The following is a 115343-nucleotide window of genomic DNA, read 5'->3' as shown; positions in this document are numbered from 1 at the left end:
TCGACGATCTCCTGGACCTGGCGCTGGCCGAGCACGCCGCCGCCGACCTCCAGCTGACCGACATCGGCGAGCTGGCCGCCGAGCGGGTCGCGGCATGGCGGCCGCTCGCGGAGGAGAAGGGAGTCCTGCTGGGTGGGGACACGGCGCCCGTCACCGCGTGGGTGGACCCGGTCGCGCTCTCCAGCGCCCTGGACGCGGTGATCGACAACGCCCTGAAATTCACTCCGCGCGGGGAGTCGGTCGCCGTCGACGTCACGTCGAACGGCACCGCGTCCACGGTCGTGGTGACGGACGGCGGCCCGGGGCTGACGGACGAGGAACTGTCCCGTATCGGCGACCGCTTCTGGCGCAGCGGCCGCCACCAGAACGTGAAGGGGTCGGGCCTCGGGCTCTCCATCGCCCGCGCGCTGCTGATGGCGGGCGGCGGCTCGATCGACTACGCCCACCACGAGCCGCACGGCCTGCGCGTGACGGTGAGGGTGCCGCGCACGCCGCCGGGCGGCTGAGGCCGGGCGGTGTTGCCCGCCTCCCGGCCCCCGGACGGCTACGGCTTGGCCGACCGGTAGTAGCGCCGGGCGCCCTCGTGGAGAGGCAACGGGGCCGTGTAGACCGCGGTGCGCAGATCCACCAGCTGGGCCGGGTGCACCGTGTTGCCGATGTGATCGCGGCTGTCGATCACCGTCCGCGTGAAGCCCTCCGTCATCGCCGCGTCCGTCCGTTCCGTGGTCACGAGGAGGTTCGCGACCGCCACGGTGGACACGGGCGTCCCGCCCTGCGCCTGCATGTACGCGTCCGCCGGCATCACGGCGGAGCGGTAGTAGCTGGTCGTGTCGCCTGTGGCGTGCAGTTTGTCGACGAGCTCCGGTTCCAGCGGGACCAGCCGCACGTCGAACCGCTCGGACAGTTCCTGGATGGTGCTCGTGGGCAGGCCGCCCGACCAGAAGAACGCGTCGAGGCTGCCGTTCTCCAGCCGCCCGGGCATGGTGTCGATCCCGGCGGGGACGGGCGTGATGTCCCGCTCCGGATCGAGACCCGCCGCGGTCATCAACCGGTCGGCGACGAGCCGGACACCCGACCCCTGCTGGCCGACGCCCACCACCTTGCCCCGCAGGTCTCCCACCGACGAGACCGGCGACTTCTGCGGCACGATCAGATGCACGTAGTCGTCGTAGAGCCGCGCGCAGCCGCGCAGCCTGTCGGCGCCGGGCAGACCCTCCCGCTTGTACTTGGCGACCGCGTCGGCCGTGGCGATGGTGAAGTCCGCCTCGCCGGACGCCACGCGCGCGAGGTTCTGCTGCGAGCCCTCGCTGGTGATCAGGTCGATCTCCACATCGGGCATGTCCTTGGCCAGCGCCTGCTCCAGAAGCACGCCGTAGCGCTGGTAGACGCCGCTGCGCGACCCCGTGCTGAAGGTGAGCTCCCCGCTCGGCGACGTCCGCCCGATCGGCAGCAGCCACCAGAGCAGCAGCCCGAGGGCGACGAGAGCGGCCGCCGACCCCGCGAGGGCACGACGGCGGCTGATGTGGAGGCCGGCCGGGAACATGGCGCGATCCTGCCAGCTCACCGGCCGTGCTGGCCAGGCCCCTCCGCCGCGGAGAGGTCCCGCACGCCCGGGCGGTCCGGTGCGGACGGGGCCGTGCGCCGGCGTGGTCCGGCGGCGGACGGGGGCCGTGTGTACGGGCCGCCGAAGGCAGGGGCGGGGCGGCCCGGGGACCCCGTACCCTGGTTGGCGCGATGAGTGCGAAAACTTACGAGGTGCGCACCTACGGGTGCCAGATGAACGTCCACGACTCCGAGCGGCTGTCGGGCCTGCTGGAGGACGCCGGTTACGTCCGCGCGCCCGAGGGGGCCGACGGTGACGCCGATGTCGTCGTCTTCAACACCTGCGCGGTGCGGGAGAACGCCGACAACAAGCTCTACGGCAATCTCGGCCGCCTCGCGCCGATGAAGGCCAGGCGCCCCGGGATGCAGATCGCCGTCGGCGGCTGCCTCGCGCAGAAGGACCGCGACACCATCGTCACGAAGGCGCCGTGGGTCGACGTCGTCTTCGGCACGCACAACATCGGCAAGCTTCCCGTGCTGCTCGAGCGTGCCCGCGTCCAGGAAGAGGCGCAGGTCGAGATCGCCGAGTCGCTGGAGGCGTTCCCCTCGACGCTGCCGACCCGCCGCGAGTCCGCGTACGCCGCCTGGGTCTCGATCTCGGTCGGCTGCAACAACACCTGCACGTTCTGCATCGTCCCCGCGCTGCGCGGCAAGGAGAAGGACCGCAGGCCCGGCGACATCCTGGCCGAGATCGAGGCACTCGTCGCAGAGGGCGTGTCCGAGATCACCCTGCTCGGCCAGAACGTCAACGCCTACGGCTCCGACATCGGCGACCGCGAGGCGTTCAGCAAGCTGCTGCGTGCCTGCGGCACGATCGAGGGCCTGGAGCGCGTCCGCTTCACCTCACCGCACCCGCGCGACTTCACGGACGACGTCATCGCGGCCATGGCGGAAACGCCGAACGTGATGCCGCAGCTCCACATGCCGCTGCAGTCGGGCTCGGACACGATCCTCAAGGCGATGCGTCGCTCGTACCGGCAGGAGCGCTTCCTCGGGATCATCGAGAAGGTGCGCGCCGCCATTCCGCACGCCGCCATCTCCACCGACATCATCGTGGGCTTCCCCGGCGAGACCGAGGAGGACTTCGAGCAGACGATGCACACCGTGCGCGAGGCCCGGTTCGCCAACGCCTTCACCTTCCAGTACTCCAAGCGCCCCGGCACACCCGCGGCGACCATGGAGGGCCAGATCCCCAAGGAGGTCGTCCAGGAGCGCTACATGCGCCTGGTCGCACTCCAGGAGGAGATCTCCTGGGAGGAGAACAAGAAGCAGGTCGGCCGCACGCTCGAGGTCATGGTGGCCGAGGGCGAGGGCCGCAAGGACGGCGCCACGCACCGGCTCTCCGGCCGCGCCCCCGACAACCGCCTCGTGCACTTCACCAAGCCGGACACCGAGGTACGCCCCGGTGACGTCGTCACGGTGGAGATCACCTACGCCGCTCCGCACCACCTGCTCGCGGAGGGCGCGGTGACGGCCGTGCGCCGCACCCGCGCGGGCGACGCGTGGGCCAAGCGCAACGCGGCCGAGGCCGCGAAGCCGGCCGGCGTCATGCTCGGCCTGCCGAAGATCGGCGCCCCGGAACCGCTGCCGGCCGCGGCTGCGCCGGGCTGCGGCTGCGACTGACCCGCTCGCCGGGCCTCCGGCGGACTCGCGTCCGGCACGCGCGCGTGCCGCGGAGCGGCTCCGTGAGCCGGACGCGGCCGCGGCCGCGGCCGCGGGCCGCCTCGCCTGTGTCCGGTACATGCACGACGCGCGCGCGCCGGCCTGCGGCGATCTGCGGGCGCAGGCACAGGGGCTGGTGCGCCGGCGTACGAAGGCCGGTGGGCGCAGCCGAGCGGACGGAACCGGCGGGCCGGCGCCTCTACGAGGGGGGCGCGCGGGTCGGCGACCCGTGGCGTGACCACGCACTAGGCTGCCGATCATGCTTGTCGCCGCCGCCGTCTGCCCCTGTCCGCCCCTCCTGGTGCCCGACATCGCTGCCGGAGCCGCGCCCGAACTCGACGCAGCCCGCGACGCGTGCTCGGACGCCTTGGGAGTGCTCGCCGCCGCCAGGCCAGGCCTGCTCCTCGTGGTGGGACCGGCCGCCGAGGCCCAAAGCGGCACGTACCCGGCCGGCGCGCACGGCTCCTTCCGGAGCTTCGGCGAGGACCTGACCGTACGCCTGGGGGAGGGCCCCGGCCAGGAGCGGCAGCTGCCCCCCTCGCTCTGTGTGGCGGCATGGCTGCTGGAACGTGCGCACTGGGCCGCCTCTCCGGTCGAGGGCCTCGCCGTCGACGACCGGCTCGCCGGTGACCGCTGCGCCGCCGCCGGCCGCGAGGCCGCCGCACGGAGCGAGCGGGTCGCGATGCTGGTGATGGGCGACGGGAGCGCCTGCCGGACGCTCAAGGCCCCGGGCTATCTCGACGCCCGCGCGGAGGGCTTCGACCGCGAGGCCGCGCGGGCGCTGGGCGCGGCGGACACCGAGGCGCTGACAGCCTTGGACGCGGCGCTGGCCCGCGAAGTCAAGGCCGCCGGCCGTGCCCCCTGGCAGGTGCTCGCGGGGGCGGCCGAGGGCGCTGGGCTGGAAGGACGTCTGCTCTACGAGGACGCGCCGTACGGGGTGGGCTACTTCGTCGCCACCTGGTCCTGACCCGAAGAAGCGCCGACGGCCGCGGAGCACTCGCTCCGCGGCCGTCGGTCGTTCGCGTCAGGGAGTCGGCGGCGTGGTGCCGTGGCCCTTCTCGTCCCGGTGCGCGATGCGGCCCAGGGCCTCCTTGGCCTTGCCTGTGCCCGTCTCGATCTTGCTGCTGTACTTGCCCTTGGTCTTGTCGTCAACCGTCTTGGCGGCCCTGTCGAGGCCCTGCCCGATCCTGCCCTCGTGCTGCTGGGCCAGGTGGGTGACCTTGTCCTTGGCCGGGGCGAGCTTGGCCTTCAGGGTGTGCAGGAAGCCCATGGTTCACCTTCCCTCGTCATCCCTTGTCGGGGATTACTTACGGGCGCCTTCGCCGGCTTCGCTGTCCGCCGCCTCCTCGGCGGACTGCTGCTTGGGGATGTCGACCCCGGTGGCGGCCGTGCCCTCACCGAGCGCGCCGTCGGCACCGGCTTCGGAGTCGGACGGGGCGCCGGCCGGGGGCTCCGTCGCCACGGTGGCGAGGGGGGCCTCTTGGTCCGACGCCTCGGCGGTCGCCCCAGGCTTACCGCGGAACCATGAAAAAACGCCCATATCTGCTCCATAGCGTACTCGTGAGGCGAAGTTCCGCGTCACCCGGAGCGTCCCATTGCGCCGCTCGCGGGTACCGGTCCGAAACCGGCGCCCGGAACCTCGCAACAGGCAACGACCCCGGCCACCCGCCGTCACCTCGCTCGTTCGGGGAGCGGTGCCCGGGTTTGCGAGACTGGGGCGGTGAGAAGTACAGCTCCCGCACCGCGGGTCATCGCCGTCGTCGGTCCCACCGCGGCCGGAAAGTCCGATCTGGGCGTCTTCCTGGCCCAGCGGCTGGACGGCGAAGTCGTCAACGCCGACTCCATGCAGCTGTATCGGGGGATGGACATCGGCACCGCCAAGCTGACGGACGAGGAGCGCGGAGGCGTCCCCCACCGCCTGCTCGACATCTGGGACGTCACCGAGACGGCGAGCGTCGCCGAGTACCAGCGGCTCGCCAGGGCGGAGATCGACCGGTTGCTCGCCGAGGGCCGCACCCCCGTTCTCGTGGGCGGCTCCGGGCTGTACGTACGCGGGGCGATCGACGCCCTCGAATTCCCCGGCACCGACCCTGAGGTGCGCGCCCGGCTGGAGGAGGAGCTGACCGTGCGCGGCTCCGGGGCGCTCCACGCCCGTCTCGCCGCCGCCGACCCGGAGGCGGGCCGCGCGATCCTGCCGAGCAACGGGCGGCGCATCGTCAGGGCCCTCGAGGTCATCGAGATCACGGGCAGGCCCTTCACCGCCAACCTCCCCGGCCACGACTCCGTCTACGACACCGTGCAGATCGGCGTCGACGTCGAGCGGCCCGAGCTGGACGAACGGATCGCCCTGCGTGTGGACCGCATGTGGGAGGCGGGGCTCGTCGACGAGGTACGCGCCCTGGAGGTCCAGGGGCTGCGCGAAGGGCGCACCGCGTCCCGCGCCCTGGGCTACCAGCAGGTGCTCTCCGCGCTCGCGGGTGAGTGCACCGAAACCCAGGCGCGCGAGGAGACGGTGCGCGCCACCAAACGCTTCGCCCGCCGCCAGGACTCCTGGTTCCGGCGCGACCCGCGGGTGCACTGGCTCAGCGGCGCGGTCCAGGACCGCGCGGAACTTCCGCAGCGTGCGCTGGCGTTGATCGAACGAGCGGTCACAGCCTGATCACGTGATGGCATCGGGACGCTCCGCCCGTCAGTCCGGCCACCTGGAGCGTGCCATCATCGAGCATCGATCGACAGTTGAGTCCGAGTTGGGAGGGCGCGTGGCGATGGAGGCCGGCCCTCGCGACACCGAGCGGGAGCGCCGAGATGCCGCCGAAGGCACCTCGGGGCTGAGCCCGGACGGTCCCGACGAGCAGGAAGTGCTCACCGACGAGGTCGAGGTGGAGCTCCGTCCGCAGCGGCGCCTGCGCATCTGGCAGCTCGCCCCGATCGTGGCGCTCGCCGCCATCGGCTCGCTCATGTTCGCCTTCCCTCTCGCCTTCGGCACGGGGGACGGCGGCGCGGTCGTCGCCATGCTCGGGCTGCTGATCAGCTGCTGTGCGGCCGGCTGGGGTGTGATGGCGGCCCGCCGCGTCGGGCACACCTGGCCCGGCCTGCCTGTCCGGGGCTCCGGCGAGCGCCCCGACTGGCGTGTCATCGCTCTCTACGTCGGCGTGGGCACGGTCCTCGTCGCCCTCGCGGTCTGGCGGGTCGCGCGCCTGCGCTGAGCGCCGGCCCGCGCCCCGCACCGCCCCCGCCCGGACCCGGCCCAGCCCCGTCCGCTCCAGCCCGGCGCGGCCCTCGTCCGGATCCCACCGGGCGTCCCGCTGTCGGACCGGCCTCGTACGATGGTGGGCGTGAGCACCTCGCAGACCTCGCCCGTCCCCTTCCTCAAGGGCCACGGCACCGAGAACGACTTCGTGATCGTCCCGGACCCGGACAACAGCATCGACCTGCCCGCGGCCGCCGTCGCCAGGCTGTGCGACCGCCGCGCCGGCATCGGCGGTGACGGTCTGCTGCACGTCGTCCGCTCGGCGGCCCACCCCGAGGCCAGGGACATGGCGGCCGAGGCCGAGTGGTTCATGGACTACCGCAACGCGGACGGCTCGATCGCCGAGATGTGCGGAAACGGCGTCCGGGTCTTCGCCCGCTACCTCCAGCGCGTCGGCCACGTCGAGGCCGGGGACATCGCCGTGGCGACCAGAGGCGGCGTCAAGAGGGTCCACATCGCCAAGGCGGCCGCCGGCGCCGGCGCGGGCATGGGTGACATCACCGTCTCGATGGGGCGCGCGCTGCTCCCCGAGGACGGGGTGACGGTCACGATCGAGGGCCGCAGCTGGCCCGCGAGAAACGTGAACATGGGCAACCCCCACGCGGTCGCGTTCGTCGACGACTTGGCCCACGCGGGGAACCTGTTCTCAGCCCCACCGGTCAGCCCGGCATCGGTCTACCCGGACGGGGTTAACGTGGAGTTCGTCGCCGACCGGGGCGAGCGCCATGTCGCCATGCGCGTGCACGAGCGCGGGTCCGGCGAGACCCGCTCGTGCGGCACGGGCGCGTGCGCCGTCGCCGTCGCGGCGGCCCGCAGGGACGGCGTGGACCCGTCCGTCACAGGCGCCCCCGTCGCGTACACCGTCGACCTGCCCGGCGGCCGCCTCGTCATCACGGAACGTCCCGACGGGGAAATCGAGATGACGGGCCCGGCCGTGATCGTCGCCGAGGGGTACATCGAGCCCGCTCTCCTCGAAACCGTGGGCGCGTAGAGCTTCGCTCGAATGGGTGATCCGTTTCACGCTGAGCGAGAGCGGCACTGCGCCACGTGGTGGGCTCGGTAGCATCAAGCACCGGCCCGGAGGCACGACCTGACCTTCCACCGCCGGTCGAAGCAGCCGGAGGTGCCCCATGAGTGCAGAGGCCGCCAACCCTGGTGCCCACAGTCGCAGGCGCGGCCGACCCAGGATCGACCTCCGCCGGATCGGGCGCGCCGCTCTGCTGGGCCCCACCGGGCGCGACCGCCTCCCCGACGCGATCGGCCACGTCGTCGACGCGCACCGCGCGCACCACCCGGACGCCGACCTCGCCCAACTGCACAAGGCGTACGTGCTGGCCGAGTCGTCCCACCGCGGCCAGTTCCGCAAGAGCGGCGAGCCGTACATCACCCATCCGCTGGCCGTCACGCTCATCCTCGCCGAACTGGGCGCGGAAACGACGACGTTGACCGCGTCCCTGCTCCACGACACCGTGGAGGACACGGAGGTGACGCTGGAGCAGGTGAAGGCGGAGTTCGGTGCCGAGGTGGCCTACCTCGTCGACGGCGTCACCAAGCTGGAGAAGGTCGACTACGGCGCCGCCGCAGAACCGGAGACCTTCCGCAAGATGCTCGTCGCCACCGGCAACGACGTCCGCGTGATGTCGATCAAACTCGCCGACCGGCTGCACAACATGCGCACGCTCGGCGTCATGCGCCCCGAGAAGCAGGCACGCATCGCCAAGGTCACCCGCGACGTCCTCATCCCCCTCGCCGAGCGTCTCGGCGTGCAGGCCCTGAAGACCGAACTGGAGGATCTGGTCTTCGCGATCCTGCACCCCGAGGAGTACGAGCGCACCCGCGCTCTCATCGCCGAGAACGCCACCGCGTGCAACGCTCTCGCCGCCATCGCGGAGGACTTCCGGACCGTGCTGCGCGACGCCGGCATCACCGCGGAAGTGCTCATCAGGCCCCGGCACTTCGTCTCCGTGCACCGCGTCTGCCTCAAACGCTCCGAGCTGCGCAGCACCGACTTCGGGCGCCTGCTCGTCCTGGTCGCCGACGACGCCGACTGCTACGCGGTGCTCGGCGAACTGCACACCTGCTTCACCCCGGTGATCTCGGAGTTCAAGGACTTCATCGCCGCCCCCAAGTTCAACCTGTACCAGTCGCTGCACACCGCCGTCGCGGGCTCCGACGGCGCCGTCGCCGAAGTCCTCATCCGCACCCACCAGATGCACCGGGTCGCCGAGGCCGGGGTGGTCGCTCTCGGCAACCCGTACGTGCCGACCGAGAGCGTCGAGCCGCTCGACGGCGAGCGCGCCGACCCCACCAGACCCGGCTGGCTGTCCCGCCTCCTCGAATGGCAGCAGTCCACCCCGGATCCGGACACCTTCTGGACCTCCCTGCGCGCGGACCTGGCGCAGGACAAGGAGATCACCGTCTTCCGGGCCGACGGCCGGGCGCTCGGCCTGCCCGCCGGGGCCACCTGCGTCGACGCGGCCTACGCCCAGTACGGCGAGGAGGCCCACGCATGCATCGGCGCCCGGGTCAACGGCCGGCTGGCCACCCTGAGCACTCAGCTCAACGACGGCGACACCGTGCACGTGCTGCTCGCCCAGGACGCCTCCTCCGGACCGTCACCGGACTGGCTCGACCACGCCCGCACCCCTGCCGCACGGATCGCCATCAGCAGCTGGCTCCAGAGCCACCCGGAGGGCGCGAGCGCCCAGGAGGCCGCTCCCCGGCACCCCACTCCGCGCGCGGCCGACCGGCCCGCCTCGGCGAACGCCGTCGTCGACCGTCCTGACGCGACCGTCCGGCTCGCCGGCTGCTGTACGCCCGTACCGCCCGACACCGTCACGGGCTTCGCGGTGCGCGGGGGCGCGGTGACCGTCCATCGCGTCGAATGCGCCGCGGTGGCGCGCATGGAGAGCCTCGGCCGGGCTCCGGTGGCCGTGCGCTGGGGCGACGCCGCCGAGTGCCGGGTCACTCTGGTCGCCGAATCGTTCGGCCGGCCCCGTCTGCTCGCCGACCTCACCGAGGTCATCGCCGGTGAGGGAGCGGCCATCGTCTCGGCCACCGTCGAACCGCCGAGCCAGCAGCGGGTACGGCACACGTACACCCTCCAACTTCCCGACGCCGCCGGGCTTCCCGCCCTGATGCGCGCCATGCGCGACGTCCCCGGCGTGTACGACGTGAGCAGGACCCAGCATCCGGCCTCGACCGCCTGACTTCGTTCGGGTGGGGACGCGGTCCCCCGTCGCGCGCCGCCGCGGCCGTCTCATGGCCTGCTGGTAGCGGTAGGACATGCTGCACACTCCCCGACGCCGACTGGGTGCCGTACTGCTGGCCGCAGCATCGGCCACCCTCGTCGCCGCGACGCTGCCCGAACCGACCGCCCTCGGGATCGGCGATCCCCTTTTCCCCCGGCTGGGCAACCCCGGCTACGACGTCATCGGATACGACATCGCCCTCACCTACGAGGGCAGCAACACCAAGCCCCTGGACGCTGTCACCAAGATCGACGCCTGGGCGAACCGGCGGCTCGGCCGGATCAACCTCGACTTCGCCCGTGGCACGGTCCACTCGGTCGAGGTCAACGGCAGCACCGCAGAGTTCGCGTCCACGGGCGAGGACCTCGTCGTCGAGCCCTCCATGGCCGTCGCCGCCGGATCGCGCATGCAGATCACCGTCACGCACACCAGCGACCCGCGCGGGGCCAAGGCCGCCGGCGGATGGGTGCCCACCGGCGACGGTCTGGTGATGGCCAACCAGGCCGACGCGGCGCACCGTGTCTTCCCCTGCAACGACCACCCCGCGGACAAGGCGTTCTTCACCTTCCGCGTCACCACCCCCAGGAACCTGACGGCCGTCGCCAACGGACGGCAGGTCGCACACTCCCGGAACGACACCAGGGCCTCCTGGATCTACCGCACGGGCCACCCCATGGCCACCGAACTCGCCCAGGTCGCCATCGGGCGCTCCGCCGTCGTCAAGCGGCAGGGCCCGCACGGACTGCCTCTCCGCGACGTCGTCCCCGCCGCCGACAAGGCGAAGCTCGAACCGTGGCTGAAGAAGACCCCCGGCCATGTCCGGTGGATGGAGGACAAGGTCGGCGCCTACCCCTTCGAGACGTACGGGGTGCTGGTCGCCGACGCCGACACCGGATTCCAGCTGGAGACGCAGACGCTGTCGCTCTTCGAGCGCTCCCTGTTCACCAACGCCGCCCACCCGAAGTGGTACGTCGACTCGGTGATGGTCCACGAACTCGCCCACCAGTGGTTCGGCAACAGTGTCTCCCCCCGCACATGGTCCGACCTGTGGCTGAACGAGGGCCACGCCAGCTGGTACGAGGCCCTGTACGCCGAGGAGAAGGCCAAGCAGCCACTGGTCGAACGGATGAGGAAGGCCTACCGCCTCTCCGACGGCTGGCGAGCTGCCGGCGGGCCGCCCGCGGCCCCGCAGGCACCGGCGCCCGGACAGAAGCTCAGTCTCTTCCGGCCGGTGGTCTACGACGGCAGCGCCCTCGTCCTGTACGCCCTGCGGCAGACGATCGGCGAGGCCGCCTTCGAACGCCTGGAGCGCGAGTGGGTCACCGAGCACCGCGACTCCACGGCGAGCACGGAGGACTTCACGCAGCTCGCATCCCAGGTCGCGGGGCGTGACCTCGGCGACTTCTTCCAGGAATGGCTGTACGCGAAGAAGACCCCGCCCATGCCCGGCCACGCGGACTGGCGCAGCGAGGCCCCGAAGACCCGCCCCACCCGCTGAAAACCGGGGTGACGGCCCCGGCGACCCCGTGGGACCATCGACGGGCCGACGACGCGGCCGGGCACGCGGACTCCCCGGGGGAATCTTCCGGGGCTGTCACACGTTGTGACTGTCGAACGGGGGCACACTGCCCTTGCGGGCGTCCCGTCCGCAACCGCTCATTCCATCGACGTAAGGATCCAATGACCTCCTCTTCATCCCCTTCCCAGGACGAGCAGAGCTTCGCGGAGACGCGCACCGAGAGCCTTCGGGCCGATGCCCTGATGGAAGAGGACGTCGCCTGGAGCCACGAGATCGACACCGAGCGGGACGGCGATCAGTTCGACCGCTCCGAGCGTGCCGCTCTGCGGCGCGTGGCGGGCCTCTCCACCGAGCTCGAAGACGTCACCGAGGTCGAGTACCGACAGCTGCGCCTGGAGCGCGTCGTGCTGGTCGGCGTCTGGACCTCGGGGACCGTGCAGGACGCCGAGAACTCCCTCGCGGAGCTCGCGGCGCTCGCCGAGACCGCGGGCGCTCTGGTGCTCGACGGAGTCATCCAGCGGCGTGACAAGCCGGACCCGGCCACCTACATCGGGTCGGGCAAGGCGACCGAGCTGCGCGACATCGTGCTCGAGACCGGAGCCGACACCGTCGTCTGCGACGGTGAGCTCAGCCCCGGCCAGCTCATCCACCTCGAGGACGTCGTCAAGGTCAAGGTGGTCGACCGCACCGCCCTGATCCTCGACATCTTCGCCCAGCACGCCAAGTCCCGAGAGGGCAAGGCGCAGGTCGCTCTGGCGCAGATGCAGTACATGCTGCCCAGGCTCCGCGGCTGGGGTCAGTCGCTGTCCCGTCAGATGGGTGGCGGCGGCGGTGGCGGCATGGCCACCCGTGGTCCCGGTGAGACCAAGATCGAGACGGACCGGCGACGGATCCGCGAGAAGATGGCGAAGATGCGCCGGGAGATCGCGGAGATGAAGACGGGCCGCGAGATCAAGCGCCGGGAGCGCCGCCGCAACAGGGTGCCGTCGGTCGCGATCGCCGGCTACACCAACGCCGGCAAGTCCTCGCTGCTCAACCGCCTCACCGGCGCCGGTGTCCTGGTGGAGAACGCCCTGTTCGCCACCCTCGACCCGACCGTCCGCCGGGCCGAGACGCCGGGCGGCCGGATCTACACCCTCGCCGACACCGTCGGATTCGTACGGCACCTGCCGCACCACCTGGTCGAGGCGTTCCGCTCCACGATGGAGGAGGTCGGCGACTCCGACCTGATCCTCCACGTGGTGGACGGTTCGCACCCGGCTCCGGAGGAGCAGCTGGCCGCCGTGCGCGAGGTGATCCGCGACGTGGGCGCGCTGGACGTGCCCGAGATCGTCGTGATCAACAAGGCGGACGCGGCCGACCCGCTGGTGCTGCAGCGACTGCTGCGCATCGAGCGGCACGCGATCGCCGTCTCGGCCCGCACGGGCTCGGGCATCGGCGAGCTCCTGGCTCTGATCGACACCGAGCTGCCGCGGCCCGAGGTGGAGATCGAGGCGCTCGTCCCGTACACCCAGGGCGGGCTCGTCTCGCGCGTGCACGCGGAGGGCGAGGTCGTCTCCGAGGAGCACACCACGGAGGGCACTCTGCTCAAGGCGCGGGTCCACGAGGAGCTGGCCGCCGCACTGGCCCCGTACGTCCCGGCGACCCACTGACGCGGCACAGCGCCCGCGACCGGACGGAAGGCCCGCCTCCCCTCGGGGAGGCGGGCCTTCCGCATGATCCGCACGTCTTGAAGAGGCCTACTGTCCCGCGAACTTCTCGCTCATCGTCGTGAAGATCTGCTGCGCTCCCCGGTCCAGCCGCGGGCCGGCGAGCCAGCCCGAGGTGACCGGGCCGATCGACGTGTTGGAGACGAGCACCGTCTTGCCGCCGGGCTGCCGGACGAACCAGCCGCCACCCGAGGATCCGCCCGTCATCGTGCAGCCGATACGCCACATCGTGGGCGTGCCCGGGGCGATGGAGAGCCGGCCCGGCCGGTCCAGACACTTGTGCATGATCGCGCCGTTGTAGGGCGGGGCCGCCGGGTAACCCCACGCGCCCATCGTGCCGATGCTCTTGGCGTCGGGGGCCTCGAAGTCGACGTCGAGCGCGGCGCCCACCGTCTCCTCCAGCGACTTCGAGCCCTGCTCGGGCTTCACGTGCATCACGGCGTAGTCGTAGGCGGCGCCGGTGCCCCCCGTCGGACCGCCCTGGTCGATCCACTCGCCCGAGGTCGCGACCCAGTCCGCCCAGTAGACGCCGTACGGGGCGATCTCCTGCGGCTGGGCGTGCTCCAGCGCGGCGGGGGACTTGCCCTTGTCGTTGTAGGCGGGGACGAAGGCGATGTTGCGGTACCAGCCGCCCGCCCGACCGGCGTGCACGCAGTGCCCGGCGGTCCAGACGAGGTTGGACCGGCCCGGGTTCTCCGGGTCCTTGACGACCGTCGCCGAACAGACCATCGAGCCCTCGGGGGCGTCGAAGAACACCTTGCCGACCGGTGCGGCGTTCCGGTGGTAGGGCTTCTTCTCCTCCTGGGCCCGCACCGGGCGCGGCTCCGGGTCGGTGACGTCCTGGTCACCGGAGATGTCACCGGCGGAGAGCGTCTTCGCAGGCGCCTTGGCCGTCGTCATGCGCTCGGGCTTCCACAGGCCCTCGATCACCGGGTTGACGAAGTCCTTGGCCTCACGCAGCCACTTGTCCTTCTCCCAGTTCTTCCACTCGCCGTTCTTCCACTTGTCCAGGTCGACACCGTGCTCCTTGAGCCTGTCGGCCACGTCGGCGGGGAGTGCGGCATTTGCGCCGCTGTTGTCTGCGCCTTCTGCGGAGGCGGCGGGCTTGTCTGCAGCCTTGTCCTCGCCGGGGCCGCAGGCGGTCGCCGTCAGCGCGAGAGCCGAGACGAGGCCGGCGGCAGCCAGCAGCGGACGTATGGATCGCATGGAAACGATTCCCCCTGAAGTACTTGCGAAATGTGCCATGAACGCGGGTGCACCAGCGCCTGATGAGACACACGGGCGGCGTCTGCGCCGTGCGCGGTTGCCATGAGCGTGTCATGCGAAGAAGCGGCCTTCCGGAGCCGCCACAGGTGCGGCACCACTCTAAGCCGGTGCGCGGACACGCAGTTGAGGCCGGTCGGCAACTCCACCGAGTCTCCACGTGACGAGCAAGGGGCGCCCGGCCGCCCGGCCGAACGCCCCTGCTTGGTCAGAGGACTGCGGTGCCGTCACGTGACGATGCTGCCACGCGAGGCGAGTGTCAGGTCACTGGCCCGCGAACTTCTTGCTGACCGCCGTGTAGACGCCCTCGGCCTCCTTGCCGAGCCGCGGGCCCGCAAGCCAGCCGGCCGTCACCGGGCCGATGGAGGTGTTGGACACCAGGGCGGGCCGGCCGTCCTGGCCCTCGGCCACCCAGCCGCCACCGGAGGAACCGCCGGTCATCGTGCAGCCGATGCGGTACATCGTCGGCTCCCCGGCCTTCAGCGAGAGCCGGCCCGGCTTGTCGGCGCACTGGAACAGCTTCTGACCGTCGTACGGCGGAGCCGCCGGGTAGCCCGTAGCGGTCATGCTCGTGATGTCCGGCACGGCCGGGGCCTTGAAGTCGACCGGCAGAGCGGCGCCGACCGTCTCCTCGAGCGACTTGCCCGTGCTGCCCTTCTCCGGAGTGACGTGGATGACGGCGAAGTCGTACGGCGCACCCTGGCCGCCGGTCGCCGCACCCTGGGCGATCCACTGCTCGGACGTCTGGGCCCAGTCGCCCCACCACACGCCGTGGGGAGCGATCTTCTCCTTCGGAGCCTTCTCCAGCTCCGAGGTGGGCAGCGCGCTGTCGTTGTACGACGGGACGAAGGCGATGTTGCGGTACCAGCCGCCGCTCTTGCCCGCGTGGACGCAGTGACCGGCGGTCCACACCATGTTCGACTTGCCGGGGTTGGCCGGGTCCTGCACGACGGTCGCGGAGCACACCATCGAACCCTGGGGGCCGTCGAAGAAGACCTTGCCCGCCTCGGCGGCGCTCGTGTGGTACGGCGCCTTCACGGGCACGGCGTCGACGGGCTCCGGCGTCGGGTCGGTGACACCCTCGTCACCCGAGATGTCCGGGTCGACGGGCTTCGCCGGCGGCTTCTCGGCGTCGCGCATGCGGTCCGGGTCCCACAGGTCCTCGATGATCGGGTTGACGAAGTCCTTGGCCTCACGCAGCCACTTGTCCTTGTCCCAGTTCTTCCACTCGCCGTTCTTCCACTTGTCCAGGTCGATCCCGCGCTCCTTGAGCCGCTCCTTGAGATCGTCCGGAATGGTGATCTTGTCATCGGCGGTCTGACCGGCCGATGCACTCGGCTTGTCGCCCGCGGTGTCCTCGCTCGGACCGCAGGCGGTGGCAGCGAGCGCCAGCACGGCGGCAAGGGACGCCGCTGCCAGCGTCGGGCGAATGGGTCGCATCTCGTGATCCCCCTGGGACTTCGGTGCTGCTGTTCCGTCTGAACTGAGCCACATTCCGGCAATGCCGGTACTTCCGGCGGCGGACGAGTCCGCCGCCGCCCCGGTGGAGTTCACCGCCGGGTGCGGCCCCCAACTATGCCGGTGCCGATGGGGACGGCGTGCACCAGGTCCACGGTTCCGCCGCCGCAAGGATCTTCCTTGCGGCCGTGATCCCCGGCCCGTCGCGTCGTTGGTAGGGGCGGGGAACACGGGGGCGGCTCAACAGCGAGCGGTCGCAGGGCCGAAGCCGTGCCCATGCGAAACACAACCGTGACAGTGGAAGGACCAACAGCCGTGGCCGTGACCGAACCTGCTCCGATCGCCCCGGCCGCCGCCCACGAGGGCATCCTGCGCCGGCAGTCGCTCCGCGAATCGGCCGCCCGCACCTATGCGCGCTCACTGCCCATCGTGCCCGTACGCGCTCGGGGACTGACGATCGAGGGCGCCGACGGCCGCCGTTACCTCGACTGTCTCTCCGGAGCCGGAACGCTCGCGCTCGGGCACAACCACCCCGTCGTCCTCGAAGCCATCAAGAAGGTCCTCGACTCCGGGGCGCCGTTGCACATCCTGGACCTGGCCACACCGGTCAAGGACGCGTTCACCACGGAGCTGTTCGCCACGCTTCCGCCTCAGCTCGCCTCCGACGCCCGGATCCAGTTCTGCGGTCCGGCGGGCACCGACGCCGTGGAAGCGGCAATCAAATTGGTCCGCACCGCCACCGGCCGCAACGGAGTCCTCGCCTTCACCGGCGCCTACCACGGCATGACGTCGGGCGCCCTCGACGCATCGGGCGGCGCCACCGACGTCCGCGTGACACGACTTCCCTACCCGCACGACTACCGCTGCCCCTTCGGTATCGGCGGCGAACGCGGCGCCGAACTCGCCGCACGCTGGACCGAGAACCTCCTGGACGACCCCAAGGGCGGTGCGCCGGCCCCCGCCGGAATGATCCTCGAACCGGTGCAGGGCGAGGGCGGCGTGATCCCCGCGCCTGACGAGTGGCTGCGGCGGATGCGCCGGATCACCGCCGCCCGCTCCATCCCTCTGATCGCCGACGAGGTGCAGACCGGAGTAGGCCGCACCGGCACCTTCTGGGCCGTCGAGCACAGCGACATCGTGCCCGACGTGATGGTCATGTCCAAGGCCATCGGCGGCTCCCTCCCGCTCGCGGTCATCGTCTACCGGTCCGAACTCGACACGTGGCGGCCGGGAGCACACGCCGGCACGTTCCGCGGCAACCAGCTGGCGATGGCGGCCGGAGCGGCCACCCTCGCGTACGTGCGCGAGAACCGCCTCGCCGACCGGGCCGCCACCCTCGGCGCACGCATGCTGGCCCGGCTCCAGGGACTCGCCGCCGCTCACTCCTGCATCGGAGACGTACGGGGCCGGGGCCTGATGATCGGCGTGGAGCTCGTCGACCCCGACTGCACCGCCCGCGACGCGCTCGTCCCCCCGCCCGCTCCCGGACTCGCCGCGACCGTCCAGCGGGAATGCCTGAACCGCGGCCTCATCGTCGAACTCGGCGGACGCCACGGTGCCGTCGTCCGCCTCCTGCCTCCTCTCACACTCACCGACGAACAGGCCGTGGCCGTCCTCGACCGCTTCGCGGACGCCCTGGCCGCCGCAGAACGCTCCACTCCACGCCGCGCCGACAGCGGGCAGTCGTACTGATCCCCGGACCCCCGTCACAAGGAAGCCTCCGTGAACACCAGCCCCGCACCCGAAGTGCCCGAGTCCCACGGCCGCCCCACCGCCGCTCACCGCGCCCACGGAGCGATGAGCGGGCCGCTCACGGCCGAGGCGGCGACGGTGCCGCGCCAGCAGACCGGGGGATGCGACGACCAAACCCCGATCACCGCCCGGCACGTGTCCACGGCCCCCGCAGCGGGGGACCACCTCGACCATCCGGATCCCAGCCGTGCGGCTGATGCCGCCGCGGTCGAGAACCTGCTCCGCTGCTGGGTGCGCGAGAACAACCTCGCCGAGCCCGAGGGCGACACCCTGCGCATTCCGCTCCACGGCAGCGGGACCGCCCTGCTCGTCCCCGTTCACTACTGGTCACCCTCCGGATGGCACCGCTTCGGCCGGCCGGCTCTCGAAAGCAGCCCGCACGACGCCACCACCGCCGATGCGGTGACCGTGGCCGCGCTCCTCGGCCGGGAAGCCGGCGGCACGGACGGAGCCGACCTCGTCGGCCGCGTAGCCGATTCCGTCCGGCGCACAGCCCAGTTCATCGCTCACCGGCGCAGGCACCCCGCCGCACCAGAGGGCGCGGACCTCTTCCTCGACGCCGAACAGTCCCTCCTGCTCGGCCACCCGCTCCACCCCGCACCGAAGAGCCGTGAGGGACTCTCCGACGCCGAAGCCCTTCTCTACTCACCGGAGTTGTACGGCTCCTTCCCGCTGCACTGGTGGGCAGTCGACCGGTCCGTGCTCGCAGCCGACTCGGCCTGGACCGAGCAAGGACGCACGCTCGCCGCCGAGCAGCTCACCTCCCGCCTCGCCGGCGACATCCAGCTCCCTGCCAACTGCGCCGCGCTGCCCCTGCACCCGTGGCAGGCACGCGACCTCCGGCACCGGCCCACCGTGGCCGCGCTGCTGGACGCCGGCCTGCTCCACGACCTCGGTTCCCACGGCGACCCCTGGCATCCCACCTCCTCCGTCCGTACCGTGCACCGCCCCGGGGCACCCGCGATGCTCAAGCTGTCACTCGGCCTGCGCATCACCAACTCCCGCCGGGAGAACCTCCGCAAGGAGCTCCACCGGGGGGTGGAGGTGCATCGGCTGCTCCGTACCGGACTCGCCGAACAGTGGCGGGCGGCGCACCCGGGATTCGACATCGTGCGCGATCCGGCATGGCTCGCGGTCGACACACCCGACGGTGAACCCGTCCCCGGACTCGACGTCATGCTGCGCCACAACCCCTTCCACCACAGCGACGACGCCGTCTGCATCGCAGCCCTGACCTCACCGCGGCCCTGGCCCGGGCGCACCGGCACGCACTCACGCCTCTCCGACACGGTCGAGCGTCTCGCCGCCCGGACAGGCCGGCCCGTCCCCGCCGTCGCGACGGAGTGGTTCCTGCGCTACCTGGACCACGTCGTACGCCCCGTGCTCTGGCTCGACGCCACCGCGGGCATCGCACTCGAAGCGCACCAGCAGAACACCCTCGTCCTCCTCGACCCCGAAGGCTGGCCGACAGGCGGCCGCTACCGGGACAACCAGGGCTACTACTTCCGTCAGTCCCACCGTGACGGACTCGAGCGCCGCCTCCCGGGAATCGGCGCCGAAAGCGACACCTTCGTCTGCGACGACGTGACGGACGAGCGCTTCGCGTACTACCTCGGCATCAACAACGTGCTCGGCCTCATCGGCGCCTTCGGGACGCAGCACCTCGCCGACGAACGCGTACTCCTCGCCGCGTTCCGGCGATTCCTGGCGGCCAATTCCTCCCTCGGCTCGCCGCTGCCGGCTCGGCTTCTCGAAGCCCCGACCCTTCGTTCCAAGGCCAACCTGCTCACCCGTCTCCGCGGCCTCGACGAACTCGTCGGTCCCGTCGACACCCAGTCGGTCTACGTCACCATCACCAACCCGCTCCATTCCTGAGCACCGTGCGGATCACCGAACGCCGAAGACCCGTTCGAACGACGAGAGGAGAACGTCGCCGTGCCTCGCACCGAAGCCACGACCGAGCCCGGTACGGACGAGGCGTCCCCGCCCGGCTCGGGCCCGGAGGAGACCCTCGACCTGCGGCTGCCCGACGAGTTCCTCGAGATCCTCCTAGAGGACGGCGACGGCACTCCTCCCGCGCACGAGGTCCCTGCGGCCGTGCAGAAGCCGTGGGACACCTCAGCGGACCTGCTGGACACCCCTGCGGACTGGGGGCCGGTGAACACTCCCGCCGGTGACTTCCACCTCGTCCCCGTCGTCCCGGAGCGTGACCTCTCCTTGATCACCCGCTGGATGAACGACCCGGCCGTCGCCGCCTATTGGGACCTGGCCGGGCCCGAGACCGTCACAGCCGCCCACCTGCGCGGCCAGTGCGACGGAGCCGGCCGAAGCTTCCCCTGTCTCGGCGTGCTCGACGGCACACCCATGAGCTACTTCGAGATCTACCGTGCCGACCTCGACCCTCTGGCCCGCCACTACCCGGCCCGACCGCACGACACAGGCATCCACCTCCTCCTCGGCGGCGTCGCCGACCGTGGGCGAGGTCTGGGCTCGGTGCTCCTCAGAGCCGTTTCCGACCTCGTACTCGACCGCCGCCCCCGCTGTGCACGCGTCATCGCCGAACCGGACCTGCGCAACACCCCTTCCGTATCCGCGTTCCTCAGGGCCGGCTTCCGTTTCTTCGCCGAAGTCGACCTGCCCGAAAAGCGAGCCGCGCTCATGGTCCGCGATCGCGGTCTGCGGGACCTTTTGTGAACCGCTCGCTGCCTGACATACACCGCTCGAACCGCATCGGTTCCCCTCGAGGAGTCCCCGTGCCGAAGTCGCCTGCCAGCCACGACTCCACCGCGTCGACCGAACCCACCACCTCGACCGCTCCCACCGCCTCGACCGATCCGCCCGGCTCCGCATGCGCCGAAGCCGCCCGACCGGATGCGCTGTCGACCCGGCTGCACCTGCCGCCCGGCCTCGACCGCGCGAGCTGGGAACGGGCCGGCGGCCGTCTCCTGGCGAAGATGCTCGGCGAGTTCGCCTACGAGGAGATCATCGAGCCGATGATCGTGGAATCGCCTGCCGACCCGGGCAGCCACGACGACGCTCGTCCCGCCGCCTCCGGCCGCCCCGCGCCGCGCCGTCGCTATGTCCTCACCGTCGGGGACGCGGGAGACCTGACTTTCCTGGCGCGGCGCGGCGCCTACGGAAGCTGGCGCGTGGATGCCGCCTCCGTCGAATGGGACGGGCAGCCCTTTTCGGACCCGCTCACCTTCCTCGCCCGAGCGAAGGAGACCCTCGCCCTCGACGGAGCCACCCTCGGCCACTTGCTGCGCGAACTCTCCCTGACGCTCACCGCCGACACCGCGCTCGACCACACCACTGTCACCGCCGCCGAGCTGGCCGACCTCGGCTACGCCGAACTCGAAGGGCACCAGACCGGACATCCGTGGCTCGTCCTGAACAAGGGCCGCATCGGCTTCTCCGCGGCCGACGCCGCCCGCTGGGCCCCCGAGGCACGCCGCCCCACCGCGCTGCCCTGGATCGCCGTCAGCTCGGCGCTCGCCCGTTACCGGGGCGTCGCCCACCTCGCCTCCCCGGACGACCTCTACCGCCACGAGCTCGACGACTCCGTGCGGGCGGCTTTCGAAGCCGTTCTGCGCGCCAGAGGGCTGGACCCCGCGGCGTACCTCCTCCTCCCCGTACACCCGTGGCAGTGGGACGAGGTGCTGCTGCCCCTGTACGCGCCGGCCATCGCGCGCCAGGAGATCGTGCCGCTGCCGGAGGACGGCGACCTCCGGTTGCCCCAGCAGTCCATCCGCACCTTCGTGAACGTCGACCGCCCCGACCGGCACATGGTCAAACTGCCGCTGTCCGTTCTCAACACTCTGGTGTGGCGCGGTCTGCCCACCGAACGGACTCTGGCGGCGCCGGCCGTCACCACCTGGGTGCACGGCCTGCGCGACGGCGACCCGTTCCTCCGCGACGAGTGCCGGGTGATCCTCCTCGGCGAGGTCGCCTCGGTCACCGTCGAGCATCCTCTGTACGACCGCCTCGACGATGTGCCCTATCAGTACAAGGAACTTCTGGGCGCGATCTGGCGCGAGCCGCTCCAGCCCCGCCTCGACGCCGGCGAACGGGCCCGCACCCTGGCAGCGCTGCTCCACACCGACCCGCGGGGCCGCGCATTCGCCGCCGAGCTCGTCGAGCGGTCGGGGCTCGCTCCGGAGGTCTGGCTCCAGCGGCTGTTCGCCGCGCTCCTGCCTCCGCTGCTGCATTTCCTCTACCGTTACGGCACCGTCTTCTCCCCTCACGGCGAGAACGCGATCGTCGTCTACGACGAGCACGACGTCCCGGTGCGGTTGGCGATCAAGGACTTCGTCGACGACGTCAACATCAGCGCCCGGCCGCTGCCGGAGCACGCCTCGATGCCCGACGACGTCCGCCGGATCCTGCTGACCGAGGAGCCCGGCTTCCTCACCCAGTTCATCCACGCGGGCCTGTTCGTGGGTGTCTTCCGCTACCTCGCGCCGCTTTTCGGGGAGCAACTGGGAATCGCCGAGGACCGATTCTTCTCACTCGTACGGGCAGAGATCCTGAGGTATCAGGCCCGCTTTCCCGAGCTCAAGGAGCGTTACGAGCTGTTCGATCTGCTCACGGAGCGTATCGACCGGCTGTGCCTGAACCGCAACAGGCTCCATCTCGACGGGTACCGTGACCGGCCCGAACGCCCCCACGCGGCAGTGCACGGCACCGTACCGAACCCTCTGGCATGGCCTGATGGGCCCGATGCGTGATCCCGTTGTCAGTGGTGCCCCGTAGGCTGGTCGAGCTATGACGAAGTCATCCCTCCCCGAGCTCCTCCACGCCGCCGTCACCGCCGTCGGCGGAGTGGAACGGCCAGGCCAGGTCACCATGGCCGAGGCCGTGGCCGAGGCCATCGACGACAATTCACACCTTCTGGTGCAGGCCGGCACCGGCACCGGAAAGTCGCTGGGCTATCTCGTGCCGGCGCTTGCGCACGGGGAGCGGGTGGTCGTTGCCACGGCCACCCTCGCGCTGCAGCGCCAGCTGGTGGAGCGGGATCTTCCGCGCACGGTCGACGCGCTGCATCCCCTGCTGCGCAGGCGGCCCGAGTTCGCCATGCTCAAGGGCCGCTCCAATTACCTCTGTCTGCACCGACTGCACGAGGGCGCTCCGCAGGACGAGGAGGAGGGTCTCTTCGACCAGTTCGAGGCCGCCGCGCCGACGAGCAAGCTGGGACAGGACCTCCTGCGCATGCGGGACTGGGCGGACGAGACCGAGACCGGTGACCGCGACGATCTCACGCCCGGTGTCTCCGACCGTGCCTGGAGCCAGGTCTCCGTCTCGTCCCGTGAATGCCTCGGGGCTTCCAAGTGCGCGTACGGTGCGGAGTGCTTCGCCGAGATGGCCAGGGAGCGGGCGAAGCTCGCCGACGTGGTGGTCACCAATCATGCGCTGCTCGCGATCGACGCCATCGAGGGGGCGCCGGTCCTGCCGCAGCACGAGGTCCTGATCGTCGACGAGGCTCATGAACTGGTCTCGCGCGTGACCGGAGTCGCCACCGGCGAGCTCACTCCCGGCCAGGTCGACCGAGCTGTGCGCCGCGCGGCGAAACTGGTCAACGAGAAGGCGGCGGACGCGCTCCAGACCGCTTCCGAGACGTTCGAGCGTGTGATGGAGCTGGCGCTGCCGGGCCGCCTCGAGGAGATCCCCGAGGATCTGGGCTACGCACTCCTGGCTCTGCGGGACGCCTCGCGGACGGTGATCAGCGCGCTGGGCTCCACCCGGGACAAGTCGGTCCAGGACGAGGACGCGGTGCGCAAGCAGGCGCTTGCCTCCGTCGAGAACATCCACGCTGTTGCCGAGCGCATCACGCTCGGTTCGGAGTACGACGTCGTCTGGTATGAGCGGCACGACCGCTTCGGCGCGTCGCTGCGGGTGGCTCCACTGTCGGTCTCGGGACTGCTGCGCGAGAAGCTGTTCGCGGAGCGGTCGGTCGTACTCACGTCCGCGACGCTCAAGCTCGGCGGCGACTTCAACGGCGTGGGGGCATCCCTGGGGCTCGCCCCGGAGGGCACCGGAGGAGAGGAGGTGCTGCAGTGGAAGGGGCTCGATGTCGGCTCGCCCTTCGACTATCCCAAGCAGGGCATCCTCTACGTCGCCCGGCACCTGGCGACGCCCGGCCGTGAAGGCTCGCGCGGCGACATGATGGACGAGCTGGCCGAGCTGGTGGAGGCAGCGGGCGGGCGCACTTTGGGCCTGTTCTCCTCCATGCGGGCCGCCAAGACGGCCGCGGAGGAGCTGCGAGGGCGGCTCGACAAGCCGATTCTGCTGCAGGGCGAGGAGACGCTCGGCGAGCTGATCAAAACCTTCGCCGGAGATCCCGAGACGTGCCTGTTCGGCACGCTCTCCTTGTGGCAGGGCGTCGATGTCCCGGGTCCCGGTTGCCAGCTGGTGGTCATGGACCGGATTCCGTTCCCGCGCCCGGACGACCCGTTGATGAGCGCGCGGCAGAAGGCGGTGGAGGAGGCCGGAGGCAATGGCTTCATGGCCGTCGCCGCCACGCATGCCGCCCTCCTGATGGCGCAGGGCGCCGGCCGTCTGGTGCGTGCCACGGGGGATCGCGGAGTCGTGGCCGTCCTGGATCCCAGGCTGTCCAACGCCCGGTACGGCAGCTACCTGCGGGCCTCCCTGCCCGACTTCTGGTACACGACGGACCGCAATCAGGTGCGCCGGTCGCTGGCTGCCATCGATGCGGCGGCCAAGGCCGACGGCAAGTAGCGCGACGACCCCCGCCCGACCGGGGAGAGGCACAGAGGCCCCCGGGGCAGACCACACCGGAGGACCGTTCTGCTTCGGAGGAGACACAGCAGGGCCCCGGGACCGGCGCAGTGGGTCCCGGGGCCCGGTCCGAGCCGGCGAGTCCGTCAGACTCGCCGAAGCACTGCCACCACCTTGCCGAGGATGGTCGCCTCGTCGCCGGGGATGGGCTGGTACGCAGCGTTGTGGGGAAGCAGCCAGACATGGCCGTTCTCCCGCTTGAAGCGCTTGACGGTGGCCTCGCCCTCCAGCATGGCGGCGACGATGTCCCCGTTCTCCGCGACGGGCTGGCGGCGCACCGTCACCCAGTCGCCGTCGCAGATGGCGGCCTCGATCATCGAGTCACCGACGACCTTGAGCACGAACAGCTCGCCGTCGCCGACCAGCTGGCGGGGAAGGGGGAAGACGTCCTCGACGGACTCCTCGGCGAGGATCGGGCCACCGGCGGCGATCCGGCCGACCAGCGGCACGTAGGAGGCGGCGGGCTTGCCCGTGGTGTCCGTCGGCTGGGTGCTGGGCTGGTCGGAACCGCGGACCTCGTAGGCGCGGGGGCGGTGCGGGTCCCGCCGCAGGAAGCCCTTGCGCTCCAGTGCCATGAGCTGGTGGGCGACGGAGGAGGTGCTGGACAGGCCGACGGCCTGGCCGATCTCGCGCATGGACGGCGGGTAACCCCGCCGCTGCACGGAGTCGCGGATCACCTCGATGACACGCCGCTGCCGGTCCGTGAGGCCGGAGCTGTCCGCACGGATCCCTGGAGGTCGGCCGGGCAGCGAGCGGGTGGGCTTGGGCCCCTCCGGGGTCGTGGCTGCGTCATTCATGGCATGCACCGGCTCGAATCGGTTCTGGGAGCGGTCCTGGGCAGTGATGGCGGCACTGTCAGCGGTGGTGGTCACGTCGGCCCCTCTCGAATGGTCTCCCTAGCTGGACAACGGTAGTTGGTTTCGAAAGGTTGCGCCAAACACACGTTCGAGTGAAAAATTGCGGATTGCCTGACGTGGCCGCTCAGCTGGGTGTATGTGCGAATGCCGGAAGGTGGGCCGGCGAGAGGTCCTACGGTAGCCTCCGCCGCCGGAGGCGAGGGGACCGGGCCCGCCCCAGTCTGGCACTCGCTCGTGCGTGACGCCCGCCGCCGCACCCGCGACGGCGGCGCTCGATGCCTCGTGTGCGCTCCGTGAACGGCCGCCATACGCCCCGTGCGCGGCGGCTTCCTCCAGGGGGCGCGCGACACGCTCTACGGGCCGAGAAGGCGGTCAGACCCCAGATCTAGTGGTTGGATTGTGACCACCACCCAGAAGTTGTGGTCCCCGGTCCGTCGGAGCTCGGGGCATCGCCTATGCTTGGGGCTGCTTCGGGGGGCTCAGCGAGCCAGTTGGGGCTATTCGGTCGTGCTGTGAAGGAGGGGTTGGGAGCCATGCACTGTCCCTTCTGCAGGCACCCTGACAGCCGCGTCGTCGACAGTCGGACCACCGACGACGGAACGTCGATCCGACGCCGCCGGCAGTGCCCCGACTGCTCCCGCCGCTTCACGACGGTGGAGACCGCGTCGCTGATGGTGATCAAGCGCAGCGGTGTGACGGAACCCTTCAGCCGTACCAAGGTCATCTCCGGCGTGCGCAAGGCGTGCCAGGGGCGGCCGGTCACCGAGGACGCCCTCGCTCAGCTCGGCCAGCGGGTCGAGGAAGCGGTGCGCGCCACCGGCAGTGCCGAGCTGACCACCCATGACGTGGGTCTGGCCATACTCGGCCCCCTGCAGGAACTCGACCTCGTCGCCTACCTGCGGTTCGCGTCCGTCTACCGGGCGTTCGACTCACTCGAGGACTTCGAGGCCGCCATCGCCGAGCTGCGCGACGAACGGCCACCCGCACAGGAGCGGGGCGACGGGGCTGTCGAGGTCCCCGTTCCCGCCACCGCCGCCGACTGAGCGGCACCCGCCGAGCGGGCGGAGCCGTGCGTCACGGATCTCCACCCGCTTCCGGGCGGCACATGACCTGTCACGGACGCTGCGCAGCGCTCCGGGACAACACACACAAGCAGTGCCACGGGAAGATCTGGGCACTTCAGGACGTTTTTGCCCGTATATGGGAGGCGGCATGACCGAGACGACGAGCGGCCCGGCACGAGGGTCCCGCACCAAGGGAGCCAAGGCGAGCAAGGGACTGCGTATCGAGCGGATCCACACCACCCCCGGCGTGCACCCGTACGACGAGGTGGTCTGGGAGCGCCGTGACGTCGTCATGACCAACTGGCGTGACGGCTCGGTGAACTTCGAGCAGCGTGGCGTCGAGTTCCCCGACTTCTGGTCGGTGAACGCGGTCAACATCGTCACCAGCAAGTACTTCCGCGGGGCGGTCGGCACCCCCCAGCGCGAGACCGGTCTCAAGCAGCTCATCGACCGGATCGTGAAGACGTACCGCAAGGCCGGCGAGGACTACAACTACTTCGCCTCGCCCGCCGACGCCGAGATCTTCGAGCACGAGCTCGCGTACGCCCTGCTGCACCAGATCTTCAGCTTCAACTCGCCGGTGTGGTTCAACGTCGGCACGCCCCAGCCGCAGCAGGTCTCCGCCTGCTTCATCCTGTCCGTCGACGACTCCATGGAGTCGATCCTCGACTGGTACAAGGAAGAGGGCATGATCTTCAAGGGCGGCTCCGGCGCCGGCCTGAACCTCTCCCGTATCCGCTCCTCCAAGGAGCTGCTGTCCTCGGGCGGCAACGCCTCCGGCCCGGTCTCGTTCATGCGGGGTGCCGACGCCTCTGCAGGAACGATCAAGTCCGGCGGCGCCACCCGCCGCGCGGCCAAGATGGTCATTCTCGACGTCGACCACCCCGACATCGAGAACTTCATCGAGACCAAGGTCAAGGAAGAGGAGAAGATCCGCGCGCTGCGTGACGCGGGCTTCGACATGGACCTGGGCGGCGATGACATCACGTCGGTCCAGTACCAGAACGCCAACAACTCGGTGCGCGTGAACGACGAGTTCATGAGGGCCGTGGAGTCCGGCGGCAAGTTCGGTCTGCGTGCCCGGATGACCGGTGAGGTCATCGAGGAGGTCGACGCCAAGGCGCTCTTCCGCAAGATGGCCGAGGCCGCCTGGGCCTGCGCCGACCCGGGCATCCAGTACGACGACACGATCAACCACTGGCACACCTGCCCCGAGTCCGGCCGCATCAACGGCTCGAACCCGTGCAGCGAGTACATGCACCTGGACAACACCTCGTGCAACCTCGCCTCGCTGAACCTCATGAAGTTCCTCAAGGACAACGGCGAGGGCCGCCAGTCCTTCGACGTCGAGCGCTTCTCCAAGGTCGTCGAGCTGGTGATCACCGCGATGGACATCTCGATCTGCTTCGCGGACTTCCCGACGCAGAAGATCGGTGAGAACACCCGCGCCTTCCGCCAGCTCGGCATCGGTTACGCCAACCTCGGCGCCCTGCTCATGGCGACCGGCCACGCGTACGACTCGGACGGCGGCCGCGCCCTCGCCGGCGCCATCACGTCCCTGATGACCGGCACGTCCTACAAGCGCTCCGCCGAACTCGCCGCGGTCGTCGGTCCCTACGACGGCTACGCCCGCAACGCCGAGCCGCACAAGCGCGTGATGGTGCAGCACGCCGACGCCAACGCCAAGGCCGTCCGCATGGACGACCTCGACACGCCGATCTGGGCCGCGGCCACCGAGGCCTGGCAGGACGTGATCCGTCTCGGCGAGAAGAACGGCTTCCGCAACTCCCAGGCGTCCGTGATCGCCCCGACCGGCACCATCGGTCTCGCGATGTCCTGCGACACGACCGGCCTCGAGCCGGACCTGGCGCTGGTCAAGTTCAAGAAGCTGGTCGGCGGCGGCTCGATGCAGATCGTCAACGGCACCGTGCCGCAGGCACTGCGCCGCCTCGGCTACCAGCCGGAGCAGATCGAGGCGATCGTCGCCCACATCGCCGAGCACGGCAACGTGATCGATGCGCCCGGTCTGAAGGCCGAGCACTACGAGGTCTTCGACTGCGCGATGGGCGAGCGCTCCATCTCCGCGATGGGTCACGTCCGCATGATGGCGGCCATCCAGCCGTGGATCTCCGGCGCGCTCTCCAAGACGGTCAACATGCCGGAGTCGGCGACCGTCGAGGAGGTCGAGGAGATCTACTTCGAGGCGTGGAAGATGGGCGTCAAGGCGCTCGCCATCTACCGCGACAACTGCAAGGTCGGCCAGCCCCTCTCCGCGAAGAAGAAGGAGAAGGCCGAGGTCACCGAGAAGGCCGAGGAGACGATCCGCGCCGCGGTCGAGAAGGTCGTCGAGTACCGTCCGGTCCGCAAGCGCCTCCCCAAGGGCCGTCCCGGCATCACCACCTCCTTCACCGTCGGTGGCGCCGAGGGCTACATGACGGCAAACTCCTACCCGGACGACGGTCTCGGCGAGGTCTTCCTGAAGATGTCGAAGCAGGGCTCCACCCTCGCGGGCATGATGGACGCCTTCTCGATCGCCGTCTCGGTGGGTCTGCAGTACGGCGTTCCGCTGGAGACGTACGTCTCGAAGTTCACCAACATGCGCTTCGAGCCGGCCGGCATGACGGACGACCCGGATGTGCGGATGGCGCAGTCGATCGTCGACTACATCTTCCGCCGCCTGGCGCTGGACTTCCTGCCCTTCGAGACGCGCTCGGCGCTCGGCATCCACTCGGCGGAGGAGCGCCAGCGTCACCTGGAGACCGGCTCCTACGAGCCGGCCGACGACGAGGTCGATGTCGAGGGGCTCGCGCAGTCCGCTCCGCGTCAGCAGGAACTGAAGGCCGTTGCCGCCCCTCAGGCGGAGGTTCCGGCTCCGAAGCAGGCGCACACCTCGGCCGAGCTGGTCGAGATGCAGCTCGGCATCAGCGCCGACGCACCGCTCTGCTTCTCGTGCGGAACGAAGATGCAGCGGGCGGGCTCCTGCTACATCTGCGAGGGCTGCGGCTCCACCAGCGGCTGCAGCTGAGAATGAGCGGAATTGCGTTGCCTGCAACATTCGACGCAATCCGCTAAGCACGGACGACACGAGGGGCGGCAGCCGTGCGGCTGGCGCCCCTCGCTGTGTCGCAACCAGAGTCCTAACGACTTGATCGACATCAAGGTCCTGAATGCCGAGATCCGCAAAGCGGGTGGGGGCGACGCCTCAGTCGTTCCGCGTGTCCGGCGCAGTACGATCCGCCGCCCCGACTTGACATGAAAGAGGCCAAGGCGGAGGCGGCACGCGCCATCGTGCTCGCACACCTGACAGAGGGGGTCGGCGAGCTGACGCCAGAGAGCGCGATCCAGGTCACCGATGCAGCGCGGATTCCCAGCGACTTTTACAGCGCCCGGCCTCGGGCCGAAAGCCGGGGCATCATGACGGTCGGCACCCAACGACACCGAGGAGGTGCAGCGCAGTGGCGGAAGGCTTGAAGTGGATCGGGCAGCACACATTCGACAAGCCGGCGGCTGATGGGATGCTCGGCGGGATCTCCATGACCGCGATGCGCGGGGTCCCTGTCCGGGATCTGCTGCTCCGGCTGGGCGCGGACGATGAGGAGATATCGAGCGCTACGCCGTACCGGGGCTTCCACCCGACAGGGGACGCACCCTGCATGTACGGCACGTCTGGTGAGTGGGCATACGTTCTGGAAGACCGAGGGTCGTGCACCTGGTGCGAATGGTTCTTCGAGGACGAGGACAAGATGACCCCCGCGGCCGGGGAGGAGCTGATCTGCCTCAACGCGAATGTAGCGGTCAACCCGAGCTATCTCGTCTACGCGCCCGGCGACGGCAACGTGTACCTGAACAACTTCGGCGACGATCTGACGGACCGCCCGCATGCGGTAGAAGGCAGCAAGCTGGCCGCCCTGGGCGAGGGCCTGAAAGCCGCCGGGGCGACCTGCCCGGAGGGCTACACCGTCCCGCAGTGGCATGACCTTCTCGACGCGCAGGAGGGTGGTTTGCGCGGCGTGGTGTGGCAGGCCGTCGGCGACATCCTGGATATCCGCATCCCAGGGCGGACGTGGAGCAGGGCCGCTTGCCCGCAGCCAGGCTGACCGGCCCCTAATACACGACAGCACCGACCCCGACCGGCGCGGACTGCACATCTTCACCGGCATCGCCGACCCCCCCGCCGCGGCACTGCGCCGCGCTCACGAGGCGTACCACGCCGCGCTCGCCGCGCACACGGTCGGACTCGAGATCCCCGGCAAGCAGCCGGACAGCTGTTTGGTGTCATCGGCAGCCTCGTCCTTCTCATGGGATTGCAGCTCACGCGCATCCTCGAACTGACCACCAATGACGTTGCCGTTCAAGAAGCAACGGTCCTGCTGAAGCTCGATGGAACCCACTTGCAGCTGCCTCCGCGGCTGGCTCAACTGGTCCTGAAGCACCTTGAGCACGCCCAGTCCGCCTGGGACCAACCATGCCGCCGGCACCACCCCATGGCTGTTCGCCGGTCTGAACGCAGCCGCGCGATCCAGTCGCGGTACATCTACCTGAAGATCAGGCGACTTGGACTGGGCAGCCTTGCCGGCCGCAACGCCACCCGTCTCGCGCTGGCGGCCGACGTTCCGGCCTCAATCCTCGCCGTCCTCACAGGGACCATCATCGACAACGCGACGGACTGGGCGAACTTCGTCAAGCGCAACTGGACCGGCTACATCGCCAGCCGTCGCAACGACAGCTGATCCCCCGCAGACAGGCCCCGTCAGTCGGCGGCGGCCAATGTGGCCGTGTGGGAGCTCCAGTGGAGCGCTCCTACTGCGGTCGCATCAGGACCAAGTCCTCACCCCATGAGTCCAGCACCGTGCCGTGCCCGGCCCGCCGGGCCACTGCTTCGACCTGGGCGAAGAGACGACGCTGTGTGGACACGTCGCCCGTTCCTGAGATGCGTTCCGCAGCATCGAGCAGCAAGGCGGTGTCCCAGCCGGGCAGCGGGAATCGGGCAAGCTCCCATTCCAGATACTTGTTGTAGGGGCGGGGACGACGGTCTAGGGCGAAGAGGAACTCGAGCAGGAATCGGATGCTGTCGGCGGCGTCGAGTCGGGCCGCGAGCGCATGTCCGTCGCGGTAGTTCTTGACTGAGCGGTAGAGGGAATTGGCGTAGGCATCGAGCCATTCGCCCGCCTGCCGGAGGGCTTCATCGGCGTCGAGCTCTGCCTTGCTGGCCAGGATCTGCGTGATGACTCCGTCGAGCCGGTCGCACACGACCCGGGCACGGGCGAGGGCGTACCGCTCGAAGCCGGGCATTCCGGCGGCGCTGAACTCGTCGAGGGAGAGGATGACGAGGTCGAGTTCTGCGGTGCGGTGACCTGCGAACCGCGTGAGGCCTGTCGTCGCGCCATCGTCGAGAACGACGTACAGGTCGTGGTCGGAGTGCTCGGTGGCCATGCCCTCGTGCGCTCGGGATCCCTCGAGGACAAGGCCGACGACAGATGAATCAGCGGCGGCGAGTTCGACAAACGCGTGGTAGGTGAGGGGGTTCTGAGCAGTCATTGATGATCTCCGGTGTCGTGATGACGGGTACGCCAGCAAGGCAGCCCCGAACGCATCAGGCCGCCCGCACCGTCTGCGGCGGCGCTTGGCCGCTGCCCGGAAGATCAACGCACCTGCGGTGCCCTACCGTCCGGCCGGCCAGTGGGTAGGTCTCGTATGCGGCCGCGTCAAGCACGACCGGCACGCAGGCCGTCAGCCTTGAGCTTCCGAAAACAACGCGCAGCCCAAGTGCGGAGGGGTAAGCGCAGCCGCTGTCGCAGCAACACGACAGCCATGGAATCAGTGTTTTGCGCCAGTACGCGGCCGGTACGACACGCGCCGTGATACGGCCGGTGTGACACGACGGGCAGTCGGATCAGCCGATCCGCTGAGGGCGGGGAGATCTCCCAGGAGGTCTCCCCGCCTCCGTATGTCCGCGGCTTGACCCGGCTCGGGCGGCGACGGGACCCGCCGTCAGCCGCTCATCAGGCCGATGAAGGACTGCGGGTCCGTGTCGAAACCGCGCACCGAGTTGTGGAACTGCCAGCTCCCGGCCGCACCGCGGGTGAACTCGCAGACGACGGCCGCCGTGGACTGCGCGACCGCGGCGAAGTCGCACGCCGCCAGCTCCTCATGGCCTTCAAGGACCCGCACCCGGGTGTTGGCGACGTCGCCGAACACCTTCCGGCCTGCGCGCTGCTGGATGACGACCCCCACGACGACACGCTCGTACACCGGCGCCAGCCGGTCGAACTCCAGCGTCATCACCTCGTCGGAGCCGAACCCCTGGCCCGTCTTGCTGTCCCTGGCCAGGATGATCGTCCCGTCCGGTGACCTGCTGTCGAAATGGACGACGTACGCCGGCTCACCTGTGGCATCGGCCCGGTACGTCGCGGCCACCAGGTCGAGGTCGTGGGGCGGCTCGCCCATCGGACTCGGATCCCACTTGAGTGCCACCTCGGCCTTCCGGACCCCCTTGCTGATGCTGCTCACCGGATCTCTCCTCCCCGTAACGTCCGTCGCTCCTACGGGTGTTGACCGTAGTCGCTCAGTGGGGGATGCGGCGAGGCGGCACTGACGAACAGCTCGCTGCCGCGGGTCCCGAGGTGAACTGCACGTCCCCGAAGGAGCCCCGGACGGCGGCGGCTGTCATGGTGATCATTGTGTCGGGGCGGTGCGGGCGCACGGTACGGAATATGGCGGCCTGGTGCATGACCAGCGCACTGTCGCACGGGCGGACGTACTCCTGTCGACAGGGAACGGCCTCCTGATCCGGGCCGTACGATGGCGCGGTGCTGGTCAAGTGGATTCGCTGCACCGTGGTGGACCGTCGAGGGTTCGAGCGGGGACAGCGGAAATGGGCGGGGCTGCTGGGTGAGCCGGGATTCCGGGGGCAGGGCGGCGGTTGGAGCCGGATACGGCCCAACGTTGCCCATGTGTTCGCCTTCTGGGAGAGCCGCCCCTTCTACGACTCGTTCATGGCGCGGTCCCACGACCGGCTGGCGGCCGGGCAGTCGGGCACGTACAAGGACATCCAGGCCAAGCTGTTCGACTACCGCTTCGACGTGAAGACAGGCTTCGAGCCGCGCTTCACGGACGCGGACGTGGTACGGGTCGCGCACTGCCGTGTCCGCGAGGACCGGGTCGAGCACTTCTCGCTCATGCAGGAGAAGGTGTGGAATCCCGCGATGGCCGGGTCACCGGGGATGGTGCGGGGGCTGTTCGGCGAGGCGCCGAAGAACGAATTTCTGGTGCTGTCCATGTGGTTGGCCGCAGCGGAGCACGGCAAGTACCGCAGGGAGCGCATCGAGCGGCTGCTCCTGCGCGCACAGACCGAGGCCGACGTCTCCGCACTGGCCGGGGACGTCGTGGACCTGGAGCGGTCCTGGACCGTCTGATCAGGCTCCGGCATCTGTCGGCGCTTCGGTGGATGCCGATGCCTGCGTCGATCGGCGTGCCGAGAAGACACCGGCGCGAAGTGCCGCGATCGCCGCTGCGGCCGACCGGTCGGCGAGAGCCCGGTCGACCGGCTCGCGAGTGATGAAGAGCCGGAAGAACAGCGGTGCGGACACGGCGCGCACGACCTCGCCCGCATCTGTGTCCGCAGGTGCCTCACCCCGGGCGACCGCTCTCTCGACGACGGCCGCCGAACGTCTGAATCGCTCCGTGTAGAAAGCGCGCAGGGCGTCGGCCGCGCGCCGGGACTGGAAGGCCGCCGCTATGAACGCGGCAGGCGCTGCCCCCGCTGCGGGGTCGTCGAAGGATTCGGCGACCTCCCGTGCCAGCGCATTCAGATCTCCTTCCAGGCTGCCCGTGTCGGGCGGGGTCCAACTGTCCTCCCCGGCGAGGTCGAGCGCATCGGCCACCAGCCCTTCGACGCCTCCCCACCGGCGATAGAGCGTCGTCTTGTGCACTCCCGAATGCTCGGCGACGTATTCGACGGTGAGGCCCGGGTAGCCGTGCTCGCCGAGACCGGTCAGGACGGCATCCCGGACGGCCGCCCTGGTCCTGGCAGTGCGGCCGCCGGGACGCTGGGTGCCCGGGGCCGGTGTCTTGTCCTTCAATTGCTACTCCTGTTGCGTTAGCTGTCTCCATCGTGGCACAATCTCCGTAATGCGACAAGGGTTGCATTAGTCGATGCGGCGTCCTGCCGCTTCTTCACGGGGGTTCTCTTGCCGACTCAGATTTCCTTGCGCGACGTGACCGTGGCCCGCGGCGACCGGTTGTCACTGGACGGTGCATCGCTGACCGTTCGCCTTCTACTGCTCGACGAGTCGGCCAGCCATCTGGCCCTCGGCCTGGTCGAAAAGCTGGAAGAGGCGCCGGCCCAGTGGTCCGGGCGCTGGTCGTGGTGTCCCAACGACCGGCAGCTGCGGCGCTTCGACGGGCGGATACGCCGGACGGACTCGGGCCGGCTCCTCGGCCGCTGACGGGCGGGCCTAGGGTCGTCCCATGGCACGACCGCGACGCATCGTCCTTGTCCGGCACGGAGAATCGGTGGGCAACGCCGACGACACGGTCTATGAGCGCGAGCCCGATCATGCGCTCCCCCTCACGGCGCTCGGGCTGGCGCAGGCGGAGGAGACCGGGGCGCGGCTTCTGGAGCTCTTCGGTCGCGAGCGGGTCAGCGTCTACGTCTCTCCCTACCGCCGGACCCACGAGACCTTCCAGGCGTTCGGACTCGACCCGGAGCTTGTGCGGGTCCGGGAGGAGCCGAGACTCAGGGAGCAGGACTGGGGCAACTGGCAGGACAGGGAGGACGTCCGGCTGCAGAAGGCGTACCGCGACGCGTACGGCCACTTCTTCTACCGCTTCGCGCAAGGCGAGTCCGGTGCCGATGTGTACGACCGTGTCGGGGCGTTCCTGGAGAGCCTGCACCGCAGCTTCGAAGCGCCCGACCATCCGCCCAACGTCCTGCTGGTCACCCACGGGCTGACCATGCGGCTGTTCTGCATGCGCTGGTTCCACTGGTCGGTGGCGGAATTCGAGTCACTCTCCAATCCGGGCAACGGGGAGACCCGGATACTGCAGCTGCGCGAGGACGGGCGCTACGCGCTGGACCGCCCGTTCGAGCGCTGGCGGACTCCGGAGCCGTACGGGGCCACCGGATAGAGTGGCAGGAAGATGACCGCTGATTCCTCTCGCGACCGGCGCTTCGCACGCGCCCTGGACAGCCTGCGCGGACTGTCTGTGGGAGACGCCCTGGGCTCCCAGTTCTTCGTACCTTCCAACTATCCCCTGCTGAAGCGGTGCGAGCTGCCGCCCGCCGTCTGGCAGTGGACCGACGACACCGAAATGGCCTGCTCCGTGCTGGCGGTGCTCGCCGAGCACCATCGCGTGGACCAGGACGCACTGGCCCGCTCGTTCGCGGAACACCACGACTTCGACCGCGGTTACGGCCCGGCCGTCAACCGGATGCTCCGGCTGATCAGGGAGGGAGGGGACTGGCGGGAGCTCGCCGCCGCTCTCTTCAAGGGCCAGGGGTCATGGGGCAACGGCTCGGCGATGCGGATCGCTCCGCTCGGAGCCTGGTACGCGGACGATCCCGAGCAGGCGACCCATCAGGCCGAGATCTCCTCCTACACCACCCATCAGCACCGCGAGGCGGTCGTCGGCGCCATGGCGGTCGCGGCAGCCGCCGCGCTGGCCGCTCATCCGGGCGGACCGCCGGAGCCGACGGAGCTGCTGGACGGTGTGATCGCTCTGGTTCCCCGCAGTGCTGTCGGCGCGGGGCTGCGGCGGGCGCGGGACATGCTCGACTACGACGACGCAGGCACCGTGGCGGCCGTGCTCGGCAGCGGTCGGCGTACCAGCGCCCATGACACCGTGCCGTTCGCGCTCTGGTCCGCTGCCAGGTCCCTCGGTGACTTCGAGCAGACCTTCTGGACGACCGCCCAGGTCGGCGGGGACGTCGACACCACCTGCGCGATCGCCTGCGGAGTGGTCGCGGCGGGCAAGGCGGGTCGGCCGCCCGCGCACTGGCTGGAGCGGACGGAAGCGCTTCCGGACTGGTTGCCCCAAGGGCCGGGCTGACCGGACCCGGTCGCACCTGTCGGTACCGGCCGTCCACACGGCCCGTACCTGGCGACCAGGACCGGTGCGGGTGGCCGGGTCTAGCCCGCGTGCGCGCCCGGGCCGGCCGCGCCGCTCAGGGCTTCGAGGTCGCTCTTGCGGACCCGGATGACGACGACCGCGGCGAGTACCGCGAGCCCGACCAGTCCCACCCCGGCCCAGAAGGCAGTGGAGATTCCCTCGGCGAGCACCTGGGGCCCCCACGGCGGCGGAAGCTCGTGCGTCTTGGCGAACGCCTCCTTCTGGGCGGGAGTCGACTCGGCGAGGAACGACGGAAGCTGCCGCTCGCCCTCAGCCCGGCCGGCTGTCCCGAAGACGGTCATGAGGATCGACAGCCCGAGGGAACCACCGACCATCTGCGTCGCGTTGAGCAGACTTGAGGCAGCGCCCGACTCGTGCTGCGCCACGCCCGACACGGCCGTCAGTGTCGCGGTGACGAAGACGAGACCCATGCCGAAGCCGAACAGCAGCATGGGGCCCAGGATCCCTCCGAGGTAGGAGGTGTCCGGGCTGATGGCGGTCAGCCACGCCATACCGCCGCCGGTGAGGACGGCGCCCACGACGAGGAAGGGCTTGGGGCCGAGGACGGGCAGCAGCTTCGAGGAGATCCCGGCGGCAGTAACGATCATCACGGTGACCGGCAGGAAGGCCAGTCCGGAGGTGATGGGGCTGTATCCGAGGACGTTCTGGACGAAGAGCACGATGAAGAAGAACATCCCGAACATGGCAGCCGAGAGGCTCATCATGATCAGGTAGGTGCCCGAGCGGTTGCGGTCGGCGAACATGCGCAGGGGCGTGATCGGCTCCTTGGCCCTGCGCTCGATCAGGACGAACGCGGTGAGCAGGGCGGCGGCCACGCCGAACGCGCCCAGGGTCAGCCCGTCGCGCCAGCCGTCCTCGGACGCCCGGATGAAGCCGTAGACCAGGGACGCCATGCCCACCGTCGAGGTGAGCGCGCCGGAGACGTCGAACCGGCCGGAATGGCGTTCGGACTCATTGATGAAGACGGGAGCGAGGAGCGCGATCAGGACACCGATGGGCAGGTTCACGTAGAACACCCAGCGCCAGTCGAGCCACTCGGTGAGCATGCCGCCCGCCAGCAGGCCGATGGCGGCGCCGCTGGCCGACACGGCCGCGAAGATGCCGAACGCGCGGTTGCGTTCCGGGCCTTCCCGGAAGGTGGTGGTGATGAGGGCGAGCGCGGTCGGCGAGGCGATGGCGCCACCCACACCCTGAAGGGCGCGTGCGGCCAGCATCTGCCACGGCTCCTGGGCGATTCCGCACAACAGCGAGGCGACGGTGAACAGCAGTACGCCGGAGACGAAGACACGGCGACGGCCGAGGATGTCACCTGCCCTGCCACCGAGCAGCAGCAGGCCGCCGAAGGTGAGCGTGTAGGCGTTCACCACCCATGAGAGCTGGGTCGTGGTGAACTCGAGCGCTCCTTGGATGTGCGGGAGCGCGATGTTCACAATCGTGGTGTCGAGGACCACCATGAGCTGGAGAGCCGCGATCACCGCGAGAGCGATCCCGGGGCGACCCTGCCGTCGGGCCGCCCCCGGTATGTCTGGAGCCGTCAACTGAGAGGTTGTCACTTCAAGTCCCCCACACATGAGTTAGTGAACGAAGTCGTTCACTTTGCCGTCAACCGTAGAGAGTCCCCGTCAGTGAACGCAAGCGTTCACTAGACCTCCAGTCCCCAACGGAGAGAAAAACATGGCAACTTCGCGCTGCTCCCCTGGTGCGCAGGCTCCGCCGGTCCCGCTGCGCCGGCGTGGGCTCGTGCTGGAACGAGCGATCCTGGAAGCCGCGCTGGAGCAGCTCAGCACAGTCGGCTGGGGCGGGCTCACGATGGAAGGCGTCGCCGCAGGCGCCCAGACCGGCAAGGCTGCCGTCTACCGTCGGTGGCCGTCGAAGGAGGACCTGGTCGCGGACGCGCTGGAAGCGGGGCTGCCGACGCTGGACGAGGCCGCTGATCACGGCGGTATTCGCGAGGATCTCTACCAGCTCTGCCGCCGGGTTCGGGATGCCATGTTCTCCCGCTCGGGCATCGCGCTGCGATCAGTGCTTCACGAATGCGACACCGCTTCCGCCGAACGCTTCCACGGAGTGATCGTGAACCGCGTCGTCGAACCGTCCAACCGCCTCTTCCGGGAGGTGGTCCGCCGCGGGGTCGCCCGGGGCGACGTGCGAGCCGACGCCACGTGTGACCTGGTGTTCGACGTCATCCCCGGCTTGCTGATGTACCGCTCAAAAGTGTGCGGGAGCGAATGGCCGGACGAGGACATCGCCCAGATGATCGACCAGGTCATGGTGCCGCTGCTGCGGCCGGCCACCCGCTGACGAAGGGTGCGGAGACTCCGACGGGAATCCGGGTGTCGCAGGGCCCCTCCGGCGGCGTACCCTTGCTGGCGCCATGCCGTACGAACCACCTACTCACTCAGTCGAGCGCTCGATCCGGGCGACCACAGGCGCCAAGATCGTCGCCGGCATCGACGAGGTCGGCCGTGGGGCATGGGCAGGGCCGGTGACCGTCTGTGCGGCGATCACCGGACTGCGCAGACCGCCCGCCGGGCTGACCGACTCCAAGCTCATCACCCCGAAGCGCCGCACGCAGCTGGCGGGCGAGCTGGAGTCCTGGGTCACGGCCCACGCTCTCGGCCATGCGTCGCCGGAGGAGATCGACGACCTCGGGATGACCGCTGCTCTGCGGCTCGCCGCGGTCCGGGCTCTCGACGGTCTGCCGGTGCGCCCCGACGCCGTCATCCTCGACGGCAAGCACGACTACCTGGGAGTGCCCTGGCGAGTGCGTACGGTGATCAAGGGTGATCAGTCGTGCGTCTCCGTGGCCGCGGCATCGGTGATAGCCAAGGTGCGCAGGGACGCCATGATGGCTGCACTGCAGGAGCAGTTCGCCGTTTTCGGCTTCGCCGAGAACGCCGGATATCCCTCGCCCGTGCACAAGGCGGCTCTGAGGGAGCTGGGGCCCACCCCGTACCACCGGCTCTCCTGGGCCTACCTGGACGCGCTGCCCAAGTGGCGGCACCTCAAAAAGGTCCGTCTCTCCCCGGATGCGGCCGCACTGGAAGACGGGGGCCAGCTCGGCTTCGACTTCTGACCCCGCCCTGCCAACATCCGGGTCGCACTTTTGTGCCCACCCGCCGATGCCGTCGACACCGGCATTTGATAGACATCCACCCATGCCTCTCATTCCCGAGGAGCCTCAGATTCACGAGAGCGCCCAGGGTCCCCGCGTGACACCGGCCGCAGGCCGCCCCGCGCCGACCCCTCGTCCCGTACCCGGTCCGCGTTCCGCGGCCTCGCCGCGTCCCGGACACCCGGGACCTGGTCCGGCCAGGCCCGCGCCCCCCGCCCAGCGCCCGTCGGCGGCTGCGGGGGAGCCCCAGCCGCCCCGGAAGGAGAATCGTTCCGGACCGCAGATCCAGCTCATCCCCGCTCCGGCGGACGGCGCCCTGGACGCAGCCGGCGAGGCGGTCGACCTGCTGCTCGACTCCGGCCGTGTGCCCGGCGACATCCTGGTCCTCACCACGGGCGACCTGCACCCATGGGCGGCTCACGAGCTGTCCTTCGGCGAGCCCGCCTACTGGGCCCAGCACGACGCCCGTGACGACGTGTTCTACGCGGCCGCGGCCTCCGTGGACCGGGCATCCGCCCGCCCCGTCGTGGTCGTCGCGGTGAACGGGGGCGACGACTCCGCCGCCCGGGCGCTGCCCGCGGCCATGGCCAAGGCCTCCGCACTCCTGATCGTGTGCGGTGACCCGAAGAGGATCAACAGCGCCCTCGGCGCAGGCGTTTGACACCGCTCAGCGGTCGCGGACCGAAGGTCCGGTCGTGACCCGGCTGCCCTGACCACGGGCAGCCGGTGGATGACCCGGTCAGCGGGCAGCGGTGCGCCGCAGCGCGTCCACTGCTCCGCCGGCCGTGCGCAGCGGAACGGGGTCGGCCTCGACCCCGGCATCGGTCAGACGGCCCGGCGTCGAAGTCGAGTTGGGCTGTCGGCCGCCACGTCCTTCGCCCAGCACCTGCCAGCCGCCGCGCGTCAGAGTGATGTACGCGCCGCAGCGCAGCCCGTGCAGCGTGCAGGCGTCACGCAGCCCCCACATCCATGCCCCGTCCTCCTCGGTCCAGCGCTCGTCGCCCTCACGGCAGTAGAGCAGGACGGCGGTGCGCACCGGGGTGCGGCGGCGCAGGTCGTGCGGGATGACCCGACGCAGATGGGCGAGCAGCGCATTGCGGAACTCCCAGCCGTCCACCGGAACCGAACACCGGGAGAACGACGCGCTCGCGGCCAGCCGCTCCTCGTGATCGAGCACGGCGACGACAGCGGTCGCAGGCGCCGGGCGGTGCCGGGCATGCAGCCCGCTGACCACTTCACGCGGATTGCGCAGCAGCGGGATTCCTGCCGCCGCCCACTCGGCGGGCTCCAGCAGCCGCGCGAGGCGGCTGGCCGAGGTGGCCGAAGCGGTGATCGAGGTGGCTGCGGACGAAGCGAATCCGAAGGTCACGGTCCTCCCTTCGCATACGCGCCCACAGTGCGGGCAGGGTCGGGTGAGGGCGCACCGCAACAGGGCCCTCAGAGCCGAACAGGCCTGCGCGGGGAGCAGTTCAATTCTTCCTGGCGCGTGAGGATGCGGCAACGAGCAATTTGGCGTGACCGACGGGAATCGACGGGTATGAGGCTCATATCCTTCCCTTCTTCCTGACTTCCACGCGCCCCTGCCCCGGCCTCGTCAGGACTGAACGGCAAGGACCAGCGGAAACACACCCTTTGCTCCCGCACGGCGCAGCAGCCGCGTGGCCACCGCCAGAGTCCAGCCGCTGTCCGAGTAGTCGTCGATCAGCAGCACGGGGCCGTCGACGCCTGACACGGCCTGCGCGAGCTCCGGTGGCACCACGAACGCCTCATGCAGGGCGCGGACCCTCTGGGCACTGTTCGTGCGGGAGAAGCGCGACTCCAGAGCTTCCGGCGCGTACTCGACGGAACCGAGCAGGGGCATCCGCCCGACCTCGGCGATGCGGCTGCCGAGCGAGCCGATCAGCCTGGGTCGTGAACGGGAGGCGACGGTCACGACACCCGCCGGCCGCGCAGGCGCGTCGTCGGCACCGGAAGCCCAGCCGGCCGGCCCCTTGGACCAGTCGGCGAGCACGGTCACCACCGCGCCCACCATGTCGTCGGGGACCGGAGAGTCCAGCGCCTGGGGCGAGACCATGGGACGCAGGCGATTGCCCCAGCCGATGTCCGAGAGGCGCCCGAGCGCCCGTCCCGTGAAGGCCTGTTCGCCTTCGGGGATACGGCCCTTGAGGCTCACGCCCACAGCCGCCAGACCCGTGGGCCACATCTTCCGCGGCTCCAGATCGACGCCGGGCCGGCCCAGCTCCCCGCGCGCCGTGTCCAGCGCCGCCGCGGACACCTTGTCGCTGAACCGCGCGCCGGAGCAGTTGTCGCAGCGGCCGCACCGCGAGGCTTCCTCGTCGTCCAACGTCGTCCTCAGGAACTCCATCCGGCAGCCGGTGGAACGGACGTAGTCCCGCATCGCCTGCTGCTCGGCCTCACGCTGCCGGGCCACCCAGGCGTACCTCTCCGCATCGTAGGACCACGGCTGACCGGTCGTCGTCCAACCGCCCTTGACCCGGCGCACGGCACCGTCCACGTCCAGCACCTTCAGCATCGTCTCCAGCCGCGTGCGCCGGAGCTCGACCAGCGGTTCCAGGGCGGGCAGCGAGAGCGGCCGGTCGGCCCGGGCGAGCACATCCAGCGTGCGCCGCACCAGCTCCTCGGGCGGGAACGCGACCGAGGCGAAGTACTGCCAGATCGCCTCGTCCTCCTTGCCGGGCAGCAGCAGCACCTCTGCGTGGTCCACCCCCCGGCCTGCCCGGCCCACCTGCTGGTAGTAGGCGATGGGGGAGGAGGGGGAACCCAGGTGCACGACGAACCCGAGGTCGGGCTTGTCGAAGCCCATACCCAGCGCCGACGTCGCGACGAGCGCCTTCACGCGGTTGGTGAGGAGGTCGTCCTCGGCCTGCTGGCGATCGGCGTTCTCCGTGCGGCCGGTGTAGGAGGCCACCGTGTGACCGCACTGGCGCAGATACGCCGTCACTTCCTCGGCCGCCGCCACCGTCAGCGTGTAGATGATCCCGGATCCTGGCAGCTCACCGAGGTGATCGGCGAGCCAGCCGAGACGGTGGGCGGCGTCAGGAAGCTGCAGCACGCTCAGGCTGAGGCTCTCCCGGTCGAGAGGGCCCCGCAGCACCAGAGCGTCCGTGCCCGCGCCGGTGCCCAACTGCTCGGCGACGTCCGCCGTCACGCGGGCATTGGCCGTGGCGGTCGTCGCGAGCACCGGAACGCCCGTCGGCAGGTCCGCGAGCATCGTGCGCAGGCGGCGGTAGTCCGGCCGGAAGTCGTGGCCCCAGTCGGAGATGCAGTGCGCCTCGTCCACCACCAGCAGACCGGTCGCCGCCGCGAGCCGGGGCAGGACCTGATCACGGAAGTCCGGATTGTTCAGCCGCTCAGGACTCACCAGCAGCACGTCCACCTCGCCCGCCGCGATCTCGGCCTGGACGGACTCCCACTCCTCCGTGTTGGAGGAATTGATCGTGCGGGCCCGGATGCCTGCCCGGGCCGCGGCCTCGACCTGGTTGCGCATGAGCGCCAGCAGCGGTGAGACGATCACGGTGGGTCCGCTCCCGGCCGCCCTCAGCAGTGACGTGGCGACGAAGTAGACCGCGGACTTGCCCCAGCCGGTGCGCTGGACGACCAGGGCCCGGCGCTTGTCGGCAACGAGCGCCTCGATCGCCCGCCACTGGTCCTCGCGCAGGCGAGCGGAGCCCGAGGGGTCACTGACGAGTCGTGCGAGTACGGCATCGGCGGCGGCCCTGAGCTCCGCACGGTCTGCGTTGGTCATGCCCCCATGCAACCCGATGGCACCGACAAAGCGCGAACGAGCCCGGCATCCTGTGGATAACGTTATCCACAGGGGTCGCGGCCGGTAGCCCGTCCGCGAGACCTTCCTGCCATGAACAAGCACCACGACTTCGCCGCCGGATCCGCCGACCACCAGCAGATCACCCTGCGCAGCCCGGCCGAACTGGCCGATGCCCTCCCGTACATGATGGGCTTCCACCCGAGTGACTCGATCGTGCTGGTCGCCCTGCACGGAGGGCGGGGACGGTTCGGCGGCCGGCTCAGGCTCGGCATTCCCCCCTCGGCCCGCGAATGGGAGCCGGTGGCGCAGCAGCTCGCCGAATGTCTGATCCATGGCAGCGAGCGCCGCGGGCCCCGCCCCGACGGGATCGTCGTCTTCCTCTGCCAGGAACCGGCCCACGACGAGAGCGGACTGCGGGTGATGGAGCGGCTCCGCCCGCTCGCCCATCGGCTGCGCACCGCCTGCGGGGCACTCGACGTGCCCGTGTACGAGGCGCTGTGCATCTCCGACGGCCGCTTCTGGTCCTATTGCTGTCCCGACGCGCGCTGTTGCCCGCCCGACGGGACACCGCTCGCACTCCCCGGCACCTCGGTGATGGCCGCGGCCGCCGCTTACGCAGGCATCCAAGTGCGGGGCAGTCTGCGCGAGATGGAGGCTCGGCTGATGCCCTGGACCGACGGGGAGGCAGCGGAGCAGCAGCGGGCCCTCGACCAGGCCGGCACAGCCCTCGTGCCCCGGATTCTGGACGAGCGGGGACGGCGGGGCCTGGCGGCGGACACCCTGGAGCTGGCCCGGCGCGTGCTGGACCGGCTGGCACAGACTCCCCGGACACCGCAGGCTGCCGCCTCGGGCGAGGCTGACGTGGTGGACGACAGGCTCGTCTCCCACCAGGAGGCGGCCGAGCTCATCCTCGGCCTTCAGGACCGCCGGACCCGGGACCGCGCGGCTCAGTGGATGGAGGGCCCCGACGCCGCTCCCGCGCTTCGGCTGTGGCGCGCTCTGTCCCGGCGGTGCGTCGGCAGCTACGACAGCCATGCCGCCGCGCCTCTGACTCTCGCCGGGTGGGTGGCGTGGTCCCTCGGCGACGAGCCAGCGGCCAGGGTCGCCCTCGGCCTCGCGCTCCGCGCAGACCCCGAGTACGTCTTCGCACGCCTGCTCCACCAGGCCTGCAACGAGGGTCTCGACCCCGAGACGTTGCGGCACTGTTTGCGTCAGGAACAGGACTGGCCGACGCAGAGCGGTGCTCCGGCGGCCATCGCCGGAGCAGAGGGAGACCGTCCAGGCGGTGATCGGCGTGACGTCTGCGACGAGCAGTCATCGGCCGATCGCCCGACGGGGGCGGCGTCCGCCGGCCTCGAGCGGCCCCGTCACCGTCGGCGCCGCGCCCAGGTTCGTTCTGCCGCCCGTGCCGCCCGTGCCGCCCGTGCCGCCCGTGCCGCCCGTGCCGCCCGTGCCGCCCGTGCCGCCCGTGCCGCCCGTGCCGCCCGTGCCGCCCGTGCCGCCCGTGCCGCCCGTGCCGCCCGTGCCGCCCGTGCCGCCCGTGCCGCCCGTGCCGCCCGTGCCGCCCGTGCCGCCCGTGCCGCCCGTGCCGCCCGTGCCGCCCGTGCCGCCCGTGCCGCCCGTGCCGCCCGTGCCGCCCGTGCCGCCCGTGCCGCCCGTGCCGCCCGTGCCGCCCGTGCCGCCCGTGCCGCCCGTGCCGCCCGTGCCGCCCGTGCCGCCCGTGCCGCCCGTGCCGCCCGTGCCGCCCGTGCCGCCCGTGCCGCCCGTGCCGCCCGTGCCGCCCGTGCCGCCCGTGCCGCCCGTGCCGCCCGTGCCGCCCGTGCCGCCCGTGCCGCCCGTGCCGCCCGTGCCGCCCGTGCCGCCCGCGGGCCGGGTGCCGTCTCCCGCCACCGCCCCGACTCCGAAGGTGCCCGCGTGCGCGTCGGCAGGCGTAGCGGGCAGCGCGGCAGCAGGAGCGGGCGATGACGCCGTGAACGAGGGCGTCCGGCACACCAGGGCGCCGAGCCCGCCCCCGTATCTCCCGCCCGTCCCGGCCGGGATCCGGCCCGATGCACCAAGGGGGACCGTCGCACTGCGCCGATGCCGAGTGTGATGCTCGGAGCGCTGCGAATCTCCGGTCCGAGCGTGGCGGGCGCACCGTTCGCCGGCCGCGTCAACAGGCGGTTCGGCATGGTCGAGGAGGCCGCGCAGGATCTTCGGTCGGCGGTGTGACCAGCCTTGGGCAGCCACCCGGGACGGGGGTGAAGAAACCGGTGCCGCACCTTGGGAAGGGTGTGTTTATCGTCAGGCAGACGACTATGATCGCGGCATGTCTCCCTACGACCCGTCGGCCTTTCCGCCCTTTGCCGTCACCGTCGATCTGGTCGTGCTCACCGTGCGTCGTCACGCCCTCTGCGCGCTGGTCGTGCGTCGAGGTGAGCCGCCGTTCCAGGGGCGATGGGCGCTGCCCGGAGGATTCGTACGGGCGGACGAGGACCTGGCGGCCGCGGCGGCGCGTGAGCTCTCCGAGGAGACAGGGCTGTGCGCCCATGACCCCGCGTCCCCGGCGCCGGCCAACGGGGCCCACCTGGAGCAGCTCGCCACCTACGGAGACCCCAAGCGCGACCCGCGGATGCGTGTGGTCAGCGTCGCGCACCTCGTTCTCGCACCCGACCTGCCGGCTCCCCGCGCCGGCGGCGACGCGAACAGCGCCCGCTGGGCCCCCGTGGAGGAGTTGCTCGGCCAGGAGAACGGTTTCGCGCGCGAGGACGAGCAGCAGGGCCCCCTCGCCTTCGATCACGCGCTGATCCTGGCGGACGGTGTGGAGCGCGCCCGTTCCAAGATCGAGTACTCCTCGCTGGCCACGGCCTTCTGCCCGCCGGAGTTCACGGTCGGGGAGCTGCGCCGGGTGTACGAGGCGGTGTGGGGTGTTGCCCTCGACCCGCGCAACTTCCACCGCAAGGTGACCGGTACGCCGGGCTTCCTGGTCCCCGCGGGCGGCACGACGACCCGGCAGGGAGGCCGTCCCGCCCAGCTGTTCCGGGCCGGCGGGGCCACTCTGCTCAACCCGCCCATGCTGCGCCCCGAGGTCTGATCCCTGGACGCCGCCCGCCGTCGACGATCTCTCCTTCGAGGCGCGGCCGGGCGGCGTCACGGTCCTCCTCGGGCCGTCCGGTTCCGGGAAGACAACGGCGTTGAGGCTGATGCCCGGGCTGGAGAGCGGCCGTGGCGTCACCTGCTTCCGGGGCAACCTCCTGCACCGCATCGCGGATCCCGCACGCGAGGTCGGCGTGCTGTTCGGGGACATGCCCGGGCATCCCGCGCGGACCGCGCGCAGCCAGCAGCAGCTGGGCCTGCTCTCCCTGGGTATGGACCGCAGACTCGGGCTCGCCGCCGCTCTGTTGGGAGCCCGCAGCCCTCTGGTCCTCGACGACCCCTGCCGCGACCTCTCTGGCTGGGGGCACCGGGTCCCCGGGGGCGGGACTGCTGTAGGCGAAGCTCGCGGTGACCGCGGCCGCTGCCCTGGTGAGCGCGGCGCGACGGTAGTGGTGGCGGCCGACATACAGGCCCTGCGTCTCGTCTACGGAGGCGCACTTGGGAGTCCAGCCGAGGAAACTGCCGTCCTTCGTGGCGTGTTGCGTGGGCTGCGCCTGGGCCAGGCTGCTCGCAGCGGGCCTCTTCCGCGTCACGGCCGCCGGCGTCACGGCCGTTCTCGCGGTACCGGTGCTGATCGCGCCGCTCGTCGAGCACGCGTTGCCCGCTCCGCCCGCCCGTTCGATCGCCGGACTTCCCGGCAAGTTCCACGACCTGGCCTGCTGCGGCTGCCTCGCGAGGCGGATTGGTGGCCGGCAGCGGCCCTTCAGGTGATCGGGCAACCTGTCGGAGCGGCACTGGCGTTGTCGTTGTCGGCCCTGATCTGCGCGTATCTGTTCATGACGGTCCGACGCAGTGCGTCTTGGTGATCAAGGCCGATCGCTCGGGCGCCAACTGCCCGCAACTCCCTTAAGGCTGCCCGATTCCTTACGATAAGGCGTCAATTGCGGCGTGAGCGCCGATCACCCTTTCGTGTGCTTTTCACCAAAGACCTCAAGGGGCTCGGAAGCGGAGCCGACAAAGGATGCGTGAGTACCCTTGCGCACACCATGATGACCGCCGCCCGCCCCTCCGAGACCGGCCTCGCAGGCCCGGGCGAACTCGACCGATACCCCTACGCGGAGTCGCCGGGCGTCGACCGCGTCGGCCCTCCCTCCTGGGAAGGCGCGGACGCGGAGCTGGGTCGAGTCGCCCGCCGCGCGGCAGGTAGCCGCGGCCGTGGGCTGCACGGTCAACTCGTCCAGCAGCTCGGCCAGATGATCGTCTCCGGCGACCTCGGTGCCGATCGTCCGCTCGTCCCCGAGGAGATCGGCCAGCGTTTCGAGGTCTCCCGCACCGTCGTCCGCGAGTCCCTGCGCGTCCTCGAGGCCAAGGGTCTGGTCAGTGCCCGCCCCAATGTCGGCACTCGTGTGCGCCCCGTGAGCGACTGGAATCTGCTCGACCCCGACATCATCGAGTGGCGCGCCTTCGGCCCCCAGCGCGACGACCAGCGCCGGGAGCTGAACGAGCTGCGCTGGACCATCGAGCCGCTCGCCGCCCGCCTCGCCGCCGGGCACGGTCGTGACGACGCTCAGCAGCGGCTCGCCGACATGGTCGAGATCATGGGGCACGCCCTGGCCCAGGGTGACGGGCTCACCTTTTCGCGGGCCGATGCCGAGTTCCACTCCCTGCTCATCCAGCTCGCCGGCAACCGCATGCTGGAGCACCTGTCGGGGATCGTGTCCGCCGCACTCCAGGTGTCCGGCGGGCCGGTCACAGGCTGTGACCGCCCGAACGAAGCCGCCGTGGCCCAGCACGCCCGTATCGCCGAAGCGCTCGCCTCGGGCGACCCGCAGGCCGCCGAATCGGCCATGCGGCAACTGCTCATGGTTCACCCGGAAGCGGAACGAGTGGTGCCCGCCCCGCGCGAGCACTGACCACCGGGGCGGTCGGGAGTGTGGAGGTGTACGCACAGCGTGTCGCCGGATTCCGCCGGGATCCGGCGACACGCTGTGCGGCGAATGCCCCCATCTGGTCGTTTCATGGCATATGCGGTGTGACTCGGGCCACGCGGATTGGGCGTAACGCTCCTCGAAACCGTGCGATGACCTAAGAGGTGACAGCCGAGGAGGGAATACAGCTGCCGTGGACGGCGCTGTGACAGCTCCGAGGTTCCGCCCGCGCCACCGGTACATCCGCAGCCCGGTGGTCGTCGGCTCCGGCCCGATCATGGGCGGGGCCGGAAGCCGTTTTCCATCGTTCCGAGAGGTTGTTCGTGTCGGCCAGCACATCCCGTACGCTCCCGCCGGAGATCGCCGAGTCCGAGTCTGTGATGGCGCTCATCGAGCGGGGAAAGGCTGATGGGCAGATCGCCGGCGATGACGTGCGTCGGGCCTTCGAGGCTGACCAGATTCCGCCAACCCAGTGGAAGAATGTTCTGCGCAGCCTCAACCAGATCCTCGAGGAAGAGGGTGTGACGCTGATGGTCAGTGCAGCGGAGTCGCCGAAGCGCGCCCGCAAGAGCGTCGCAGCGAAGAGCCCGGCAAAGCGCACCGCCACCAAGACCGTCGCCGCCAAGACGGCTCCGGCGAAGACCGTCGCCGCCACCGCGGCGCCGTCGCCCGAGACCGTCGACGTCACGGCGGACGAGTCGGCGGCCGCCGAGCCCGCCAAGAAGACCGCCGCCAAGAAGGCGGCGACGAAGAAGACCGCGGCGAAGAAGACGGTCGCCAAGAAGACCGCGGCGAAGAAGACCACGGGCAAGAAGGACGACGAGATCGTCGAGGGCGAAGAGCTGCTCGACGAGGTCCAGCCCGGTGCCAAGGGCGACGAGGAGGAGCCCGAAGGCGAGAGCAAGGGCTTTGTCCTCTCCGACGACGACGAGGACGACGCGCCCGCACAGCAGGTCGCCGTCGCCGGCGCCACCGCCGACCCGGTCAAGGACTACCTCAAGCAGATCGGCAAGGTCCCGCTCCTCAACGCCGAGCAGGAGGTCGAGCTCGCCAAGCGCATCGAGGCGGGCCTGTTCGCCGAGGACAAGCTGGCGAACTCGGACAAGCTCGCCCCCAAGCTCAAGCGCGAGCTGGAGATCATCGCCGAGGACGGCCGCCGCGCCAAGAACCACCTGCTGGAGGCCAACCTCCGACTGGTCGTCTCGCTGGCCAAGCGCTACACCGGCCGCGGCATGCTCTTCCTGGACCTGATCCAGGAGGGCAACCTCGGTCTGATCCGTGCCGTCGAGAAGTTCGACTACACCAAGGGCTACAAGTTCTCCACGTACGCCACCTGGTGGATCCGTCAGGCGATCACCCGCGCCATGGCCGACCAGGCCCGCACCATCCGTATCCCGGTGCACATGGTCGAGGTCATCAACAAGCTCGCGCGGGTGCAGCGCCAGATGCTCCAGGACCTGGGCCGCGAGCCCACCCCGGAGGAGCTGGCCAAGGAGCTCGACATGACCCCCGAGAAGGTCATCGAGGTCCAGAAGTACGGCCGCGAGCCCATTTCGCTGCACACGCCGCTCGGCGAGGACGGTGACAGCGAGTTCGGTGACCTCATCGAGGACTCCGAGGCGGTCGTGCCGGCCGACGCGGTCAGCTTCACGCTCCTCCAGGAGCAGCTGCACTCGGTCCTGGACACGCTGTCCGAGCGTGAGGCGGGCGTCGTCTCGATGCGCTTCGGTCTCACCGACGGTCAGCCGAAGACCCTCGACGAGATCGGCAAGGTCTACGGCGTGACGCGTGAGCGCATCCGTCAGATCGAGTCCAAGACGATGTCGAAGCTGCGTCACCCGTCGCGCTCCCAGGTGCTGCGGGACTACCTCGACTAGGTCGTCGGGGCGCCTGCGGCCCATGCCGCGAAAGGGCCCGGTCCCTCATGGGGGACCGGGCCCTTCGCCGTGTCCAGGTTCTCTCGCGGGTGCGGTCGGGGGCACCCTGCACCACTCTGGGTGCACAGCCATTCACGCAGAGTCAGGAGGCCGTATGCGTCGTCCCACAGCCCGAGGACTGGCCGGGGTTCCGGCCCTCATCGCCGCCGCAGTCCTGGTGCCACTGGCGATGCCCTCGCCCGCAGTCGCCGACCGCGTGGTCGTCGGCGGCTTCGAGGTGAAGGCCGAAGAGAGTCCCTGGGTCGTCGCCCTGTCCAGCCGTGACCGGTTCGGCCCAAAGCGGGCCGGGCAGTTCTGCGGGGGCGTCGTCGTGGCGCCCACGAAGGTGATGACAGCCGCGCACTGCCTCAGCCGGGCCGTGCTGGGCAAGGAAGTGAGCGCCCTGCGGGATCTGCGCGTCATCTCCGGCCGGTCCGCACTGGACGGGCAGGGCGGACGGGAGATCGCCGTCCGCTCGAGTCAGGTCTCGTCGGCGTACGACCCCGCCACGAACACGGCCGACATGGCGGTCCTGACGCTCTCAGAGGCCCTGCCGGGTGCCAATGTGCTCCCGGTCGCGAAGGCGGGTGAGGACGTGTACGCGCCCGGCACCGAGGCCACCGTGTACGGCTGGGGCGACACCACGGGCGGCGGGGGCAGCTACGCGCCCACGCTGCGTGCGGCGCGCGTCTCGGTCCTGCCGGACGCGACCTGTGAGCGGGCCTACCCGGGCGGACTGGGCAGCCGGTACACGAAGACCACCATGCTCTGCGCCGGGGCTCCGCAGGGCGGCCGGGACGCCTGTCAGGGGGACAGCGGGGGTCCGCTGATCGCACGCGGGCGGCTCATCGGCCTCGTCTCGTGGGGCAGCGGCTGCGGCCGCCCCGAAGCACCTGGGGTCTACACCCGGGTGTCGACCCTCGCCCCCTTGGTCACCGGGGGGAACGTCCTGGCCGGCCACTGACCGCTGCCGCGTTCATCCCCGCGGTCCCTGTATGAGAGCGGGCGGCTGCTCCCTGTGTCCAGGGTGCAGCCGCCCGACGCCGGTCCTCGACCGGCTCATGGCTCGTCGTGGATGCGAGGTCTCAGTGGTCCTCTTCGCCGGCTCCGGCCGGAACGGCCGTCAGTCGGTCCGTCTCATCCTGTATCTCCGCGGCGATCTTCTTGAGTTCCGGCTCGAACTTGCGTCCGTGGTGGGCGCAGAAGAGCAGTTCACCACCGCTGATCAGGACGACGCGCAGATACGCCTGAGCGCCGCAGCGGTCGCAGCGGTCAGCGGCCGTCAGCGGGCTCGCGGGGGTCAGAACAGTAGTCACGTCGCCTCTTCTCTAGCTCGACGAGCTGTCGTACCAGGTGCAACATCCAACCAGCCCGAAAACGTTCCCGCTCGGGGCTTTCCCTCGAATTTTTTTCCGAGGCGGCTGACTGCTGCCGGTTGGCGGCGAATGAGCCGTATTGCTTCGCTCTACGGATTTCGCGTTGCTTGTCTCGTTTGGCCCTCCCGGCTGGGTTGCCGGTTGTTCTTGAGGACGTGCCCGGAGCCTAAATGGTTCATGCCTCGAAGGGAACGTGATGTGCACGTCACCCCATCGAGGGATCGAACACGTATGCGATGCTGGACTAGCGTAAGAAATCAAGAGGGTGGCGCTACATCGGCTCTACCAGGCCTCTGTAGGCTCTGAGCGGCGACCGACGCCCGGGCCTTTACCCCACTTGGCCACATCTGAAATTCAGCGAGGAGCGAACCGCGTGACCGCCGAAACGTCCGTGCCGTCCACAGCGCTGCTGACCGCAGACCGTGACGGTTCCAACTACACCGCGCGGCACCTGCTCGTCCTGGAGGGTCTCGAAGCGGTCCGCAAGCGGCCCGGCATGTACATCGGGTCCACCGACAGCCGCGGCCTGATGCACTGCCTGTGGGAGATCATCGACAACGCCGTGGACGAGGCCCTCGGCGGCCACTGCGACCACATCGAGGTCATCCTTCACGAGGACGGGTCCGTCGAGGTCCGGGACAACGGCCGCGGCATCCCGGTCGACGTCGAGCCCAAGACCGGCCTGTCGGGCGTCGAGGTCGTGATGACCAAACTGCACGCCGGCGGCAAGTTCGGCGGCGGGTCGTACGCGGCCTCCGGCGGTCTGCACGGCGTCGGCGCCTCTGTCGTGAACGCGCTCTCCGCGCGTCTCGACGTCGAGGTGGACCGCGGCGGCGCCACCCACATGATCAGCTTCCGGCGCGGCGTGCCCGGCATCTTCACCGAGTCCGGCCCCGACGCCCCCTTCGACCCGGCCAACGGGCTCCTGAAGGGCAAGCGCGTGCCGAAGGCCCGCACCGGCACCCGCGTGCGGTACTGGGCGGACCGCCAGATCTTCCTCAAGGACGCCAGGCTCTCCCTGGAGACGCTCCACCAGCGCGCCCGGCAGACCGCCTTCCTCGTCCCCGGGCTCACCATCGTCGTGCACGACGAGCGCGGACCGGCGGGTGGCGACGGCGAAGGCAAGAGCGTGGAGACGTTCCGCTTCGACGGCGGGATCAGCGAGTTCTGCGAGTATCTGGCGCAGGACAAGGCGGTCTGCGACGTGCTGCGGCTGAGCGGCCAGGGCACCTTCAAGGAGACCGTCCCCGTCCTCGACGACCGCGGTCACATGACCCCGACCGAGGTCACCCGCGAACTCGGCGTCGACGTCGCCCTGCGCTGGGGCACGGGCTACGACACCACGGTCAGGTCGTTCGTCAACATCATCGCCACCCCCAAGGGCGGCACCCATGTCACCGGCTTCGAGCGCTCGGTGACCAGGACGGTCAACGAGGTCCTGCGCTCCGCCAAGCTGCTGCGCGTCGCCGAGGACGACATCGTCAAGGACGACGCCCTGGAGGGCCTCACAGCCGTCGTGACCGTCCGGCTCGCCGAGCCCCAGTTCGAGGGCCAGACCAAGGAGGTCCTCGGCACCTCGGCCGCCAACCGGATCGTCGCGAACGTGATCGCCAAGGAGCTCAAGGCCTTCCTGACCTCCACCAAGCGGGACGCGAAGGCGCAGGCCCGCGCCGTCCTGGAGAAGGCGGTCGCCGCCGCCCGTACGCGCATCGCGGCCCGCCAGCACAAGGAGGCGCAGCGCCGCAAGACGGCCCTGGAGTCCTCGTCGCTGCCGGCCAAGCTCGCCGACTGCCGCAGTGACGACGTGGAGCGCAGCGAGCTCTTCATCGTCGAGGGAGACTCCGCGCTCGGCACGGCCAAGCTGGCGCGCAACAGCGAGTTCCAGGCGCTCCTGCCGATCCGCGGCAAGATCCTCAACGTCCAGAAGTCGTCCGTCTCGGACATGCTGAAGAACGCCGAGTGCGGCGCGATCATCCAGGTCATAGGGGCGGGCTCCGGCCGCACCTTCGACATCGACGCGGCGCGCTACGGCAAGGTCATCATGATGACGGACGCCGACGTCGACGGTTCCCACATCCGGACCCTGCTGCTCACGCTCTTCCAGCGGTACATGCGGCCGATGGTGGAGGCCGGCCGGGTGTTCGCCGCTGTTCCGCCGCTGCACCGGATCGAGCTGATCCAGCCGAAGAAGGGCCAGGACAAGTACGTCTACACGTACTCGGACAACGAGCTGCGGCAGACGCTGCTCGAGTTCCAGCGCAAGGGCGTCCGCTTCAAGGACTCCATCCAGCGCTACAAGGGCCTCGGGGAGATGGACGCGGACCAGCTCGCGGAGACCACGATGGACCCGCGTCACCGTACCCTGCGCCGGATCAACATCGGCGACCTGGAGGCCTCCGAGCAGATCTTCGACCTGCTGATGGGCAATGAGGTCGCGCCCCGCAAGGAGTTCATCACCAGCTCGGCGGCCACCCTCGACCGCTCCCGCATCGACGCCTGACACCCACCCGGGGGTGGAGACGGGCTCCACCCCCGCTTCCTCCCCCGGCCCGATCCGGCGCGGGTCCTCGCCTCCGTAGCATCGGCGCGGACGGAGGAGGACATGGGTGCCCGGCAGCAGATGGACCGAGTGGCCGACGCGCGAGGCGCTGTCCCGGATCGGGATCCCGAAGGCGCGTATCGCGCTGGACATGGCCATGCTCCTCGGCCTGGCCGGCTGGGCCGTGTACAGCTCCTACGCATCCGGTGCGTTCCACGGCTGGAGTGCTGTGCTGCCGCCGCTCGGGCTCGCCGGCTGCGCAGCGGCTGTCATGCGCTTCCACCTGACCACGCTGGCCAACCGGCTGCTTCCCTCGCTGGGGCTGCTGGCGGTCCTGTGCGCGGTGGGGGCCGGATCCTTCGCCGCCGGGGCCGACGTTCCCGCGGTGGTGCTGTGGATCAGTTGCTGCGTGATGGCCATGGCGCGAATGCCGCTCGCCGCGGCGCTGGGCACGGTCGCCGTGCAGTTCGTCGGGTTCGTCCTCACCGACGACAGCCGGTGGGGCGCATGGGTCACCACCGCGGCGGTGATGCTCGCCGGTTACTCCCTGCGGCTCGACGCCCACGCCAAGGGCACCGGGTACCGGCTTCTCGCGCAGGAGCGGGCGGCTCGCGAGGCCGAAGCGACGTCGGCGGCCCTCGCCGAGCGGGCCCGTATCGCCCGGGAGATCCACGACGTGCTCGCGCACAGCCTCTCCGCGCAGCTCGTGCACCTGGAGGCGGCCAGGCTGCAGATCGAGCGAGGCCCCGAAGGCCCCTTCCGGGACAAGATCCTTGAGCGGGTGGTCGCGGCGCGCGCCATGGCCCGGGAGGGGCTGGCCGAGACCCGGCAGGCACTGTCGGCGCTGCGGGGCGAGATGGCGCCGGTGGAGGACTACCTTCGCGAGCTGGCTGCCGCCGACGGGGCACGGACCGAGGTCACGGGGGAGCGGCGGCGGCTGCCCGCCGAGGCATCGCAGGCCGTACGGAGAGTCGCCCAGGAGGCCCTGACCAACGTGCGCAAGCACGCGCCCGGAGCCGAGGTGCGCATCGTGCTGGCCTATCTGGAGGGGGAAATCGCCTTGGAGGTGCGCGACTTCGGGGCGCGGCAGAAGACCGGTGATCTCATGGCATCAGGCGCCGGATACGGTCTGCTGGGGATGCGCGAGCGGGCGGAACTGGCCGGCGGCACCCTGGACGCGGGACCGGAGGGGGAGGGGTTCGTGGTGCGGCTGCGGGTGCCGGTATGAGCGAGCGGATCGCCAGAGTGGTCGTTGCCGACGACCAGGCAGTGGTGCGCGAGGGCATCGTGATGCTGCTGGGGCTGCTGCCCGGCATCGAGGTCGTCGGCTCGGCCAGGGACGGGGAGGAAGCGGTCCGGCTCGTCGCCGAACTGGCCCCCGACATCGTGCTCATGGACCTGAGGATGCCGCGCTGCGACGGCGTGGAGGCGACCCGCCGGATCCGCGCCGAGCACCCCGCGACACAGGTCGTGGTGCTCACCACCTACGCGGACGACGACTCGCTCTTCCCGGCACTGCGGTCAGGGGCGCGCGGCTATCTCACCAAGGACGCGGACGGGGACGAGATCGTCCGGGCCGTCCAGGACGTCATGGCGGGCGGAGCGGGCCTCTCACCGGTCGTGCAGCAGCGGCTGCTGGAACAGGTCACCGCCGAGCCGCCGGCGGTCGGGCCCCGCCTGCCCGACGGCCTGACGACCCGTGAGGGCGAGGTGCTCACCCTGATCGCCGAAGGCCTGGCAAACGCGGAGATCGCGGGTCGGCTGGGCATCTCCACGGCGACGGTGAAGACGCACATCAACAATCTCTTCGCGAAGGCCGGTCTGCACGACCGCGCGCAGGCGGTTCGGTACGCCTATCGGGAAGGGCTTGCTCAGCCACCGAGGACGGGCATCACCTGATGGAGTGAAGAGCCCGGGGAGAAGAGTCCGAGATCTTCTCGCTTTGTCCATTCTTGTGCATGCGGGCCGAAACGGTTCGCTGACAAGGAGAGTTGAGCGTGGACGAGAAGGAAGGGCAAGGCGCGTCGGCGGTTCGGGTCGAGGACCCGTGGTACGACACGCCGGCCTCCGGCTGGGGCGATGTGGACGGTACCGGCGGGCGGGTCCCCGTGACCCCGCCGGCGTCCGCGCAGCAGGGCGAGAGCGGTCCGAGCACTGCCGAGATCTATCTGGAGGTGCAGCGCAGCGCCGCTTTCCAGGAAGTACGCCGCCGCTACCGGCGGTTCGTCGTGCCTGCATCCCTCGCCTTCTTCCTGTGGTACCTCGCCTACGTGGTGGCCGCGACCACCGCACCGGACCTCATGGCCCGCCCGGTCGCCGGCGCGGTCAACGTGGCGATGGTGGCAGGACTCGCCCAGTTCCTCACCACGTTTCTGCTGACCTGGGCGTATGCCCGCCATGCCTGTCGGCGGCGCGACGATGCGGCGCTCGAACTGCGGTGGGAAACCCAGGAGATGACCCGGGGGGCCGGGCGATGAGCGGCGACCACCAGGCACTGGCGCTGCTGCTGTTCAGCGCGTTCGTCGCCGTCACCCTCGGCATCACGACATGGGTGAGCCGCCACAGGCACGGGTCGGCCGAGGAGTTCTACGCGGGCGGGCGGCTCTTCTCCCCGATGGAGAACGGTTTCGCCATCGCGGGCGACTACATGTCGGCCGCTTCCTTCCTCGGCATCTCCGGACTCATCGCCCTGTTCGGCTACGACGGAATGCTCTACTCCGTCGGGTTCCTGGTCGCCTGGCTCGTCGTTCTCTTCCTCGTCGCGGAACTGGTGCGCAACTGCGGCCGGTTCACTCTCGCCGATGTCGTCGCCTCCCGGCTGAAGGAGCGACGCGTGCGCATCGCGTCGGGAACTTCCTCGGTCACCGTGTCCGTTCTCTATCTGGTGGCGCAGATGGTGGGAGCCGGGTCCCTCGTCGCGCTGCTGCTGGGCGGGACGAGCGAAGCCGCGCGCTCGTGGACCGTCGTCGGCGTGGGTGCCCTGATGGTGATCTATGTGTCGATGGGAGGGATGCGAGCCACCACCTGGATCCAGATCGTGAAGGCCGTGCTGCTGATGGCGGGCGCCATCGCGATGACCGTGCTCGTGCTGATGCGGTTCGGCGGTGACATCGGCCAGTTGCTCGACTCCGCTGCCGAGCGCAGCGGACACGGCAAGGAGTTCCTCTCACCCGGGCTCCGGTACGGGGGCGACTGGACCGCGCGTCTGGACTTCATCAGCCTCGGCCTGGCATTGGTGCTGGGCACGGCAGGACTGCCGCACATCCTGTCGCGCTTCTACACCGTGCCGACCGCGCGGGCCGCCCGCCGCTCGGTCGTCTGGGCCATCGGCCTCATCGGCAGCTTCTATCTGATGACGATCGTTCTCGGCTTCGGCGCCGCGGCCGTGGTGGGCGCGGACGAGGTACGGGCGTCGAGCGCCGCCGGGAACACCGCCGTGCCGCTGCTCGCCCTCGACCTCGGCGGGGGAGCGGGCTCGACCGGGGGCACCGTGCTCTTCGCGGTGGTCGCCGCCGTGGCCTTCGCGACGATCCTCGCGGTCGTCGCGGGCATCACACTGGCGTCCTCTGCCTCGGTCGCGCACGACCTGTACGCAACCCTGCGTCGCCCGGCCGGCCAGGAGGGCGGAGGGTACAGCGAGGTGGCGGTCGCCAGGATCGCGGCGGTCGGGATCGGCGCCGTCGCCATCGGGCTCGGACTGCTGGCCCGCGACCTGAACGTGGCCTTCCTGGTGGGGCTGGCGTTCGCGGTCGCCGCGTCGGCGAACCTGCCCGTCCTGCTCTACTCGCTGTTCTGGCGGAAGTTCACCACCCGCGGGGCGGTGTGGTCGGTCTACGGAGGTCTCATCCCTTCGGTGCTGCTCGTGGTGCTGTCACCGGTGGTGTCCGGGAGCCCGCAGGCGCTCTTCCCGGGCATGGACTTCCACGTCTTTCCGCTGGAGAACCCAGGTCTCGTCTCGATCCCCCTCGGCTTCCTCGCGGGCTGGATCGGTACTGTCACGTCGTCGGAGCCGCCGGACTCGGCCCGGCATGCCGAGACCGAGGTGCGGGCGCTGACCGGGGCGGGTGCCGTGTAGCGGGCTGCCGGTGCGGCCCGCCGACGGTCCCTCCGGCAGCCGAGCCGTCGATCAACCGGCTCCGGTCAGAAGCATGTGACGTGGCGTCCGAGCCTGCCCGTACCGCACACCGGAGGCGGTTCAGCTGCTGGTCGTCCAGGAGTAGCGGTGTTCGGGACGGCCGGTCTCGCCGTACTTGAGGCTCAGCCGCACGCGGTCCGCCCGTTCCAGCAGCTTCAGGTAGCGCTGTGCGGTCTGCCGGCTCATCCCCGCCCGTTCCGCGATCTCCTGGGCCGAGAGCGGGCCCTCGGCGGCCAGCAGGACCTGGCGCACCACTTCGGCCGTCGTCGGTGAGTGCCCCTTGGGAAGTTCGGGCGCGACCGACCGTGCCGACAGGGTGCCGAAAATGCGGTCCACCTCGGCCTGCTCCGCCTCGCCGCCCTCGTCGAGGGTGCGCCGCAGCGTCGCGTACGCCTCCAGCTTGGTGCGCAGCCCGGCGAAGTTGAACGGCTTCACCAGGTACTGGAGGGCGCCATGACGCATCGCGGCCTGGACCGTCGCCACGTCACGGGCCGCAGTCACCATGATCACATCGGTCTGATGGCCGAGACGACGCAGCTCCCGGACCACGGCGAGGCCGTTCTCGTCCGGCAGATAGTGGTCGAGCAGGATCAGATCCACGGGCGTCTCGGCGATACGGGTCAGTGCCTCGGCGGCCGAGTGGGCGATCGCGGCGACCCGGAAGCCCGGCACCTTGGCGACGTAGGCCGCGTTGATCTCCGCGACCCGGACGTCGTCGTCCACGACCAGTACGTCGATCATCGTGTCTCTCGCAACGCCTCGGCGGCGGCCGTCGGCATCTCCGCCGCTCCCATTGCCGCGAGCGGCTGCTCGGTCAGTGCCTCCGGCAGGACGACGGTGAACTCGGCGCCGCCCGCGGCGGCTTCGCTCACCACCGCCGCGCCGCCCTGCCGCTCGGCGAACCTGCGCACCAGCGCCAGCCCCAGCCCGCGCTTGCCGTGCGCGGGCAGCTCCTTGGTCGACCAGCCCTCGGTGAAGATCAGCTCACGCCGCTCGTGCGGGACTCCGGGTCCGCTGTCCGCGATGCGCAGGACGACGGTGCGGTCCTCCGCGTGCAGCTCCACCTCGACCGAAGCGTCCGGCGTGCCCGCTGCCGCGTCCAGCGCGTTGTCGACGAGATTGCCGACGACGGTCACGAGTCCGCGCGGATCGACCAGCCGGTCGGGCAGCAGCGTCGCGGGCGCGATGCGCAGCGACACCCCGCGTTCGGCCGCCACGGTCGCCTTGCCCACGAGCAACGCCGCCAGCAGCGGATCGTGGATCTTCTCCGTGACCTGCTCCGCGGTCGCCCGGTGCACGCCGACGACCTCAGTGACGAACTCCACGGCCTCCTCGTGCATCTCCAGTTCGAGCAGACCGAGGAGGGTGTGCATCCGGTTCGCGTGCTCGTGGTCCTGGGCGCGCAGAGCGTCGATCAGGCCTCGGGTCGAGTCGAGTTCCCGGCCCAGCTGTTCCAGTTCGGTGCGGTCGCGCAGCGTGACGACGGCGCCTGCGTCGTCGGTCGGCATCCGGTTCGCGATCAGTACCCGGCTGCCCCGTACGGTCAACAGGTCCTCGCCGCTGACGCGGCCCGCGAGCACCTCGGTCGTACGGCCTTCGCCCAGCACCTCGTCCAGCGGCCGGCCGGTGACGTCGGGGCCGACCCCCAGCAGGCGCTGTGCCTCGTCGTTGAGCAGCCGGATCCTGCCGGTCCGGTCGAGGGCCACGACGCCTTCGCGGATGCCGTGGAGCATGGCCTCGCGTTCGGCGAGCAGGGCGGAGATGTCGGAGAAGGCGAGGTCGTGGGTCTGCCGCTGGAGCCTGCGGGAGATCAGGTAGGCCGCCAGCGCGCCGACGGCCAGCGCACCGCCCGCGTACGCGATGAGTCCCGGGATGGCGGCGAGCAGCCTGGCGCGGACGCTGTCGTACTCGATGCCGACCGACACGGCCCCGACGATCCGGCCCTCGTCGTCCTTGAGCGGCACCTTGCCCCGCGCGGAGCGTCCCAGGGTGCCGCTGTCGATCTCCATCACCTCACGGCCGGCGAGAGCCTCGCTCGGGTCGGTCGAGACGATGCGCCCGATCTCGGAGGGTGACGTGTGCGACCAGCGCACGCCGTTGTCGTCCATGACGACGATGTACTCGGCGCCGGTGGAGACCCGGATCCGCTCGGCCTCCTTCTGCACCGGGCCGTCGGCGGACGGGCGGGTGCCGGTCACCTCGTCGGCGAGCTCGGGGGAGGCGGTGGTCTGCGCGATGGCCAGGGCGCGCCGCATCGCCTGGTCGTCGAGCTGGGAGCTGAGCGGCGCGAGGAAAAGGCCGGTGGCCAGCGCGGTGACGCCGGTGGCGATGGCCAGCTGCATGAGCAGGACCTGGGAGAAGACCCGCTGCGGCCAGCCGAACCGCCGTCGCCGGGCGGGGGTGGTCGGTACGGGGCTCATGCCTACGAACGGTAAACGGCGCGGCCCGCTTTTCGAAATGGACGATTCCGTACCCGGCCCGCACACGACGACGCCGCACGAGGCGATCCGCGCACGGCCCCTCCGCGCCCCGGGGACTCGGGAGGCTCGGAACGCCGAGGCGGTTCACGGGGCCGGAACGACGACGTGCTCGGCACCGGTCGGCGCCGAGCACGTGCGGTCCCCGCCGGCCGTTACGCGTCGGGGATGTCGGCCTTGGCTCTGATGAGCGTTTCGCGACTGATGATCACGATGCGCTCGTAGTCCGCGCGGGCGGCGTCGGCGGGAAGCTCCTTGTCGAGGTCTTCCGTGGCCTCGGTGCCGATCACGGCGAAGCGGCCGTCGCTGAGCTCGAAAATGTCCGGGCAGGTCTGCCCGGACAGGCTTCCGCGCTCGCGAGGGGACGCTCCGATCCTACGAACGATCTTCACTGGCGCCGATCCTTGTGTGTGGGAGAGGGGTTGACACGGCTGGGGCGCAGTGTGCCACGACCGGGCCACTGCGGCCTCCGTTTACACACAGGCGAAACGACGGCTTTGCTCCTCGGTCACCCCGCCGGGCGTTCGTCGATCACCCGGTCGACCATCCGCCCCAGTTTCGCCTCGACCGACTCGTACGGCAGCTCGGCGCGATGCTGCCTTGTCTCTCGCCAGTACTCCCGGAAGAGAGGGCTGCGGCAGATCACCTTCACATGGCCGTTCAGGTCCCGCTCGCTGGTCGAGCCGATCCGGTAGGCGTGCAGCAGGTTGCCGTAGAGAGCGTTGGCGTACAGATACTGACGCCGGCGCACCGGCGGGACATGGTCACCGTACGCGTTGAGCACCTCGGCGAGATCCGGATCGTCCATGGCTTTGGACAGCAGCTCGAACTGGAGCCGGTGCTGGCTCGTGATGTCGGCGCGCCGCTGGTAGCCGTTGGCGGCCTCCATGTGCTGAAGCTGGGTGGCCAGGCTGGAGTTCTGCCGGCGGAGCTGGCCGTGCTGAACGATCATGGCGACGAGGACGGCGCCGAAGGCGAGGCCGGAGAAGACGGCGTTCGCGGCGGAGACGTCGGTGTCGGGCGCAAGCGCCTCCATCGTCGAACTGATGGCGAGGCTGAGCGCGGCGACCAGTCCCACCACGCCGGTCGCCGAGGCGATGACCAGCGCGATACCCGCCGCCACCCCCCGCTGGTGCCCATTTCCCTGTGTGCTCATGTCAACCCCCGAGACAGGCGACCGGGCACCGGACCGGGCGGAGTGCGGGCGCAGCGCACCGGTGAGCGGTCGTCGACTGCATGACTGCCGACTCCCAGAGTGCCGAGCGGCTCTGACCGGCGGGGAGGCGGAGACGACGGCGCACGGAGGGAACGCCGAGGCGTTCCTTCCGGGACCGTGTCGAATGTGTGCCCGGTACGCGCTGCTAACAATCGTTCACTTCGCGTGCGCCCTTATCCTGGGCCGCCGGAGCAGTCCAACCGTCCGAGGTGCAGCAGTGAGCCCGAGCAGGTCCCAGATCCCCGTGGTCGTCCTCGCGGGCTTCCTCGGATCAGGAAAGACCACGCTGCTCAACCACCTGCTGCGCCGCAACGGCGGCAACCGCATCGGTGTCGTCGTCAACGACTTCGGGTCGATCGAGATCGACGCCATGACTGTCGCCGGGCAGGTCGGTTCCACGATCTCCCTCGGCAACGGCTGCCTGTGCTGCGCCGTCGACGCGAGCGAGCTGGACGACTATCTGGACAAGCTCACCCGCCCCTCGGCGCGGATCGACGTCATCGTCGTCGAGGCCTCCGGGCTGGCCGAGCCGCAGGAGCTCGTGCGGATGATTCTCGCCAGCGACAACCCGCGGATCGTGTACGGAGGGCTCGTCGAGGTCGTCGACGCCGCCGAGTTCGACGACACCAGGGCCCGGCATCCCGAACTCGACCGGCACCTCGCCGTCGCCGACCTCGTCGTCCTCAACAAGACCGACCGCGTGGACGAAGCCGGACAGGAGCGGCTGCGGGACACGCTCGCCGAGCTCACCGGGGCCACACCCGTCGTCTCCGCGCAGTACGGACGGGTCGACCCCGCCCTGCTCCTGGACCCTGCCGTACGGCCCGAACGGGAGGAGAAGGTCCGTCAGCTCTCCTTCGAGGACCTGTACGCGGAGGCGTACGACCGCGAGCACGGCCACGGGCACGAAGGGCATCTGCACGCCGCGTACGACAGTGTCTCCGTCGCCCTCGACGTACCGGTGCACCCGCGACGGCTCATGGCGTTCCTCGACTCCAGGCCCGCCGGCCTGTACCGGATCAAGGGCTTCGTCGACTTCGGCGCGGCGGATCCGCGCAACCGGTACGCCGTCCACGCGGTCGGGCGCTTCCTGCGCTTCTCCCCGCAGCCCTGGCCGGCCGGTGAGCCGCCCATGACGCAGCTCGTGCTCATCGGCTTCGGCATCGACACCGCGGGGCTCCGCAAGGAGATCGAGGCCTGCGCGCTGAGCGGACCCGAGGACCGCCCCGACGAGCGCAGCATGTGGGGCGTCCTGCGCTACGTGCCCACGGAGCCGGACGGGGTGGACGAGCCGGGGGAGCCGGACGGGACCGGCACCCCCGACCGGGAGCTCTAGCTCGCGGGACCCGCCAGGACCGCGACCGGTGACGTCAGCGGCGTGCCCGAGCCGTCACGGCGCGGGTCGAGCTCCGGCAACTGCGCCGGTGCGCCGTTCTTCTGCGCCGCGCGCGCCGGGGCTGCGCCGGCCCAGGCCAGGACCAGCATGTCCTCGCCCTTCAGGAAGCGCTGGCAGCGCACACCTCCGGTGGCGCGCCCCTTGCGCGGGTACTGGTCGAACGGCGTGAGCTTCGCCGTCGTCGGAGCCTCGTCCAGCGTGCCCTGTGAGCCGGCCACCGTGAACACCACCGCGTCCCCGGCCGGGTCGACCGCGGTGAACGAGATCACCTCGGCACCCTCCGCCAGCTTGATACCGGCCATACCGCCGGCCGCCCGGCCCTGCGGCCGCACCTGCGCGGCGGGGAAGCGCAGCAACTGCGCGTCGGAGGTGATGAAGACCAGGTCCTCCTCGCCCGTACGCAGCTCCGTGCCGCCCACGATCCGGTCCCCGCCCCTGAGCGCGAAGACCTCCAACTCGTCCTTGTTGGCCGGATAGTCGGGGACCACCCTCTTGACCACGCCGTGCGCGGTGCCGAGCGCGAGGCCCGGCGAGGACTCGTCCAGCGTGGTGAGACAGACGACCTGCTCGTCCGCCTCCAGCGTCAGGAACTCCGCGACCGGCGCACCGCCCGCCAGGTTGGGATCGGACGCCGTGTCCGGCAGCTGCGGGAGCTCGATCACGGACAGGCGCAGCAGCCGTCCGGCCGACGTCACCGCACCCACCTCGCCGCGCTGCGTCGTGAGCACCCCCGAGACGATCACGTCGTGCTTGGTGCGCTTGGTGCCGTGGTCCACCAGCGGCTCACCGGTGGCGGTGCGTGCCAGCAGGCCCGTCGAGGACAGCAGCACGCGGCACGGGTCGTCCGCGACCTGGAGCGACGCGGCGGGCGCGGGCGCGCCCGCGGACTCCAGCAGCACCGTGCGCCGCGGGGTCCCGAACTTCTTGGCCACCGCAGCGAGTTCGGAGGAGACCAGCTTGCGCAGCTCGGCGTCCGACTCCAGGATCCGGGTGAGCTCCTCGATCTCGCTGTTGAGCCGGTCGCGCTCGCTCTCGAGCTCGATCCGGTCGAACCTGGTCAGGCGCCGCAGCGGAGTGTCGAGGATGTACTGCGTCTGGATCTCGCTCAGCGAGAAGTGCTCGATCAGGCGTTCCTTGGCCTGGGCGGAGTTGTCGCTGGAGCGGATCAGGCGGATGACCTCGTCGATGTCGAGCAGGGCGACGAGAAGTCCCTCGACCAGGTGGAGCCGGTCGCGGCGCTTGGTGCGGCGGAACTCGCTGCGCCGGCGCACCACGTCGAACCGGTGGTCCAGGTAGACCTCCAGCAGTTCCTTCAGTCCCAGCGTGAGCGGCTGGCCGTCCACCAGCGCCACGTTGTTGATGCCGAAGGACTCCTCCATGGGTGTCAGCTTGTACAGCTGCTCCAGGACGGCCTCGGGGATGAAGCCGTTCTTGATCTCGATGACCAGGCGCAGGCCGTGCTGCCGGTCCGTGAGGTCCTTGACGTCGGCGATGCCCTGCAGCTTCTTCGCCGAGACCAGGTCCTTGATCTTGGAGATCACCTTCTCGGGACCGACCGAGAAGGGCAGTTCGGTGACGACCAGGCCCTTGCGGCGGGCGGTGACCGTCTCGACGGACACGGTGGCGCGAATCTTGAACGTGCCGCGGCCGGTCTCGTAGGCGTCCTTGATCCCGCCGAGGCCGACGATCCGGCCGCCGGTCGGCAGGTCGGGGCCGGGCACATGGCGCATCAGCGCTTCGAGGTCGGCGTGGGGATATCTGATCAGGTGCCGGGCCGCGGCGATGACCTCGCCCAGATTGTGCGGGGGCATGTTGGTCGCCATGCCGACCGCGATGCCGGAGGCCCCGTTGACCAGGAGGTTCGGGTAGGCGGCGGGGAGGGCGACCGGCTCCCGCTCCTGGCCGTCGTAGTTCGACTGGAAGTCGACCGTGTCCTCGTCGATCGACTCCGTCATCAGACTCGTGGCGTCCGCCATGCGGCACTCGGTGTACCGCATGGCGGCCGGCGGGTCGTCGTTGCCCAGCGAGCCGAAGTTCCCGTGGCCGTCGACGAGCGGCAGGCGCATCGAGAACGGCTGCGCCATGCGCACCAGGGCGTCGTAGATCGACGCGTCGCCGTGCGGGTGCAGCTTGCCCATCACCTCGCCGACGACGCGGGCGCACTTCACGTAGCCGCGGTCGGGGCGCAGGCCCATCTCGTTCATCTGGTAGACGATGCGGCGGTGCACCGGCTTCATGCCGTCGCGGGCGTCGGGCAGGGCGCGGGAGTAGATCACCGAGTACGCGTACTCGAGGAAGGAGCCCTGCATTTCGTCCACGACGTCGATGTCGAGGATCCTCTCCTCGAAATCGTCCGGCGGTGGGGTCTTCGTGCTGCGGCGGGCCATCGCGGCTGCTGCTCCTTCACGTACCAGGCTGGATCTGACGCCGACCATTGTGGACCGTCCCGCTGACAACGTGGACCGCGACCCGGGCACGGGGCTCGCCGCGGCCCCGCGGCCGCGTCCCCCACGAGCGGGCGAACAACGCCGACCGGCGGCCGGGAACTTCGCCAGGTGGCAGCACGCTTGCATACAGTGGCAGGTCTGGCAGCACATTCAGCATCGCGATCGAAGGGACGTACATGCCCATGGGTCACACGGCCACAGCTCAGGCCGACTCCGGCGGCCTGACAGCGACCGAGCACCGCCTGGCCAACGGCCTGCGCGTCGTGCTCTCGGAGGACCACCTGACCCCGGTCGCCGCGGTCTGCCTCTGGTACGACGTCGGCTCCCGTCACGAGGTCAAGGGCCGTACAGGACTCGCCCACCTCTTCGAGCACCTCATGTTCCAGGGCTCGGGCCAGGTGAAGGGGAACGGCCACTTCGAGCTCGTCCAGGGCGCCGGCGGCTCGCTGAACGGCACGACCAGCTTCGAGCGCACCAACTACTTCGAGACCATGCCCGCCCACCAGCTGGAGCTGGCGCTCTGGCTGGAGGCCGACCGCATGGGCTCGCTGCTGGCCGCGCTCGACGACGAGTCGATGGAGAACCAGCGCGACGTCGTCAAGAACGAGCGCCGTCAGCGCTACGACAACGTGCCGTACGGCACGGCGTTCGAGAGGCTGACCGGCCTCGCCTACCCCGAGGGCCACCCGTACCACCACACGCCGATCGGCTCGATGGCCGACCTCGACGCGGCGACCCTCGAGGACGCCCGCACCTTCTTCCGCACCTACTACGCGCCGAACAACGCGGTGCTGTCGGTCGTCGGTGACATCGATCCGCAGCAGACGCTCGCATGGATCGAGAAGTACTTCGGCTCCATCCCGTCCCACGACGGCAAGCAGCCCCCGCGCGACGGCTCCCTGCCGGACGTCATCGGCGAGCAGCTGCGCGAGGAGATCGTCGAGGAGGTCCCCGCCCGCGCCCTGATGGCCGCCTACCGCCTCCCGCACGACGGCACCCGCGAGTGCGACGCCGCCGACCTGGCGCTCACCGTCCTCGGCGGCGGCGAGTCCTCGCGGCTGCACAACCGCCTGGTGCGCCGCGACCAGACGGCCGTCGCCGCCGGGTTCGGGCTGCTGCGCCTGGCCGGTGCCCCGTCGCTCGGCTGGCTGGACGTCAAGACGTCCGGCGGCGTCGAGGTCCCGCAGATCGAGGCCGCCGTCGACGAGGAGCTCGCGCGGTTCGCGGCCGAGGGCCCGACGCCCGAGGAGATGGAGCGCGCCCAGGCCCAGCTCGAGCGCGAATGGCTCGACCGGCTCGGCACCGTTGCCGGCCGTGCCGACGAACTGTGCCGTTTCGCCGTCCTGTTCGGCGACCCGCAGCTGGCGCTGACCGCCGTGCAGCGCGTCCTCGACGTCACCGCCGAGGAGGTGCAGGCGGTCGCCGAGGCCAGGCTGCACCCGCGCAACAGGGCCGTCCTGGTCTACGAGCCCATCTCCGCCGACGACAGCGACATCAGCGACGAGGCCGCGGCGGCCGACGAGAACGACGAGCACAAGGGGGCGGACCAGTGAGCGACGCTGCCGTGACCATGGACTTCCACCCGCAGCCCACCCCCGGCACCGCCCGGCCCTGGGCCTTCCCGGCCCCCGAGCGCGGCACCCTGGACAACGGGCTGACCGTGCTGCGCTGCGACCGCCCCGGCCAGAAGGTCGTCGCCGTGGAGATCCTCCTCGGCGCGCCCCTGGAGGCGGAGCCCGAGGGCCTCGACGGCGTCGCCACGATCATGGCCCGTGCCTTCTCGGAGGGCACCGACAAGCACAGCGCCGAGGACTTCGCCGCCGAGCTGGAGCGCTGCGGCGCCACGCTCGACTCGCTCGCCGACCACCCCGGTGTCCGCGTCTCGCTGGAGGTCCCCGCCTCCCGGCTGCCCAAGGGGCTCGGTCTGCTCGCCGACGCCCTGCGCGCCCCCGCCTTCGCGGCGGGCGAGGTCGACCGGCTCGTCCGCAACCGCCTCGACGAGATCCCGCACGAGATGGCCAACCCGGCCCGCCGCGCGGCCAAGCAGCTCTCCAAGGAGCTCTTCCCGTCGTCCCTGCGCGTGTCCCGGCCGCGCCAGGGCACCGAGGAGACGGTGGCGAGGATCGACTCCGCGGCCGTACGGGCCTTCTACGAGGCGCACGTTCGGCCGTCCACGTCGACCGTCGTGATCGTCGGCGACCTCTCCGGGATCGATGTGGACGCCGTCCTCGCCGAGACCCTCGGGGCCTGGACGGGCGACAAGGCGGCCACCCGGCCCGTGCCGGCCATCACGGCCGACGACACCGGCCGGGTGTTCATCGTCGACCGCCCCGGCGCCGTGCAGACGCAGTTGCTGATCGGCCGTACCGGCCCCGACCGCCACGACAGCGTCTGGCCCGCCCAGGTGCTCGGCACGTACTGCCTGGGCGGCACGCTGACCTCCCGGCTCGACCGCGTCCTGCGCGAGGAGAAGGGCTACACCTACGGCGTACGGGCCTTCGGCCAGGTGCTGTTGTCCGCCCCGGACGGCTCGGGCGCCTCGATGCTGGCCATCAGCGGCTCCGTGGACACGCCGAACACCGGCCCCGCGCTGGAGGACCTGTGGACGGTGCTGCGCACGCTGGCGGCGGAGGGGCTCACCGACGCCGAGCGCGACGTCGCCGTGCAGAACCTGGTCGGCGTCGCCCCCCTGAAGTACGAGACCGCGGCGTCGGTCGCGGCCACGCTCGCCGACCAGGTCGAGCAGCACCTCCCGGACGACTACCAGGCGCAGTTGTACGCCCGCCTGGCCGAGACGGGCACGGTGGAGGCGACCGCGGCGGCGGTCAGCGCGTTCCCCGTGGACCGTCTGGTCACGGTGCTGGTCGGCGACGCGGCGCAGATCGAGGCCCCGGTCAGGGCGCTCGGGATCGGTGAAGTGACCGTCGTCACGGGCTGATCGAAGGCCGCGCATCAGGAGAAGACGCGCAGAACGGGTGCGATGCATCCAAACGGAACCCCGGCTTCGAGTTGTATGCCGGGGTTCCGTGCTATGCCCGGTTTGTTGGGGAGGTGGCCTGTCTGCCCTGTGGCATGCGCTACAAAAGGGGCTGTCTGTTTGGTGATCGGCGGATGAACTGCCTAGCGTCGGTCCGGCTGTCCGCCTGGATCACGCCGCACCCGCGGCATCGGACAGTCATCGCCGAGTCCCCTTCAGGCGCGAGCCCGGGGAGCCGGGGACCCAGTCCCCTGGGGTGAATCGGACGCCTTCGCCCGCGCGGAGGGGCCCGTAGGAGACCTTCCTGCTCCGAACCCGTCAGCTAACCCGGTAGGCGAGAAGGAAGGAAAGGACCAGCCTTTTCATGGCGTTCACCCGTGCCACCGGGAAGCACCGTGCCCCGAGCCGTCTGACGCGCAGGAGCCGGAACATCGCCGGCGTCGCGACTCTGGCCACCACCGGCGTCATCGGAAGCCTCGCCTCCCCGGCGCTCGCCGCCGACGCGGAGCCCTCGGTCGAGGACACCGGCCTCACCCAGATCGTCTCCATGGGGTCCATCGCCGACGAGATCGCCGACCAGGCCGCCGCCCAGAAGCAGGAGGCCGCCGAGGCGGCCGCCAAGGCCCGGGCGAAGGCGAAGGCCGAGGCCGAGGCGAAGCGCAAGGCCGAGGCGCGCGCGAAGGAGGCCCGCGAGGCCAAGGAGCGCGCCGCCCGTGAGGCCGAGCGCCGCCGCCTGAACTCCTTCCGGCTGCCGGTCGCCGGCTCGTTCGTGACCACCGGTTACCAGGCCGGCGGGTCCCTGTGGTCCTCCGGCAGCCACTCCGGCGTCGACTTCCGCGCCGCCTCCGGCACGTCGGTCGTGGCCGTGGGCGCCGGCACCGTCGTCGAAGCCGGCTGGGGCGGCGCGTACGGCAACAACATCGTCCTGCGCATGAACGACGGCACGTACACCCAGTACGGCCACCTGTCGTCGATCAACGTCTCGGTCGGCCAGCGGGTGATGCCCGGCCAGCAGATCGGCCTCTCGGGCTCGACCGGCAACTCGACCGGCCCGCACCTCCACTTCGAGGCCCGGACCTCGCCGGAGTACGGCTCCGACATGAACCCGGTCGCGTATCTGCGCGCCCGCGGCGTCAGCGTCTGACCCGACGTCCTCGCGAAGACCCCCGGCGTACGCCGGGGGTCTTCGCGCTTCCGTGACAGAGCCTCGGGCGCCCGGCAGCCTCCCCGTCCGCCGCCGGTGCGTTCGGCTGTACGCGGCGTACCGCTCGGCGGACGCCCCTGCCGCCGACTGCGCTCGGCGTCCGGCACCGCTCGTCCCGACCGCGAGGCCAGTCCCGCCGGCCCGGTCGGCCCTGGTGGCCCCGGTTGTGTACGACGGCCGGTTTCCGGCGCTGCCGGGGCGGCTGTACCGCGGTCGTCCGTCGGCCCCGTGGCCGGATGCGAGCCGTGGGGCCCCGGTTGTATGCGACGGCCGGCGTCTCGCACCGCGGGCGGCCGGCCGGATGCTACCTCCGGTAGCCGCAGCGCGATCCGCGGTGGGGCGCGGTCCGCGGGACCGCCGGAGACGGCCCGAGGTCCGGCGGACCCTGCCGCAGCCGTCGTGGGGAGCCTGCCGCCTCCCCGGTCCGGCGACGCGAGAGGCGGCGATCCAATACGTCGTTTCCGGCCAAAAGATATCCATGGATTCCGGTCGGCCATCGGAAAATCCCGTGGACTGGAATAGAGTCACCGGACACGAGTCAATCGGCTGCGTTTCGCGCGGATCAAGGCGGAGGTTCGGACATGCGCATTCCCGCGCACTCTGTATGCACAGCGATCCGCGACGACATCGTCTCCGGTGTATTCGAGCGGGGCAGCCGGCTCACCGAGGAGAACCTCGCGCGCCGCTACGGGGTCTCCCGCGTCCCGGTCCGCGAGGCCCTGCGGACCCTGGAGTCGGAGGGCTTCGTCGTCACCCGCCGCCACGCCGGCGCGCACGTCGCCGAGCCCACCGAGCAGGAGGCGGCCGACCTGCTGGAGATCCGCATGCTGCTGGAGCCGCTCGGTGCCGCGCGTGCCGCCCAGCGGCGCACCGAGGCCCATCTCAAGGTGCTGCGCGGCCTGGTGAGGCTGGGTCAGGAGAGAGCACGCCGCGGGCAGGGCGAGGACCTGCGCTCCCTGGGCGCCTGGTTCCACGAGACGCTCGCGCAGGCCTGCGGCAGCCCGGGGCTGACGGCCCTGCTGACCCAGCTGCGGCACAAGATCGCCTGGATGTACGCCGTCGACCAGCCGGCCGTGCCCGTCGAGTCCTGGGCCGAGCACGGCGCGATCGTTGACGCGGTGGCGCGCGGAGACGTGGAAAGGGCCCGGGCGCTCACGGCCCTCCACGTGGAAAGGGCGGCGGCCGCGCACCGGCTGCGACGCCCGGACCGGGTGAGGACTTCGCAACATTCCGTAAACATTGCGAGCGTCCGAAATTAACAATCGAGCCGTATACAAGAAGGGTTTATTCGAGAGTCTTCTCGGGGCCCTGTTTTTGGCCCGCCAGAATTCATTTGTGCCGGGACGGAACGGGAACGGATAAAGCCGCGGGTTCCTCAGTCGTGGAACGCCGCGGCTTCGCCGTGGTTCTCGCGCGCTCGGCCGGACGGGCCGGAGAGCCGGAATCGCGTCGGAGGGTCAGACCGTCTCGGGCAGCTCGTCGAGGCCCTCGGCCACAAGCTTGGCCAGACGGTCCAGCGCGGCGTCGGCGCCGTCCGCGTCGGAAGCCAGCACGATCTCCTCGCCGCCCTGCGCGCCGAGGCCCAGCACGGCCAGCATGGAGGCGGCGTTGACGGGGTTGCCATCGGCCTTGGCGATCGTCACCGGAACGCCGGCGGCCGTCGCGGCACGAACGAAGATGGAAGCGGGGCGGGCGTGAAGGCCCTCGGCCCAGCCGACATTGACGCGACGCTCAGCCATGGTGTTGCCCTTCAAGTCTCAACGGGTTGTCTAGACCAGTCTCTCATGCGCTCCGACGTGCTTCCGTCGGCGTCCGGATGGTGGTCACGGGCCCCGCGGAGCCCTCTCAGCGTGCCCGTCCACAACCACCCACGCGACCCGTGACTGGGCCGTACGCTTGGCCCATGCAGACCTCGTCGGAGCACGCCTACCCCGATCACTGGGAAGCAGACGTGGTGCTGCGCGACGGTGGCACCGCGCGCATCAGGCCCATCACCACCGAGGACGCCGACCGGCTCGTCAGCTTCTACGAGCAGGTCTCCGACGAGTCGAAGTACTACCGCTTCTTCGCGCCCTACCCCCGCCTGTCCGACAAGGACGTCCATCGTTTCACCCACCACGACTACGTGGACCGGGTGGGGCTCGCGATGACGGTCGGGGGCGAGTTCGTCGCGACCGTCCGCTACGACCGGATCAACGCACAGGGCCGCCCGGCCAGCGCTCCCGCCGACGAGGCCGAGGTCGCCTTCCTCGTCCAGGACGCCCACCAGGGGCGCGGGATCGCCTCCGCCCTGCTGGAGCACATCGCCGCCGTGGCGCGGGAGCGCGGCATCCGGCGGTTCGCGGCCGAGGTCCTGCCCGCCAACAACAAGATGATCAAGGTGTTCCGGGACGCCGGGTACACCCAGAAGCGCAGCTTCGAGGACGGCTCCGTCCACCTCACCCTCGAGCTCGAGCCGACCGAGGAGTCGCTCGCCGTGCAGCGCGGTCGCGAGCAGCGGGCCGAGGCCCGTTCCGTGCAGCGCCTCCTCGCGCCGGGCTCGATCGCGGTGATCGGCGTGGGCCGCCGGCCCGGCGGCGTCGGCCGCACCACCCTGCGCAACCTCCTGGGCGCCGGCTTCACCGGGCGGGTGTACGCGGTGAACCGCGCCTTCCCCGAGGGGCGCAGCGAGGTGGAGGGCGTTCCGGCCGTCCGCTCGGTCGGCGAGGCCGGGGAGCCCGTCGACCTCGCGATCGTCGCCGTCCCCGCCGAGCGGGTGACCGAGGTGGTCGCCGACTGCGGCGAGCACGGCGTCCAGGGCCTGGTGGTCCTGAGCGCCGGATACGCTGAGAGCGGCGCGGCGGGCCGGGAGCGCCAGCGCGAACTGGTGCGCCAGGCCCGCTCGTACGGCATGCGGATCATCGGGCCGAACGCCTTCGGCATCATCAACACCGCGGACACCGTCCGGCTCAACGCCTCCCTCGCCCCCGAGTCCCCCGCGCCCGGGCGCATCGGTCTGTTCACCCAGTCCGGGGCGATCGGCATCGCGCTGCTCTCGGGTCTGCACCGGCGCGGCGCGGGGCTGTCGTCGTTCATCTCGTCCGGCAACCGCGCGGACGTCTCGGGCAACGACTTCCTCCAGTACTGGTACGAGGACCCGGGCACCGACGTCGCCCTGCTCTACCTCGAGTCCCTCGGCAATCCGCGCAAGTTCACCCGGCTCGCCCGGCGCACGGCGGCGGTCAAGCCGGTCGTCGTCGTCAAGGGCGCGCGACACAGCGGCAGTGCGCCGCCCGGGCACGCGGTGCCGGTGACGCGGATGCCGGACGCGACGGTCGGCGCGCTGATGCGCCAGGCGGGCGTGATCCGCGTCGACACCGTGACCGAGCTGATCGACGCGGGGCTGCTCCTCGCGGGCCAGCCCCTGCCGGCGGGGCCGAGAGTCGCGATCCTCGGCAACTCGGAGTCTCTCGGGCTCCTCGCGTACGACGCCTGCCTCACCGAGGGGCTGCGCCCGCTGCCGCCGCTCGACCTCACGACCGAGGCCACGCCGGCGGACTTCCGGACGGCGCTGGCCCGGGCGCTGGAGGACGAGGCGTGCGACGCCGTCGTCGTCACGGCGATCCCGTGGGTCGGTGAGAACGGCGTCACGGAGTCGGGCGACGGCGAGGTGCTGGCCGCCGCCCTGCGCGACGCGGCGGCCACGAGCCCCGCGAAGCCGGTGGCGGTGGTCCACGTCGAGATGGGCGCGCTGGCGGACGCGCTCTCGGCGGCGTCGAGCACGGCCCCCCGCGCCCGCGCGTACGCGCCGCCGCCGTCCGCCGCCGCCGAGACGGGCGCAGGTGGCCCGACGGTGCGGGCGGACCGCCGCGTCGAGGACGCGTCGGTGCCGGACGATCGGCAGCCCGATCCGGGAGCCGCATCGGCTGCCGCTGCCGCCGGGGGGCCGGGGGGCCAGCAGGCCCGGAGCGTCGAGAGCACCCCGGGTGACGAGGGCGACGAGGGCGCCTCGCAGTCGGCGGAGGCCGGCACGACCGGCGCCGGCGGTGGCTCCGTACCGGCCTCGGAGCAGCGGCGAGCGGGGGTTTCCGTCCCGGTGGACGCGGACGGGGACGGGGGCGCATCCCCGTCCGAAGGCGGACGTGCGGCCGACGAGAGGTCCCGCTCCGGCGGCTCCCGGTCATGGTTCGGTCTGCGGGGCCGCGTGTCGGGCAGGCCGTCCGGCTCCTCCGGGCCCGGCTCCGCCGACGCGCACGCGTCCCCAGGCGAACCGGGAACGCGATCGGCGGACGCACCACACGGGTCGGGCAGCCGCCCGGCCGGTGGCCAGGGCGCGCCCGCCCCCAGTGACACCCCCTCCCGCGCTCCCGGTCCGGGCAGCCACCCGGCAGATGCTGCGGCCGGCGGAACCGCCCCCGGCACGCGGGGGCCCGCAGCCGACCCGGCGGGCCCCCCCGCCCCGGCCGCGCACGGCCCCGCAGGTACATCCGCCCCCGGCGACGACACGCGGCGCATCCCCGCCTATCCCGCCGCGGAGCGTGCCGTGCGGGCGCTGGCGGAGGCCGTCAGGTACGCCCAGTGGCGGCGGCAGGCCGCCGAGCCGGGCAGGGTGCCCGAGTACGACGACATCGACGAGACGGGTGCCGCCGCCCAGATCGAGCGGTTGCTCGGCGACGACAGCGACGCCCGCGGCTTCACCCTCGGCCAGGCCGACACCCACGAGCTGCTCGCCCGCTACGGCATCCCCGTCCGGCCCGCGCTGCCCGCCTCGGACACGGATTCCGCCGTCGAGGCCGCCCGGCGCCTCGGCTACCCCGTCGCCCTCAAGACCACCGCCCCCCATCTGCGCCACCGCGCCGACCTCGGCGGCGTACGCCTGGATCTCGCCGACGAGACGCAACTGCGCCAGGCGTACGAGGAGTTGACCGGCTCCCTCGGCAAGCCCGCCGAGCTCCAGCCCGTCGTCCAGGCGATGGTCCCGCGCGGGGTCGACACCGTCGTGCGCGCCGCCATCGACCCCGCCGCCGGCGCCGTGCTGTCCTTCGGACTCGCGGGCCCGCCCTCCGAGCTGCTCGGCGACACCGCGCACCGCCTGGTCCCCGCCACCGACCGCGACGCCGCCGAGCTGGTCCGCAGCATCCGCACCGCCCCTCTCCTGTTCGGCTGGCGCGGCTCCGCGCCCGTCGACACCGCCGCGCTCGAGGAGCTGCTGCTGCGGGTCTCCCGGCTGGTCGACGACCACCCCGAAGTGGTGTCGATCGGACTCGAACCGGTCGTCGTCGCACCACAGGGCCTCTCCGTGCTCGACGCGTCCGTACGCCTCGCACCCCCGCCCCCGCGCACCGACCTGGGCCCCCGCCGACTCCCCAGCTACTGAGCGCTCAGGGCCCCCGGGGCCCCGTAGGATGGACGGCATGGCGAAGACCGGTACGACGACCCAGGGGCTGCGCGCGGCGATCGAGCGCAGCGGCTACTACCCGGCCCTCGTGGCCGAGGCGGTGGAGGCCGCTGTCGGTGGCGAGCCGATCTCGTCGTACGTCGTGCACCAGGAGACCACGTTCGACGCCAACGAGGTCCGCCGCCATGTCACGGTCCTCGTCCTGACGGCGAACCGGTTCATCGTCAGCCACACCGACGAGCAGGCCGCCGACGACAGCTCCCCGACGCCGTACGCCACCACGTCCACCGAGTCGGTCAAGCTGGACCGCATCTCGTCCGTCGTGGTCAGCCGGGTCGTCGCCAACCCGGAGTCGTACACCCCCGGCACCCTGCCCCGTGAGGTCGTGCTCACCATCGGCTGGGGCGCCGTCTCCCGCATCGACCTGGAGCCCGCCGCCTGCGGCGACCCGAACTGCGACGCCGACCACGGCTACACCGGCAACTCCACCGCCGACGACCTCAGCCTGCGGGTGAGCGAGGCGGGGGACGGCCCCGACACCGTGCGCCAGACGCTCGCCTTCGCCCAGGCGCTCTCCGAAGCCACGGCGGCCACCCGCTGATGGCCCAGCCCGCACAGAGTGCTGTCTGGCCGGACGAACCCACTCCGCTCGCACTCGACACCGCGCCCGTTCCCGAGTACGGCAGCGGCTCGCTCGCGGATCTGCTGCCCACTCTGGCGGCAGGCCAGGGCGTCCCCGGGCTCGGCCGGGGCATCCCGGAACTGACCCCCGCCGACCGCAACTGCGTGTTCCTCATCGACGGTCTCGGCTGGGAGCAGATCCTGGCGCACCCGGACGAGGCCCCGTACCTGACCTCCCTGCTGGGCACCTCGCGCGGCGGCACGGGGCGTCCGATCACCGCCGGGTTCCCCGCGACGACCGCGACCTCGCTCGCCTCCGTCGGCACCGGCCTGCCGCCCGGTGTGCACGGTCTGCCCGGCTACACCGCGCGCAATCCGGAGACCGGCGAGCTGATGAACCAGCTGCGCTGGAAGCCGTGGACCCCGCCGCGCGTCTGGCAGCCGTACCCGACCGTCTTCCAGCTCGCCGACGAGGCGGGCGTGCACACGGCCCAGGTGTCCTCGCCGACGTTCGAGCAGACGCCCCTCACCAAGATCGCGCTCAGCGGCGGAACGTTTCACGGGCGCCTCTCCGGCGAGGAGCGCATGGACCTGGCGGCCGAGCAGCTCGCCGCCGCCGACCGCTCCCTCGTCTACACGTACTACAGCGAGGTCGACGGCAAGGGCCACCGATTCGGCGTCGACTCCGACGCCTGGCGCGGCCAGTTGATGTACGTGGACCGGCTGGTGCAGCGCCTCGCCGAGCAACTGCCGCCGCGTGCCGCCCTGTACGTCACCGCCGATCACGGCATGATCGACATTCCCTTCGGCGAGCAGTCCCGTATCGACTTCGACGAGGACTGGGAACTGCGCGCCGGTGTCGCCCTGCTGGGCGGCGAGGGCCGGGCCCGCCATGTCTACGCCGTGCCGGGCGCCGAGTCCGATGTGCTCGCGGTCTGGCGGGAGGTGCTCGGCGAGCAGTTCTGGGTGGCCGGGCGCGACGAGGCGATCGCCGCGGGCTGGTTCGGCGACCGCATCGACGAGCGGGTGTACCGGCGGATCGGCGACGTCGTGGCCGCCGCCCACGACGACGTGGTGATCATCGCGTCGGTCAACGAGCCGAACGAGTCGGCCATGGTCGGCATGCACGGGTCCATGACCCCCGTCGAGCAGCTCGTCCCTCTCCTCGAAGTACGCTCGTAACCCCCGTACGCCGACCGCTTCCCACGACCCGAAAGGTCCTCGACCTCTCATGCCCGAGCTGGTGTTCTTCTCCGGAACGATGGACTGCGGAAAGAGCACCCTCGCTCTTCAGATCGAGCACAACCGGTCGGCGCGCGGCCTGCAGGGCATGATCTTCACGCGGGACGACCGTGCGGGCGAGGGCAAGCTGTCCTCGCGTCTCGGGCTGGTCACGGACGCCGTCGAGGCGGCCGTGGGCTTCGACTTCTACGCGTACCTCGTCGACCGGCTCTCCAAGGGCGGCCGTTGCGACTACGTGATCGCCGACGAGGCGCAGTTCCTCGCGCCCGAGCAGGTCGACCAACTGGCGCGCATCGTCGATGACCTGGAGCTGGACGTCTTCGCCTTCGGCATCACCACCGACTTCCGCTCCAAGCTCTTCCCCGGCTCGCAGCGGCTCGTCGAACTGGCCGACCGCGTCGAGGTGTTGCAGGTCGAGGCCCTGTGCTGGTGCGGTGCGCGCGCCACGCACAACGCCCGTACCGTCGGCGGCGAGATGGTCGTCGAGGGCGCGCAGGTCGTGGTCGGCGACGTCAACCAGTCGCCGGACGAGATCGGTTACGAGGTGCTGTGCCGGCGCCACCACCGGCGCCGGATGACGGCGGCCACGGCCCGCGCGGCCGCCCTGTCCCCGGACGTCCTGCCCGTGGGGAGCGCCTGACCACGAGCCGCCGGCGCGCCCGCGCCTGAGTCCGCCTCGGTCGCCTCAGTCCCGTTCCGTCCGGACGACCGTGAACACCGCGCCCTCGGGGTCCGCGACGGTCGCCTCGCGCCCGGCGGTCCCCGGACCCGGCGGCCGGATCACCCGCCCGCCCAGCTCGACGACCCGCCGCGCCGCCGCGTCGGGATCCTCGACCTCGAAGTACGTCATCCAGTGCGGGCCGCGGTCACGCGGCAGCGCGTTGCCGACACCGTGCACCGACGCCACCGGCCGGCCGCCGACGAGCAGCGTCAGACGGTCCTCCTCCGCGGAGTCGTCCGCGCCGGAGGGGACGCTCGCCTGCGCCTCGTGGCCGAAGACCACCTGGTAGAACTTGCTCACCGAGGTGTCCCGGGCGACCAGCTCGTTCCACACCGGGGTGCCGTGCGCGCCGTGGACGGCGGTGCCGGTGTGCGCCGCCGCCTGCCAGACGCCGAAGACCGTACCGACCGGGTCGGAGGCGATGGCCAGCCGTCCCTCGTCCCCGGCGACCAGCGGGCCCACGCCCACGGTGCCGCAGGCGCTCCTGATCGCCTCGGCCGTCGCGTCAGCGTCGTCCGTCGCCAGATACGGCGTCCAGGCCACCGGCAGGTGACGGTCGGCGGGCAGGCGGCCGATCCCCGCCACCACCTTGCCGTCGAGCAGCCCTCGGACGTACGGGCCCAACTGCTGCGGGCCGGGCGCGAACTCCCATCCGAACAGCGACGCGTAGAACTCCTGCGTCGCGTCAAGGTCGTGCACCATCAGGCTCACCCAGCAGGGTGTGCCGGGCGCGCGCCGAGTCGCCTCGGTCATCGTCACTCTCTCCTCGGACCATCGTGGTGGCCGTGCGGGGACGGGCGCGCCGTTGTGCGGAAGGACTGTGCGCCCGAGCAGATGCTTTCACCACGAGGCGCCCACTGTGTCCCGGCCGCGCCGGATGTGGCGGGTTCCCGCCGGAGCATGCCCGTTCTGCCGCCGGTCATCCACGTCGCAGGGCGTTGACGGTCCGGCGATCGGTGCGGTCCGGCGATCCGGTGCGCGAGGATGGCCTGTATGACACCCATCATCTCCGCGGCCGATCTCGCGGCCGAACTCGCCGGCCCGACGCCGCCGGTGCTGCTCGACGTCCGCTACCAGCTCGGCGGACCGCACGGCCGGCCCGCGTACGAGGCCGGGCACATCCCCGGCGCCGTCTTCGTCGACCTCGACGCGGAACTGGCGGCGCCGCCCGGAGCGGGCGGACGCCACCCGCTGCCCGACGTCGGCGCCTTCGGCGCGGCGATGCGCCGCGCGGGCGTCGGCGCCGGCACGCCGGTCGTGACGTACGACGGGGACAAGGGCTGGGGCGCGGCTCGCGCCTGGTGGCTGCTGCGCTGGGCAGGGCATTTCGATGTGCGGGTCCTCGACGGCGGACTCGCCGCCTGGACGGGGCCGCTGGAGACGAAGGTGCCCGAGCCCGCGGAGGGCGACTTCGTCCCCGCGCCGGGAGCGCTGCCGCTCCTGGACGCAGACGGCGCCGCGCAGATCGCCCGCCAGGGGCTGCTGCTGGACGCGAGGGCGGGGGAGCGGTACCGGGGCGAGGTGGAGCCCATCGACGCCGTGGCGGGTCACATCCCGGGCGCGGTCTCGGCTCCCACCACGGAGAACGTGGACGAGGCGGGCCGCTTCCTGCCGCGCGAGCAGCTGGTCGCGCGCTTCGTCGGCCTCGGTGCGGGCGAGGAGGCGAAGACTGTCGGTGTCTACTGCGGCTCGGGCGTCTCCGCGGCGCAGCAGGCGGTCGCGCTGGAGCTGGCGGGCTTCGTCCCGGCGCTGTACGCGGGCTCCTGGTCGGAGTGGTCCCGCGACCCGTCCCGCCCGGTCGCCACGGGCCCGAACCCGTCCTGACACCCGCCGCGGTACGGCGGCGCGAGCCCCGGCACCGCTCGGAACGGGCGGCTCTTCGCACGGGAGCGCTCGGTGGCATGGGCCGGCCCAGACCTGAACTCCCGCTCGTCACGAGACCGGGCCCGCCGCAAGCGGCCGCGCCGGGCTGGTCGCCGCCGCTGCGCGGCCGTCCGCGCGCCGAAGGGCCGGCACCGGTACGGTGCCGGCCCTTCGGCGAACAGCTGTTCTACTCCTGCTTCTTGCGGCGCGTACCGAAGACGATCTCGTCCCAGCTCGGCACCGCCGCCCGGCGGCCGGGGCGGACGCCGTCCGCCTCGGCCTGACGGTCCGTCGTGCCGGTCAGCCGGTCGCGGTGGCCCGCCACCGAGCGCGGCATGAGCACGTCCGCGTACGCGGACCCCGCGCCGGCCGACGCCGCGGGAGCCACCGGCTCCTCCTCGGCCTCGGGCTCCTGCACCGGGTCGAGCGCGGCGGGCTCCGGCTGTGCCGTGCGCTCCGGGACGATCATGTCGCCGCGGAAGTTCGGCACGGCCTCCAACAGGCTGGTCAGGGAGTCCCGTTCGCTGTTTTCCTCCGGATCGGCGACGGGGCCCACGGCAGGCCGGTCGATCTGACGGTCCAGGGCACGGTCCAGCGGCCGGTCCCTCGGCAGCCGTGCGATGCGCGGGACGAACGGGAAGCTCGGCTCCTGCGCGATCGTGTCGTCCGTCTCGCCGATGAGCGCGCGCGCCTCGTCGTCGACGGCCTGCACGAGCCGCCGCGGCGGGTCGTAGGTCCAGCTCGCCGAGTGCGGTTCGCCCGCCACGCGGTAGACCAGGAGGACCTCCCAGGTGCCGTCGTCACGGCGCCACGAGTCCCACTGCACGGTGTCCTTCTCGGCGCCGCGCAACAGCAGGCGCTCCTGCACCGCTTCACCGAGCTGCGGGCCGGTGTTCTCGCCGGGGCGGCGTACGGGCGTCTTCCGGGCCCGTTCCGCCATGAACGCGCGCTCGGCCAGCACAGGGCCCTCGAAGCGGCGCACCCGGTCGACGGGGATGCCGGCGAGCTGCGCGACCTCTTCGGCCGAGGCGCCCGCGCGTATGCGCGCCTGGATGTCGCGGGGGCGGAGATGGCTCTCCACCTCGATCTCGATCTGACCGAGACGGGCGCGGTCGTTGCGTACGGCGGCGCGCAGCCGCTCATCGATCGGAAGCGTGTATTCCGTGCTGTCCGCAGCTTTGAGCACCAGTCGTGTGCCGTCGTTGGAGACGGCCACGACACGCAGTTCGGGCATGGGGACCTCCCGGGTGGTGCCTGCCGACGTCACCTGCGTCGCTGCTTCCGCTAGTCGAGTGTGGCCTGCCCGGGTGCAGCCTGCCACAACCTTGCCGAGTTGCCCGGCGTGTCGGGCACAGGCCCTTGATCGCCGTTATGGCACGGTTATCTATTTGCCACTCAGAGTGATCGGAGCTCACTCTGAGCAATAGATTCCCGTGCGGTGCCGCGGCGCCGCCGGATCGAGCGCCGCTTTCGGCCCCCTACCTGGGGTCCGAACACCGTGAAGGTGCTTGGGCCCAGGGCTCGCCACAGTACTCCATTCGGGCCATCGGGGTGGACTGCCGCGCCGCCGAACTTCTCGCCGGGGGTGGGAGTTGGGTCACCGAACCGGGGGTGACCAGGTGTTGTGCTTCACAGGAAGGGCGGAAACGGAACTATCCGCTTCGCCCATCTGTCACTCCTTGGTGCACGTCGGGCAGATGGGTGGACAGAGGCGGGAGATGCGGCAGAAGCGGAACAGAGGGACGAACGGGCGGGAGCACGCCGCCCGGGAGGCGACGGGCTCGCCGATCGAGCCGGCCGCGACAGGCTCGCGAATCGACCTGAGCGTGCCTCAGGCCGAGGGCAGCGCGCTCGCCGCGGGGTGCCCGCGTCCCAACTGGGCGTCTACGGACTGTCATCCGCGCCGGAGTCGTCAGTGTGGTGGTCACCTGCGGCGGTCCGCTGATCCAGCACGTGTTCAGCAGAACCGGCGAGCAGCTGCGCGAAGTCACCGTCCAGGCAAGGCCGAAGGACGGCCGGGCCCCTGCCGCCGATGCCACCCGGACGTTCACCGGCTGCCCGTCGGAGGGGCGGAACGCCCCTGCCGAGGGCCAGTTCGGGGAAGCGAGCACGTACGGCACCCGCCTACGGGCCCCGCGCCCGCCGTCGCAGTCCGCCGCCCCGGGCACCGGGGGTCACCGCACCGACGCCCGCGGCACCGTCGCCGTCCACGTCCGACGCCGGCACGGAGAACGACGACCCGGACCTCGGAACCGCACCCGCAGAGGGCACCGGAACGGCTCCGGCCGGACCGTGACCCGGGCGGCCCGTCGTCTGCGGACGGCGACCGGGCGGCCAGGCGCCTGCTCCGGTCAGTCGCCCAGGACCCGCCGCAGATAGGGGTTCTGGAACATCCGGCCCGGATCCAGCCGGTCCCTGAGTGCCGTGAACTCGCCGAATCCGGGGTACACCTCGGCGAGGTACGCGGCGTCCCGCGTGTGGATCTTGCCCCAGTGCGGGCGTCCGGCGTGCGCGGTCATGATCCGCTCGACGGCGGTGAAGTAGGAGCGGTACGGCGTCCCCCGGTACATGTGGACGGCGACGTACGCGCTCTCCCGGCCCGACGCCGTCGAGAGCGTGATGTCGTCCGCCGGGGCGGTGCGGACCTCCACGGGGAAGCTGATGCGCAGCGGCGAGCGGTCCACCATGGCCCGCAACTCGCGCAGCACGTCGACCACCGCCTCGCGCGGCACGGCGTACTCCATCTCCACGAACCGCACCCGGCGCGGAGATGTGAAGACCTTGTAGGGAATGTCCGTGTACGTGCGGGCGGACAGGGCTCTGCTGGAGACACGGGCGATGGCCGGGACCGCCGCCGGGAAGGCGCGGCCGACCGAACAGGCGACCTGGAACACCCCGTTGGACAGCAGCTCGTCGTCGATCCAGCCGCGCACGGCACCGGCCGGGGCGGCGGGTCCGGCACTGCGGTTGTTGCGCTTGGTGTTGCAGTTGCCGGTGTGCGGGAACCAGTAGAACTCGAAGTGCTCGTTCTCCGCGTGGAGCGCGTCGAAGTCCGCGAGCACCCGGTCGAGGGGCATCGGTTCCTCGCGGGCGGTCAGCAGGAAGACCGGTTCCACGGCGAACGTGATCGCGGTGACCACGCCCAGGGCGCCGAGCCCGATGCGGGCCGCCGCGAAGACCGCTCGTTCTTCGGCGGTGCCCTTCTCGGAGCACGTGAGCAGCGAGCCGTCCGCCGTCACCAGCTCGAGGCCCTTGATCTGCGCGGCGAGCGACGCCGATTCCCGGCCGGTGCCGTGGGTGCCGGTCGAGGTGGCGCCGGCGACGGTCTGCTCCATGATGTCGCCCATGTTGGTGAGCGACAGGCCCTCCCGTGCCAGAGCCGCGTTCAGCCGCTTGAGCGGAGTGCCCGACTCCACCGTCACGGTCATCTCCGACCGGTCGATCCGCCGGATCCCGGTCAGCAGGTCGGGACGGATCAGCAGCCCGTCGGTGGCGGCGATGGCGGTGAACGAGTGGCCGCTGCCCACCGTCTTGACCCGCAGCCCGTCCTCGGCCGCGCGGCGCACCGCGTCGGCCAGCTCGTCCGCCGATGCCGGACGGGCCTCGCGCTGCGGTGTCGAGGCGACGGTCCCCGCCCAGTTACGCCACGTGCTCTTCACGCTCTTCGGACTGTTGCGAGTCCCGCTCACGCTGTCCCTCCCGCGTCGGCACCGGCCTGCGCAGCCGGCGGTACCCCAGGAACGCCACCACGGCCGCGAGCGCTCCCGCGATGCCGGGCACCCCGTATCCCGCGGCAGCGCCGTGCGCGTCGACCACCCAGCCGGCGGCCGACGAACCGAGTGCCACACCGACCGCGAGCCCCGTACTGGTCCAGGACATGCCCTCGGTCAGTTTGCTGCGCGGTACGTGGGCTTCGACGAGGGCCATGGTCGTCACCATCGTCGGTGCGATGGCAAGGCCCGCGACAAAGAGCGCCACGGCCAGGAACGGCAGGTTCCCGGCCAGTTGGAGGGGGATCATACTCACGGCCATCGCACACACGCCGAGCACCCACCTGCGCGACGGCTCGCCCTTGAGGTGCAGCAGTCCGAACACGGCGCCGGCGAGGCAGGAGCCCAGCGCGTACACGGCCAGCACCAGGCTGGCGGCCGCCTTGTGGCCCTCCTCCTCGGCGAACGCCACGGTCACCACGTCCACCGCGCCGAAGATCGCACCCGTGGCGACGAACGCGGCCACCAGCACCTGCAGCCCGGGCGAGCGCAGGGCGCTGCCGCCCGTGTACTGCTCGACGGGATGCGGCTTCGGCTCGGTGGCGCGCTGGGCGGTGAGCCACCAGACGCCGACGAGCAGGAAGAGTGCGGCGAGCAGCGGACCGGCCTCCGGGAACCATACGGTCGACAGACCGATCGAGACGATCGGCCCGAAGATGAAGCAGACCTCGTCGACGATCGACTCGAAGGAGTACGCGGTGTGCAGCCGGCGCGCCGAGCCCTGGTAGATCTCGGCCCAGCGCGCCCTCGTCATGGCGCCGACGCTCGGCACGCAGCCCGCCGCGGCGGAGAAGACGAACAGCGTCCAGTCCGGCATGCCCTGCTGGGCGCAGACCAGCAGACCCGCGACGGCCGCGACGGCGGCCAGCGTGGCCGGGCGCAGCACCCGCCGCTGGCCGTGCCGGTCGACGAGGCGCGAGATCTGCGGCCCGAGCACGGCGGCGGACATCGCGAGCGTCGCCGAAAGGGCACCGGCCAGTCCGTAACGGCCGGTGATCTGCGAGATCATCGTGACGATGCCGATGCCCATCATGGACAGCGGCATCCGGCCGAGGAGGCCGGCCGTGGAGAACCCCAGGGTGCCGGGGGCGGCGAAGATCGCGCGGTAGGGACTGGGCAAGGAGCACTCCGGTAAGGCGTATGGGCAGCCTTCACAGATTACGGCCGAACGGGTGTCCGCGCACCGCGGTTTGTCCCCGCCCGGTGCCGGGGGTCTCCCGGCCGGAGCCGGGCAGAGGGTGGCAGGATCGATCCCATGTCCGATCTGCGTGATCCAGCTCCTTACGACGCCCTTCTGCTGCTCTCCTTCGGTGGCCCCGAAGGCCCGGACGACGTGGTCCCGTTCCTCGAGAACGTCACCCGCGGCCGGGGCATCCCCAAAGAGCGGCTCAAGGAGGTGGGACAGCACTACTTCCTGTTCGGCGGCGTCAGCCCCATCAACGACCAGAACCGCGCCCTGCTCGACGCCCTGCGCAAGGACTTCGCCGAACACGGCCTCGACCTGCCGGTGTACTGGGGCAACCGCAACTGGGCGCCGTACCTCACCGACACCCTGCGCGAGATGACGGCTGCCGGGCACCGCCGTGTCGCGGTGCTCGCGACCAGCGCGTACGCCTCCTACTCCGGCTGCCGCCAGTACCGGGAGAACCTGGCCGACGCGCTGGACACCCTCCGCGCCGAGGGCCTGGAGGCGCCCCGGGTGGACAAGCTGCGCCACTACTTCAACCACCCGGGCTTCGTCCGTCCCATGATCGACGGCGTCCTCGCCTCGCTGGCCGACCTGCCCGAGGACGTCAGGGCCGGCGCCCACCTCGCCTTCACCACCCACTCCATCCCCACGTCCGCCGCGGACACCTCGGGCCCCGAGCCGGAGCACGGGGAGGGCGGCGCCTACGTGGCCCAGCACCTGGACGTGGCGGCCCTGATCGCCGCCGCCGTACGGGACGAGACGGGCATCGAGCATCCCTGGCAGCTCGTCTACCAGTCCCGCAGTGGCGCCCCGCACATCCCGTGGCTCGAGCCGGACATCTGCGACCACCTCGAAGCGCTGCACGCGTCCGGGGCGCCCGCGGCCGTCATGGTCCCCATCGGCTTCGTCTCCGACCACATGGAGGTCCTCTACGACCTCGACACCGAGGCCACCGCCAAGGCCGCCGAGCTGGGACTGCCCGTGCGCCGGTCCGCCACCGTGGGCGCCGACCCGCGGTTCGCCGCCGCCGTACGCGACCTCGTGCTGGAGCGCGCCGCGACCGAGCGCGGCATCGCCGCCGAGCGCTGCGCCCTCGGCGCGCTCGGCGCGAGCCATGACCTCTGCCCGGTCGGCTGCTGCCCGGCGCGGACGCCGAAGCCCGCGGCCGCCGGCGCCGACAGCCCCTACGCGTAAGGAGACCCCTGTGACCGACCTGCTGACGTCCGAACTGCTCACCCTCGCCCTCGAAGCCGCCCGCAGGGCGGGCGCGCTGCTGCGGGACGGCAGGCCGGACGACCTGGCGGTCGCCCGGACCAAGTCCAGCCCCATCGACGTGGTCACCGAGATGGACATCGCCGCGGAGAAGCTGATCACCGGCTATCTGTCGGAGCACCGGCCCGACGACGGCTTCCTCGGCGAGGAGGGCGCGTCGAGCAGCGGCACCAGCGGCGTGCGCTGGGTGATCGACCCGCTCGACGGCACCGTCAACTACCTGTACGGGCTGCCCACATGGGCCGTGTCGATCGCCGCCGAACGCGAGGGCGAAACGGTCGTGGGAGTCGTCGAGGCGCCGATGCGCGGGGAGACGTTCCAGGCGGTCCTGGGGAACGGGGCGTACCTGGGCGAGCGGCGGCTGAGCTGCCGGCCGGCGCCGCCGCTGGACCAGGCGCTGGTGTCCACGGGCTTCAACTACGTCCAGACCGTCCGCACGCACCAGGCGGAGGTGGCGCACCGGCTGATCCCCCAGCTGCGTGACATCCGTCGCAGCGGCTCGGCGGCCATCGACCTGTGCGACGTGGCCGCGGGCCGTCTCGACGGCTACTACGAGCGCGGGCTCAGCCCCTGGGACCTGGCCGCGGGCGATCTGATCGCCCGTGAGGCGGGCGCGCGCACGGGCGGTCGCCCCGGCGAGCTCCCCTCCGGCGACCTGACGGTCGCGGCGCCCCCGGGGGTCTTCGAGCCGCTCCAGACCCTCCTGGAGGACCTGGGCGCCTGGCACGACTGAACTATTTGTGGCTCGGTTCGCCCGCCTCGTGGCGGCCTCGTGAGGCGAGTGAGCCGAAGGGGCGCGGCGGCGTCGAAAGGGAGAACGCGCGGAGGTCCGAGGAACGAGGACCGAGCACGATCGACCGTCGACGCCGTCTTAGGCGCCCCGGAGGTGAGTCGAGCCACGAAAAAATCAGAACCCCGGCGCCGTCCCGCGGTGCCGGGGTTCTCTGTGCTGCTCGGAGCGGGTGCTACGCCGCGCTGACCTCGACGCCGTGCTCGGCGGCGAGCCGGCGCAGGTCCTCCAGCTCGGCCTGCTCGACATCGGCGAGGAAGTCGTCGCCCGTCTCGCGCGCCATCGTCAGGTCGGTCTCCGCAGCCTTTATGCGCTGCAGAAGTCCCGCGGTGAAAGCGTCCATGATGCGCCCCCTCGGCTAGGTCGGTGGCACGGGGGTGTGCCTGGCTGGGGTCCCCCTCGCCGGGGCGAGAGGCGGGTGATCAACCCTGGAACAGGTCGTGCTGCGCCACTACAAGGCGTGATCGTGGGTGTGCAGACGTCTTCCCCAGCCGTTCCCTCAGGGAAACCTCAACTGTCCCGGGAATCGGGTTCATTCCCGATGCTCTTGCAACGGGATTCCGCCTTACAGCCGGTTTACGCGCGTAACGGGCAGGATGTATGCGCACAGCCAGTGCAAAGGCCTGCCCGTCGCCGGACGGGCTCGGAGGAAGGAACAGCGACGTGCGCGTACTCGTCGTCGAGGACGAGCAGCTGCTCGCCGATGCGGTGGCCACCGGACTGCGCCGGGAGGCCATGGCCGTCGACGTCGTGTACGACGGTGCGGCGGCCCTGGAGCGCATCGAGGTCAACGACTACGACGTGGTGGTCCTCGACCGTGACCTCCCGCTCGTGCACGGCGACGACGTCTGCCGCAAGATCGTCGAGCTCGGCATGCCGACCCGTGTGCTGATGCTCACCGCGTCGGGGGACGTCAGCGACCGCGTGGAGGGCCTGGAGCTGGGCGCCGACGACTACCTGCCCAAGCCGTTCGCGTTCACCGAGCTCACGGCCCGCGTCCGCGCGCTCGGCCGGCGTACGACCGTGCCGCTGCCCCCGGTGCTGGAGCGCGCCGGGATCAAGCTCGACCCGAACCGCCGCGAGGTGTTCCGGGACGGGAAGGAGATCCAGCTCGCGCCGAAGGAGTTCGCCGTGCTCGAGGTCCTGATGCGCAGCGAGGGCGCCGTGGTCTCGGCCGAGCAGCTGCTGGAGAAGGCCTGGGACGAGAACACCGACCCGTTCACCAACGTCGTGCGCGTGACCGTGATGACGTTGCGCCGCAAGCTCGGCGAGCCGCCGGTGATCGTCACGGTGCCCGGCTCCGGCTACCGGATCTGATCCGCATGGCCTCCGTCCCCGCGCCCCCCGAGGCGCCACCGAAACCGACCTGGGACCCCAGGGAGCCGGTGCGGCCGTGGCTGCGCCCGACGATCCGGATACGGCTCACCCTGCTGTACGGCGGGATGTTCCTGATCGCGGGCATCCTGCTGCTGTCGATCATCTATCTGTTCACCGCGCAGGCGCTGCACGACGGGAGCGGGCTTCCGTTCAAGCTGCTGCCGGAGAGCAAGATCCAGCTGACCGACAACTCGTGCGAGGCGCTGACCACGGGCCTGTCGGCCGACGAGGCCAACGCCGCCCTGAAGTCGTGCTTCGCGCACCAGCGCGAGCTGGCCCTGGACGACCTGCTGCGCCGCTCGCTGTTCGCCCTGCTCGGGCTGAGCATCATCGCCTTCGCCTTCGGCTACGCGATGGCGGGGAGGGTCCTGTCGCCGCTCGGCCGCATCACCCGTACCGCCCGCCAGGTGGCCGGCTCGGACCTGACCCGCCGGATCGAGCTGGACGGCCCGGACGACGAGCTGAAGGAGCTCGCCGACACCTTCGACGAGATGCTGGACCGTCTGGAGCGGGCCTTCACCGCCCAGCAGCGGTTCGTCGCCAACGCCTCGCACGAACTGCGCACCCCGCTGGCGATCAACCGCACCCTCCTGGAGGTCCACCTCTCGGATCCGCGAGCGCCCGTGGAGCTCCAGCAGCTCGGCAAGACGCTGCTGGCCACCAACGAGCGCAGCGAGCAGCTCGTGGAGGGCCTGCTGCTGCTCGCCCGCAGCGACAACCAGATCGTCGAGCGCAAGCCGGTCGACCTGGCCGAGGTCGCCGCGCGCGCCATCGACCAGGTGCGGGCCGAGGCCGACGCGCAGGGCGTGGAGATCCGAGGGGAGCGGGCCCCCGCGGTCGTGCAGGGCAACGGCGTGCTGCTGGAGCGGATCGCGCTGAACCTCGTGCAGAACGGCGTTCGCTACAACGTGGGGGACGGCGGCTGGGTGGAGGTCTCGACGGAGGTCCAGCAGGGCCAGGCCGTCCTGGTCGTGTCGAACACGGGCCCGGTGGTTCCCGCGTACGAGATCGACAACCTCTTCGAGCCGTTCAGAAGGCTGCGGCAGGAGCGGACGGGCAGTGACAAGGGCGTCGGCCTCGGCCTTTCCATCGCCCGGTCCGTCGCGCGCGCCCACGGGGGCCGTATCATCGCGGAGCCCCGGGAGGGCGGTGGGCTTGTGATGCGCGTCACCCTGCCGGTCTGACGTGCTGATGGGTGTTCGCTTTAAGCGGAATTTTCGGGACCCGCTCCCGAAGGCGCCGATGTGCGATCGATCACAGAAGCGATTTTCAGGCCATATACTCTCCGTGATCGCACATCCTCCCGGAAAGCCGGACAAAGTCCGAGTTTCCGGGGGGTGGGATCACGGGAAGTACACGGGGTGGCGCCTGTGCAGCGCGCCCCGCGGACCGTGTACGGTCCCCATCGCCGTCCAACCCGATCACTCTTGAGGGGTCCGGTTGGGTGTCGATTGAGTAACAGACCTTGATGTGAGGCAAAATCTCCGCCTCAGGTCGGGCACAAGTCCGGCCTCTCACGCGTTACGTGCGCTGGAGACACCGCAGACACCCAGAGGGGGAGAGCGACATGGCAACGGATTACGACACCCCACGCAAGACCGATGACGACGTCGATTCGGACAGCCTTGAGGAACTGAAGGCCCGGCGGAACGACAAGTCCACCTCCACCGTCGACGTCGACGAGTTCGACGCCGCGGAGGGCATGGAGCTCCCCGGAGCCGACCTGTCCAACGAGGAGCTGGCCGTACGGGTCCTGCCGAAGCAGGCCGACGAGTTCACCTGCATGAGCTGCTTCCTCGTGCACCACCGCAGCCAGCTGGCGCGTGAGAAGAACGGCCAGCCGATCTGCCGCGACTGCGACTGAGGGCAGGTCGCCAGTGGCAGGCGAGACACCGTCCAGGAAGCGGCGCTTTCGGCGTCAGAAGCCACCGGAGGCGCACCAGGGCGGTTCGGGCCCGGCGCAGGACGCGACGGCGTCCACCGAGCACGATGCCGCCCTGCTGCCGCACGGCGCAGGTCACGACGTGGAGCGAGGCCGCTCGGCCTCGCTCGAAGCGGCGGGGCGACGCCTGGCCGCGGTGCGGCACGGCGTCGCCAGGGGCGGTGCGACCGCCCGGGTCTCGCTGGTGAAGACACGGCAGGGCGCCAAGGCGGCCCTGGCCCACCTCGCCGACCGCCTCATCGAGACCGCGCCGCGCGTCCCGGTCCGTGACCTCGACACGCTGCGCAGGCAGTTCCCGGGGCTCGGCCCCGAGCAGCTCGCCGACAAGCTCGTCGCGGGCGCGGCCAACGCGACATCCACCGTCGGCGCGGGGATCGGCGCTGCCGCGATGCTGCCCGTGCCGCCCGCCATGCCGACCGAGCTGGCCACGGAAGTCCTGAGCGTCGGGGCGATCGAGCTCAAGCTCGTCGCCGAGCTCCACGAGGTCTACGGGCTGCGCCCGCCGGGCGGCCTGAAGGACCGCAGCGCCGCGTATCTGAACTCCTGGTCGTCCGAGCGCGGGATCGACGTGACCAAGCCCTCGACGTACAACGCGTCGATGGGCGGCCAGCTCAAACGCCAGCTGCGCCAGCAGATCACGAAGCGCATGGTGCGCAACCTGCCCAACCTGATTCCGTTCATGGTCGGAGCGGCCGTCGGCGCGGTGATGAACCGCCGCGACACCCGCAGGCTCGCCGACCACATCCGCGCGGACCTGCGCAGACGGCAGGTGCCCTGGGATGCCCTGCCGCAGCTCCCGCCGCTCGAGCGGCCGAAGGACGCCCTGCCCGGAGAGGTGCTGGGGGAGACCCGGCAGAGCCCGCCCCCGGAGGAGCGCTGAGCGAGCCGCTCGGCAGGGCCCCGATCAGGCCGTGCGGACGGCTGTCACAGCCGCCGCCAGCTCCTGCGGGTGCCGCGTCGACAGGTAGACGTACGGCGTCGGGTCCGCCGGGTCGGTGACCTCGATGCGCACCGCCGTCGGCACATAGCTGCGCAGCAGCATGAACGCCCGCGGATCCGCCTTGTGCGACCGCCAGGCACGCGCCTCCTGCGGATCCAGCACTTCGGGCGTGCCGAGCGCCGACACCGGGATCCGCGCGTCACCGGCGACCAGCGAGCCGGCCACCACGCGAATGCGGGCCGAGCCGTACGAGCTGACCAGAGCCCCGGCGAGTGCCGCCGCCCCGATCAGGCCGCCGAGCATCGGCAGCGTCCCCAGCGGCAGCGCGACCAGACCGCCGCTGACGCCGGCGAGCGCGGTGACGACCCACCACGAACGGGGCGCGGTCAGGCGTTCTGAGTACTGCGGGGCGGAAGGCTGCATGAATCCAAGCTTGGCACGGCGCGACCGGCGGGTATGCGCGCGGGTAAGGTCTGCGCCTGTGAGTAACGCGAACCCCCAGGCGGCGACGTCCGGCCCCCCGGCCGGCTCCACGGCGCTGACCCCGCCCGCCGACGCCACGGCACCGGTCCGGCACCCCGACGCCCCGGCCCCCGGCGAGCTCCTCGGCGCGCACTACGACCACTGCTTCGGCTGCGGCGGTTCCCAGCCCCACGGGCTGCACCTGGCCGCCCGGGCCCAGGAGGGCGTACGCGTCACCGCCGAGTTCACCGTCAGGCCCGCACACCAGGGCGCGCCGGGCCTCGCCCACGGCGGGGTCCTCGCCACCGCGCTGGACGAGACGCTGGGCTCGCTGAACTGGCTGCTGCGCGTGATCGCCGTGACCGGCAAGCTGGAGACCGACTTCGTGCGCCCCGTGCCCGTCGGCACCGTGCTGCACCTCGACGCCGAGGTCACCGCCGTCGCCGGGCGCAAGATCTACTCGCGTGCCACCGGCCGGATCGGCGGCCCGGACGGACCGGTGGCCGTCCGTGCGGGTGCGCTGTTCATCGAGGTCAAGGTCGACCACTTCATCGACAACGGCCGTGCCGAGGAGATCCGGGCCGCCATGGCCGACCCCGACCAGATCAGGCGCGCCCGCGCCTTCGAGGTGAACCCCTGATGCGTGAACCCGTCGACGTACTGATCCGCCGTGTGGACCCCGAGGTCCCGCTCCCGGCGTACGGACACCCCGGCGACGCCGGCGCCGATCTCGTGACCTGCGAGGCAGTAGAGCTGGCGCCCGGCGAACGCGCCGTCCTGCCCACGGGAGTGTCCATCGCGCTGCCCGACGGCTACGCGGCCTTCGTGCATCCGCGCTCGGGTCTCGCCGCGCGCTGCGGAGTGGCCCTCGTGAATGCCCCGGGGACGGTGGATGCCGGGTACCGTGGGGAGATCAAGGTGATCGTGGTCAATCTGGACCCGCGTGAGAGCGTGCGGTTCGAAAGGTTCGACCGGATTGCCCAACTGGTCGTCCAGCAGGTCGAGAAGGTGCGCTTCCACGAGGTGGCGGAGCTTCCCGGCTCGGCGCGGGCCGAGGGGGGCTTCGGGTCCACCGGCGGTCACGCCGCCGTGGACGGCACTACGGGTGGGAATCGATACGCTTCGGTCGTATCCGACCGGGAAGGACAGTGACGTGTTCGGACGTCGCAAGAAGAGTGGTTCCGCCGGGGACACGGCGGCGGGCGAGGCCGAGCGAGTCGCCGACCAGTCGGACGAGCTCGGCACCGATGCCGAGGAGAGCGCGCCCCGCAGGGTGAACCTTCCCCCGGCGCCCCGGCCCGACGGCCCCTGGGACGTCTCCGAGGTCTCCAGGCCCGGCGACGGCAGGGTCGACCTGGGCGGACTTTTCGTGCCCGGGGTGGAGGGCATGGAGCTGCGCGTCGAGGTCGCCGGCGACGCGATCGTCGCCGCCACGGTCGTGCTGCGCGACAGCGCCATCCAGCTGCAGGCCTTCGCGGCGCCCAAGAAGGAAGGCATCTGGGGCGAGGTCCGCGAGGAGATCGCCTCCGGCATCACGCAGCAGGGCGGGATCATCGACGAGGTCGAGGGTCCGCTCGGCTGGGAGCTGCGGGCACAGGTGCCCGTGCAGCTGCCCGACGGCACGGGCGGCGTACAGCTCGTCCGCTTCGTCGGTGTCGACGGCCCCCGCTGGTTCCTGCGCGGCGTGATCTCCGGGCAGGCCGCGGTGCAGCCGCAGGCCGCCGGTCTGCTGGAGCAGATCTTCCGGGACACCGTCGTCGTGCGCGGCGACGGCCCGATGGCGCCCCGCGACCCGATCGTCCTCAAGCTGCCGGACGATGCCCAGATGGTGCCCGAGGGCGTCCAGCAGGAGGAGCAGGAGGGATCCCGCTTCTCCGGAGGCATGGGCCAGCTCCAGCGCGGACCCGAGATCACCGAGGTCCGCTGACACGACGTACAAGGGCGCGTGGGCCGCGATTCCCCTCCGAGGGAGCCGCGGCCCACGCGCCTTTGCGCGCACGGCCGTTGCCCGTGCGCATGGCCCCTGCACATACTGTGGCCCGGACGATCAGGACGTACGGGGGAACGCATGACCGAGAGCAGCAGCGCGCACGGCGGCACCGCCGTCATCGGTGACCGGGCCGGCGCACCGATGGTGCGGGTGGAGAACCTGCGCCGGTCGTACGGCACCGGCGCCGCGGCCGTGCACGCGCTCCGCGGCGTCTCCTTCGAGATCCCCCGCGGCGAACTCGTCGCCCTCAAGGGCCGCTCGGGCTCCGGCAAGACAACGCTCCTCAACCTCGTCGGCGGACTCGACTCCCCGGACGAGGGCCGGATCACCGTCGACGGCATCGACCTGTCGGGGCTCGGTGAGAACGGTCTCCTGGAGCTGCGCCGGGACCGGATCGGCTTCATCTTCCAGTCCTTCGGCCTGATCCCGATTCTGAGCGCGGCCGAGAACGTGGGCGTGCCCCTGCGCCTGCGCAAGGCGGATCCGCGCGAGCGGGAGGAGCGGGTTCAGCTGATGCTCGCCCTCGTCGGCCTCGCCGACCACGCGGCGCAGCGCCCCGGCGAGCTCTCCGGCGGGCAGCAGCAGCGCGTCGCCATCGCGAGGGCCCTCGCCAACCGCCCCGCCCTGCTCATCGCCGACGAACCGACGGGCCAGCTGGACGCCGAGACCGGGCTCTCGGTGATGGAGCTCCTGCGCGCCGTCGTGCGCAGCGAGGGGGTCACCGCCCTGGTCGCCACGCACGACGCCCAGCTGCTCGACCTCGCGGACCGGGTGCTGGAACTGCGCGACGGCGAGATCGTCGAGCACTGACGGGCCGCGGCCGGCACAGGCCGGGGCGCGTCAGAATCACGTCAATACGCTCCGGGGAGTCCTCCGGCGTCCCTTTCACCCCCTCGGTTCGACGTAGGGTCGACGCTGCGCGGGCAGCGGCCGACGCCGCCGCTTGATGCGGCACAGAGAAGACAATGGGGCCATGGGACGCGGCAAGCTTCGGATCTACCTGGGTGCGGCGCCCGGAGTCGGCAAGACGTACGCGATGCTCTCCGAGGCGCACCGCCGCGTGGAACGCGGCACGGACTGCGTCGTCGCGTTCGTGGAGCCCTACGACCGGCCGCGCACCGAGGCGCTGCTCCACGGACTGGAGCAGGTGCGGCGCCGCGAGATCACCCACCGCGGCGCCGTCTTCGCCGAGATGGACGTCGACGCCGTGCTGGAGCGCCGCCCCGCTGTCGCCCTCGTCGACGAACTCGCCCACACCAACGTGCCGGGCTCCCGCAACGCCAAGCGCTGGCAGGACGTCGAGGAGCTGCTCGCCGCCGGCATAGACGTCATATCGACCGTCAACATCCAGCACCTCGAATCCCTCGGGGATGTCGTCGACTCGATCACCGGTGTACCGCAGCGGGAGACGGTCCCCGACGAGGTGGTCCGCAGAGCCGAACAGATCGAACTCGTCGACATGGCACCTCAGGCGCTGCGCCGCAGGATGGCGCACGGCAACATCTACAAGCCGGACCGGGTGGACGCCGCCCTGTCCAACTACTTTCGCCCCGGCAACCTCACCGCACTGCGCGAGCTGGCCCTGCTCTGGCTCGCCGACCGGGTCGACGAATACCTCCAGCAGTACCGGGGCGAGCACAACATCCGCTCCACCTGGCAGGCACGCGAACGCATCGTCGTCGGTCTCACCGGCGGACCCGAGGGCCGCACCCTGATCCGGCGCGCGTCCCGGATGGCGGCCAAGGGCTCGGGCAGCGAGATCCTCGCCGTCTACATCGCCCGCAGCGACGGGCTGACCTCCGCGTCCCCCAAGGAACTCGCCGTCCAGCGCACGCTGGTCGAGGACCTCGGCGGCTCCTTCCACCACGTGATCGGCGACGACGTGCCGTCCGCGCTGCTGGAGTTCGCGCGCGGGGTCAACGCCACCCAGATCGTCCTCGGCTCCAGCCGCCGCAAGTCCTGGCAGTACCTCTTCGGCCCCGGCGTCGGGGCTACTGTGGCCCGCGACTCCTGGCCCGACCTCGACGTCCACATCGTCACCCACGACGAGGCCGGCAAGGGGCGCGGCCTGCCCGGGGCCCGCGGCGCCCGGCTCGGCCGCTCCCGGATCGCGGCGGGCTGGGCCGCCGGCGTCGTCGCGCCCGTGCTGCTCGCCTTGGTGCTGACGGGCATGGAGAACGGCCCCGGCCTCGCCAACGACGTCCTGCTGTTCCTCTTCCTCACGGTCACGGCGGCACTGATCGGCGGGCTGCTGCCCGCGCTCGCCTCCGCCGCCGTCGGATCACTGCTGCTCAACTACTACTTCACGCAGCCCACCCACACCCTCGACATCGCCGAGCCGCACAACCTCGTCGCCATCGTGGTCTTCTTCGCGGTGGCCGTGGCGGTCGCCTCCGTCGTGGACCTCGCCGCCCGCCGCACCCATCAGGCTGCCCGGCTGCGGGCGGAGTCGGAGATCCTCTCCTTCCTCGCCGGCAGCGTGCTGCGCGGCGAGACCGCGCTCGACGCGCTCCTCGAACGGGTCCGGGAGACCTTCGCGATGGAGTCCGTGGCCCTCCTGGAACGCGCCGGCGGCATCGAGCCGTGGACGTGCACGGCGAGCGCCGGACCCGATCCCGCGGCCCGCCCCGAAGACGCGGACGTGGACATGCCCGTCGGCGACCACATGGCGCTGGCCCTCTCCGGCCGCGTACTGCCCGCCGAGGACCGCCGGGTGCTCGCCGCGTTCGCCACCCAGGCCGCGGTCGTCGTCGACCGCCGGCGCCTGGTGGGAGAGGCGGAGGCGGCCCGGGCGCTCGCCGAGGGCAACCGCATCCGCACCGCACTGCTCGCCGCCGTCAGCCACGACCTGCGCACCCCGCTCGCGGGGATCAAGGCGGCGGTCTCCTCGCTCCGGTCCGACGACGTTGCTTGGTCCAAGGAGGACGAGGCCGAGCTGCTCGCCGGCATCGAGGACGGCGCGGACCGGCTCGACCACCTGGTCGGCAACCTGCTCGACATGTCGCGCCTGCAGACCGGCACCGTCACCCCGCTGATCCGCGAGACGAGTCTCGACGAGGTGATCCCGCTCGCCCTGGCCGGCGTACCGCCGGAGAGCGTGGTCCTCGACATCCCCGAGTCGCTGCCCATGGTGGCCGTCGACCGCGGGCTGCTGGAGCGGGCGGTGGCCAACATCGTCGAGAACGCCGTCAAGTACAGCCCCGCCGGCACCCCCGTCACCGTCGCGGCCAGCGCTCTCGGGGAACGGGTCGAACTGCGGGTCGCCGACCGCGGCAGCGGAGTGCCCGACGAGGAGAAGGACCGCATCTTCGAGCCGTTCCAGCGCTACGGCGACGCCCCGCGCGGCGCCGGCGTCGGCCTCGGCCTCGCCGTCGCCCGGGGCTTCGTCGAGTCCATGGGCGGCACGCTCACCGCCGAGGACACCCCCGGCGGCGGCATGACCATGGTGCTCACCCTGTGCGCCGCTCCGGGACACGGCAGCAAGGGCACCGCCGGACTGCCCGCGCGGGCGGCGACATGACGCCGCGCGGCGCGCCCGGCGCCCGCCTGCCCGGCCAGGCCCCTCGGCCCGCGCAGCAGACCCAGCCCTCCCAGCCCACTCAGCAGAAAGGCGGACCGGTATGACCCGGGTGCTCGTGGTCGACGACGAGCCGCAGATCGTCCGCGCCCTCGTCATCAACCTGAAGGCGCGCAAGTACGAGGTGGACTCGGCCCCCGACGGCGCGACCGCGCTCGACATCGCCGCCGCCCGTCACCCCGACGTCGTCGTTCTCGACCTCGGCCTTCCCGACATGGACGGCGTCGAGGTCATCAAGGGTCTGCGCGGCTGGACCAGGGTGCCGATCCTGGTGCTCTCCGCGCGCCACTCCTCGGACGAGAAGGTCGAGGCGCTCGACGCCGGCGCCGACGACTACGTCACCAAACCTTTCGGCATGGACGAACTACTGGCCCGGCTGCGTGCCGCCGTCCGCAGGGCCGAGCCCGTCGGCAGCGGCGAGGAGGTGGTCACCGTCGAGACCGCGACCTTCGCCGTCGACCTCGCGGCGAAGAAGGTGAACCGCGACGGACGCGACGTACGTCTCACGCCCACCGAGTGGCATCTGCTGGAGGTCCTCGTCCGCAACACCGGCCGCCTGGTCAGCCAGAAGCAGCTGCTCCAGGAGGTATGGGGCCCTTCGTACGGGACGGAGACCAACTACCTCCGGGTCTACATGGCGCAGCTGCGCCGCAAGCTGGAGGCCGACCCCTCGCACCCGAAGCACTTCGTCACCGAGCCCGGCATGGGGTACCGCTTCGAACGTTGATCCGGCCCCTGCGGGGGCCGGTAGGCTTTCTGTATGAGTGCTGTACCCCGTCCGGAGAACGCGGCGAAGGACAACAGGGCGTCGAAACCCGCCGGCCGCTTCCGCCGCATGCTCGACCGGCTCTCCAGCTCGCAGCAGGATCTCGAGTCGGAGGAGCTCCAGGAGGACGCCCAGGCGTCGGGGTGCACCCGTATCAGCGACTGCGGTGACCGCCAGATAGTCCGGGTCACTGGTACCTTGCGCACCGTCACCCTTCGTCCGCGGGCCGGTGTGCCCGCGCTGGAGGCGGAGCTCTTCGACGGCACGGCCCCGCTCGACGTCGTCTGGCTCGGCCGCCGGTCCATCGTGGGCATCGAGCCGGGGCGCAGGCTGATCGCGTCCGGCCGGATCTCGATGAGCCACGGCCGCCGGGTGCTGTTCAATCCCAAATACGAACTCCGACCGCTCGGACAGGAGTAGCCGGTGACGTCTGTCGACAAGCCGACCCCCACGACGAACGACCAGCAGAAGGACAGCGCGCAGGGCCCCGCCGATGCGAAGGCGGTCACCGAGGCGGCGCTGTTCGAGGCGTTCGGCGGCGTGCGCGGCATGGTGGAGACGGTCCTGCCGGGCCTGCTCTTCGTCACGATCTACACGATCAACAAGGACCTGCACATCTCGGCGATCGCCGCGCTCGCGGTCTCGCTGGTGCTGGTGGCCGTGCGGCTGGTGCGCAAGGACACCGTGAAGCACGCCTTCAGCGGCGTCTTCGGCGTGGCCTTCGGTGTCGTCTTCGCGATGATGACCGGCAACGCGAAGGACTTCTACCTGCCGGGCATGCTCTACACGCTCGGGCTCGCGCTGGCGTACATCATCACGACACTGGCGGGCGTGCCGCTGATCGGTCTGATTCTCGGCCCGGTGTTCAAGGAGAACCTCTCCTGGCGCACCCGCAACCCCGGCCGCAAGAAGGCGTACGCGAAGGCCAGCTGGGCCTGGGGCCTGATCCTGCTCGCCAAGTGCGCGATCCTGTTCCCGCTGTACTGGTGGGCGGACACGACGCAGCTGGGCTGGGTCCTGGTCACTCTCAAGATCCCGCCGTTCCTGCTGGCCGTGTACCTGACCTGGCTGTTCCTGGCGAAGGCGCCGCCGCCGATCGACGTCTTCGCGGAGATGGAGGCGGAGGAACGGGCGGAGAAGGCCCGCAAGGCGGCGGCACAGACCCACGGCGGCGACGCGTAGCCTCAACGGCTCGCGCATACGGGACGGCCCGGAACCGATCGGTTCCGGGCCGTCCCGTATGCGCGAGGGTGCCGCCGGGTCGTCAGGACTCGCGGCGGACGGAGAGCAGGTCCTCCAGTTGCTCCTCGCGCGCCTGGGCCGCCACGAACAGCAGTTCGTCGCCCGCCTCCAGCGTCTCCTCCGTGCTCGGGGTCAGGACCCGGGGGCCGCGGATGATCGTGACCAGGGAGGTGTCCTCCGGCCATGCCACGTCGCCCACCTGCGTACCCGCCAGCGCCGACTCCGGCGGCAGCGTCAGCTCGACCAGGTTCGCGTCGCCGTGGCTGAAGCGCAGCAGACGCACCAGGTCGCCCACGCTCACCGCCTCCTCCACCAGCGCCGACATCAGACGCGGGGTGGACACGGCCACGTCCACGCCCCAGGACTCGTTGAAGAGCCACTCGTTCTTGGGGTTGTTCACCCGCGCGACGACCCGCGGCACCCCGTACTCCGTCTTCGCGAGCAGCGACACGACCAGGTTCACCTTGTCGTCGCCCGTCGCCGCGATCACCACGTTGCAGCGCTGCAGCGCCGCCTCGTCCAGCGACGTGATCTCGCACGCGTCGGCCAGCAGCCACTCTGCCTGCGGCACCCGCTCCACCGAGATGGCGGTCGGGGCCTTGTCGACCAGGAGGACCTCGTGCCCGTTCTCCAGCAACTCGCCCGCGATGGAACGCCCCACCGCGCCGGCGCCCGCAATAGCCACCCGCATCAGTGACCGCCCTCCTCAGGACCCTCCGCGAAGGCCGCCTCGACCTTCGCGATCTCGTCCGTACGCATCATCACGTGCACGAGGTCGCCCTCCTGCAAGACGGTCTGCGACGTCGGCAGCACTGCTTCGCCCAGCCGGGTGAGGAACGCGACACGTACGCCCGTCTCCTCCTGCAGCCTGCTGACCTTGTGGCCGATCCATGCCGGCGACGTGTGGACCTCCGCCAGCTGCACCCCGCCACTCGGATCACGCCACAGCGGCTCCGCGCCGGACGGCAGCAGCCGCCGCAGCATCTGGTCGGCGGTCCAGCGGACCGTCGCGACCGTCGGAATGCCCAGGCGCTGGTAGACCTCCGCGCGGCGCGGGTCGTAGATGCGCGCGGCCACGTTCTCGATGCCGAACATCTCCCGCGCCACCCGGGCCGCGATGATGTTCGAGTTGTCGCCGCTGCTGACCGCGGCGAACGCGCCCGCTTCCTCGATCCCCGCCTCGCGCAGGGTGTCCTGGTCGAAGCCGACTCCGGTGACGCGGCGGCCGCCGAATCCCGATCCCAGGCGACGGAAGGCCGTGGGGTCCTGGTCGACGACGGCGACCGTGTGCCCCTGCTGCTCCAGGGTCTGCGCGAGGGCGGCTCCCACTCGCCCGCACCCCATGATGACGATGTGCACGACCGTCCTTCCGGCTGTCACTGATCCTGTCTCGCTGTCAGGGCCCTCCAGGGTCTCAGACCGCTGCCCTAGCTAAACACGCGCGGTCGCCCCTTGGTCCCGGGTGTCACGGGGAGACAGGATTCCGTTAAGGCCCGGGTGGGAAGTGGGCATGACTCATTTCGAACGCTTACGATCCTCCCCGTGTCCAAACTGACCGACGTGCCCAAACGGATCCTGATCGGCCGGGCGCTGCGCAGCGACAGGCTGGGGGAGACACTCCTCCCCAAGCGCGTTGCACTCCCCGTCTTCGCCTCCGACCCGCTCTCCTCTGTGGCGTACGCCCCTGGCGAAGTCCTGCTGGTCCTGTCCATCGCGGGTGTGTCGGCGTACCACTTCAGTCCCTGGATCGCCGCGGCGGTCGTGGTGCTGATGTTCACGGTCGTCGCCTCCTACCGGCAGAACGTCCACGCCTACCCGAGCGGCGGCGGCGACTACGAGGTCGCCAACACCAACCTCGGCCCGAAGGCCGGCCTCACCGTCGCCAGCGCGCTGCTCGTCGACTACGTCCTGACCGTCGCCGTCTCCATCTCCTCCGGCGTGGAGAATCTCGGCTCGGCCGTCCCGTTCGTCGTCGAGCACAAGGTGCTCAGCGCCATCGTCATCATCGTGCTGCTGACGCTGATGAACCTGCGCGGCGTGAAGGAGTCGGGCAAGCTCTTCGCGATCCCGACGTACGTCTTCGTCGCCGGCGTCTTCATCATGATCCTCTGGGGCGCCTTCAAGGGCATCGTCCTCGACGACACCATGCGCGCACCGACCGCCGACTACGAGATCAAGCCCGAACACCAGGGCCTCGCCGGCTTCGCGCTCGTCTTCCTCCTGCTGCGCGCCTTCTCCTCCGGCTGTGCGGCGCTCACCGGCGTCGAGGCGATCAGCAACGGCGTCCCCGCCTTCCGCAAGCCCAAGAGCAGGAACGCCGCGACCACGCTGCTGCTCATGGGCGGCCTGGCCGTCACCATGTTCTGCGGCATCATCGGCCTCGCCATGGCCACCGACGTCAAGATGGCCGAGCACCCCGCCACGGACCTGGTCGTCGACGGAGCCCCGGTCGGCGCCGACTACGTCCAGCACCCGGTGATCTCACAGGTCGCCGCCGCCGTCTTCGGCGACGGGACGTTCTTCTTCGTGCTGCTCGCCGCCGCCACCGCCCTCGTGCTGTTCCTGGCCGCGAACACCGCGTACAACGGCTTCCCGCTCCTCGGCTCGATCCTCGCGCAGGACCGCTACCTGCCGCGTCAGCTGCACACCCGCGGTGACCGGCTCGCCTTCTCCAACGGCATCGTGCTGCTCGCCGGCGCGGCCATACTTCTCGTCTGGATCTACGGGGCCGACTCCACCAAGCTGATCCAGCTCTACATCGTCGGCGTCTTCGTCTCCTTCACGCTCAGCCAGACCGGCATGGTCCGGCACTGGAACCGGCACCTGAGGACGGAGCGGAACAAGGCCAAGCGCCGCCACATGATCCGCTCCCGCGCGATCAACACCTTCGGCGCCTTCTTCACGGGCCTGGTGCTGGTGGTCGTCCTCGCCACCAAATTCACGCACGGCGCCTGGGTCGCCCTGCTCGGCATGGTGATCTTCTACGGAACGATGACCGCGATCCGCAAGCACTACGACCGGGTCGCCGAGGAGATCGCCGCACCCGACGAGCCGAGCGACGACAGCGTGCGCCCCTCCCGTGTCCACTCGATCGTCCTGGTGTCCAAGGTCCACCGGCCGACGCTGCGCGCCGTCGCGTACGCCAAGCTGATGCGCTCCGACAAGCTGGAGGCGCTGAGCATCAACGTCGACCCGGCCGAGACCAAGGCGCTGCAGGCCGAGTGGGAGCGGCGCGGCATCAACGTCCCGCTGAAGATCCTCGACTCCCCGTACCGCGAGGTCACCCGCCCGGTCATCGAATACGTCAAGAGCCTCCGCCGCGAGAGCCCGCGGGACGCGGTCAGCGTGATCATCCCCGAGTACGTCGTCGGCCACTGGTACGAGCACCTGCTGCACAACCAGAGCGCCCTGCGTCTCAAGGGCCGGCTGCTGTTCACGCCCGGCGTGATGGTGACCTCGGTGCCGTACCAGCTCCAGTCCTCCGAGGTCGCGAAGAAGCGGGCCAGGAAGCGCCAGGAGTGGAACGCGCCCGGCTCGGTGCGCCGCGGTCCGGTCGACGAGCGCCCCAAGCAGCCGGCCGCCAAGAGCTGAGCTGCGGGCCACGTAGACTGGTGGGCTGCCGCTCCGGCAGCCCCCGTCTCACCTCTGGAGTCACCTCGTCATGCAGAACGCACCTGATTCTTCGCTGATCGGGGAGGAGTACGAGGTCGAGGTCGGTCCCGTGGCGCACGGCGGCCACTGCATCGCCCGCACCGACGAGGGTCGCGTGCTGTTCGTCCGGCACGCGCTCCCCGGCGAGAAGGTCGTCGCCCGGGTCACGGAGGGCGAGGAGGACTCCCGCTTCCTGCGCGCCGACGCGGTGCGCGTCCTGGAGGCGTCCAAGGACCGCGTCGAGGCCCCGTGCCCCTACGCCGGACCCGGCAAGTGCGGCGGTTGCGACTGGCAGCACGCCAAGCCGGGTGCGCAGCGGCGCCTCAAGGGCGAGGTCGTCGCCGAACAGCTGAAGCGCCTCGCGGGCCTGACGCCCGAGGAGGCCGGCTGGGACGGCACCGTGATGCCGGCGCCGGGCGACAAGGTCCCGGCCGGCGAGGTGCCCGCATGGCGCACGCGCGTTCAGTACGCGATCGACGCCGAAGGCCGGGCCGGACTGCGCAAGCACCGCTCGCACGACGTCCAGCCCATCGAGCACTGCATGATCGCGGCGCCGGGCGTCAGCGAACTGGGCGTCGAGAAGCGGGAGTGGCCGCAGATGGCCACGGTCGAGGCGATCGCGGCGACCGGCTCGAACGACCGCCAGGTCATTCTCACCCCGCGCCCCGGCGGGCGGCTGCCCCTGGTCGAACTGGACAAGCCCGTCTCCGTGCTGCGCGTGGACGAGAAGGACGGGGGAGTGCACCGCGTCCACGGCCGCGCCTTCGTCCGCGAGCGCGCGGACGAGCGCACGTACCGCGTCGGCATGGGCGGCTTCTGGCAGGTGCACCCGCAGGCAGCGGACGTGCTGGTGAAGGCCGTGATGCAGGGTCTGCTGCCTCGCAAGGGCGACATGGCACTCGACCTGTACTGCGGCGTGGGCCTGTTCGCCGGGGCCCTCGCGGACCGGGTGGGCGAGAAGGGCGCGGTGCTCGGCATCGAGTCGGGCAAGCGCGCGGTGGAGGACGCCCGCCACAACCTCCAGGACTTCGACCGCGTCCGCATCGAACAGGGCAAGGTGGAGCAGGTCCTGCCGCGTACCCGGATCACCGAGGTGGACCTGATCGTCCTCGACCCGCCGCGCGCGGGCGCCGGCAAGCAGACGGTCAGGCACCTCGCGTCCCTGGGCGCCCGCCGCATCGCGTACGTGGCCTGCGATCCGGCGGCGCTGGCGCGGGACCTGGCGTACTTCCGCGAGAGCGGCTACAAGCCGCGCACACTGCGGGCGTTCGACCTGTTTCCGATGACCCACCATGTCGAGTGTGTCGCGATCCTTGAGCCTGCCGAGAAGGGCAGCTGACCTGCTGTTTCTCCGAGCGTGCATGATGGGCGTTACGTGCGTTGGATGCGAGATCTTGACGCATGTTCGACGTGGAGGACTGGGCTGAGATCTATCGGCTACAGCAGTCTGAGGGGCTGTCGGCCTGGGCGGTGGGCCGGCAACTGGGGACTTCCAGGAACACCCTGCTGAGGGCGCTGGCACCGGACCGGCCGCCGCACTACCGGCGGGCTGGGGAGGGTTCGGCGGTGGACGCGGTGGAGTCCGTGATTTGGGAATTGTTGAAACGGACTCGGATGATGCCGATCGCTGTGATCGCGGAGAGGACCGGCTGGGAGCGTGGGCTGACGGTCGTGCGTGGGCGGGGCGCGAGCTGCGGCCGGCCCATCTTGCCGATGGCTCCCGTTCGCGGGCCTTCTGCCAGCCCTGCGGGCTCGCCCACTGGTCAACCGGAGCCGGCGGCGAGGCCCCTACACCTGCTCCACGGCCACGGCTGTGAGCACATGGCCGCTGTCGGCGGCCCAACGTCCGTGCACACAGGCGAGTTCGGGCGGGGCGGGGACGAGGACGCGGGCGGTGAACGTGCCGTCTGGGGCGAGTTCGAGGAACGCCTGCTGGAAGTCCAGCCAGCGGCGGGTCACCGGGTACCACGCCTTGTATACGGACTCCTTGGCGCTGAACAGGAGACGGTCCCATGCGGGCCCGGCCGCCGCGGCGGGTAGGGCGGCAAGTGAGGCCAGGGCGGAGCGTTCCTCGGGGCGGGTTATGGCCTCCAGTATCCCTTCCGGAAGCGGGGAGTTGGGCTCGGCGTCGATGCCGAGCGCGGTAATCTCATGGGCGTGGGTCACCGCGGCGGCACCGTAGCCTGCGCAGTGCGTCATACTGCCGACGACCCCGGGCGGCCAGCCCGGGGCGCCCCGCTCGTCCGGGAGCAACGGAACCGGAGCCAGGCCGAGCGCGGCCAGCGCCTCGTGGGCGCAGGCGCGGACGGTGGTGAACTCGTTGCGCCGTTTCGGGACGGCTCTGGCGATGAGCGCCTCTTCCTGAGGGGACAGAGTGATGTCCAGCCGATGGGTGAAGGACTGAACGGCGCGGGCGGCGGGGGGCAAGAGGGAGTCGATCATGCGACGGTTTCCGTGTTCGCGTACGTGGTGGTGTCGGGCCGGTGCAGGACCTGCTGAGCCAGGTCGAGGCACGGCCCGAAGCGGCGCCACTCCCGCGGGTGGCTGAGGGGTACTTCTTCGAACGGCACGCCGTCGTAGACGGTGTTGCGGGAGAGGTGTAGAAGCCCGTAACGCAGGTCCGTACATCGAAGTGGGTGTGCCAGTGTGCGGTGCGCACCATGCCGAATTGCCGCATCAAGCTCCTGATGGGGCAGCGTGTCAGCGGCCAGTGATTGACCAGGGCCAGGAATGTGTAGTCGTACAGACTCACCGACGTCGCTGGCGACGATCAGCCAGTCGTCGGGGGCGCCGACTTCAACTCGCCCGCGAGATCCGGCATTTCGGCGTGGGAGATGCGCAGGATGCTGAATGCCCGTAAGGCTCGCCCCCCATGTGATGGGCATAGGCGGCCGCGTGCACACGGACCGTCCCCTGCCGTGGCCATCCGGACCGAGCTTCCGATGACGATGCGGCGGGGGTTGTTCATGTCGTGGTCCTTCCTCGGTTTCAGTACGGGCTGGAGGGGATGCTTGTGCCTCCGCAGTCAGGTCCGGTTCCGGTGACGGGACTTCGCACGCGGAAGGCTCCGGGGAACTCCTAGCGGGGCGCGCGGGGTGGCCGTCCGGCACGGCGGTCACGAGATCGACATGCCTCCGTCGATGGACAGCACCTGACCGGTCATGTAGTCGGCGTCCAGCAGCAGTTCGATGCCACGGGCCACCTCGTCGGGCGTGCCCATGCGGCCGAACGCGGTCCGCGCCACGAGCGTGGCGCTGACCTCGGCCGGCAGCTCCTCAGTGAGCGCGGTGGCCATGAGGCCGGGTGACAGCGCGTTGACCGTCACATTGAACCGCCCGCACTCCAGGGCCAGGCTCCGGGTCATCCCCAGCACACCGGCCTTGGCCGCCGAGTACGCCGTCTGGCCCCGGCTGCCGAGGAGGCCGGCGGGCGAGACGACGTTGATGATGCGTCCCCAGCGGCCCCGCAGCATGTCCGGGAGTGCCGCCCGGCAGGTATGGAAGGTGCCGATCAGATTGACGGCGAGGACGCTGATGCCTCCCAGCTCAGCGCGTACCCGGTCGACCATGTCCCGGGTGGCAGCCCAGTCGGCGACGTCCGCCCGCACGAGGGTGCTCGGCCCGCTGAGCTCGGCCGCTGCCTTGCGGGCCCGGTCCTCACCGCTGGTGTAGTGCAACGCCAGCCGGTAGCCACGGTGGTCGAGGACCCGTGCCACGGCGGCGCCGAGCGCTCCCGAAGCGCCGGTGACGAGAGCGACACGGCCGTCGGTACCCGGCGTCGCCATCAGACCGGCGCTCCCGTACGCGCGCCGGCCGGCCGGCGCGGCGCGGTCAGGGAGGCCGCCGGTGCGAGGCTTCCCACCGCGGTCTTGCGTTGACGTGCCCTCCGTAAGCGCCGAAGGCCGAAGATCCGCGTCCGGTCGAAAGCCATCACACCACTCTCCGCATGTACGGGGTCGGGAAAGGGAGACGGGATCCGATCCTCCGCGGGAGGTCCGGCCGCCATCGCACCCGGGTAGGCGGTTCACAGCGCACAGGGCGCGACGGGCCGCGTCCGGCAGGGGGTCGGCGCGGGGCGCGAGGACATCCGGGTGGGGTGTCACCTTTGACAGGCTCCACCTCGCCCGGAGCTCCCGTTCCGTAACCGTTCGGTTCCCGTGCCGTTCCCATTCCGGGAGTCCGCCGCTGTCAGCCGACGTCCGCGGACGGACGCGGTCGGTTTCCGCTACGAGGCGACGGACGATTCGTCGGCGGCTTCCGCCACGAAACGCTCGGCCGCCGCCGTGTCGACGCCCAGCGAGGCCAGGACCCCGGCGCCGTCCTCCTCCTCCAGCAGCCCCAGCAGCACGTGGCCGGTGCTGACGTTGTCCTGGTCGAGGCGGAGGGCCACTCGCGACGCCAGTTCCAGCGCCTTCTTCGCGCGGGCGTCGTACGGGATCAGCACCGGATCGGCGTCACTGCGCGGCGGCAGGGCGGCCACCGCCGTGTCCCGCGCCTGGTCGAGGTCGATGCCCTGCGCCAGCAGGGCGCCGACCGCACTGCCCTCGGTGCCGAGCAGGCCGAGGAGGACATGCGCCGGGACGATCTCGGCGTTGCCGGCCGCCTTGGCCTCGTTCATGCCGGCGATGATCGCGCTGCGGGCGGGCTGGGAGAACTTCTCGAAGGCATTCGACGGCTTGGCGTCGGGCTTGCCGACGAACCGCTTCTGGGCTGCCTGCCGGGTGACGCCCATGCTGCGGCCGATGTCGGTCCAGGACGCGCCGGAGCGACGGGCCTGGTCGACGAAGTGGCCGATGAGATGGTCGGCGACCTCGCCGATGTGGTCGGCCAGCAGGATGGCGCCGCTGAGCTGGTCGAGGGCGGTGGTGTGGTTCTCGGTGATCGCCGTGATGAGCTCGTCGAGCTTGACCGGCGGAGTGATCTGCGTCATGGTGTCAACCATAGGTTGTCAGTCGGGTGGTGTCAACCCGAGGTTGTCATTTCTCTCGGTCGGTCCTGGGCCGGCGTGGCCGCCGCGCTCCGCGGCGGCCACGCCCCTTGCAGACGATCGCGCGGCGGCCCGCACTCCTACCAGGTGACCGGCATCTCGGCCGCACAACCGGCAGCGGCACAACTCCGAGCACCACCGGCAGGTCACCGGCACGTACTACGACGCCAACGTCCGCACCGGGCGGATCAACTCGATCTACACGCCCAGCACCCAGGTCGTCGGTGTCGCGGGACAGCTCGCGCTGCTGGCCATCGGTGCCGGCATGGTCGCCGACGGGGAGCTGACCATCGGCGAGCTGGTGGCGTTCCTGCTCTCCCTGGGCGCCTTCTTCCAGCCCATCCAGCAACTGGTGCAGCTCTACAACACGTACCAGCAGGGGCAGTCGTCGATCGTGAAGCTGAGGCAGCTCCTGAGCACCCGGGCGGAGGTCGAGGAGGCCCCCGGAGCCGTCGACCTGCCGAAGGTCGAGGGTGAGATCGTCTTCGAGGACGTCACGTTCGGCTATGTTCCCGACCGGCCGGTGATCTCCGATGTGTCGCTGGACATCCGGGCCGGTGAGACCGTGGCGTTCGTCGGTCCGACCGGTGCCGGCAAGTCCACCCTCGCCAAGCTGGTCACCCGGTTCTACGACCCGGGCTCCGGCCGGATCCTCATCGACGGGCGCGACCTCCGGGACGTGCGGATAGAGTCCCTCCGCCGGCAGATCGGCGTCGTTCCGCAGGAACCCTTCCTGTTCGCCGGGCCGCTCCGGGACAACATCCGTTTCGCCGTCCCGGACGCCTCCGACGACCGGGTCCGGGAGGCGCTGCGGGTGGTCGGCCTGGTCGACGTGGTCGAGCGGCTGCCCGACGGCCTCGACACCGTCGTCCAGGAGCGGGGCCAGTCGCTGTCCTCCGGCGAACGGCAACTCGTCGCCCTGGCACGGGCCTTCCTGGCCCGGCCCCGGGTGCTGGTCCTGGACGAGGCCACGTCCAACCTGGACCTCCAGTCCGAGACCAAGCTCGAGCAGGCCCTGGACGTGCTGCTGGAGGGCCGCACCGCGATCCTGATCGCACACCGGCTCTCCACCGCGATGAAGGCCGACCGCATCGTCGTCGTCGACGAGGGCCGCATCGTCGAGGTCGGTGCGCACGACCAGCTCCTCGCCGCCGACGGCAAGTACACCCAGATGTACGCCACCTGGACCAGTCAGGCCGCCGAGGTCCACTGAGGAACCTCGCGAGTCCCGCTCCCGGCCGCGGAGCGGGCCGCGAGCGTCCGGGCTACGGGCACGAAGACATGGTCCGGCCGGTGACGAAGGCGGTCTTCCCCGCGAGTCCGAGATCTATGGCGGCAGCCCGGCAGCCTCCGGGCGACCGTACAACCTCGGCATCCGTCAGCCCGGAACGCCCGGCAGGCCCGGGGCGATGTGGGCGGCGAAGACGGCGCAGTGCAGGGCCGCGAAGGCCCAGGGGACCAGGCGTTCGGTCCGGCCGAGTTCGAGGAACCGGGATGGCAGGGCCGCCTGTTCGTCGGTGTAGGGGGCCGCCGGGAGGCGGGTCTCCAGGGCCAGGACGGTGCGGAACTTCGCCCGGTTGAGGTCGCGGTACGAGCACAGCTGCAGCCACCAGACGGTGGACAGCAGCAGGGCGAGGGCGAGTTCGGCGGCCGCGGTGAGCGGCGTGGCCGGGAGCGCGGCGGCGACCGTCGCCAGGGTGGTCTGCACGGCGAGGAAGTAGGCGTTCGCCTTGCCGCGGCGCACCGAGATGCGGTCGGCCATCTCGGCCACCAGCTTGTACAGATCCAGCAGGGTCTCGTCGGTGGATGCGCCGGGGGATGCGTTGATCGACATGTCGGGTTCTCCTTCGGGGTGGGTGTGCCTTGTGGGGCCGGGCGCCCCCGGGGCGCCGTGGTGTCACGGCGCCCCCGGGGAGGGGAGAGAGGGGTCAGGCGGCCTGAGGAAGGTCCTCCGGCCCGCCCTTGGCCTCGTCGGGCGAGACCTCGGCCTCGTTCCTGGCCTCGTCCTCGGGCTCGACGTCCCGGACGCAGACCTTGTCCTGGTGGAGGTTGATGCTGCTCACCTCGAGGTCGAGGATCTCGCCGAGCTCGATCCCGCCGTGGTTGAGGTCATGCCGCAGCTGTCCGCTCATCGCGGAGCAGTGCAGGAACACCGGGCGCTCACGGCAGGCGACCCGCAGCAGCACATAGCCGCCCTGGCCCTCCGGGACGACCTTCACCACCTCGCCCTCCAGCCGCTCTTGCAGCGCCACCCCGGGCGACGCCGTCCCGGCCGACGTCGCCCCGGAGGACGGAAAGGGCACCACAGGCCGGCCCCGGCCCTGCGCCCTGCGCTGCGCCAGAGCCAGGGTGGCCCGGCGCCGGCGGCTCTCCACCGACAGCACCGTCACCTCCACCTGGCTCCCCGGGGTGAACTCCGTCCCGGCCGGCAGCGAGCTGCGCGGCACCAGGCCGTTGACGGGCCCGGAGATCCGGACGAACACCCCCGCCTGCCGCACGCTGTGCACCGTGCCGGTGAAGGTGTGTCCCACCGGGTGGGTGGCCTCCAGCTGGCGCCAGGGGTTCTGCTGGCCGCTGAGCAGCGTGTACTTTGTGCCGCCCGCCGGGAGCATCTCGAAGGCGCCGTCCAGCCACTCGCCCACCGTGCAGAACCGGGTCATGTCGGTGACGATCCGCGACCAGTCGACATCCTCGCCGCTGAGCACCCCCAAGGTGCCGTCGGCGGCCCGTACCACCGCGAAGTCCGCGGAGACGCTGACGACCTGGGCGCGGGCCGGGGTGACCCCGCCGGTCGCCAGCGGGATCAGCGCCATCTCCTGGACGGGCTCCAGGCGCACCGCCTCCAGCTGCTGCCGCAGTTCCGCCCGCATCCGGGCCATGTCCGCGTACAGCGGGGTGTACGGGATGTGGCGCAGTCCGCGGACGTCGCTGGGGATGTCGTCCGCGTGCTGCGCGAGGTAGATCATGCGCTTGCCGATCAGCTTGGCGGCCATGTACTCCATGGCCACGTTGGGCGTCCGGCAGGAGAAGTCGACGATGCAGACCTCGGCCTGCTGGATGCCGCGCCACACCACGTCCAGCACGTTGGCCGGGCCGTAGACGCTGTCGGCGCGGACCGGCGTCATGCCGGCCTCCGTGACGACCGGGCTGATGACTTCCTGGAAGTGCCAGTCGAAGTCGAACGTGTCGTCGTTGCGGAGGGTCTTGTTGCCCATGGGCGTGATGACGAGAGCATTGCCGGGAACGGTCTGCTCGTCGCGGGTGAGTCGGATGTCATGCACGGCGGTTGCCTTCCGGGAGGAGGCGCCTGCTGCGCCCCGTTGATACGAGACTCCCGGGCACAGCCGGTTTTTCCCCGCTTCGTCCGCTGAGCTTCCGCGGCCCCTCTCCGCCAGCCCCGGGCGCGGGCTCAAAGCGACCTCAACGTACGACCAGCACGCGCGCGTTGACCGCGGCACAATTGACGTATGACAGACATGGGGGAGCAGTGGCGCATCCGGGTCCTGGGAGACCTCGCCGTCGAGCGGGACGGGACACCGCTGGAGACGCCCGCCGGGCTCACCGGTGCGGTGCTGGTGGTACTGGCGCTGCGGTTACGGTACGGCGTGCGGGAGCAGGACGTGATGGCGTGGGTCCGTGACGGTGCCGGGCGCCCCGCGATCGCCTCCGAGGCGGCGCTGGCCCAGCACTTCAGCAGTCTGCGCCGGACCACGCTGCCGGTGCCCAAGCGGGCCAAGGGCCGGCCGTACACCCTCGACCGGCAGGCGGTCCGGGTCGACGCCGAAGAATTCATCTCGGGCGTGGGGAAGTTGCGCGATCTGCCCGGGCCACCGGGCCCGGCGGAACTCGCCCCGCTGATCGGCCTGTGGCACGGTGACCCGCGCGTCTGTCACCCGCAGGTCGAACCCGACCGCTGGAACGCGGTGTTCACGTCCCGCGACCGGCTGCTGGAGGTGCTCGGCGGTTCGGACCCCGAGGTCCTGCGCCAACTCGACGGCCTGGAAGGGTTCCTGGACTTCTTCCCCGGTGACCGTCTCTGCGACCCGGTCCGGGAGCGGCTGCGGGCCGGCGAGCGGCGGCGCGTTCTGGTGGTGGAGGACCAGATGGCCGACCTGATCGAGGGCGCGCTCGAGGGCTTCGGGTTCTCCTGTCTCACCGTCCGCTCGCTGAACGAGTGGTGGCAGTTGCAACGCGATCGGGAGGCCGAGGTGAGGCAGCTCGCCGGGGCGCTGGTGGACCTGCATCTGACCCCGGGGCTGGACGACCGGTGGGGCCTGGAGGTCGTGGCGTGGCTGGCCCGCCACACCGAGGTGCCGGCCTCGCTGATGACCATGGCACCGCCGTCAGGCGACCTCTACGACAGCACCCTGGTGCAGCGGGCCCGTTACCGCCTGGTCGGCATCATCCACAAGGGCACGCCCCAGGTCGACCTGACGGTCATCAGGACGGCCGCCGATGCCCTGGTGTCCCAGGACCCGAAGTACCGCAGAAGGCGGGCCGAGACCTGGCTGGAGTGGGCGGCCCTGCGCGCCGACGAGAAACTGGACGCCGGGGGCAGCGGCCGGAACGCGGCGCTGCAACGATGCCGCCAGGCTGCCGACCGGGTGCGCGGGACCCTCCGGAACGGCACGGTGGAGGAGGCGGAACGTGAGATGCGCGCCTTCCTCCAGCAGTACCCGGGCTGAGGGCCGAGCAGCCGCCGTCAGCGCGCGACGGGCAGCCGGACCCGCAGATGGGCGCCGCCGAGCGGGGAGCGGTCCAGGATGTCGAGCCGCCCGCCGGCCTCCCGTAGCAGCCCCCGCGTGGCCGACAGCCCGGTGCCGCCGGTGCCGTGCCGGGACAGGTGCTCGCCTGTGCGCAGCAACTCCCGTTCCTCCTCGGTGAGCCCGGGCCCCGTGTCCTCTATGTCCACCTGGAACCACCTGCCGGTCCCGGCCGGGCCGCCGTCCTCGTCGGGCCGCCGGAGCCGCACCACGACGTCCGGGCCGCCGCGGACCGCGTCCGCGGATCCGCCCGCCCGCAGTGAGCGCACCGCCTGGGCCGCGTTGCGGATCAGGTTCTCGAACGCGGTCTCCAGGCCGATGCGTACGGCCAGCACCGGCGCCCCGCCGGTCGGCTCGCTGCGGAAGGTGATCCGTACGCCCTCGTTGAACTCGACATCCCGGGTGACCTTGAGCAGCAGCTCGCCCAGGTCGTGCAGGGTCGGCGGCGCCTGGTGGCCGGAGACCGCAGTGCGGATCTGCTCCCCGCCGAGTCGGGGCAGCATCTGCATGACCCGGTTCACCTCGGCAGCCGCGGAGCCGTCGAGTTTCTCGCCGAGCGCACCGAGACTCGCCAAGATGAGCGCCAAGTCGTTGTCGGCCTGGTGCGCGTGGTGCCGCACCGCCTTCTCGGTGCCCGCGGCACGGGTGAAGGCCCTGGCCTCCTCCAGACGCTGCAGCAGGACTTCCACAGCCGCGGCGGCCTGCTCGCTCGCGCCCTCGGAGAGCAGGGCGCCCAGGCCGGCCCGCAGGGTGCGGTAGCCGCTGGTGCCGTCGGGGAGCGCCACGCGCCGCAGGAGACCCTGTCCGCACAGCCGGTCCAGGACCTCCTCGGCGTCGAAGAGCTGCCCGGAGCGCCGGGGGAAGTCGTCCGGCAGGCCGGCCAGCGGGAGATCGGTCAGGATGTCGGCGGCCCAGAACGGCTCCTCCGGGTGCAGGGCGTACGCCAGGCCCAGCGCGGCCCGTTCCTCGGCGGGGAGCCCATCGATCACCTCGGAACGCACCCGGGCCCGGAATTCGGGGGTGCGGACCAGGGCCAGTCCGGTGTGGCCGAGCCGGCCGTCGGCGGACCGCTGCGGCAGCACCTCGTCCAGCAGCATCCGCATGACCAGCGGATGGCCCTCGGACTCGTAGTCCAGGGCGTGCACGCCGGCCGCGTCGGGGACCACGGCGTGCAGGTCGAGGAGCCAGGCCAGCGCCTCGCGCGGGGTGCCGCCGTTGAGGGCGATGCCCGCGCCGGGGAAAGCCAGGGCGCACGGGCCCAGCCGGGGGACCAGCAGGCGCAGCAGGTTGATCCGCCGGTGGGCGGGCGCCGACAGCAGACCGGCCGGCGGCGGGGCGAGGACGCGCAGCAGCTCCACGGCGGTCAGCGCCGCGACACCGGCTGGTGTGGCCGGGGCCGGACCGGCCGTGGGCACGAACCAGACCAGCGGCCGCGACAGTTCGTCGGGTGGCGGCGCGTCGGTGGCGGAGACCCACAGGCCGACCCCGGCGGGGTCGGTGATCGGTAGGTGGGGCAGTCGGGCGTCGTCGAGCCCGGTCAGCAGGGTGTGGTAGCCGTTGTCCCGGAAGGTCACGGGTTTGCGTACGTCCTCGCCGAGCACCGCGCTCAGGCAGGAGGCGAAGTCGGCGACGGAGGTCTCGTGGCGGTCCGTGGCGAGGGCGCGCAGCGACTGCAGCAGCGGGACGTCGGACTCGCCGAGGCGGACGTAGCGGGTCAGATAGTCGTGCCGCGGCGGCACGGATTCGGGCGGGTAGTGGCTGAGGATCTCCGTGAGGCCGCGGCCGAGCGCGGGGTCCCAGCGGGGCGGGCGGGGCACCCAGGCGGGGCTGCTGCCGTTCATGTCGATGTCCTCTGCCGTCAGCAGCCTGCGGGCCGCCTCGAACTCGTTGGCGTCCAGGCAGGCCAGGACCGCCGCGGCGTGGGCCTCGGACAGCTCCGCAGCGCCGAGTTCCGCGCGCAGTTCCTGCTGCTGCCGCTGCTCGGTGCGGTGTACGGCGGCCTCGGCCTCATCGAGCAGGGCCGTCGCCTCGGCGCGCCGGCGCAGCGCGGCCTCCTCGGCCCGCCGTGCCAGGTCCGCCGGGAGGGCGGTCGAGCTGCGGGAGGCGCGCCGGCGCAGCAGGGTGACCCGGGACCGTACGGTGGCGAGGGCCTCCTGCTGGGCGGCGTCGAGTCGGACGTCGAGGCCGGCGCGTACGTCCCGCAGGAGGGCGGTGCCGGCTGGGCCGGCGGGGGAGTCGGCGGTGTCCAGGAGGTCGGCCACGACGGTGAACTCGCCTCCGTCGACCAGGCGGTGCACTCCCTGCGCATCGGTCATCGGTTCTGCCAGGCCCCGCAGCACCAAGGCGGCCGCCTCGCCCGGGGCGAGCGTCCGGCCGTCGGCCAGGGCGATGGCGAGTCCGGGGTGCCGACTGCGGCCCGCCCAGTCCCGCAGCACCGTGTCGAGCAGCGGCCCGGCCTGGTCGACGGGGTCCGCGGGGCCGGCAGAGTCTGCGGGTACGGTCATGAGGCCCTCCAGCGGGCGAGCAGTTCCAGGTCGCCGAGGAAGTGCCGGGCCAGCATGCCCTCCGGCCCGTCCGGCTCCTCCAGCGTGGCCGCGGCGTTGGTGAGTTCCGTCCAGTGCCTGGCCAGCCAGGTGCCCAGCTCCTCGGCGCCCGGTGGGGCGGCACCCGTCGCGGCGGCCGATCCCGCCGTCCCGAGGAGGTCGTCCACCGCGGCCACCACCGGGTTCAGCCGCTGCAGGTAGCGCTTGAGGTGGCCGCCGAACATCAGGGTCCCGTGCTGGGAGGCGCCCCGCCCGGCGGCCAGCACCAGTTGCTCGGCCGGAAAGGCCCCGGGCCCCTCGCGCCACTCCCGGAGTTCGCCGTCGCCGCGGCCGGCGACGATCCGGCCCAGCTCGGCGA

The 115343-nt window shown here is 71.2% G+C and carries 99 protein-coding genes, 2 pseudogenes and 1 riboswitch (1 of these 102 running past the window's edge); of the genes and pseudogenes, 66 read left to right on the top strand and 35 right to left on the bottom strand.

Annotated features, from left to right (window positions below):
- Positions 1-506 carry the final stretch of a HAMP domain-containing sensor histidine kinase gene (locus HW130_RS23675; RefSeq protein WP_177151689.1) on the top strand. Its footprint begins 889 nt before the window's first position, so the window shows 506 of its 1395 coding nt (coding positions 890-1395); its start codon lies beyond the left edge, outside the window; its stop codon occupies positions 504-506.
- Between the two features lie 38 nt (positions 507-544).
- Here the strand turns inward: HW130_RS23675 and HW130_RS23670 are convergent, their stop codons facing one another.
- Positions 545-1543: a TAXI family TRAP transporter solute-binding subunit gene (locus HW130_RS23670; RefSeq protein WP_177151688.1), complete on the bottom strand. Its 999-nt coding sequence runs from the start codon at positions 1541-1543 to the stop codon at positions 545-547.
- A 191-nt stretch (positions 1544-1734) separates the two neighbouring features.
- Here HW130_RS23670 and miaB point away from each other — a divergent pair, with 191 nt between their 5' ends.
- Positions 1735-3225, top strand: coding sequence for a tRNA (N6-isopentenyl adenosine(37)-C2)-methylthiotransferase MiaB (gene miaB / locus HW130_RS23665; RefSeq protein WP_177151687.1), 1491 nt, complete (start codon positions 1735-1737; stop codon positions 3223-3225).
- Between the two features lie 298 nt (positions 3226-3523).
- Positions 3524-4231 (top strand): class III extradiol dioxygenase subunit B-like domain-containing protein, encoded by a 708-nt coding sequence (locus HW130_RS23660; RefSeq protein WP_177151686.1) that lies wholly within the window; start codon positions 3524-3526, stop codon positions 4229-4231.
- A gap of 57 nt (positions 4232-4288) precedes the next feature.
- On the opposite strand, the gene HW130_RS23655 is transcribed toward HW130_RS23660, so the two are convergent.
- Both HW130_RS23655 and HW130_RS23650 read right to left on the bottom strand, forming a co-directional pair.
- Complete coding sequence (locus HW130_RS23655) at positions 4289-4534, bottom strand: antitoxin (RefSeq protein ID WP_177151685.1); 246 nt, start codon at positions 4532-4534, stop codon at positions 4289-4291.
- A 33-nt stretch (positions 4535-4567) separates the two neighbouring features.
- Entirely contained in the window at positions 4568-4804 is a 237-nt protein-coding gene (locus tag HW130_RS23650) for a gliding motility protein (RefSeq protein ID WP_177151684.1), read from the bottom strand.
- A 180-nt stretch (positions 4805-4984) separates the two neighbouring features.
- Between HW130_RS23650 and miaA the strand changes: the two genes are divergently transcribed.
- The 6 genes from miaA (at position 4985) to hflX (ending at position 12936) form a co-directional block, all read left to right on the top strand.
- Positions 4985-5923 (top strand): tRNA (adenosine(37)-N6)-dimethylallyltransferase MiaA, encoded by a 939-nt coding sequence (gene miaA, locus HW130_RS23645; protein ID WP_177151683.1) that lies wholly within the window; start codon positions 4985-4987, stop codon positions 5921-5923.
- A 106-nt stretch (positions 5924-6029) separates the two neighbouring features.
- Positions 6030-6470, top strand: coding sequence for a hypothetical protein (locus tag HW130_RS23640; RefSeq protein ID WP_177151722.1), 441 nt, complete (start codon positions 6030-6032; stop codon positions 6468-6470).
- Between the two features lie 120 nt (positions 6471-6590).
- Positions 6591-7505, top strand: a complete 915-nt coding sequence (gene dapF / locus HW130_RS23635) for a diaminopimelate epimerase (protein ID WP_177151682.1) — start codon at positions 6591-6593, stop codon at positions 7503-7505.
- A gap of 139 nt (positions 7506-7644) precedes the next feature.
- Positions 7645-9723 (top strand): bifunctional (p)ppGpp synthetase/guanosine-3',5'-bis(diphosphate) 3'-pyrophosphohydrolase, encoded by a 2079-nt coding sequence (locus tag HW130_RS23630; protein ID WP_177151681.1) that lies wholly within the window; start codon positions 7645-7647, stop codon positions 9721-9723.
- 76 nt (positions 9724-9799) lie between these two features.
- Positions 9800-11263: a M1 family metallopeptidase gene (locus tag HW130_RS23625; protein WP_177151680.1), complete on the top strand. Its 1464-nt coding sequence runs from the start codon at positions 9800-9802 to the stop codon at positions 11261-11263.
- Positions 11264-11445: 182 nt separating this feature from the next.
- Positions 11446-12936, top strand: a complete 1491-nt coding sequence (gene hflX / locus HW130_RS23620) for a GTPase HflX (RefSeq protein ID WP_177151679.1) — start codon at positions 11446-11448, stop codon at positions 12934-12936.
- 87 nt (positions 12937-13023) lie between these two features.
- Here hflX and HW130_RS23615 read toward each other — a convergent pair whose 3' ends face one another.
- Together HW130_RS23615 and HW130_RS23610 are read right to left on the bottom strand one after the other, a co-directional pair.
- Positions 13024-14199, bottom strand: a complete 1176-nt coding sequence (locus HW130_RS23615) for a serine protease (protein WP_177151678.1) — start codon at positions 14197-14199, stop codon at positions 13024-13026.
- Positions 14200-14520: 321 nt separating this feature from the next.
- Positions 14521-15696, bottom strand: a complete 1176-nt coding sequence (locus tag HW130_RS23610) for a serine protease (RefSeq protein ID WP_177151677.1) — start codon at positions 15694-15696, stop codon at positions 14521-14523.
- Positions 15697-16029: 333 nt separating this feature from the next.
- On the opposite strand from HW130_RS23610, the gene HW130_RS23605 reads away from it, so the two are divergent.
- Genes HW130_RS23605 through HW130_RS23585 form a run of 5 tightly spaced genes read left to right on the top strand, consistent with a single transcriptional unit; the run spans position 16030 to position 24201 of the window.
- Positions 16030-17406: a diaminobutyrate--2-oxoglutarate transaminase family protein gene (locus HW130_RS23605; protein ID WP_177151676.1), complete on the top strand. Its 1377-nt coding sequence runs from the start codon at positions 16030-16032 to the stop codon at positions 17404-17406.
- 30 nt (positions 17407-17436) lie between these two features.
- Positions 17437-19341, top strand: a complete 1905-nt coding sequence (locus HW130_RS23600) for an IucA/IucC family protein (protein ID WP_309140542.1) — start codon at positions 17437-17439, stop codon at positions 19339-19341.
- Positions 19342-19401: 60 nt separating this feature from the next.
- Positions 19402-20160, top strand: a complete 759-nt coding sequence (locus tag HW130_RS23595; protein ID WP_177151675.1) for a GNAT family N-acetyltransferase — start codon at positions 19402-19404, stop codon at positions 20158-20160.
- 59 nt (positions 20161-20219) lie between these two features.
- Positions 20220-22193, top strand: coding sequence for an IucA/IucC family protein (locus HW130_RS23590; protein ID WP_375256576.1), 1974 nt, complete (start codon positions 20220-20222; stop codon positions 22191-22193).
- A gap of 37 nt (positions 22194-22230) precedes the next feature.
- Positions 22231-24201 (top strand): ATP-dependent DNA helicase, encoded by a 1971-nt coding sequence (locus tag HW130_RS23585; protein ID WP_177151674.1) that lies wholly within the window; start codon positions 22231-22233, stop codon positions 24199-24201.
- Positions 24202-24347: 146 nt separating this feature from the next.
- On the opposite strand, the gene lexA is transcribed toward HW130_RS23585, so the two are convergent.
- A complete protein-coding gene (gene lexA, locus HW130_RS23580; protein WP_177151673.1) occupies positions 24348-25133 on the bottom strand; it encodes a transcriptional repressor LexA in 786 nt (261 codons plus the stop codon).
- 518 nt (positions 25134-25651) lie between these two features.
- On the opposite strand from lexA, the gene nrdR reads away from it, so the two are divergent.
- The 4 genes from nrdR (at position 25652) to HW130_RS23560 (ending at position 30912) form a co-directional block, all read left to right on the top strand.
- On the top strand, positions 25652-26161 hold the full coding sequence (gene nrdR / locus HW130_RS23575; protein WP_177151672.1) for a transcriptional regulator NrdR: 510 nt from the start codon (positions 25652-25654) through the stop codon (positions 26159-26161).
- Positions 26162-26330: 169 nt separating this feature from the next.
- Entirely contained in the window at positions 26331-29207 is a 2877-nt protein-coding gene (locus HW130_RS23570) for a vitamin B12-dependent ribonucleotide reductase (RefSeq protein ID WP_177151671.1), read from the top strand.
- Between the two features lie 430 nt (positions 29208-29637).
- On the top strand, positions 29638-30279 hold the full coding sequence (locus HW130_RS23565; protein WP_177151670.1) for a hypothetical protein: 642 nt from the start codon (positions 29638-29640) through the stop codon (positions 30277-30279).
- Between the two features lie 201 nt (positions 30280-30480).
- A complete protein-coding gene (locus HW130_RS23560; protein WP_177151669.1) occupies positions 30481-30912 on the top strand; it encodes a hypothetical protein in 432 nt (143 codons plus the stop codon).
- Between the two features lie 70 nt (positions 30913-30982).
- On the opposite strand, the gene HW130_RS23555 is transcribed toward HW130_RS23560, so the two are convergent.
- Entirely contained in the window at positions 30983-31720 is a 738-nt protein-coding gene (locus tag HW130_RS23555) for a hypothetical protein (protein ID WP_177151668.1), read from the bottom strand.
- Between the two features lie 453 nt (positions 31721-32173).
- Positions 32174-32692 (bottom strand): TerD family protein, encoded by a 519-nt coding sequence (locus tag HW130_RS23550; protein ID WP_177151667.1) that lies wholly within the window; start codon positions 32690-32692, stop codon positions 32174-32176.
- 299 nt (positions 32693-32991) lie between these two features.
- Here HW130_RS23550 and HW130_RS23545 point away from each other — a divergent pair, with 299 nt between their 5' ends.
- Positions 32992-33597 (top strand): YdbC family protein, encoded by a 606-nt coding sequence (locus HW130_RS23545; protein ID WP_177151666.1) that lies wholly within the window; start codon positions 32992-32994, stop codon positions 33595-33597.
- Here HW130_RS23545 and HW130_RS23540 read toward each other — a convergent pair whose 3' ends face one another.
- A complete protein-coding gene (locus HW130_RS23540; RefSeq protein WP_177151665.1) occupies positions 33598-34263 on the bottom strand; it encodes a TetR/AcrR family transcriptional regulator in 666 nt (221 codons plus the stop codon).
- Positions 34264-34371: 108 nt separating this feature from the next.
- On the opposite strand from HW130_RS23540, the gene HW130_RS23535 reads away from it, so the two are divergent.
- From HW130_RS23535 to HW130_RS23525, 3 genes are read left to right on the top strand one after another with little or no spacing between them, the layout of a single operon-like run.
- On the top strand, positions 34372-34629 hold the full coding sequence (locus HW130_RS23535; protein WP_177151664.1) for a hypothetical protein: 258 nt from the start codon (positions 34372-34374) through the stop codon (positions 34627-34629).
- 22 nt (positions 34630-34651) lie between these two features.
- The gene (locus tag HW130_RS23530; protein ID WP_177151663.1) at positions 34652-35311 is read left to right on the top strand and encodes a histidine phosphatase family protein; all 660 of its coding nucleotides are present in this window, start codon (positions 34652-34654) and stop codon (positions 35309-35311) included.
- A gap of 12 nt (positions 35312-35323) precedes the next feature.
- The gene (locus HW130_RS23525; RefSeq protein ID WP_177151662.1) at positions 35324-36232 is read left to right on the top strand and encodes an ADP-ribosylglycohydrolase family protein; all 909 of its coding nucleotides are present in this window, start codon (positions 35324-35326) and stop codon (positions 36230-36232) included.
- 80 nt (positions 36233-36312) lie between these two features.
- Here HW130_RS23525 and HW130_RS23520 read toward each other — a convergent pair whose 3' ends face one another.
- Positions 36313-37866, bottom strand: coding sequence for an MFS transporter (locus HW130_RS23520; protein ID WP_375256575.1), 1554 nt, complete (start codon positions 37864-37866; stop codon positions 36313-36315).
- 121 nt (positions 37867-37987) lie between these two features.
- Here HW130_RS23520 and HW130_RS23515 point away from each other — a divergent pair, with 121 nt between their 5' ends.
- The 3 genes from HW130_RS23515 to HW130_RS23505 all read left to right on the top strand — a co-directional run bounded on the left by HW130_RS23515 (position 37988) and on the right by HW130_RS23505 (position 40089).
- Positions 37988-38614, top strand: a complete 627-nt coding sequence (locus HW130_RS23515; RefSeq protein ID WP_177151660.1) for a TetR/AcrR family transcriptional regulator — start codon at positions 37988-37990, stop codon at positions 38612-38614.
- Positions 38615-38687: 73 nt separating this feature from the next.
- Positions 38688-39389, top strand: coding sequence for a ribonuclease HII (locus HW130_RS23510; RefSeq protein ID WP_177151659.1), 702 nt, complete (start codon positions 38688-38690; stop codon positions 39387-39389).
- 82 nt (positions 39390-39471) lie between these two features.
- A complete protein-coding gene (locus HW130_RS23505; protein ID WP_177151658.1) occupies positions 39472-40089 on the top strand; it encodes a hypothetical protein in 618 nt (205 codons plus the stop codon).
- Positions 40090-40167: 78 nt separating this feature from the next.
- Here the strand turns inward: HW130_RS23505 and HW130_RS23500 are convergent, their stop codons facing one another.
- Complete coding sequence (locus HW130_RS23500) at positions 40168-40797, bottom strand: hypothetical protein (protein WP_177151657.1); 630 nt, start codon at positions 40795-40797, stop codon at positions 40168-40170.
- A 225-nt stretch (positions 40798-41022) separates the two neighbouring features.
- A complete protein-coding gene (locus HW130_RS23495) occupies positions 41023-43194 on the bottom strand; it encodes a RecQ family ATP-dependent DNA helicase (protein WP_177151656.1) in 2172 nt (723 codons plus the stop codon).
- A 111-nt stretch (positions 43195-43305) separates the two neighbouring features.
- Between HW130_RS23495 and HW130_RS36785 the strand changes: the two are divergent.
- The 8 genes and pseudogenes from HW130_RS36785 to HW130_RS23465 form a co-directional block, all read left to right on the top strand.
- Positions 43306-44730: pseudogene (locus tag HW130_RS36785) on the top strand (DUF4192 domain-containing protein); the annotation flags it as partial.
- 564 nt (positions 44731-45294) lie between these two features.
- Positions 45295-45426 (top strand): hypothetical protein, encoded by a 132-nt coding sequence (locus HW130_RS36145; protein WP_256356282.1) that lies wholly within the window; start codon positions 45295-45297, stop codon positions 45424-45426.
- 97 nt (positions 45427-45523) lie between these two features.
- A complete protein-coding gene (locus HW130_RS23485; RefSeq protein WP_177151654.1) occupies positions 45524-46288 on the top strand; it encodes an NUDIX domain-containing protein in 765 nt (254 codons plus the stop codon).
- Positions 46289-46298: 10 nt separating this feature from the next.
- Positions 46299-46646 (top strand): annotated as a pseudogene (locus tag HW130_RS37030) (ATP-binding cassette domain-containing protein); the annotation flags it as partial.
- A 142-nt stretch (positions 46647-46788) separates the two neighbouring features.
- Positions 46789-47061, top strand: coding sequence for a hypothetical protein (locus HW130_RS37025; protein ID WP_375256574.1), 273 nt, complete (start codon positions 46789-46791; stop codon positions 47059-47061).
- A gap of 254 nt (positions 47062-47315) precedes the next feature.
- Positions 47316-48203, top strand: coding sequence for a FadR/GntR family transcriptional regulator (locus HW130_RS23475; RefSeq protein ID WP_177151653.1), 888 nt, complete (start codon positions 47316-47318; stop codon positions 48201-48203).
- 338 nt (positions 48204-48541) lie between these two features.
- Positions 48542-50095, top strand: coding sequence for an RNA polymerase sigma factor (locus HW130_RS23470; RefSeq protein ID WP_177151652.1), 1554 nt, complete (start codon positions 48542-48544; stop codon positions 50093-50095).
- 154 nt (positions 50096-50249) lie between these two features.
- Complete coding sequence (locus tag HW130_RS23465; RefSeq protein WP_177151651.1) at positions 50250-51098, top strand: trypsin-like serine protease; 849 nt, start codon at positions 50250-50252, stop codon at positions 51096-51098.
- Between the two features lie 121 nt (positions 51099-51219).
- Here HW130_RS23465 and HW130_RS23460 read toward each other — a convergent pair whose 3' ends face one another.
- Positions 51220-51450: a hypothetical protein gene (locus HW130_RS23460; RefSeq protein WP_100109587.1), complete on the bottom strand. Its 231-nt coding sequence runs from the start codon at positions 51448-51450 to the stop codon at positions 51220-51222.
- Between the two features lie 433 nt (positions 51451-51883).
- Here HW130_RS23460 and HW130_RS23455 point away from each other — a divergent pair, with 433 nt between their 5' ends.
- The 5 genes from HW130_RS23455 to HW130_RS23435 all read left to right on the top strand — a co-directional run bounded on the left by HW130_RS23455 (position 51884) and on the right by HW130_RS23435 (position 58124).
- On the top strand, positions 51884-54010 hold the full coding sequence (locus HW130_RS23455) for a type IIA DNA topoisomerase subunit B (protein WP_177151650.1): 2127 nt from the start codon (positions 51884-51886) through the stop codon (positions 54008-54010).
- 106 nt (positions 54011-54116) lie between these two features.
- Positions 54117-55277, top strand: coding sequence for a sensor histidine kinase (locus tag HW130_RS23450; RefSeq protein WP_309140541.1), 1161 nt, complete (start codon positions 54117-54119; stop codon positions 55275-55277).
- The gene (locus tag HW130_RS23445) at positions 55274-55948 is read left to right on the top strand and encodes a response regulator transcription factor (protein ID WP_177151649.1); all 675 of its coding nucleotides are present in this window, start codon (positions 55274-55276) and stop codon (positions 55946-55948) included. The genes HW130_RS23450 and HW130_RS23445 overlap by 4 nt, the downstream gene beginning before the upstream one ends.
- A 98-nt stretch (positions 55949-56046) precedes the next feature.
- The gene (locus HW130_RS23440; protein WP_177151648.1) at positions 56047-56526 is read left to right on the top strand and encodes a DUF485 domain-containing protein; all 480 of its coding nucleotides are present in this window, start codon (positions 56047-56049) and stop codon (positions 56524-56526) included.
- Positions 56523-58124: a cation acetate symporter gene (locus tag HW130_RS23435; RefSeq protein WP_177151647.1), complete on the top strand. Its 1602-nt coding sequence runs from the start codon at positions 56523-56525 to the stop codon at positions 58122-58124. The genes HW130_RS23440 and HW130_RS23435 overlap by 4 nt, the downstream gene beginning before the upstream one ends.
- Before the next feature lie 120 nt (positions 58125-58244).
- Here the strand turns inward: HW130_RS23435 and HW130_RS23430 are convergent, their stop codons facing one another.
- The 4 genes from HW130_RS23430 to HW130_RS23415 form a co-directional block, all read right to left on the bottom strand.
- The gene (locus HW130_RS23430; protein ID WP_177151646.1) at positions 58245-58925 is read right to left on the bottom strand and encodes a response regulator; all 681 of its coding nucleotides are present in this window, start codon (positions 58923-58925) and stop codon (positions 58245-58247) included.
- Complete coding sequence (locus HW130_RS23425; RefSeq protein ID WP_177151645.1) at positions 58922-60604, bottom strand: sensor histidine kinase; 1683 nt, start codon at positions 60602-60604, stop codon at positions 58922-58924. Before HW130_RS23425 ends, HW130_RS23430 begins: the two co-directional genes overlap by 4 nt.
- Before the next feature lie 212 nt (positions 60605-60816).
- Positions 60817-61053, bottom strand: coding sequence for a hypothetical protein (locus HW130_RS23420; protein ID WP_177151644.1), 237 nt, complete (start codon positions 61051-61053; stop codon positions 60817-60819).
- Between the two features lie 116 nt (positions 61054-61169).
- Complete coding sequence (locus HW130_RS23415) at positions 61170-61817, bottom strand: DUF6082 family protein (RefSeq protein ID WP_177151643.1); 648 nt, start codon at positions 61815-61817, stop codon at positions 61170-61172.
- Between the two features lie 277 nt (positions 61818-62094).
- On the opposite strand from HW130_RS23415, the gene HW130_RS23410 reads away from it, so the two are divergent.
- On the top strand, positions 62095-63213 hold the full coding sequence (locus HW130_RS23410; protein ID WP_309140540.1) for a GTP-binding protein: 1119 nt from the start codon (positions 62095-62097) through the stop codon (positions 63211-63213).
- Here HW130_RS23410 and HW130_RS23405 read toward each other — a convergent pair.
- On the bottom strand, positions 63210-65660 hold the full coding sequence (locus HW130_RS23405; RefSeq protein WP_177151641.1) for a DNA topoisomerase (ATP-hydrolyzing) subunit A: 2451 nt from the start codon (positions 65658-65660) through the stop codon (positions 63210-63212). The two genes, HW130_RS23410 and HW130_RS23405, sit on opposite strands and share 4 nt — an antisense overlap.
- 242 nt (positions 65661-65902) lie before the next feature.
- Between HW130_RS23405 and HW130_RS23400 the strand changes: the two genes are divergently transcribed.
- From HW130_RS23400 to HW130_RS23385, 4 genes are all read left to right on the top strand, one after another.
- On the top strand, positions 65903-67273 hold the full coding sequence (locus HW130_RS23400) for a pitrilysin family protein (RefSeq protein ID WP_177151718.1): 1371 nt from the start codon (positions 65903-65905) through the stop codon (positions 67271-67273).
- Between the two features lie 17 nt (positions 67274-67290).
- Positions 67291-68658: a pitrilysin family protein gene (locus HW130_RS23395; protein ID WP_177151717.1), complete on the top strand. Its 1368-nt coding sequence runs from the start codon at positions 67291-67293 to the stop codon at positions 68656-68658.
- A gap of 231 nt (positions 68659-68889) precedes the next feature.
- A riboswitch (cyclic di-AMP (ydaO/yuaA leader) is annotated at positions 68890-69048 on the top strand.
- A gap of 13 nt (positions 69049-69061) precedes the next feature.
- Positions 69062-69841, top strand: coding sequence for a M23 family metallopeptidase (locus tag HW130_RS23390; RefSeq protein WP_177151640.1), 780 nt, complete (start codon positions 69062-69064; stop codon positions 69839-69841).
- Positions 69842-70482: 641 nt separating this feature from the next.
- Complete coding sequence (locus HW130_RS23385; protein WP_177151639.1) at positions 70483-71160, top strand: GntR family transcriptional regulator; 678 nt, start codon at positions 70483-70485, stop codon at positions 71158-71160.
- Positions 71161-71358: 198 nt separating this feature from the next.
- Here the strand turns inward: HW130_RS23385 and HW130_RS23380 are convergent, their stop codons facing one another.
- Positions 71359-71640 (bottom strand): HPr family phosphocarrier protein, encoded by a 282-nt coding sequence (locus tag HW130_RS23380; RefSeq protein WP_177151638.1) that lies wholly within the window; start codon positions 71638-71640, stop codon positions 71359-71361.
- 164 nt (positions 71641-71804) lie between these two features.
- On the opposite strand from HW130_RS23380, the gene HW130_RS23375 reads away from it, so the two are divergent.
- Genes HW130_RS23375 through HW130_RS23360 form a run of 4 tightly spaced genes read left to right on the top strand, consistent with a single transcriptional unit; the run spans position 71805 to position 77781 of the window.
- Positions 71805-75257, top strand: coding sequence for a GNAT family N-acetyltransferase (locus tag HW130_RS23375; protein ID WP_177151637.1), 3453 nt, complete (start codon positions 71805-71807; stop codon positions 75255-75257).
- A gap of 37 nt (positions 75258-75294) precedes the next feature.
- Positions 75295-75879 (top strand): DUF5998 family protein, encoded by a 585-nt coding sequence (locus tag HW130_RS23370; RefSeq protein ID WP_177151636.1) that lies wholly within the window; start codon positions 75295-75297, stop codon positions 75877-75879.
- Positions 75879-77081 (top strand): alkaline phosphatase family protein, encoded by a 1203-nt coding sequence (locus HW130_RS23365; protein WP_177151635.1) that lies wholly within the window; start codon positions 75879-75881, stop codon positions 77079-77081. The genes HW130_RS23370 and HW130_RS23365 overlap by 1 nt, the downstream gene beginning before the upstream one ends.
- Positions 77082-77130: 49 nt before the next feature.
- Positions 77131-77781: a thymidine kinase gene (locus HW130_RS23360; RefSeq protein ID WP_177151634.1), complete on the top strand. Its 651-nt coding sequence runs from the start codon at positions 77131-77133 to the stop codon at positions 77779-77781.
- 45 nt (positions 77782-77826) lie between these two features.
- Here HW130_RS23360 and HW130_RS23355 read toward each other — a convergent pair whose 3' ends face one another.
- Positions 77827-78615: a VOC family protein gene (locus HW130_RS23355; RefSeq protein WP_177151633.1), complete on the bottom strand. Its 789-nt coding sequence runs from the start codon at positions 78613-78615 to the stop codon at positions 77827-77829.
- A gap of 240 nt (positions 78616-78855) precedes the next feature.
- On the opposite strand from HW130_RS23355, the gene HW130_RS23350 reads away from it, so the two are divergent.
- Entirely contained in the window at positions 78856-79686 is an 831-nt protein-coding gene (locus HW130_RS23350) for a sulfurtransferase (RefSeq protein WP_177151632.1), read from the top strand.
- A gap of 226 nt (positions 79687-79912) precedes the next feature.
- On the opposite strand, the gene sepH is transcribed toward HW130_RS23350, so the two are convergent.
- From sepH to HW130_RS23335, 3 genes are all read right to left on the bottom strand, one after another.
- Positions 79913-80959 (bottom strand): septation protein SepH, encoded by a 1047-nt coding sequence (sepH, locus tag HW130_RS23345; protein ID WP_177151631.1) that lies wholly within the window; start codon positions 80957-80959, stop codon positions 79913-79915.
- 1117 nt (positions 80960-82076) lie between these two features.
- Complete coding sequence (locus tag HW130_RS23340; RefSeq protein WP_177151630.1) at positions 82077-83384, bottom strand: D-arabinono-1,4-lactone oxidase; 1308 nt, start codon at positions 83382-83384, stop codon at positions 82077-82079.
- Positions 83365-84615 carry an MFS transporter gene (locus HW130_RS23335; RefSeq protein ID WP_177151629.1) on the bottom strand — a complete coding sequence of 417 codons (1251 nt, stop codon included), beginning with the start codon at positions 84613-84615 and terminating at the stop codon, positions 83365-83367. The genes HW130_RS23340 and HW130_RS23335 overlap by 20 nt, the downstream gene beginning before the upstream one ends.
- A 135-nt stretch (positions 84616-84750) precedes the next feature.
- Between HW130_RS23335 and HW130_RS23330 the strand changes: the two genes are divergently transcribed.
- Positions 84751-85878 (top strand): ferrochelatase, encoded by a 1128-nt coding sequence (locus HW130_RS23330; protein ID WP_177151628.1) that lies wholly within the window; start codon positions 84751-84753, stop codon positions 85876-85878.
- Between the two features lie 10 nt (positions 85879-85888).
- Positions 85889-86689, top strand: a complete 801-nt coding sequence (locus HW130_RS23325; RefSeq protein WP_177151627.1) for an inositol monophosphatase family protein — start codon at positions 85889-85891, stop codon at positions 86687-86689.
- Between the two features lie 232 nt (positions 86690-86921).
- Here HW130_RS23325 and HW130_RS23320 read toward each other — a convergent pair whose 3' ends face one another.
- Positions 86922-87089, bottom strand: coding sequence for a hypothetical protein (locus HW130_RS23320; protein ID WP_177151626.1), 168 nt, complete (start codon positions 87087-87089; stop codon positions 86922-86924).
- A gap of 320 nt (positions 87090-87409) precedes the next feature.
- Here HW130_RS23320 and HW130_RS23315 point away from each other — a divergent pair, with 320 nt between their 5' ends.
- The 4 genes from HW130_RS23315 to HW130_RS23300 all read left to right on the top strand — a co-directional run bounded on the left by HW130_RS23315 (position 87410) and on the right by HW130_RS23300 (position 90945).
- A complete protein-coding gene (locus tag HW130_RS23315) occupies positions 87410-88063 on the top strand; it encodes a response regulator transcription factor (protein WP_177151625.1) in 654 nt (217 codons plus the stop codon).
- Between the two features lie 5 nt (positions 88064-88068).
- Positions 88069-89307 (top strand): cell wall metabolism sensor histidine kinase WalK, encoded by a 1239-nt coding sequence (locus HW130_RS23310; protein WP_177151624.1) that lies wholly within the window; start codon positions 88069-88071, stop codon positions 89305-89307.
- 383 nt (positions 89308-89690) lie between these two features.
- On the top strand, positions 89691-89987 hold the full coding sequence (locus tag HW130_RS23305) for a DUF4193 domain-containing protein (protein ID WP_018848140.1): 297 nt from the start codon (positions 89691-89693) through the stop codon (positions 89985-89987).
- Positions 89988-90000: 13 nt separating this feature from the next.
- The gene (locus HW130_RS23300; RefSeq protein ID WP_177151623.1) at positions 90001-90945 is read left to right on the top strand and encodes a hypothetical protein; all 945 of its coding nucleotides are present in this window, start codon (positions 90001-90003) and stop codon (positions 90943-90945) included.
- A 24-nt stretch (positions 90946-90969) separates the two neighbouring features.
- Here HW130_RS23300 and HW130_RS23295 read toward each other — a convergent pair whose 3' ends face one another.
- The gene (locus tag HW130_RS23295) at positions 90970-91428 is read right to left on the bottom strand and encodes a DUF3093 domain-containing protein (RefSeq protein ID WP_177151622.1); all 459 of its coding nucleotides are present in this window, start codon (positions 91426-91428) and stop codon (positions 90970-90972) included.
- Between the two features lie 58 nt (positions 91429-91486).
- Between HW130_RS23295 and HW130_RS23290 the strand changes: the two genes are divergently transcribed.
- The 8 genes from HW130_RS23290 (at position 91487) to HW130_RS23255 (ending at position 98982) form a co-directional block, all read left to right on the top strand.
- On the top strand, positions 91487-92107 hold the full coding sequence (locus HW130_RS23290) for a PaaI family thioesterase (protein ID WP_177151621.1): 621 nt from the start codon (positions 91487-91489) through the stop codon (positions 92105-92107).
- On the top strand, positions 92107-92619 hold the full coding sequence (gene dut / locus HW130_RS23285) for a dUTP diphosphatase (RefSeq protein ID WP_177151620.1): 513 nt from the start codon (positions 92107-92109) through the stop codon (positions 92617-92619). The genes HW130_RS23290 and dut overlap by 1 nt, the downstream gene beginning before the upstream one ends.
- A gap of 1 nt (position 92620) precedes the next feature.
- Positions 92621-93394 (top strand): DUF3710 domain-containing protein, encoded by a 774-nt coding sequence (locus HW130_RS23280; RefSeq protein WP_177151619.1) that lies wholly within the window; start codon positions 92621-92623, stop codon positions 93392-93394.
- Positions 93395-93535: 141 nt separating this feature from the next.
- Complete coding sequence (locus tag HW130_RS23275; RefSeq protein ID WP_177151618.1) at positions 93536-94267, top strand: ABC transporter ATP-binding protein; 732 nt, start codon at positions 93536-93538, stop codon at positions 94265-94267.
- A gap of 163 nt (positions 94268-94430) precedes the next feature.
- Complete coding sequence (locus HW130_RS23270) at positions 94431-96977, top strand: sensor histidine kinase KdpD (RefSeq protein WP_177151617.1); 2547 nt, start codon at positions 94431-94433, stop codon at positions 96975-96977.
- 100 nt (positions 96978-97077) lie between these two features.
- A complete protein-coding gene (locus HW130_RS23265) occupies positions 97078-97761 on the top strand; it encodes a response regulator (RefSeq protein WP_177151616.1) in 684 nt (227 codons plus the stop codon).
- Positions 97762-97794: 33 nt separating this feature from the next.
- Entirely contained in the window at positions 97795-98220 is a 426-nt protein-coding gene (locus tag HW130_RS23260) for an OB-fold nucleic acid binding domain-containing protein (protein WP_177151615.1), read from the top strand.
- Between the two features lie 3 nt (positions 98221-98223).
- On the top strand, positions 98224-98982 hold the full coding sequence (locus HW130_RS23255; protein WP_177151614.1) for a DUF3159 domain-containing protein: 759 nt from the start codon (positions 98224-98226) through the stop codon (positions 98980-98982).
- A gap of 82 nt (positions 98983-99064) precedes the next feature.
- On the opposite strand, the gene HW130_RS23250 is transcribed toward HW130_RS23255, so the two are convergent.
- Together HW130_RS23250 and HW130_RS23245 are read right to left on the bottom strand one after the other, a co-directional pair.
- Entirely contained in the window at positions 99065-99733 is a 669-nt protein-coding gene (locus tag HW130_RS23250; protein ID WP_177151613.1) for a TrkA family potassium uptake protein, read from the bottom strand.
- Positions 99733-100401, bottom strand: coding sequence for a TrkA family potassium uptake protein (locus HW130_RS23245; RefSeq protein ID WP_177151612.1), 669 nt, complete (start codon positions 100399-100401; stop codon positions 99733-99735). Before HW130_RS23245 ends, HW130_RS23250 begins: the two co-directional genes overlap by 1 nt.
- Before the next feature lie 183 nt (positions 100402-100584).
- Here HW130_RS23245 and HW130_RS23240 point away from each other — a divergent pair, with 183 nt between their 5' ends.
- On the top strand, positions 100585-102633 hold the full coding sequence (locus tag HW130_RS23240; protein WP_177151611.1) for an APC family permease: 2049 nt from the start codon (positions 100585-100587) through the stop codon (positions 102631-102633).
- A gap of 70 nt (positions 102634-102703) precedes the next feature.
- Positions 102704-104032, top strand: a complete 1329-nt coding sequence (locus tag HW130_RS23235; protein ID WP_177151610.1) for a class I SAM-dependent RNA methyltransferase — start codon at positions 102704-102706, stop codon at positions 104030-104032.
- Between the two features lie 449 nt (positions 104033-104481).
- Here the strand turns inward: HW130_RS23235 and HW130_RS23230 are convergent, their stop codons facing one another.
- The 4 genes from HW130_RS23230 to HW130_RS23220 all read right to left on the bottom strand — a co-directional run bounded on the left by HW130_RS23230 (position 104482) and on the right by HW130_RS23220 (position 107622).
- Positions 104482-105135, bottom strand: coding sequence for a 4'-phosphopantetheinyl transferase (locus tag HW130_RS23230; protein ID WP_177151609.1), 654 nt, complete (start codon positions 105133-105135; stop codon positions 104482-104484).
- Positions 105132-105263, bottom strand: a complete 132-nt coding sequence (locus HW130_RS36140; RefSeq protein ID WP_256356280.1) for a hypothetical protein — start codon at positions 105261-105263, stop codon at positions 105132-105134. Before HW130_RS36140 ends, HW130_RS23230 begins: the two co-directional genes overlap by 4 nt.
- Before the next feature lie 545 nt (positions 105264-105808).
- Positions 105809-106477: an SDR family oxidoreductase gene (locus tag HW130_RS23225; RefSeq protein ID WP_177151608.1), complete on the bottom strand. Its 669-nt coding sequence runs from the start codon at positions 106475-106477 to the stop codon at positions 105809-105811.
- 440 nt (positions 106478-106917) lie between these two features.
- Complete coding sequence (locus tag HW130_RS23220; RefSeq protein WP_177151607.1) at positions 106918-107622, bottom strand: Clp protease N-terminal domain-containing protein; 705 nt, start codon at positions 107620-107622, stop codon at positions 106918-106920.
- A gap of 322 nt (positions 107623-107944) precedes the next feature.
- Between HW130_RS23220 and HW130_RS23215 the strand changes: the two genes are divergently transcribed.
- On the top strand, positions 107945-108892 hold the full coding sequence (locus tag HW130_RS23215; RefSeq protein WP_256356279.1) for an ABC transporter ATP-binding protein: 948 nt from the start codon (positions 107945-107947) through the stop codon (positions 108890-108892).
- Between the two features lie 165 nt (positions 108893-109057).
- On the opposite strand, the gene HW130_RS23210 is transcribed toward HW130_RS23215, so the two are convergent.
- Together HW130_RS23210 and HW130_RS36780 are read right to left on the bottom strand one after the other, a co-directional pair.
- Complete coding sequence (locus HW130_RS23210) at positions 109058-109513, bottom strand: hypothetical protein (RefSeq protein WP_177151606.1); 456 nt, start codon at positions 109511-109513, stop codon at positions 109058-109060.
- Positions 109514-109607: 94 nt separating this feature from the next.
- Entirely contained in the window at positions 109608-110960 is a 1353-nt protein-coding gene (locus HW130_RS36780) for a S1 RNA-binding domain-containing protein (protein WP_177151605.1), read from the bottom strand.
- 186 nt (positions 110961-111146) lie between these two features.
- Between HW130_RS36780 and HW130_RS23200 the strand changes: the two genes are divergently transcribed.
- Positions 111147-112364, top strand: coding sequence for a response regulator (locus HW130_RS23200; protein WP_177151604.1), 1218 nt, complete (start codon positions 111147-111149; stop codon positions 112362-112364).
- A 17-nt stretch (positions 112365-112381) separates the two neighbouring features.
- Here the strand turns inward: HW130_RS23200 and HW130_RS23195 are convergent, their stop codons facing one another.
- Positions 112382-114946, bottom strand: a complete 2565-nt coding sequence (locus HW130_RS23195; RefSeq protein WP_177151603.1) for an ATP-binding protein — start codon at positions 114944-114946, stop codon at positions 112382-112384.
- A partial coding sequence (locus HW130_RS23190; RefSeq protein WP_177151602.1) for a hypothetical protein occupies positions 114943-115343 on the bottom strand: 401 nt, incomplete at its 5' end. The genes HW130_RS23190 and HW130_RS23195, both read right to left, overlap by 4 nt.

It is taken from the genome of Streptomyces sp. PKU-EA00015, assembly GCF_013387495.1.
Classification (GTDB): Bacteria; Actinomycetota; Actinomycetes; order Streptomycetales; family Streptomycetaceae; genus Streptomyces.
Note: the sequence above shows the minus strand (reverse complement) of the source record. Positions and strands in the feature narration are given on the sequence as shown.

Bases quoted from the DNA above. Each gene is read 5' to 3' on its own strand.
- HW130_RS23670 (WP_177151688.1), bottom strand. From the start codon at position 1,543: ATGTTCCCGGCCGGCCTCCACATCAGCCGCCGTCGTGCCCTCGCGGGG.
- miaB (WP_177151687.1), top strand. From the start codon at position 1,735: ATGAGTGCGAAAACTTACGAGGTGCGCACCTACGGGTGCCAGATGAAC.
- HW130_RS23660 (WP_177151686.1), top strand. From the start codon at position 3,524: ATGCTTGTCGCCGCCGCCGTCTGCCCCTGTCCGCCCCTCCTGGTGCCC.
- HW130_RS23655 (WP_177151685.1), bottom strand. From the start codon at position 4,534: ATGGGCTTCCTGCACACCCTGAAGGCCAAGCTCGCCCCGGCCAAGGAC.
- HW130_RS23650 (WP_177151684.1), bottom strand. From the start codon at position 4,804: ATGGGCGTTTTTTCATGGTTCCGCGGTAAGCCTGGGGCGACCGCCGAG.
- HW130_RS23640 (WP_177151722.1), top strand. From the start codon at position 6,030: ATGGAGGCCGGCCCTCGCGACACCGAGCGGGAGCGCCGAGATGCCGCC.
- dapF (WP_177151682.1), top strand. From the start codon at position 6,591: ATGGTGGGCGTGAGCACCTCGCAGACCTCGCCCGTCCCCTTCCTCAAG.
- HW130_RS23630 (WP_177151681.1), top strand. From the start codon at position 7,645: ATGAGTGCAGAGGCCGCCAACCCTGGTGCCCACAGTCGCAGGCGCGGC.
- HW130_RS23625 (WP_177151680.1), top strand. From the start codon at position 9,800: ATGCTGCACACTCCCCGACGCCGACTGGGTGCCGTACTGCTGGCCGCA.
- hflX (WP_177151679.1), top strand. From the start codon at position 11,446: ATGACCTCCTCTTCATCCCCTTCCCAGGACGAGCAGAGCTTCGCGGAG.
- HW130_RS23615 (WP_177151678.1), bottom strand. From the start codon at position 14,199: ATGCGATCCATACGTCCGCTGCTGGCTGCCGCCGGCCTCGTCTCGGCT.
- HW130_RS23610 (WP_177151677.1), bottom strand. From the start codon at position 15,696: ATGCGACCCATTCGCCCGACGCTGGCAGCGGCGTCCCTTGCCGCCGTG.
- HW130_RS23585 (WP_177151674.1), top strand. From the start codon at position 22,231: ATGACGAAGTCATCCCTCCCCGAGCTCCTCCACGCCGCCGTCACCGCC.
- nrdR (WP_177151672.1), top strand. From the start codon at position 25,652: ATGCACTGTCCCTTCTGCAGGCACCCTGACAGCCGCGTCGTCGACAGT.
- HW130_RS23570 (WP_177151671.1), top strand. From the start codon at position 26,331: ATGACCGAGACGACGAGCGGCCCGGCACGAGGGTCCCGCACCAAGGGA.
- HW130_RS23560 (WP_177151669.1), top strand. From the start codon at position 30,481: ATGGGATTGCAGCTCACGCGCATCCTCGAACTGACCACCAATGACGTT.
- HW130_RS23555 (WP_177151668.1), bottom strand. From the start codon at position 31,720: ATGACTGCTCAGAACCCCCTCACCTACCACGCGTTTGTCGAACTCGCC.
- HW130_RS23530 (WP_177151663.1), top strand. From the start codon at position 34,652: ATGGCACGACCGCGACGCATCGTCCTTGTCCGGCACGGAGAATCGGTG.
- HW130_RS23525 (WP_177151662.1), top strand. From the start codon at position 35,324: ATGACCGCTGATTCCTCTCGCGACCGGCGCTTCGCACGCGCCCTGGAC.
- HW130_RS23515 (WP_177151660.1), top strand. From the start codon at position 37,988: ATGGCAACTTCGCGCTGCTCCCCTGGTGCGCAGGCTCCGCCGGTCCCG.
- HW130_RS23510 (WP_177151659.1), top strand. From the start codon at position 38,688: ATGCCGTACGAACCACCTACTCACTCAGTCGAGCGCTCGATCCGGGCG.
- HW130_RS23505 (WP_177151658.1), top strand. From the start codon at position 39,472: ATGCCTCTCATTCCCGAGGAGCCTCAGATTCACGAGAGCGCCCAGGGT.
- HW130_RS23495 (WP_177151656.1), bottom strand. From the start codon at position 43,194: ATGACCAACGCAGACCGTGCGGAGCTCAGGGCCGCCGCCGATGCCGTA.
- HW130_RS36145 (WP_256356282.1), top strand. From the start codon at position 45,295: ATGCCGAGTGTGATGCTCGGAGCGCTGCGAATCTCCGGTCCGAGCGTG.
- HW130_RS23485 (WP_177151654.1), top strand. From the start codon at position 45,524: ATGTCTCCCTACGACCCGTCGGCCTTTCCGCCCTTTGCCGTCACCGTC.
- HW130_RS23465 (WP_177151651.1), top strand. From the start codon at position 50,250: ATGCGTCGTCCCACAGCCCGAGGACTGGCCGGGGTTCCGGCCCTCATC.
- HW130_RS23445 (WP_177151649.1), top strand. From the start codon at position 55,274: ATGAGCGAGCGGATCGCCAGAGTGGTCGTTGCCGACGACCAGGCAGTG.
- HW130_RS23435 (WP_177151647.1), top strand. From the start codon at position 56,523: ATGAGCGGCGACCACCAGGCACTGGCGCTGCTGCTGTTCAGCGCGTTC.
- HW130_RS23430 (WP_177151646.1), bottom strand. From the start codon at position 58,925: ATGATCGACGTACTGGTCGTGGACGACGACGTCCGGGTCGCGGAGATC.
- HW130_RS23425 (WP_177151645.1), bottom strand. From the start codon at position 60,604: ATGAGCCCCGTACCGACCACCCCCGCCCGGCGACGGCGGTTCGGCTGG.
- HW130_RS23415 (WP_177151643.1), bottom strand. From the start codon at position 61,817: ATGAGCACACAGGGAAATGGGCACCAGCGGGGGGTGGCGGCGGGTATC.
- HW130_RS23405 (WP_177151641.1), bottom strand. From the start codon at position 65,660: ATGGCCCGCCGCAGCACGAAGACCCCACCGCCGGACGATTTCGAGGAG.
- HW130_RS23400 (WP_177151718.1), top strand. From the start codon at position 65,903: ATGGGTCACACGGCCACAGCTCAGGCCGACTCCGGCGGCCTGACAGCG.
- HW130_RS23395 (WP_177151717.1), top strand. From the start codon at position 67,291: ATGGACTTCCACCCGCAGCCCACCCCCGGCACCGCCCGGCCCTGGGCC.
- HW130_RS23390 (WP_177151640.1), top strand. From the start codon at position 69,062: ATGGCGTTCACCCGTGCCACCGGGAAGCACCGTGCCCCGAGCCGTCTG.
- HW130_RS23385 (WP_177151639.1), top strand. From the start codon at position 70,483: ATGCGCATTCCCGCGCACTCTGTATGCACAGCGATCCGCGACGACATC.
- HW130_RS23380 (WP_177151638.1), bottom strand. From the start codon at position 71,640: ATGGCTGAGCGTCGCGTCAATGTCGGCTGGGCCGAGGGCCTTCACGCC.
- HW130_RS23375 (WP_177151637.1), top strand. From the start codon at position 71,805: ATGCAGACCTCGTCGGAGCACGCCTACCCCGATCACTGGGAAGCAGAC.
- HW130_RS23370 (WP_177151636.1), top strand. From the start codon at position 75,295: ATGGCGAAGACCGGTACGACGACCCAGGGGCTGCGCGCGGCGATCGAG.
- HW130_RS23365 (WP_177151635.1), top strand. From the start codon at position 75,879: ATGGCCCAGCCCGCACAGAGTGCTGTCTGGCCGGACGAACCCACTCCG.
- HW130_RS23360 (WP_177151634.1), top strand. From the start codon at position 77,131: ATGCCCGAGCTGGTGTTCTTCTCCGGAACGATGGACTGCGGAAAGAGC.
- HW130_RS23355 (WP_177151633.1), bottom strand. From the start codon at position 78,615: ATGACCGAGGCGACTCGGCGCGCGCCCGGCACACCCTGCTGGGTGAGC.
- HW130_RS23350 (WP_177151632.1), top strand. From the start codon at position 78,856: ATGACACCCATCATCTCCGCGGCCGATCTCGCGGCCGAACTCGCCGGC.
- sepH (WP_177151631.1), bottom strand. From the start codon at position 80,959: ATGCCCGAACTGCGTGTCGTGGCCGTCTCCAACGACGGCACACGACTG.
- HW130_RS23330 (WP_177151628.1), top strand. From the start codon at position 84,751: ATGTCCGATCTGCGTGATCCAGCTCCTTACGACGCCCTTCTGCTGCTC.
- HW130_RS23320 (WP_177151626.1), bottom strand. From the start codon at position 87,089: ATGGACGCTTTCACCGCGGGACTTCTGCAGCGCATAAAGGCTGCGGAG.
- HW130_RS23310 (WP_177151624.1), top strand. From the start codon at position 88,069: ATGGCCTCCGTCCCCGCGCCCCCCGAGGCGCCACCGAAACCGACCTGG.
- HW130_RS23305 (WP_018848140.1), top strand. From the start codon at position 89,691: ATGGCAACGGATTACGACACCCCACGCAAGACCGATGACGACGTCGAT.
- HW130_RS23295 (WP_177151622.1), bottom strand. From the start codon at position 91,428: ATGCAGCCTTCCGCCCCGCAGTACTCAGAACGCCTGACCGCGCCCCGT.
- dut (WP_177151620.1), top strand. From the start codon at position 92,107: ATGCGTGAACCCGTCGACGTACTGATCCGCCGTGTGGACCCCGAGGTC.
- HW130_RS23275 (WP_177151618.1), top strand. From the start codon at position 93,536: ATGACCGAGAGCAGCAGCGCGCACGGCGGCACCGCCGTCATCGGTGAC.
- HW130_RS23270 (WP_177151617.1), top strand. From the start codon at position 94,431: ATGGGACGCGGCAAGCTTCGGATCTACCTGGGTGCGGCGCCCGGAGTC.
- HW130_RS23265 (WP_177151616.1), top strand. From the start codon at position 97,078: ATGACCCGGGTGCTCGTGGTCGACGACGAGCCGCAGATCGTCCGCGCC.
- HW130_RS23260 (WP_177151615.1), top strand. From the start codon at position 97,795: ATGAGTGCTGTACCCCGTCCGGAGAACGCGGCGAAGGACAACAGGGCG.
- HW130_RS23250 (WP_177151613.1), bottom strand. From the start codon at position 99,733: ATGCGGGTGGCTATTGCGGGCGCCGGCGCGGTGGGGCGTTCCATCGCG.
- HW130_RS23235 (WP_177151610.1), top strand. From the start codon at position 102,704: ATGCAGAACGCACCTGATTCTTCGCTGATCGGGGAGGAGTACGAGGTC.
- HW130_RS23230 (WP_177151609.1), bottom strand. From the start codon at position 105,135: ATGATCGACTCCCTCTTGCCCCCCGCCGCCCGCGCCGTTCAGTCCTTC.
- HW130_RS23225 (WP_177151608.1), bottom strand. From the start codon at position 106,477: ATGGCGACGCCGGGTACCGACGGCCGTGTCGCTCTCGTCACCGGCGCT.
- HW130_RS23220 (WP_177151607.1), bottom strand. From the start codon at position 107,622: ATGACGCAGATCACTCCGCCGGTCAAGCTCGACGAGCTCATCACGGCG.
- HW130_RS23215 (WP_256356279.1), top strand. From the start codon at position 107,945: ATGGTCGCCGACGGGGAGCTGACCATCGGCGAGCTGGTGGCGTTCCTG.
- HW130_RS23210 (WP_177151606.1), bottom strand. From the start codon at position 109,513: ATGTCGATCAACGCATCCCCCGGCGCATCCACCGACGAGACCCTGCTG.
- HW130_RS23200 (WP_177151604.1), top strand. From the start codon at position 111,147: ATGACAGACATGGGGGAGCAGTGGCGCATCCGGGTCCTGGGAGACCTC.
- HW130_RS23195 (WP_177151603.1), bottom strand. From the start codon at position 114,946: ATGACCGTACCCGCAGACTCTGCCGGCCCCGCGGACCCCGTCGACCAG.